Source organism: Paraburkholderia edwinii (assembly GCF_019428685.1).
GTDB lineage: Bacteria > Pseudomonadota > Gammaproteobacteria > Burkholderiales > Burkholderiaceae > Paraburkholderia > Paraburkholderia edwinii.
Genome location: NZ_CP080095.1, coordinates 1,665,510 through 1,780,852 on the forward strand (window position 1 = coordinate 1,665,510; position 115,343 = coordinate 1,780,852).

The following is a 115,343-nucleotide window of genomic DNA, read 5'->3' on the forward strand; positions in this document are numbered from 1 at the left end:
CGCAAGCGGAGGCAGCAAGCATCGGAGGTTCCCTCAAATGATCCACGTCACCAAGCAAGCAGTCTACGGCCCGTGGGGCAGCAAGCTCTCACCGCTTCTGGTCATCGTTCGCGTCGAAGTCCTCGGACTGACGGTGTATCGGGCGAAGGTCGAAGGGGTGCAGCAGTGAACCAGACCCAGCTTTACGAAGACCTCGGCGTCGAGCCGGATACGACTCCGCTCGATTCCATGTTCCAACAAGTCGGCGTTGGCATCGCTGTGGGCTTTGCCATGTTCGATAACGACGAGGACAACTACGAATGAGCAACCAGTTCAAAGCGGGCGACCGTGTGATCGCCAACGAGACGAGCAAGGGCAATCAAATCACGCAAGGCCGTGAGTACACGGTAGAGGCCGTGAGTCGTGACAAGGGTAATGCGGAGTACAACTTGCTTCGCATCATCGGTGACAACGGTGAGACTGTCGAGGTTTATCAGTACCGATTCGCCCCCGTGTCGCCGGTCGTTTACAGCACCGTCGTGCCGAACCTCGGAGAGCAACTGAAGGCGGCAGGTCAAGCGAAGGCACTGAAGCGTGCAGGTAGCGCGTGGCTGTCTGACGCGCTGGCAGCGTTGAAGGTCTTCGTGACCGAGCAGTACAGCGTCGGCGAGACCGACATCACCATCGACCAGTTCCGTCGTCTCGAACGCACGTACGAGCCTGCGAACCCGAACGCATGGGGCGCGTTGCCGCGTGCCGCGATCAAGGCGGGCTACATCAAATCGACCACGCGAACCGAGAAGGCGATCCGCCCGCAGGCGCAGTGCCGCGTCGTGCGTGTGTGGGACATCAACCCGGAGGCGCTGTGAACAACGCAGACGGACCCGAGTTCGAGGATGGCCCGGTTGAGGATAGGTTTCACCAGTGCACACCGTACAACGGCGGGCACAACTGGTCATCGCCTTATCGCGAACGTCTTGGTTGGGTGAAGTATTGCACCAAGTGCGGTGCGAAGGAACCGGACACGCTTGCTTGATCCAAAGTCTTGGCTCGACGCAGCGCAGGCTACCGCCGAGGGCAAGAAGCGGCGCGTAGACCACGACTGCGGAGGCGGTCGCACCTTGATCGTCTCGAATCAGGACCGCAAGTGGACGGCGTTCTGCTTCCGCTGTGACGAGGCAGGAATCGTCGAGAAGCCGCAGGAATCCCTGTCGGCACGCATCGCCCGCCGCCGCACTGAGGACGAGCAGGACGAGCGTATAGCGGCTGTAGCGGGCTTGCCCGAGCCGATTGATACCGACATAGCCAACTGGCCCCGCGAGGCCGTTGTGTGGCTTCTGAAGGCGTCGTGCGGCGCACCGGAAATCGCCCAGCTAGGCGCGTACTGGCATGCGCCATCAGCGCGTGTCGTCCTCCCTGTCGCCGACGACGGCGAGCTTGTGTACTGGCAGGCCCGCGACCCGTCGTGGACCCGCAAGTCCGAGCGTCCGAAGTACGTCAATCCCGAGGTCAACAAGGAACGGCTGGTCGCCCGCTATGGCAGCGGCGACGAGATTGTTCTGACCGAGGACATCCTCTCCGCGTACCGCGTGGGGCAGGAGGGCGAGGGCTGGTCGCTGCTAGGGACGAACCTCACGAACGGCGTGCTGGCCCGTCTGATCGACGAGCGCAAGCCTGTCGCCGTGTGGCTCGATCCCGACGCAGCGGGGCGCAAGGCATCCCGCGACATCACGCAGCGTCTCTCCGCTTGCGGCATACCGAACCGGGTCATCCGGTCATTGCGTGACCCAAAGCTACTGAGTAGGAGGCAAGTCCGCATTGAGCTTGGACTTAACACTCCTGCGCGTGCTGAAGACTCGTGATGCGTTCGAGCGGTTCTATGGATCGCTACCGGAAGCAGGCATCGAGAACAACACGCGCATTCTGCTGAAAGACTTCGCGTCGTACTTCGAGGCCAACCCCGGCGTCGATGCGATTGACCCGGCAGGCTTCAGGACGTACTTCGCACTGAAGCATCCCAAGCTGAAGCCCGACGTGCTGTCGGTGTACACGAAGCAGATCAAGGAGCTAGCGAAGGCACCCGAGCCGGGAGTGGCAGACGGGCTTCGCGAGCGACTTGCCTCGGTACGCACGGCGGCGCGGCTTCAGAAGGCGCTGGAAGAATGGGACGGCGGCGAGGGCGACCTCACGTCGGCGCTGCGCACGATCAATGACGATCACGAGACGTGGCTGATGAAGCGCAAGCAGCATCCGCTCGTCAAGGATCGCATCGAAGACATCCTGCACGAGGACGCCGAGGACATCGGTTTCCACTGGCGACTGACGTGTCTCAACGAGTCGATGCGCCCGCTTCGCAGCGGCGACTTCGGCATCGTGGCGGCGCGTGTCGATACCGGCAAGTCGTCGTGGTTCGCGAGCGAGCTTTCGTACATGGCCCCGCAAGTGGACCAGCTTTTCCCCGACGAAGACCGCTCGATCATCGTGTTCAACAACGAAGGCCCCGGCAAGCGGCTGAAGCATCGGTTGTACAACGCGGCACTCGAAGCGAACACAAAGCAACTCGTCCAGTACAGCAAGGAAGGCACGATCTACGAGCGGTACGTGAAGGCGCAGGGCGGGCGGGACGTGTTCAGGATTCTCAACGTCCACGACTACACGATGGCTGAACTCGAAGACATCGTGAAGGACTTGAACCCGGCCATCGTCGTGATCGACATGCTCGACAACGTGCAGGCTGACCGGCAGGCAACCAACGGTGGCACACGCACCGACCAGATTCTCGAATGGCTGTATCAGCGTGCGCGGATTTGGGCGGTCAAGTACGACTGCGCGGTGATCGCAACCTCACAGCTGAACGGCGATGCCGATGGTCAGATTTACCCGACGCTCGCCATGCTTGCTAACAGCCGCACAGGCAAGGCAGGTGCAGCCGACTTCGTGTTGATGATCGGACGCAGCGCTAGTCCCGACTTGCAGAACAGCAGATTCATTTCGCTACCGAAGAACAAGAAGCGCCGGGACGGTGGACCACAAGACCCTCGTTCCGAGGTGTCGTTCGACACCGCTCGCTCGCTGTTCAAAGACCCGGAGTAGAACGTGGGATACACCAAGGAAATCAACCGGACCTTTACCGTCTACGATAACGGTAAGGACTCCATCACACTTATCCAGAAGAACCCCGAGGAACAGTACAAGGATCGACCCGACGACATCATCTATTTGGACGAGGCGGAACAGATCGAGCTTTACCACTTCCTCCACAACAAGTTCGGAGGTCAGTGATGGGACCGACCGCAGCGTTCCTGCTGATCGTGTGGTGGTCGCAGGGCGTGTCGCTGTTCGAGACCACGGACAAGCTGACCTGCTGGGAAGCAGAGAACGCGATCCAAAGCGTCGGTGCACCGGTTGACAAGATGGTGTGCGTCCCGATGAAGGAGGTGTGATTGAACATCGCGATCCACAAGAAAGACTTCACAACAGAGATTCATAGCGACGTTAAGTCGGTCGAGGTCGCGTGGTCTGGTAACGACTACCGAATCGACTACGACGAGCACGCCGTCGTGGACGACAACGAGCGGGATTACGGGTACTTCGTGCCGATGCATGACGTGTCGTACATCGAGGTGCGAGCTTGAACTACACCGTATGGGACATAGAGACCAGCACGAAGACCGAGTTCAAGCGCAAGGCGAATCCGTTCAGTGCGGAGAACTACGTTGTGTGTCACGGCTTCAGCCGTGGCAGCGTTGGCTCGACGACGCTATACGCCCCGAAGGGCGAGTACTTTGCGGTTGGCAGCGACCGCGAAGAAAGAGTCGCTGCATGCAAGTCATTGCCGAGCGACTGGTTCATCAAGCTGCTCAAGGGGACCAAGGTTCTCGTCGGGCAGAACATCAAGTTCGACCTGCTGTACGCGCTGGCGAACCCGAACTCCCACGCTGCCGATAACCTCGCGGCATGGATGGAGTGGATCGTCAACGGCGGCGTCGTGTGGGACATCCAACTCGCCGAGTACTTGCTCGAAGGGATGGAGCAGTCGAACCACATGCTATCGCTCGACGAGCTTGCGCCGAGATACGGCGGCAACGTGAAATTCGACGAGGTGAAGGCGCTGTGGGAATCGGGTGTCGATACCATCGACATCCCCGAAGACCTGCTCATGCGCTACCTCGTCGGTGGTAACGGCGAGCACGGCGACATCGGCAACACCGAGCTTGTTTTCCTCGGTCAGTTCGAGCGTGCCAAGAAGGCCGGGCAACTGCGCAGCATTCTGCTCAACATGGGCGCGCTGGTGTTCACCATCGAGGCCGAGCGCAACGGCATGTTCGTCGATAAGGCGCTGGGTCTCGAACTCGCCGAGAAGCTGAAGGCGAAGCTGGACCTCGCGGTCGAGCAACTGCGCGAGTACCTGCCCGATGACCTGCCGTTCGAGTTCAACTGGTCGAGCCGGTTCCATAAGTCAGCGCTGATCTTCGGCGGGCCTGTGAAGTACAAGGCGAAGGCCGTGGTTAAGGGCGACGATGGCAAGCCGGTGTACTACCAGAAGGAGGAGGAGCACGTCTACCTGAAGCACGAGAAGGCGGTGGGCGAGGACGGTAAAGCGACGAACAAGACCATACCGCTCGAACAGTGGCGTGCGATGGCGCATCAGCCGGAACCGCTCCGCTTCACTGGTGGCAAGAACGTCGGCGAACTGAAGGTGAAGAAGGTCAAGGTCCCCGACATCGAGCGTGGGCCGAAGACACGGTACGAGGACTTCGAGTACCAATTCGACGGATTCACCAAGCCCGACAAGCGATGGGCGAGCAGCGAGGCGGGCGTGTACTCGACGGCGGCGAACGTCATCGAAGAACTCGGCAACCGCGACATCCCGTTCCTCAAGACGCTCTCCGAAGTGCAGGCCATGACGAAAGACCTTGGCACGTACTTCATCGTCACGGACGAGGACGGCGAGTCGAAGGGCATGCTGACGCTGGTGCAGTTGGACAGCATCATCCATCACATGCTCAACATGACGAGCACGGTCACGGCCCGCTTGTCATCGTCGAACCCGAACCTGCAAAACCTGAGCAAGGGGCAGAAGTCGGACGTGAAGCTGGTGTTCCGCTCGCGCTTCGGCGAGGACGGCGTTGTCTGTCAATCGGACTTCTCGTCGCTGGAAGTCTTCATCCAAGCGATCCTGACAGGCGACGAGCAGTTGGTGGCCGACTTGATGTCGGGCGTTGACATGCACTGCATGCGCCTCGCGGTGAAGGAGAAGATGCCATACGAGGAGGTGCTGCACCTGTGCAAGGGCAAGGGTGTGGACCCCGAGTTGCAGAAGGTGTGGGACTACAAGCGTACGAAGGCTAAGGTCTTCTCGTTCCAACGAGCGTACGGTGCGGGCGTCGCCAAAATTGCCGCATCGACCGGTATGAGCGAGGAGGAAGTGCAGGCACTCGTCGATGCAGAGAACGAGCGCTATCCGAAGATCGAGGAGTTCTATGAACGACTCACGGCAACCATCAAGCGCAACCGCAAGCCGACTAAGAGAACTGTCGAGCATCCCGAAGTGCGCGGACTCATGGTCCAGTTGGGCAAGTCTTATAGCGTCGCGCCAGATGGCAAGCGCTACTGCTATTGGGAATCCCCTTCGCCCAAGTTCCTCGTCGAGAAGGGAATCCTGAGTTCCTTCAGCCCCACGGAAATCAAGAACTACATCGTGCAGGGCGAGGGTGGCGAGTGGGCCAAGGCAGCGATGTGGCTGTCGGTTCGGGCGTTCTACTTCTTCAAGAACTTCGACGGCCTCGCGCTGTTGGTCAATCAGGTGCACGACGCGGAGTACGGCGACTTCCACAAGAAGGTGGCGGCAAAGGCTGCGGCCCTGCTGCACGTCTGCATGGAGGAAGCGAGCACGTTCGTCGAGTGGTGGTTCAAGTGGAACCTGCCGATTGGCGTACCGAGCGACACCGTGTGGGGGCCGTCGATGATGGACGAGAACGATATCGACGATCCGGTGTTCCCGAAGGCCGTCGAGAAGCTGCGCCCTTGGTTGCGCAAGCGATTTATTGGAGGACATGAACCCTCATGGACGCAATCCTAGCCGCTCTTGTACTTCTCACGGCGTTCTTTATTGGCGGAGCGCTTGGTGTGTTGTTAGCGCGTGGATGAACTGAAGCTGGGCCTGATGGCCGTTGAATTAATCATCGCAATCTTCCTTTTTATTAAGGGATACTGAGAACACATGGACGTTAAAGCACTTGCAGCGAAAGCGAAGAAAGTCAGCCGCGACTTCACGAAGACCGTCGCCGGTGGTGGCGAGTACACCCCGCCCGCAGCCGGGCCAGTTAGCCTGCGTTTCGTGGGCTACTACGAAATCGGCATCCACGAGAAGGAAATCAAGGGCGTCACGAAGACGAACGAGAAAGTGCAACTCGTGTTCGAACTGTCGGGCAAGAACTACCCGGTGAAGGACAACGGTGAGCCGCTCCGTATGACGATCACCGAGAACCTGACGCAGAACGTCAAGTCGAACATCATCAAGATTTTCAACAAGATGAACTACGAGGGCACGGCCACGCACTTCACGGAGTTGCTGGGCAATGCGTACCGTGGTCGCATCTACCACACGGAGAAGGAGTACGACGGCAAGAAGGTCGTGTACGCGAACCTCCGCAACGAGGACGGCTACAGCATCACGCCGCCCGTCGTCGAGCAGGTTGACGACGAAGGCAACGTGACGACCAAGAAGGTGAAGGTCGCCGAGCCGGTCAGCGAACTGAAGGCGTTCGTGTGGGACCTCGCCTCGAAGGAAATGTGGGACGCCATCTACATCGAGGGCGAGTACGAGGAGAAGAAAGACGAGAAGACCGGCAAGGTCATCCGCCCGGCCAAGTCGAAGAACGTGATTCAAGAGACGATCATGTCGGCGAAGAACTGGATCGGCTCGCCGATGCAAGTACTGCTCGACGATGGCGAACCGGACCTCGGCGACGAGGACGACGAGGACCCGGAAGTTGTGGTCGAGAAGGCCAAGACCGAGAAGAAGGAAAAGCCGAAGGCTGAACCGAAGGCCGAGACCAAGAAGACGACCGCGAAGAAGGCCCCGGCGAAGAAGCAGCCCGAGCCGGAACCCGAGCCTGAAGTCGAAGAAGACGAGACCGAGGACGACGACGATCCGCTCGCGGAAATCGAGTAATGGAGAAACCCGCGTGGTTAGAAGCCGTCACCAAGGCGGCTGCTGAAACGCGGCCCGTAGCTCGAACGATCATCCCCGACACGGTAGAGCAACGCACCGTCCACGTTGACGGTGACTACCTTGCCTACCGCTGTGCGGGCGGCGACGAGTGCCCTGCGGGTATCGCTCGCAAGAACGTCCGTGACAAGGTGGAAGCGCTTCAGGACATGAGCGGCAGTAAGCGTGCGCTCGTGCACCTGTCGATGCCCGGTGGTACGAAGGGCGAGCGCTTCCTGATCGCGACGGTAAAGCCTTACCAAGGGCAGCGCACGCACGGCAGACGCCCGGTCAATTGGGACATGCTGCGTACGTACCTCGAAACTCACGACCCAAATCTGAACCCGGCATTCGCGGTCGCCCGATGGCGTGACCGTGAGGCAGACGACGGGTTCGCGTACGCCGCGCACAAAGCAGACGACCCGACGCACACGGTTGTACACGCATCGCCTGACAAGGATATGCGGATGCTGGCGGGCCTGCACATCGACTTCCATGACTACACCCTCACGACCGTTCCCAAGGGCACCTACGAGCTTCTAGGGCCTTACAACGGCCTCGTCTACGGGCACAAGTGGTTCTGGTTGCAGATGCTTCAAGGAGACACCGCCGACCACATCCCCGGCCTGCCGCGCTACTTCGGCAAGAAGATCGGCGAGAAGGGCGCGGCTGCGGCGCTGAATGGCACGACGTGCAACGAGGAAGCGTTCGAGGTGGTGAGCAAGGGGTACGCCGAGCACTACGCCGACGAGTGGGCAGACCGCTTCGTCGAGCAGGCGGCGCTCCTGTGGCTGCGTGGCGGTAAGGAAGCATACATCCACGACTTCCTCCGGGTCGTGCCGAAGACCGAAGACATCGAGGCGGCAGCAAAGCGCCTAATCAAACGCGTGAGGACACAGCGTGCGGAGATTGACAGCATCACAGCTAAAGCCAACGCGGCTGAAGCTGGCTAAAGAGCAGGGCGGCGTCTGTCCGCTTTGCAAGCTCGCCATGAGCGAGGACACCGTGGTTGATCACGACCACTCCACGGGTGACGTGCGGGCGGTTCTGTGCCGGTGGTGCAACGCCTGCCTCGGGAAGATCGAGAACTGGTCGAACCGTATCGGGCGCGGCGTTGACGGCAAGGAGTTCCTGCGCAACACGCTCGAATACCTCGTGTTCCACGAAGCGAACCCCAGCGGCCTCAAGTACCCGACGTACAAGACCGAGGCGGAAAAGCGCGACGCCCGCAACCGGAAGGCACGGCTGAATCGTCGCAAGGCAAAACAAGAACAGGAGGCCGTTTGACCCAGCCACGCATTCTCGTACTCGACATCGAAACGGCCCCGGTCCTTGCTTACGTGTGGCGCACGTTCAAGGAGAACGTGTCGTGGGATCAGATCAGCACCGACTGGTACATCCTGTCGTTCGCAGCGAAGTGGCTGGGCGATCCCCGTGTGATCTATTACGACCAGTCGAAGCGCAGGAACATCGAGGACGACCGCGTTCTCATGCGCAAGCTGTGGAAGCTGCTCGACGAGGCAGACGTGGTGATCGCGCACAACGGCAAGAAGTTCGACATACGCAAGATCAAAGCGCGGTTCATCCTCAACGGATTCCCGCCGCCGTCGCCGTTCCGTGTCATCGACACGCTGCTCGAAGCGCGCAAGGAGTTCGCGTTCACGTCGAACCGTCTCGTCGCGCTGACCGACATGCTCGTGCCGGAAGACAAGAAGGACGACCACGCCGAGTTCCCCGGCTTCAGCCTGTGGGCTGAATGCCTGAAGGGCAACCCGCGTGCATGGGCCGTCATGGAGACCTACAACAAGCAGGACGTGGTGAGCCTCGAAAAGCTCTACCTGAAGCTCCGCGCTTGGATGGAAGGCCACCCGAACGTCGGCGCATTCACGGACCCCGACGAGCCTACCTGCCCGAAGTGCGGCAGCACGCACGTCATCAAGAAAGGTCATCGCTTCACGCAGACCGGCAAGTACATCCGCTACCAGTGCCAAGAGTGCGGCGGCTGGTCACGTGGGCGCACGACGATCAATACGAAAGCGGTGCGCGACAACCTGCTCGTCCAGTAAGGAACTCATGACGAAGATCATTGGTATCACCGGCCTCGCTGGGGCCGGTAAGGACTCGTTCGCCTCACAGCTTCAGCGTGCACTGACGATCAACGGGTTCGAGTCGCGTATCGACAGTTTCGCGGACCCGATCCGCAAGATCAGTCAGCGCATGGGCCTCGAACCGTACGACCGCGAGCGTAAGGAAGTGAAGCACGCGATGGGGCCTGACGACTTCAACGACCGGTTGTACGAGGCAATCGAAGCAGTGCTCGCCGAACGGCTCGAAGACAACGATAGGGCGCTGCTCTACGCGTACACCGTCGAAGCGTGCGACAGATTCATCATCGACCGCGACGCCACGTACCCGACCATGCACATCAGCCCGCGTGAGTTCATGCAGGTACTCGGTACTGAAGGCGGGCAGCGCATTCGCAAAGGGCTGTGGGTTGACTCGGCGCTGATGCGATGGCGTTCAATGCCCGGCTACACGCTCGTAGCTGACTGTCGGTTCGAATACGAGATTCGACAGATCGACCACCTGTTCGTCGTGGTGCGACCCGGCGTGGTGCGCGTTAACGAGCACGCGAGCGAAGACCTGCCCGACCGACTGACGAAGGGCCTGCGGCCCGCGTTCGTTCAACTCGACAAGCTGCACTACATCGAGAACGACGGAGGTCTCTCTGACCTCGCGACGTTGGCCTCGGATGCGGCTGTTCTGATCTAAGGAGTCGCATGTCCGAGTACATCATTCACAAGGCGGTCGAGTTCTCCAAGGTAAAGGTAGCAGTACGAAAGGAACTCGAAGCTGAATCGGTCGATGACCTCGCCAACAAGTTCTACGCGCAGCGCAAGTACGACGGCTGCAATGCGGCCGTGATCGTCACGCCGAGCGGCGATGGTGACAAGGTGCTGTCGCGCACCGGCGAAGTGGTTAAGTCGTGCAATCACATCATCAAGGGTGTGCGCGGACGCCTGAAGGCGAAGCTCGAAAAGCTCGGCGCGTACGCGGTGCTCGGTGAAGTGTGGAGACCACGCACGACGCAGAACATCATCAGTGGTGAGTTCCGTCGCCATGACCCTGCGCCTAAGTTGCAGTTCCAAGTCTTCGACATGCTGACGCTCACCGAGTTCGAGGCGGGCCACAGCGACTTCACGTTCGAGGTGCGGTACGAGCAACTGTTCCCGTACTTCCGTGGCGCGCATGCGACCGACACCGTGCAGCTTGCGGATACCTACACGCCGGGCAGCTACGGCAACCCGACAACGCTGTGCGATTCGCTCGTCGAGCAGGGCGGCTATGACGGCCTGATCCTGCGCAACCCGTACGGCCTGTGGACAGCAGGCAGCGGTACGGACGGCGAAATCATCAAGGTCAAGAAGGCCGAGACCTACGACCTACGCGTGGTCGGCGTCGAGGAAGGCAAGGGCAAGTACAAGGGCACGCTAGGCGCGCTCGTATGCCAAGGCCCGAAGGGGCATGTCAAGGTTAGCGGCATGACCGACGAGCAGCGCGACTCGTGGTGGAGCGGAGAGAAAGGGGCGGGCGGCGACGAGCGCGTCGTCGGCGCAATCGTCGAGGTGGCCTGCCTCGGTCTCACTCCGCAAGGCTCCCTGCGCGAGCCACGATTCAAGGGCGTTCGCTTCGACAAAGAGAACGCCGACTTCGAGTAACACCCGCTGATGACGGGCTGGCTATCACAAGCAGCCCGAGGACACCCACGCAAGGAGGGGTCTATTAAGCCATACGAATTTGTTGGCCCGGTCGAACCGCCGCAGCGTAAGCTGGAAAGGGAAATCATCATAGAAGGCCGTCAGCGCGCCGTGCGCATGATGGAGAAGAACGAACAGGAGGGTCGTGCCGACAACAACCCGTATGCACGCCCGTTATACCGACGATACCTTCTTCCACTCGCCGACTTAATTGCTTCAGCGATAAAGGACGTAGGACGGCCCGGCAGGCGGGCCGCTCATGTTGCTCTACTCAAGCCACTTGATCCGGCCAGTGTAGCGTTCATGGCGGTCAGAAGTGTCATCGTGTACGCCGCGCTTAACAGCGGAGTGTCTGCACGAGACGCAGCGAGACTTTTAGGGACTTCCTTATACCGTGAACTGGTTCTATCCTCGTTTGAGAACATGGAACCCGAGTTGTATTGGGAAATATGCCACGACATAGACAGGCGCAAGTCAAAGGACGCTCGATACAAGTATCGGGTAATCCGTGACAGTGCGAACAACCGCGATATAGAGCTTCCTGAGTGGACGCCGGGTGAGCGTGAGCAGGTCGGATTGTGGCTGATTGAGGCGCTACGCACGGTAGGGATGATCGAGGTTAGTCGCGTCAAGAAGAACAAGATAGGAGGACAGGTAAAAGAGTATTTCGAGCTTTACCTGTCGCCAGATGCGCGTAGCACAGTTGATAGCATTAAAACCATCGTAGAAGAAACGATGCCGTGGGCAATGCCGTGTATTGAACCTCCGATACCGTGGACATCGTTCAACCGGGGCGGCTATCACACGAGCGAAATGCGGCGTTGGATTCCGTACTGTGTGAACGTGTCGAGACAGGGTAAGCGGGAATCAATCAATCTGTACAGAAACGCGGACCTGTCGGTCATACGTAGTGCGATAAATAGTCTACAGGCCGTGCGTTGGCAAGTTAATCGAGAAATGCTCGACACGGTACGTACGGTCGCTAAGCACTTCGACATGGACGAGGTGCTTACTCAGGCAGAACTACCTCGTCCAGCAAAACCCGAGTGGTTGTTGTCGAACATGAACAAGGAGGACATGACTGCGGACCAGTTGAACGAGTTCGCGGCATGGAAGCGGCGGGCCGCAGAGTGGTACACGCAGATGAAGCTACGCGGGCAAAAGTGGGGAAGGTTCTACGCAGCGACCCGCGTCGCCGATAAGTTCAAGGACTACGATGCGATTCACTTTGTGTACCAAGCCGACTTTCGCGGGCGTCTCTATGCGGTCACGACTGGTATCTCGCCTCAAGGCAGCGACCTCCAAAAGGCTCTCCTGCGGTTCGCTGATGGAAAGCCTCTCGCCACTGATGACGCAGTGCGCTGGTTCAAAGTCAACGGCGCGAATCGATTTGGGGTTGACAAGGTTCCGTTCGCCGACAGGATCAAGTGGGTTGACGATAACGACCGACACATCATTGCGTTCGCCGATGATCCTGTCAGTAATGCCGGGTGGACTGAAGCTGACTCTCCGTTGCAGTTCCTCGCGTGGGCCAAGGAGTACGCCGAGTGGAGACGGAATCCTTCAGGTTTCGTATCTCGTATCCCGGTCGGTCTTGATGGATCATGCAATGGACTTCAGCACTTTTCTGCAATGCTGCGTGACAGCGTTGGAGGCCGAGCTACAAACCTACTGCCAGCAGCCTCACCGAACGACATCTACCAGCAAGTCGCTGATGTCGTGAAGGCGAAACTCGCCGACCTGAAATTGGATCAGTTATCCGAGCGCGATCAAGAGTTGGCGCGTAAGTGGATTGCCCACGGCATGAACCGGAAACTGGTTAAGCGGTCGGTTATGACCTTACCGTACGGCTCGACGCGGTACTCGTGTGCCGAGTTCATCGTCGCTGATTACCTGCGGCAAGGTGAGGCCCCGGAGTTCGAGCGAAGCCAGTACGTACCGGCTGCGAACTTCCTGTCGCACATCGTGTGGGATGCAATCGGTGAAGTAGTCATCGCAGCATCGCGGGCCATGTCGTGGCTTCAGAAGGCTGCAAGCACCCTTATTAAAAGCGGCCAGTCACAGATACGGTGGGTGACTCCCAGCGGCTTCCCGGTGGTGCAGGTCTACAACGAAGTTGAGATTGTCCGTATTAACTCTCTGCTGCTCGGTGGAGTGCGACTGAAGGTCGGCATGACAGGTGATAAGCCTGATGTGCACAAGCATAAGAACGGGCTGTCTCCAAATTTCGTTCACTCGATGGATGCGTCTCACCTTGCATTGACTGTGCAGGCTTGTGAGAAGGCTGGCATCGATTCACTCGCAATGATCCATGACGACTACGGCACGCACGCAGCGGATGCCCAGCAGTTGTTCGGGATTATCAGAGATACCTTCGTGAGGATGTATGAAACGAATGATCCGCTCAATTGGTTCCGTGCTCATTATGACGGCCTGCCTGCGGTTCCCGAATCTGGCGACCTCGACATCAGCCAAGTTCGGAACTCTCCGTACTTCTTTGCGTGAACTCTGTCGTGAAGGGTCCCGAAATGCGACGGGTAAATCGGGTTCCTTCACGACGCACACCGTGGAGGAACCTATGAAAGAGCAGGTCGTGGTCCGTCTGGACCCGTTCACGTACCGGGAGTTGGAGCAGAAGCTCACGCCTCCGGTCGTCACCACGCAGACCACTGAACTCCTCGCTGGCTATCAGCTGGGAGTGCAGTCGGTTCTGAAGCTGCTGCGCGAGGGCTACACAGTTGGCTGATCTACCCAAGGAAGTTTGGCCGCGTCAGTGGCCTGAAATCTGGCGGGCCGGTTGCGAGCACGTCGCTCGCATCAAAGCCGACCCGTCGAAGCCTTGGGCGAAGCATGTGGATGCCGAGCACATCATGCAGCAGATCAAGAGCGGCGAGGTGCACGCGGTGATCTTTAACGACACCTACCTCGTCGTGTTCAACATCGGCGTCCCGTGGACAAGCCCCGGCGTGACGATGTTCGAGGAACTGCTGCTGTTGCGTCTCTACCCCGAGCGCGAGAGCGTCAGCTATCGCACGGTCGTCAGAGGTATTGAGCAGCTTGCTCGTGCCAACGGCTGCGCGGGTGTGATGCTCGGTGCTGCGGGTGCGTACGACGACCGCCTCGGGCGGGTGATTGAACGGCTCGGCTACGTGAAGGCAGGCGGGTCTTATTACAAGGAGCTTTGATGGGCAAGGCACTCAGTTTTTTGAAGCCTGTGGGCAAGGTGTTCGGTATCGATCCGAGCGGCCAAGCGGATGCGATCCGCGACGCGGCGAACCAGCAGGCAGCAGCCGAGCGAGCAGCAGCGGACGCACAGGCACAGGCTACGCGTGACGCAGCGGCGGCGCAGTCGGCGCAAGTGAACCAGCAAGCGCAGGCCGTAGCGCAGGCACAGCAAGCGACGATCAACCAATCGACGATTGCGAATCAGATCGCTGCGCAGCAGTCGCAGCAACAGCCGCAGACGCAAATCGACCTGACGGCTAACACCGCAGACGACTCGTCCGACCCGCGACGCAAGTATCAGGGTGGAGCATCGAGCGTCGGCGGGACCAACGGAGGCGTCGGCATCCGTTTGACGTAAGGAGGACAAATGACCGTCCAGAAGAAGTGGTCAGCAATGGACGGTCAGCGCAAAGCGCTGCTCCTCCGTTGCCAGAAGTACGCGGGATTCACCCTCCCGACTATCTGCACCCCGGACGGGTACAACGAGAATCTTGAGGAGTTACAGACCGATTACCAGTCGGTCGGCGCGCAAGGCGTCAACAACCTCACGAACAAGCTGATGCTGGCCCTGTTCGCACCGTCTCGCCCGTTCTTTCGCCTCGATGTCCCCAGCGATCTACTGAAGAAGCTGATGGGGCAGGAGGGCTTCGATGCAACGCAATTCCAGTCGATCCTATCCGTAGCAGAGCAGAACTGCATTCGCTCGTTGGACCAGATGAAGGTGCGTCCGAAGCTGTACGAGGCAGTGAAGCATTTGATCATCACCGGCAACGTCCTGATGGTGCTCGGCAAGAACACGGACGATTCGCCCATTCGTGCCATCGGCTTGAAGAAGTACGTCGTGAAGCGTTCGCAGTCAGGCCGAGTCATCGACCTGATCGTTCGTGAGGAAGTGCTGTTCGACGAACTGGCAGAGAAGGCGCAGGAGCAGCTTCGTCAGAAGGCCGACCGATTCCGCGAAATCAAGGTGGACGACGAGAAGGGATGTCCGACCGTCGCGCACTACACGCGGGTCTGCTGGAAGGACGGCAGCTACATCGAGACGCAGCACGTCGATGAGTACGACCTCGACGGTACCGAGTTCAACGGCAAGTACACCGACGAGACCCTACCGTATCGAGTCTTGACGTGGGAACTCCACGACGAGAACAACTACGGCACCGGCCTCGTCGAGCAGAACGCTGGCGACTTCGCTGCGCTGTCTGCGCTGTCCGAAGCAGAACTCGAAGCCGCGATCCTCGCGTCGCAGTTCCGCTGGCTCGTGAACCCGGCAGGGCAGACCAAACCGGAAGACCTCGAAAAGAGCAAGAACGGTGCGGCAGTCCCCGGCGTGCAGAACGACATCATCCCGCTCATGACGGGAACCGGGCAGACGCTCAACCAGATCGACGTTACCAACAGCAAGTACATCAATCGCATCGGGCAAGTGTTCCTGCTCGGCGCATCCGTGATCCGCAACGCGGAGCGGGTGACTGCCGAGGAGGTGCGCCTCGTTGCGAATGAGTTGGAGACCTCGCTGGGTGGCGTGTACTCGCGACTCGCAATCGACTTCCAGTTGCCTATGGCTTACTGGCTCGTTGCGATGAACGGCGTGAAGCTGCAAGGCACTTCGATCACGCCGACGATCATCACCGGCCTCGATGCCCTGTCACGTAACGGCGACCTCGACAACCTGAAGCTGTGCATTCAGGACATGGCCGCTGTCAGCGGACTACCACCGCAGATGCAGTTCGTCCTCAAGCTCGACGCTATCGCGAACGCGATCTTCTCGGGTCGCGGCGTCGATCCAACGATGTACATCAAGTCACCTGACCAGCAAGCAACGGACCTCAAGAATCAGCAGTTGATGGCCTTGCAGCAGCAGGTAGCCCGCCCCGTCGCCTCGGCAGTTGCCGGGAACATGGCGGCTCAATCTCAAGGAGCGCAGTAATCCATGACGACCGAAGCTAACGCAACCGCAGCAGCCCAAGGTAACGCGGCAGCAGCCGCAGCACAGCCCGCACAGGCGGCTGGAACGGTGGCGACAGCCGTTGGTACTCCCGCAGCCGCCGCAGCCGCCCCTGCGGCCTCTACGACCCCGGTAACGCCCGAGGCCAAGACAGAGGCCGGTACGTTCGGCGAGGTGGTGTCGTATCAGCCGACCGGTAACTCGAACCTCGACCTCGCGCTCGGCTTCGCAGGCAAGCACGGCCTGTCGCCCGAGCACCCGGCGATGTTGGAGGCGAGCAAGGGCAACTTCGGCCCGGTGAAGGCGCTGTTCGCAGAGAAGGGCGTGCAGGGCTGGGAAGCGTACATCGCGCTTGCCGAGGAAGGCTACAAGGCCCATACGGAGACCGAGGCGCAGAAGACGCTGGCGATCCAGAACATTTGCGTCAGTGCGGCGGGCGGCGAACAGGAATGGGCCGATGTGCTCGGCTGGGCGTCACAGAACGCGGAGCCTGCCGAGAAGGAAGCCGTGAACTCGGCACTCGCGCAGGGCGGCGTAGTCGCCGAGGCGGTGGCGGCGTATCTAGTGGGCCTGTATCGCGGCGCACCGGGTACGACGTACTCGCCGACGCAGAGCGCTGTAAAGCCTGACGCGGGCCGTGGCGCGGGATCGTCGGTGAATACGCCGCTGTCGCCCCGCCAGTTCGCGCAGGAATCGCAGAAGCTCCGTGCGACGTTGGGTGTGGAATTCGAGAACACGCCCGAGTACAAGCAACTCGTTCAACGGCGCACCGCGTATCGCGGCTAAGCAGTAGCCACAGCTACCACCACAGAGGGCCAGTTCGGAGCAATCCGGCTGGCCCTTTTGCATTTCAGGGCCGGAATTTCAATTCAGGTTCCTTCACGACACACAGAACATCGGTGTCATTCCTAGAGACCTAAGCGTGGCGAGAAATGACACGCGCATTGCGATAAGGAGTCCTCATGGGCTTGGCAGTTTCCGCACTGAACCGACCGGGTGCAAACCTTCAGGTCGGTGACAACAAGCAGATCGGTAGCGCCCCGGCAGCAACGAACCCGATGGCGCTGCACATCGAGCAGTACACCGGCATGGTCGAGGGCACGATTGCCCGCAAGTCGGTGATGAACGGCTATATCCCCGTTCGCCCGGTTCGCGGCACGTCCACGATCACCGGCTTCCGCGTCGGCGAAGCAACGCTGCAAAAGCTGACGCCGGGCGTCTCGCCTGACGGTACGGTTGTGCAGGCGTCGAAGAACAAGCTGACGGTCGATACCGTCGTGATCGCCCGCAACGTGACGCCGATGATCGACGACTTCCAGAACAGCTACGACGCTCGTGCTGAAGTCGGCAACGAACACGGGAAGAAGATTTCCAAGTTCTACGACCAGTCGTTCCTGATCCAAGCGATCAAGGCTGCGCAGATCAGCGACATGACCGGCTATCCGAGCGGCTGGCAACCGGGCACGGTGAAGTCCTTCGATACCGTGGGTCAAGAGAAGGACCCGGCTGCGCTCGAAGACATGTTCGGCAACCTGTTCTCGGACATGGAAGACAAGGACGTGGACCCCATCGGCGATGACCTGATCATCGTCGCGAAGCCGTGGGTGTACTACACGCTTCTGAAGAACGACCGCCTCGTGGATCGTTCGTTCGTCACGTCGGATGGTACGACGATCAAGACGAAGGAAATCGAAGCGTATGGCGTTCGTATCGTCCGCAGCAACAACCTTCCGAGCACCAACGTGGTCGGCCACTACCTGTCGAACGACGGTAACGGCAACGCCTACGACGGCGACTTCACCAAGACGATTGCCGTGGCGTTCTCGCCGCGTGCACTGCTCGCCGGTGAAACGATCCCGCTCACGACCGACGTGTTTTGGGAGCCGCAATCGAAGTCGTGGTTCATCGACGCGTACCTGTCGTTCGGTGTTACGCCTAACAACCCGGCCTTCGCCGGTCTGATTAAGTCCGCTTAATCGCCCAAGCCCCGATGCCCACAAGGTGTCGGGGCTTTTTCGCTTTAAGGAGGCATCAATGCGCCTTACGCAACTCGATGTCGTGAATCAGTGCTTGGCCTCGATGGGCGAAACGCCGTTGAACTCCATCGACTCCGATCACCCCTTCGTCGCAGCGGCACTGCTGAAGATGAAGACGACGAATACTCAGGAGCAAGCGAAGGGTTGGTGGTTCAACACCGACTACATCACGCTCACTCCCGACCCGAACACGAAGTTCATCTACGTCCCTGCGGACGCCATCAACGTGAACCCCGACGACGACGGTAACGCGTTGGTGATCCGAGGCAGACGCCTGTACGACCGCTTCCGGTCCTCGTATGAATTCACCGCACCCGTCTCGGTGTCGCTCGTGCGCGAGCTTCCATTCGATGACCTGCCGATGCTCGCGAATCACATGATCGCAGCGCGCACGGTGCTCGACTTCCAGAACGACTACGACGGCGACGCGGAGAAGTACAACAAGCTCGGCGGTGCATATCAGCAAGTGTTCACGACCCTTCGTGCGGAGCACATCCGGCAGATGAAGTCGAACATGCTGAACAACCCGTCCGTCATGAAGACCCTGCGCCAAATCCGCCCGATGTCGCGGTACACGCGCTACTAAGGAGGCGCGATGGGGAAGGTAACAGGAAGCTACGCCAGTATCACGCGAGGCGTCAGCGAGCAAGTTCCTCAAGACCGGCATCCCGGTCAGCATTACGAACAAATCAACATGGTCTCGGACCCGGTGAACGGGTTGGTGCGTAGGCACGGCTCGATCACGATGGACGAGAAGAATCTCAACCTCGGCCCACTGACGGCAGACCAGCAAGCGTACGCACGGAACTACCGCGAGTACAGCTTCTTCATCAACGGCACCGAGTACAGCCTGATCTACATGAGCGAGGAACGGTCGAGCAGCGATACGCTCCCGTTCTGCTTCGTGCTCAACAAGACGACCGGCAAGTTCCTCGACGTGCAATTGGGCAACCTGTCGGCGGGCTTGTCGGATTGGGTGTTCGGTGGCGTGAGTGCCGTGACCACGGTCGGCAAGTACCTCGTGCTCGCATCGAATCGCATCGGCCCCGGCTACTCGGTCAATGACAAGTACGCAGCCACAGGTACCCGTGCGGTCGCCGAGGTTCGTGGCGGTGCATACTCGCGCACGTTCAAACTGAAGATCACGCGTGCCGACAACGGCGCGGTAGTCACTGCCTCGTACACGACGATGACGCAGAGCTATCCGAACCTGCTCGACACAAGCGATATTCCGCTTACGCTGCCTGATGGCTCGACGAACAGGGATTATCAGAAGCAAGTCAACGACCGCGTGAACGCCTATAACTCTGCGGTCAACAAATGGATCGGCGACGCGGCGAAGTCCGTACAGCCTGAGACCATCGCTGCAAATCTGGCGTCGCAACTTGCAGCAGCCGGATTCACTTCCATGTTCGCGCTTGGCGGCACGGTTGTGTTGGCGGGCGTCAGTGCGGTATCTGCGGACGACAGCGGTGACGGTACGTTATTCCGCGCATGCTTCAACGTCGTCGATGACGTGAGCAAGCTCTCGGCGGTGCACTTCCCCGGCAAGGTGGTGAAGGTGCAGCCGAAGGGTGTGGCTGACCCGTACTACATGACCGCTGTAGGCGATAACGCCGCGCTCGCTGATTACCAGACAGTCACATGGACAGAGGGCGCGGCACAGGTAGTCACGCCCGGTCAGGTGTTTGCCATCGGCGCGGTGTCCACGGACGGCACGAAGTTCTATCTCGCGAACAACGCGGCAGAACTCAACACGATGGCAGGCACTACCGCTCCGGGTTTCTCCGCGAGCGTGTGCGGTGACCTGAAGGCGACCGGCGCAGTGCCTTACTTCTTCGGCAAGCGTGTCACGTTGTTGACTGTATTCATGGACCGCTTGGTGGTCGTGTCGAACGGCGTGATCTTCATGTCACGCGTCGGCGACTACTTCAACTTCTTCCGCAAGTCGATGCTGACGGTGCAGGACGATGACCCGATTGAGGAATACGCCCTCGGTGCTGAGGACGACATCATCAGCAAGTGCGTCACCTATAACAAGGACCTGTTCATGTTCGGCCAACGGAAGCAGTACACCGTTAGCGGACGTGTGGTGCTGACGCCGAAGGGGACCAACGTATCCGTCACCGCGAACGAGCAGGACGCGATGTACGCGCAGCCGGTCGTGGTAGGCAACCTGCTCTACTACGGAAAGTACGAGGATGCACGGAACCAGACTGGACCGTCGCCATACGCGGGCCACATCAACCAGTTCCAACTCGGCCTGTTCCAAGACACGCCCGAGACGTTCAACGTGTCGCAGCAGTTGAGCCGGTACATCAAGGGCCGACCGACTGAATTCGCGGTACTGTCCGCGCCGTCATGCTTGCTCGTGCGGACTGACGGTTACGACAACGGTGTGTACGTCTACAGCTTTATCGATCAGCCCGGCACGCAGTCACGCGCATTCGATTCGTGGTCGCGATGGTTGTGGTCCACGAACGTCGGCCAGATCATCGGCCTCACGACGTACGAAGCCTCGATCTTCGTGTACTTGCTGCGGCACGACGGCACGCACACATGGGTCGCGTGTGAGCAGTTCGTGATGGACTCAGACTTGTCGGTGAACCCGTACCTCGACGCCCAACGCCCGGCGAGTTCTTACTCGGCTGGTGGGGGCTTCATGACTGGCTCGAACACGGCGACGGTGAGCGACGGTGCAGTAGCCATCGCGAACACTGTGGATCGTGCGTGGTTGGGCGATAGGACGACACGCTTCAGCGACTTCATGGCTCGCCTCAACACGGACGAGCAGGCAGCGGCGTGGGTCGGGATCGAGTTCGAATCATCGGTCGAGCCTACGCCGCCATTCGTGCGGGACCAGAACGACAAGGTGATCGTCAATGGTCGTCTCGTGGTCGGTCGCTACACGGTCTCGGTGAATAACACTGGTGGCCTCGATGCGTACTTGAACACTGCGACCGGCAGCACGAACGTCTATCGCTTCAATGGTCGTCGGGTCGGCATCAGCAACAACCGGGTCGGCATGCAGCCGATTACAACAACGGCGCTGCAAGTTCCCGCTGGTCGGGCGAACACCGAGCACACGATGCGATTCGTGTCGAGGACATGGCTTCCCATGTCTCTGACGGCAATCGAGTGGGTCGGGCAGTTGTTCCTTAACTCTCGACGTGTGTAAGGAGGTGCCCTATGGGTTGGGCAGCATTTGCCGGTGCTATCGCCGGTTTCATGAATACGTGGGGCACAGCGTACGTCAATAAGGCCGCAGGCGACGCGCAGAAGATGATCGACGATGCGAACACAGATTCGCAGAACTTGATCAACAACGCGAACGCCGATTCGGCGAACCTGATGCGGAAGGCTAACAACGGATTCGCCGCCGCGCAGGCATCGTTGTCGAATCTGACGCGCAGCTTGCGCAACAACGACAAGCTGGACGCTGCTGCCTCACAAGCTGACGCAATCACGACCAACATCGCCCGTCTGACTGACGCGGCTGCGCAGGGAAGTCTCGATGCGCAGTTGCGCAGCGCAGAGCAGCTTGGCGCGGTTCGCGCCGCTGCGGCTGCGGCGGGTGTCGGTGGTACGACTGCGAGCATGCTCCAAAAGACGATGCAACTGACGGCTGCACGCGCACAGACGCAGGCCGATCAGCGAGTCGCGTATCAGACGTACGACATGCTCGCGCAACGTGCAGGTCTTCTGCGCAGCGCGGTCGCATCGCTCGATGAAGGTCAGACCTTCGCTCCTATCGACTACAACACGAACGTCGCTCCGCTTGTTCAGTCACCGCTGCGTGCATCGCAGTTCGGTATGAGCATCATGGCGCAGGCGTTGCTTGGTGCGGCGAACGGTGCAATGGGCCAGTTGAATCTCTCATCCAACGCGAAGCCGAGTAACGACATCAACAGCAACACGATTGGCAACACTCCGAACTACTCGTCGGGTGGCGTCATGTTCGGGCCGAACACCTTCCAGTATCCCGGTGCGACGGCTAACGATTACGGAGTGGGTAGCAATACGTACGGGTTCTCGTCCAACCTCGGCGGCGACACGAACGGGTTCTTCTCCACAGGGTCGAGCAGCAGCATCGCCGACTTCCAACTGAAGTAAGGAGGCACTATGGCAGGCTACGGGCCTGATTCATTTGCGCTCAACGGTAACGGAAGCGTCGTCGTGCAGCAGCCGACACCGACACCGAGCGGGCCGCAGATCACGATTCAAGGTGGAGGTAGCGGTCAGGTCGCTCCGGGGCAGGCCTCTATTGCACCGGGCGGCGAGTTTGGTGGCGCAGCCGCTAACTCAGTTGCGTCGCTGAACGCACTGAACAAGTTGACGCAGGGCATGCTGCAACCGTACATTGCAGCCGAGCAGAAGCGCCTGTACTTCGACGGTATGTCGCAGGTCGTGCAAGGCCGCACGTTGCAGCAGGTCGAGAGCGAGCAGCCGTGGTACACGAAAATCTTCGGACCGTCCGCGACGGTGCGGGGCGCACAGGCGATGACTGCCATGACTGCGCTGACACAGGCGCAGAACGAGTTCATGGAGAACATGCCGAGTCTGCGGCAGCGAGACCCTGACACGGTGCGCAAGTACCTCGTGGATCAGGCGACGCGCATCGGAAACACCGGCGATCCGCTCGTCGATGGCCTCGTGCAGTCCAAGCTCGCGGAGCAGTGGGGCACGATGCTCGACACGCACATGAAGCAGCATATCGCGTGGCAGCAGGACGACATGGGCCAGAAGTTCGTGAACAACACGGTGGCCTCGGGCAAGCTGTTGCAGTCCTCGCTGCATCAGGCGACTGGCTACGCAGTGTCGTCGGAGCAGGCCGAGCAGACGCGGCAAATGGAAACGGACAAGTTCACGGACTCCCTGCTTCGCCCATACGGGATGACCGACGAGGCGTACGGTAAGTACATGGCCTCGGCGGCTCGCGCCAACCTGAGCAACGGTAATTTCGAAGCGTACAACGCGCTCAAGAGCAAAGGCGACCTGTGGAATGCGATTCCGATGGATGCTCGTGTGCAGCTTGAGAACGAGGAGGAACTGTGGACGCAGAAGGCACTGAAGAAGGCTCCTGCACTCTCCGACATCGGCGGCGACCAGACCAAGCTCTCGATGTCGCTGATTCAAGGTACGTTCCCCGGTGATGAGGCGTCGCTCAACAAGACCATCGACGGTATTAACGCGGACTGGAAGGCGCGCAGCGGCGCGTCCACGGATGTCATCGACAACCACGGGCGCGACCTGATGCTGAAGCAGTTCTACATGGGCCGCAACAAGGTCAACACGACCATTGCAAAGGCGCAGGCGGGGCTGGCGGATGATCAGCTTCAGCGTACGACAGCGTTGGCCGCACTCAATGGTGGCTCGGCGGCGATCATGCCGTCGAACGTGACCGAGCAGAATGCGCAGCTTGCAGTCGAGGAGTTCTGGCAGAACACGCAAGGCGATTCACAGGATAACCCGCAATCGCTCGACAACGGTGTTAGCAAGCTCGCGCTCGTGAGCGACGAGAAGAAGCTGCGCCCGGCATCGCTCGAATCACAACTGCGTCAGGACTCGGAAGCACTGTTCGTCACGGGCGGCACGATCACACCGCGTGCGCAGCAGTCGTTGCAGGTTATGCAGAAGTTGCTGACCGTACCGGGCGGCGGGCCGGGAGCCTTGTCGAACTACATCGGCACAGAGAACGCGAAGCGAGTCGCGGCGTTCATCGGTAGCGGCGTGGACATCAACGACCCGAAGCAGCTTGAGACCACGCGCTCGTGGTTGAAGAACGGCAGCGGTGCAGTGACGACGAAGGCCGACCGTGATGCAGCCGCGTCGTACGTAGGCAGTCAAGACCCCGGCTTCTTCAAGCGCATGCTGCCGATTTTCGGCGGGCCGGGTTCGTTGACCTCATACGACCTGAACGACGCTACGAAGGCAGGCATCGCTACTGACCTCGCGCCGTACATCGCCACGACGAAGAAGGCGTTCCCTTCGATGTCGGACGAGCAGGCTGCGCAGTTCGCGTACCAGCAGGTCTACGGCAACCTGAACAACACCGACTTCATCGACGGCACGATTGTCAAGCACAACCCGTACGTTCCCGGCGCGCAGTCCTTGTTCCAAGGCGTGCAGGCGATCAGCAAGGGCGGCGTGAATCAAGCCAACGACGACTACCAGTGGTCGGTTAAGGAGGTCGCACGGGGCAACCTGAAAGACGCGGTGACGGCGGGCGTGTCGAAGCTCAACGACGCCCACGCGGGCGAGCCGCTGTACGTGAAGGCAGACATCGACAACTTCCGTCCGAACGACTTCCAAGCAGTCGGCGGCGAGCAACTGGCGCACGGCATCGTGACCGTGTACTACCAGAACTCGAAGAACGGTCAGGTGTATCCGGTCTTGATCCGTCCCGAGCAGGTACGTGACAAGTACCAAGAACGGCTTAATGCAACACACAAGCCGACCGGCGACGAGCCGATTTCGGATGGCCCCTTCCCATCGGGAGGCGTAGGCCAGTTCTAACCGAGTGTGCAGTGTGCGGCGGGTTCAACCAGCCCGCCGTGCAATGCGTACTCTCTACTTAGGAGTGTTTATGACAGCACCTATTGGCGTCCGCAATAACAACCCCGGCAACCTCGTCTACGGCGCAGGCTTTGACGGCGAGGAGGAAGGAGAAGGTGGGTTTGGTTCGTACCCGACTCCGGTTGCGGGTGGCTCGGCCTTGATCAAGAACCTAGTGGCCTACAGCACGAAGCACGGCTTGAATACGGTCGAAGGGATCGTCGGTCGCTGGGCACCGCCGAACGAGAACGATACGAACGCTTACGCAGCGAATGTTGCTAACTCGCTAGGCGTTGGCGCGACGGACACGTTGAACATGCAGGACCCCGGAACCCTCGCGAAGCTCGCGACAGCTATCTCGAAGCAAGAGGGCAACGGTGCGGTGTACAACGCGGAGTTCTACTCGGCGCTCACCGGCAACAACCCCGAGCTTGCTGCCTACATCGCGTCGGCGAAGCTGCCCGCGTTCAGTAAGTCGATGGCTCGTGCGAACGCGTACCGCAGCAATCCTAACGCGTCGGGTGAGCCTGCAATGAATGTCGATGACACGTCGGCAATCGATGCGGTGTGGAATCAAGGCCCGGTGATCGAGCAGGCAGCAGCGTTGCAAGCGGGGCAGGAACTCGCAGCACAGACGCGCTGGGCAGGTATGGGTGAGTCGTTCGTCGATGCGCTGGTGAACGGTACGGTCACAGGTGCGCTCGTGGACATCACGCAGCGTGGCGAAGCCGACCCGAACTTCAAGATCACGCCGGAACTGTTCGATCAGATGACGCAGAACGGCGTGTTGCAGAACAAGGAACTGTCCGACTACGTGTCGGGTGCGATCAACACCGACGACTTCAACCGTCGCATGGAACTCGCGCAAGAGCGTGCCGACTTCTTTCAACGCGCAGCCAACACGAGCGGACTGCAAGCGATGGGTAACGGTGCGTCGCAATTGCTCGGAGGCATGGCCGACCCCGTGGCCGTAATCGCGACGATGGGCGCGGGCTGGGCAGCGTCGGCGGCGAGGGCTGGATTCACGACGACAGCACTGTCGCGTGCTGTCAGTGGCGCGGCGGGCGGTGCAGTTGGTAACGTCGCAGTCGGCGCATTCGTCGGCGGCGCGCAGAATCAAACGCTCGGCTGGTCGGACATTCTCTCGCAGGGCATCCAAGGTGCAGCGCTCGGTGCGTTAGGGCATGCGGCATCGGCTTACCACGACCCGGTGATGGCTGGCGTAGGTGAGAACTTACAGGAGACGATGAAGCGCGGTCTCGACAACGACTGGAATAAGGGTCGGCAGAACCTCACGAATCCGCTGAATGAATTCGACAATGGACTGAGCACGTCGATGTCGGACTACAGGACGGCGCGGCATGTGAACGCCACGAACGAGCCTGACTTCGCACCGCGTGCGAATCGTGCGTCCATCGCTGAATCACTTGGCTATGCTCCCGAGCCAACCCTTCCTGATGCACGATACCAAGCCCTGCACGACAGCGGCGTGGTCATGGAGTTGCGCTCCGCTGACGACCTGAAGCGTGTGTCGGCATTCCAAGCCAAGTACGGGACTGATATCCCGGAGGACGCGAAGGCGTTCTACAGCCCGCAGGACGACCGCGTGTACGTCTTCCGTGATCGACTCACACCGGAGGAAGCAGCGGACCCACAGGGCTTGCTGATGCACGAGGTAGGCGTCCACTACGGCCTCGAACGATCGGTTGGCACGGAGCGGTATAACACCCTGCTTGAATCTCTCGATACATCGACGGACCCGAAGGTCCTTGAAGCTAAGGCACGCATCCCGGCTGATACGCCTGCGTACCTGCGCGGCGAGGAGACGCTGGGTTATCTCGTCGAGAAGCACCCGACACTCGGTGTCGTGCAGAGCATCGTCAGCAACGTGAAGAACTGGCTGCGCGAGAACATCCCGGCCTTCCGTCGCATGTCGCTCACCACGAACGATGTGATCCAGTACATCAAGGGTTCGCTGAAGAACGTGCAGCGCGAGGGTCGCCTGTCTTCGGACCTGACGCTCCCGTACGTATGGCACGGTTCCCCTGTGGCTGGTATCGATAAGCTCGACCTCGCGTACGCGGGGACCGGTGAGGGTAACGCCGCGTTCGGTTTCGGTCACTATGTCACGACCGAGAAGGGCACGGCCATCGACTACCGCAACAAGGAATCAGCACGACGCGGACTCGACGGTAACGAGGGTGGGCTGTATCAATTGAAGATGCTCGCGGACCCGGAACAGATGCTTGCGTGGGATCGACCGGTATCGGAGCAGCCGCAGCTACACGAGGCGCTGCAACGCGCTGGTGTGCGCGACCTGTCAGGCACAGGTGGTGACGCGTACGACCGCTTGACGAAGAAGCTCGGAAGTCAGCAGTCCGCGTCGGACGCACTGAACGCGGTAGGCATCCCCGGCGTGAAGTACGCGACGGGCCGCTCGCGTAGCAGCGAAGTCGTGAACCACAACTTCGTCCTGTTCTCGAACGACCACCTCGACATCACGAATCGCTACTCGCGCAACGTGAAGCCGATGTACCCGAGCAACGCAGGCCCGGTACAGCTTCGTCTGTCGAAGGCCGCACAGGACGTTACGGATGCAGCGCGTGCGTGGGATGACACCCCGACGCCCGAGAGCAAGCTGCAACGCGAGCGACTGTCTAACTGGTACAACGAGCAGCGCGTGAAGCTGGGCGCTGACAAGGTATCGACTTGGATCGACTCGCCGGGTCTTATCGTGCAGCGCTCGGCATCGAAGGTCGCACGCTTCATCGGTGCGCACCTGTTCGAGGACGGCACCGGGATCGGTAAGCGAGAATCGACGGTGGCCTTGCAGTACGAAATGATGCAAGCGGGCTACAAGCACGCTGCACTCCCGACGATTCAAGAGAACCTGACCAAGGGCTTTACGGCGGCAGAGAAGTTGCAGTACATGCTCGGCTTCGGCAAGGCCGCAGAGGACCGCGTACATCGCGAGGTGGCAGTCGAGAGGTTGGCGCATCGCGCAGCGAACGAGGCCGGTGTGAAGTTCCAATCGACCGCGCCCGCGCACATTCAAGCGATGGCGAAGGCACTCGACGACTTCTACGACAACGTGACCTCGGACGGCAAGCTCGCAGGCAACCCGTACGCCGAGGCGGTACGTGGCGGCGGCTTCGTAGGCTTCATGCCGTACGCGTGGGATTGGGAGACTATCTCTCGCGCCTACGGCGGCGACCAGCCGCGCTTTGCCGCGTTCCATGAGAACCTGACGCAGCAGTACACGGAGCGCGTCGTCGATCCGGCTGTGACTGACCTGCTGAAGAAGAACCCGCAGGCCACGCCTGCCGAGGTGGACGCACTGCGTAACAAGCTGAAGGCGAAGGTCGCGGACCTCGTGGACAACAAGGTCTCGATGTTGATGGCCGACCCGCAGTCGCGCATCGAGCACTTCGACAATGCGTTCGAGACCATCGCCGGCGACCTGCTGAAGGAGAACTTCGACGGGCAGGTAATCGACCCGACGTTGTTGCAGCAGTTCAAGGAGCAGCTTGCAGACATCCGCAAGGATCGCTCGCGCACTGAGCTTGACCTGACGCGTGAAGTAAACGGCGTGTCGCTGCTCGACTTCATGGACTACAACGGCGAGCGCATGGTCACGCAGGGTGCTCACAGGTTCGCTGGTCTGAACGCGCTGGCTCGCAAGGGCTACATCGACATCGCCGACAAGGACGGCGCAATCGAGGCAGCACGTAAGGACGGCGCGACCCCTGAAGAACTGCAAGCGCTCGACTTCGGCTTCCGTGCGTTCGGCATGGGGCAGCTTCGCAATTCGGAGCGAGCAGGCTTCGCCACGCTGCGCAACTTCACGTACGCGGCGACGATGGGCAAGCTCGGATTGTCCGTGCTGGCTGATGCGTCGAATGTGGTGGCCGCGAGCGGCATGACCGGGTTCTTCCGTGCGATGGGCAATGCGTTCAGCAAGGACAGCGAGTTCCTGAAGCAGATGGCGATTGATGCACCGTCACTGCTGGGACAGGACTACCGGTTGCATAGCTTGACGCCTGACATGCACGCTGAAGGTCGGGTGATGATCGGCGAAGGCTCGAACCTCAACCGGGTCTCGCAGCGCGCCGCGCAACTCACGTCGTACCTCAACGGTTCGAACCTGATTGGCAAGATGCTGCATCGGGGCTTCCTGCCCGTGTTCGCGGAGGACATGCTGCGCACGATCAACGGCGAGGCCGGTGGCATGACTACGCGTCGCTTGGCCGATGTTGGCCTCGACAGCGGAATGCTCGCCCGCATCAAGGGGCAGCTGGACCAGTTCGACGCAGGCCGCGAGCGCGGTGGGCGTATCAATTGGGACAAGTGGGACGACCAAGAGGCGGCAGACATGCTGGTCGAGGCGATGCACCGAGGGACGTTCCAAACGTTCCAACGTGCGATGGTTGGCGAGGCCCCGATGTGGCTGTCGGAGTCGAAGGCCGGTGCGCTGTTCGGTCAGTTCCGTCGCTACGGCATCGTGTCCACAGAGAAGCAGCTTGCCCGCAACGTGTCCATCGGCGACACGAATTCGATGGCTGCATTCGCGTTCGGTACGACGTGGGCCGCGATGCTGTACTACTCTCGGCTGCAACTCAACACGCTGGGCAAGACGGACGCGGAGAAGGCGAAGTACATCAAGGACAACACGGGCGGGTTCAAGCTTGCTGCGGGCGTCTTCACGCTGATGAACATGAGCGGCGTGTTACCTGACGCGATCAACCTCGGTGAACTGGTGTTCGGTGGCAACTCCTACCAGCAGACCAGTGGCTCGCCGGTCGCGTCGATGGGCTACCTCGGTAACGTCGGCAAGGCCGCGCATTCGGTCGGCTCGCTCGTGACCGGACAGAGCACCAACCACGGTACTGACTTCCGCAACATCCTGCGCATCGCCCCGCTGTCGAACTCCATCGTCGGCACGTACATCAGCAACTCCTCTCGCCACTGATTCGTAGGAGGCCCGCCTGTCGGGCTTCCCGCGAAACAGGTTCCTTCACGACACAACCAAGGAGCTTTCAATGGCTGCAAACGAACTCGGCCCGTGGATTAATTCTGCGGGCGAGGGCGGCGTGCGGAACTCCATGCAGGAGTTTCCGGGCGCGGGTACGAACGGTCCCTTCGAGTTCAACTTCGCAGGGGGCTACATCGACCAGTCGCACGTTAAGGCGTATCGGTACGACCCGATCAGCGCTCAACAGTTCGACCAGACCCTCACCTTTGTTGGACCCAATCAAGTAACGACCTCCGATGTGATCCCCGAAGGACAGTTTGTAATCGTCTATCGGGATACACCGAAGGACAAGCCTCTAGTCGATTACAGCGAAGGCGCTGTGATGGACGAGGCCAACCTCGACAAGAGCAACGATCAGGCGATCTTCGCTGCGGCTGAAATGGTGGATCGTTTCGATACGATCAACACGTCTAGCACCGACGCTATCAATCGCTCAGTCGAGGCATTGAACAAAGCGAACACCGCGATTGCGGATTCGGCGACAGCGGTCTCGACGGCCAACAGCGCGAATACGACTGCGGGACAAGCGAACACGAAGGCCGACACCGCAGTAGCAACTGCGAACGACGCACACGGCATCGCTACCGGTATCGACGGCAAGGCGCAGCAAGCACTCGACAATTCGGAAGAAGCAGTAACCACGGCCAACGAGGCGTCGGATACGGCTAACGGTATCGACGGCAAGGCTCAGACCGCGCTCGATAACTCGACGGCGGCAGTGGCTACAGCCAACGCAGCGAGCACTAAGGCCGATACGGCGCTGACCACGGCTAATGGATTCCAGACTCAGATCAACACCGCTAACTCTAACGCGAGTTCTGCGGTAACGACCGCTAACGCAGCAAACGCAACCGCTAATGCGGCAATGCCGAAAGCGGGAGGCACATTTACGGGCGCTGTTGCCGGAACGTCGATGACCGTCACCAGCTTGACGGTAAACGGGCAAGCCGCCATCTCTGGTGGCTTGAGGATTAGCGGCAGAAGCTATCTAGCAAGTGATCCGACGCTAGGTCTTGGGTTCTTGAACTCGGCCAGTACGGCGTGGAATTTCTATGTGAATGACTCAAGTGGCGCGGGAACATTTCGTGGTTCACTGACCTGCGCCAGCGTTGCAGCTAATGGCAGCATCACGGCGCAAGGCAACTTGCTGGCTACGGGTGTCGTGTACTCAGGTAATGGTGCAGCCTATTTGGCAGCGAATGGCGACGTTGTTAGCGGAATCTACGTGGGCGGGTCGGTATGGCAAGCACTAGCTCAGAAGTCCCCAACTAACGTACAGATTCCTCATGCAGTCGGCGTCTCTGAAATCGGACCGTTGTCTAACGGTACGGTGGATGGTGGCAACCCGTGGGTAGTGCAGGGCGGTAGGTCACTCGGTGGGTCGTCTACAGCCAATGCAATCTGGCTTCGCGTCGTATGGTTGCGCACACCCTAACAGGAGCATTAATGGATACGCCAATCATGACGAATGACGAACTGCTCGCGATGCTCCAGATGGAGTACCCCGACGCGGTTCCCGGTAAGGACTATCTGATCGTCGTCACGTATGAAGACGGTGTGAACCAATCGGCGCATGCGCGCCTGTGGCAATGGACGCATCCGACGATTCCGCGACCGACCGACGAGTTCTTGAACCAGAAGTGGGCTGACAACCATCCAAAGGTTCGGGAGTGGAAGGACGGCGACTACAAGCGCGCAGAGCGCAACCGTCGCCTGATCGCCGCCGACGCTCTCGTAGAGAGAGCGATTGACAAGCAGGACGCCGACGCAGAGCGCGCAGCGCGGACATACCGCCAAGCGCTTCGAGACGTACCGCAGCAGGATGGATTCCCAAACTCATTCGAGTGGCCTTCTGCGCCTAAATGAATTAGGAGAACGTATGGAAGCCGGTGACATCACCGAACTCTTTAAGACCGGTGGGAAGTGCGTCGCCGGTTTCACGATTGGTCACTTGACCGGGGAGCAGATCATCACAGCCCTTACGGTCGCGTATCTGGTCGGTCAGTGCATCGTGCTCGCGCCGAAGGTGTGGGCCACGGTCAAGAAGCTATTCAAGAGGACCAGCAATGTCGAAAGCAACACAGGAGGCTCTGAGTGAGTTGCACGGCGTTGTAGCCAAGGAACTCACCCGACGCATTAATGAGAACGAGGCGTCCGCTGCCGACATCGGCGCGGCGATCAAGTTCTTGAAGGATAACCACATCACCGCAGCAATCGAGGACAACTCGCACCTCAAGGACCTCAAGAAGAAGCTCGACGAGAAGATCGCGTCTCGAAGTGGCAAGGTAGTGCCACTGACCAAGCGTAATGCGCTGCCTGCCGAGACTGACCTCGACGAGATTCTTGAAGGCATCGAGAGGAGCGCTATGTAATGTCTCAACGCGAGAGTCCCGAACAGGCACTCTTGCGATGGGAAATGTTGGAGTTAGTGCAGAAGGCGTACCCCACGTTCGAGCCTTTCCTCGAAGACGTGATGACGGAACTCGGCTTCAGCACTACTCGCATCCAAAAGGACATCGCAGAGTTCCTTGAACATGGCCCGCACTACCTGATGATTCAGGCGCAACGCGGGCAGGCAAAGACCACTATCACCGCAGCCTACGCTGTCTGGTGTCTGATCCACGACCCGCGTGAGGTCGTGCTGATTCTCTCGGCAGGCGGAACGCAGGCTAACGAAATCTCAACGCTTATCGTCCGTCTGATCATGACGATGGACGTGCTTGAATGTCTTCGCCCTGATCGCAACGCAGGCGACCGCACCTCGGTCGAGGCATTCGATGTGCACCACTCGCTGAAGGGTATCGCCAAGTCGCCATCGGTGGCTTGCGTTGGTATCACCGGCAACTTGCAAGGTAAGCGTGCGGGTCTGTTGATCGCAGACGACATCGAGTCGCAAAAGAATGCTCTGACCGAACATCAACGTCAGGTGCTCCTTAATCTGACTCGCGACTTCCCGTCTATCTGCCAAACCGGGCGAATCATCTACCTCGGTACACCGCAGTCGATCAACTCGATCTACAACACGCTACCCGGTCGCGGCTACGCAGTCCGTATCTGGACGGGTCGCTATCCGACTACTGAGCAACGCAAGAACTACGGCACGATGCTCGCGCCGATGCTCGTGCGAGACATGGAGTTGGACCCGTCGCTCACGCTTCCGAAGTGGGGGCCGTTGGGTGATCAAGGCGCACCGACTGACACCGAATTGCCTGCGGGTAACGAGGAGTACCTGTGCAAGAAGGAAGTTGACCAAGGCCCGAGCTACTTCCAGTTGCAGCACATGCTCAACACGAAGCTCTCGGACGCGGATCGCTTCCCGCTGAAGCTGCGCAAGATCATGGCGGTTCGTATCGTCGGCGAATTGTATCCGATGACGGTACAGCCGGGCCTGCTCGAACACGAGTGCATCGAGTACAGCATCAACGGCACGACGTACACGATGAACGTACCGTCCACGCTCGGTGACGAACGCGTGCGAATGCAGGGCATCGTCATGCACGTTGACCCTGCGGGCGGCGGCAAGAACGGCGACGAGACCGGCTACGCAGTCGTGGGCTTCCTCAACGGGAACATTTGGGTGCTCGATGTCGGCGGCGTGCCGGGCGGGTACTCAGTCGATGGCTTCAAGAAGCTCGCGAACATCGCACGAGATTGGAAGGTCAACCGCATCCGCATCGAGAAGAACTTCGGCTTCGGTGCGTACTTGCAAACGTGGTTACCGATCCTGCGCGGCGAGTACGTGGCCGTGAACAACGGCGACGGACCGACCGGGTGTGCGCTCGAAGAAGTGTACGAGACCGGGCAGAAAGAGCTTCGCATCATCGACACGCTTGAGCCAGTCATCGCACGCGGCTCGCTGATCTTCAACGATGCCATCGCTCGTAAAGAGGACGCGTCGCTTGCGGCGTACTCGCTTGAGAAGCGACCGACGTACAGCCTGTTCCACCAGATCGAATACATCACCCGCGACAAGAAGGCCCTCGTCCATGACGACCGCCTCGACGCGCTCGCCGGTGCTGTCGCGTATTGGGTGGCTCAACTCGGCATCGACCAGCAGAAGGCAGTCGAGAAGCAACGAGCAGAGGAGTTCGAAGCGTGGCGTAAGAACCCGCTTGGACGACCCATCACCACGCCTCCTCGCGGAGGTTCCCTAATGAATCGCTACAAGAGGTAACTATGGACTTTGTGTCGCTTCCCGACCTGCGCCGTGTTGTGCGCGGCTTCGACCTTCGTATCGACGCGGCTCGCGCAATCTCGCACATCGAGCTTGCCAAGGCCAACGGCTCGACGGACCTGCAACCCGCGACTGATCTTCGCAACTTCTTCAACGCATGCGCTGCTGCGTGCGACGCAGTGATCGGCGACGAGGGTGGAGGCGCGTAATGGCTCGTGTCAGCCCGCGCATCATCGCTGCGGCGCTGGCGGTCGTCATCCCCTTCACCATCGGCTTCGAGGGCACCAAGCAGGTCGCCTATCGTGACCCGGTTGGAATCGCTACCGCATGCACCGGCCACACCGGACCGGACGTGCGGGTAGGGCAGGTCTACACGACCGAGCAATGCACGCAGCTTCTCAACGCCGACGAGCGCGCCGCGATGGATGCGGTGCTCGCTCTCACTACCGGCCCGATCAACGCCAACGAACTAGCCGCACTCACTGACTTCACGTTCAACGTGGGGCGTGGCGCGCTGGCTGGCTCGACACTACGTCAGAAGTTCAACGCGGGCGATCATCGCGGCGCGTGTGAGGAACTGAAGAAGTGGGTGTACGCGAAGGTGAAGGGCAAGGCCGTGAAGATGAATGGCCTCGTCAAGCGACGGCAGGCCGAATACGAGGTATGCACCCGATGACCCCGACGCAGATTCTAGAACGCATCATCGCCGCGCTGTTGGGCCTGCTCGTTGTAGTGGGCCTCGGCTTCGCGGTGTACATCGAGCACGAGCGAGCAGACAAGGCCGAAGAAAAGGTCGTCTCACTGTCGGCTTCGCTCGCGGCATCACAGGCAGCACTCGACGCGTTCAAGACGGCCCAAGCCGCAACGCAAGCTCGTGCGGCCACGAACCAGAAGAAGGTGGACAATGCGCTCGCCGCGAACCCTGATTGGACTCGCACTCCTGTGCCTGACGACGTGTTTAACAGCCTGTTCGGCAACCGTCCCAATGCAGCCGCCGCAAGCGCTGCTTCAGACGTGCAAGGAACCGGGCCAACCAAGTGAGCACACGCTGGGCGGATTGGTGCAGTCGATCCATGACTACCAGACCGCGCTCGACAACTGCAACGATCAGCTAACCGGCCTCCGCGCTTTCTACAGCGAGGGGTCCAAATGAAGCGAACGATCACAGTTCCGCCGTACGGTGTGAAGGTGACGTTCACCGATAAACCTAAGACCTATGGCGTGCTCCGTGATACGGAGGCACCGGTCGGGGCGGCGGGGATGTGTGGTCACGACGGCTACGGCAACTTCGTGGTCGGAGTGTTCGACCGCAAGCCATCGACACTGGTGCACGAGTGCGTGCACGCCAGCATCATGATTCTCGGGATGGTCGGTATCGACGTACGCAATGACAACGGCGAAGCAATGGCCTACCTGACCGATTGGCTATGGTCATCGGGCCAATGCCTCTGCGACGCGAATACAGAGCCTACAGCGGGACAGTAGACGGCAGGGTACACAACCCTATGCCCAATCTACGCAAGCCCGCTGTAGGGCTTAATTAAGCTTCGCAGCCAGTTTCTCGGCGGCGCTGACGTGTACGTACCGTTCGAGAGAGGAAAGAGTCCTGTGCCCGGTGATCGATTTCACCTCGGCGATGGTCAGTCCCTTTTCGAACAGCCGCGACGTGGCCTCATGCCGCAGGTCGTGGAAGTGCAGGTCTTCGATGGCGGCGCGTTCGGTCGTACGGATGAACGCACGCTTCACTGCCTCGGTAGTGAGTTCGGGGAACACCCGGCCCTTGACGTGATTCTCTGCGCCTAGGTCCGCAAGCACCTGACACGCGACGTTGGACAGCGGGATCACCCGGTTCTGTCCGTTCTTGATGTGGTAGTCCTTTGACATGACGAGTTGGATTCGCCGTCTCTTGATGTCAACGTATTCCCATTTCAGATTCACTAGCTCGGCCTGCCGCATCGCGGTCTCAAGGGCGAGGATGATGATTTGCCTCATGTACCCGCCACGCGTTTGCTTGGCCGATTGCATCAGCCGCTCCTCCTCACCGGGCCGCAGTCGCCGCTCGCGGTGAGGTGCGCTCTTGGGTCGCTCAATGGCGTGCACCGGGTTCTCGATCAACTCGATGCCCCACTCGGCGCGGCCCTTCTCGATCACATGGCCGATCAGGTTCAGTTCGCGATTCACCGTCGAGCCTGAGACCTCTTTGAGCCGCTGGTCACGCCAATGCGCGATCACCGACTTCGTGAGGTTGATCGGGCTGTACTTTGCCAGTTCGGATTCGATCAGGACGTTGAGCCGTATGGACTCGATGTCACCGCCTTGCTTATTGGGCGACACCTTGTCGCGGTACGTCTCGAACAGTTCCTTCATCGTGACGGCGGCGGCGAGCTTGGTCGAGCGGAAGTTGCCCTTGCGCATCGCTTCTTCGACGGCGTGCGCCCATTGCTCGGCTTCTTTCTTGGTGGGGAAGGTGCGTGATTGGGCCGGAAATCCGACCTTGCGAATCTTGGCCTGCCACGTAGGTTTGCCCTCGTGGTCGCTACGCTCTGCGATGGTAGCCATGTTGAAGTGTCCCGTAGTTGTCCCGTTGGAGTTTCCACACTAGCACGGGACAGGCTATGTGTCAACTTTCCAACGGGACACCGCCTTGCTGGGCGGGCCTACGAAACTGGTGGGTGGTAAGGAGATCGAATCCCTGACCCCTGCCGTGTGAAGGCAGTGCTCTACCGCTGAGCTAACCACCCGAAGAGCTGTGCATTATGTCAGAGCTTCATGGCTCCGTAAAGGGTTTTTTAAGCGCTCTGCGCGTCCGCATGCGCGGCAACAGCGGCGTCCGCGGGCGGCGCGGGTTCGATGCGCCAGACGCTCACACCCTTCATTGCTTTGTCGAGATCGTTCAGTACCGCTTCGTGCGCGGCCAGTTCGTCGTCGGTGGCCGCGAGCACCGGCAACTCGAGCGCCTCGAGCACGACGCCGGTCGTCAGCGCCGCGCCGGCTGCCGCCGTATCGCCGATCATGTCGATGACGAGGCTTTCCTGGCCGCGCGTCATCGCGAGATACACCTCGGCGAGCAATTCCGAGTCGAGCAGGGCGCCGTGCAGCGTGCGGTGCGCATTGCTGATGCCGAAGCGGTCGCATAACGCGTCGAGCGAGTTGCGCTTGCCGGGGAACATCGTCTTCGCCTGCACGAGCGTATCGATGATGCCGGTGCCGCAGTGATCGCAGAAGCCCGGCAGTCCGAGCAGCGAAAACTCGGCATCGAGAAACGCGATGTCGAACGGCGCGTTGTGAATGATGAGCTCGGCGCCTTTGACGAAGTCGACGATCGCATCGGCCACTTCCGCGAACTTCGGCTTGTCGCTCAAAAACTCGGTCGTGAGGCCGTGCACCGCGAGCGCGCCCGGATCGCTATCGCGCTCAGGGTTGACGTAGAAGTGCAGATTGTTGCCGGTGAGCCGCCGGTTCAGCAGCTCGACGCAGCCGATTTCGATGATGCGGTCGCCGCTCTTCGCATTGAGGCCGGTTGTTTCGGTATCGAGGATGATCTGACGCATGTCGGAATAGGCGGTGTAGGCGGTTGTTCTTTACAGGTCGGCGAGCGCGGCCACGCCGCGATTCGCCAGCGCATCGGCACGCTCGTTTTCCGGATGCCCCGCATGGCCCTTCACCCAGCGCCATTCGAGCTGGTGTTGCACGACGAGCGCATCGAGCCGTTTCCAGAGATCCGCGTTCTTCACAGGCGTCTTCGCGGCCGTCATCCAGTTCTTCTTCTTCCAGCCGTGAATCCATTCGCTGATGCCTTTCTGCACGTACTGCGAGTCGGTGTGCACGATCGCCTTGCATGGGCGCTTCAAGGCTTCGAGCGCGGCGATCACCGCCATCAGTTCCATCCGGTTGTTGGTGGTGTTCGCTTCGCCGCCGAACAGTTCTTTTTCCTGTTCGCCGAAGCGCAGGATGGCGCCCCAGCCGCCGGGGCCCGGATTGCCCTTGCAGGCGCCGTCGGTGAAAATTTCGATCAGATCAGATGTCATTGTTGTTGCGTGTATTGGGCGTGGCAGCCGGTGCGAGGCCGGGGGCGAGCACGGGTTTTTTGACCTTGACTGTGCCGACGAGGCGCATGGCGCGCACGCGCTTGATCGCCGTCACCATGTACGAGGCGCCGAAAATCGGCCACCAGCGGTCGCCCGCGGCTTCCATGAACGCGTAGCGGTTGAGCCACACGTCGCTGACGAGGGGCGGACGATAGCAGCCGAAGCGTCCGCGATCAAGGTCGAAGCCTAACAGCTTGATCCAGTCCTTGAGGCGCGTGAAGGCAATCAGGTCGTGCGCGGCGGGCACGAAAGGGCGCCCCGTCATCTTGCCGACCGATTGCCGTGCGCCCCATAGCGACAACGAATTGAAGCCGAGAATGATGAGCTGGCCCTCGGGCATCAGCACGCGTTCGGCTTCACGCAGCAGCCGGTGCGGGTCGCTCGTGAATTCGAGCGTGTGCGGCATCACGATCAGGTCGACGCTTTGCGCTTCGAACGGCAGATCGAGCAGATCGCACCACACGGTGCTGCGTGCAGGCGGCGAGTGGCGGCCGGGCAAGCCGCCCGCCTGGCCGTCGGGCAGCAGATACGGCGCGCTCGAGCCGCTCGCCGCGTCGAGCACGAGACCGCGCCCCGGCATGCGGTTTTCACGCAGCGCGTCGAGTTGCGGCAGGCCGAGTTGCAGCGCGTGAAAGCCGAACACGTCCGACACGACCCGGTCGAGCTGCGCCTGCTCCCACTGCAGCACGTAGCGGCCGGGCGGCGAGTCCGTCCAGGCGGGCCAGTCTATAATCGATCGGTCAGACATGTTAAAGATGCGTCGCCTATGAATGCGCTTGAATACGTACCCGTCCCGGCCTTCGAAGACAATTACATCTGGCTCGTATCGGACGGCCGCCATGCGGTGGCGGTCGATCCGGGTGAGGCTGCCCCGGTGCAGGCTTATCTCGCGAAGCGGGGCTGGCGGTTGAGCGCTATTTTACTCACGCACCATCATCGCGACCACGTCGGCGGGGTGGCCGATCTGCTGAAAGGCCAGGATATACCCGTGTACGGTCCCGCGGGCGAATCGATCGAGCATCTGACCTACAGACTATCCCACGGCGACCGCGTCAGCATCGCCGAACCGGCACTCGAGTTCAATGTGCTCGATGTACCCGGCCACACCAGCGGTCATATCGCGTATTTCCAGGCCGCGGACCCGCGCGGCACACCTCACGTGTTCTGCGGCGATACGCTGTTTGCCTGCGGCTGCGGACGCCTCTTCGAAGGCACGCCCGCGCAGATGCTCGATTCGCTCGATTCGCTTGCGGCGCTGCCCGGCGCGACCGAAGTGCATTGCGCGCACGAGTACACGCTGTCCAATATCCGTTTCGCACTCGCCTGCGAGCCCGGCAATGCCGAGCTGCAGGCCTGGCGCGACGAAGCGGCCGCGCGGCGCGCGCGCAACGTGCCGACCTTGCCCACGACGATCGCCCACGAACGCGCCGTGAATCCCTTTCTGCGCGCGGGCGAGCCGGCCGTTCAGGCCACCCTGGCCGACGAGCTTCACGAAGCGGTGTCAGACCGTCTTACCGCGTTTACGCTAATGCGGGAATGGAAAAATCGATTCCGATAAAGCACTTCGAAAAGTTCCCCTGACCCGAGCGCCTCTAAGGTAATCTTCATCTGAATCATCAAAAAGCCCGCCAAGTCTTAGATTTGGCGGGCTTTTTCACACATTTCCGATTGACGGAAACCGCGCTCTTTCGTACTATCGGCTGCAAATTCCAACCGCATTTCACTCTGCGGTTTTCAATCCGCCTTCTTAGCTCGCGTTCAGTGGGTCGTTCCGGTTGGCGGTGTTTTTCCAGCCATTCCAGCCAGCCGTTTCAGGTTGCAGTTCCAGCCTTTCCGGGAAGCCGAGACGTTCATGAGATTTATCTTTAGCGCGTTGTTGGTTCTGATGCTCGCCGCGTGCGCGAGCCAGGGGCCAACGACCGTCAGTTCCAACCCCTCCAATCCCGCCACCCAGCAAGCCGTAGCCGATACCCTTCGCAAGACCGCTTCCGCCAAAGAAACCATCAACGTCGATCAGGGGTCGGTCGATCAGCTGACGACCGCCGACAGCGATCTCTGGGGCCGCATTCGTCGCGGCTTCCAGATGCCCGATCTGCAGAGCGATCTGGTCGACATGCAGGTCAACTGGTACGCGCAGCGTCCGGACTACGTCCAGCGCATGACCGAGCGCTCGCAGAAGTACCTCTATCACATCGTCGAAGAGCTCGAGGCGCGGCATATGCCGACCGAGCTTGCGCTGCTGCCGTTCATCGAATCGGCCTATAACCCGCAGGCGCTGTCGGTCGCGAAGGCCGCCGGCATGTGGCAGTTCGTGCCGGGCACGGGCCGCACGTACAACCTCAAGCAGAACATGTGGCAGGACGAGCGCCGCGACGTGCTCGCGTCGACGAGCGCCGCGCTTGACTACCTGTCCAAGCTGCACGATATGTTCGGCGACTGGTATCTCGCGCTCGCCGCGTATAACTGGGGCGAAGGCAATGTGCAGCGCGCGATCGCGCGCAACGAGGCGGCGGGCTTGCCAACCGACTATCAAAGCCTGCGCATGCCGATGGAAACGCGCAACTACGTGCCGAAGCTGCAGGCGGTGAAGAACATCATCGAAAACCCGCAGATGTACGGGCTCACGCTGCCGGAAATTCCGAACCACCCGTACTTCGTCACGGTCACGACGTCGCACGATATCGACGTCGATGTTGCTTCGAAACTCGCGAACATGACGCCGGAAGAGTTCCGTTCGCTGAACCCATCGTTCAAGAAGCCGGTTATTCTCGGCGCCACCCAGCCGCAGATTCTGTTGCCGTTCGACAACGCCAGCGCATTCGAACGCAATCTGAAGTCGTATAGCGGGTCGCTGTCGTCATGGACCACTTATACGGTGACCGAACGCTCGCGTCCGGCTGCGATCGCGCAGAAAATCGGCGTCGACGCGGACACGCTGATGGAGGTCAACAAGATTCCGGCCGGCATGCGTCTGAAGCCGGGCTCGACGATCGTCGTGCCGCGTGGCGACGACGTTGATGAAGACATCAGCGCCGACGTTGCCGAAGGCGCGGTGCTCGCGATGGAGCCGGACGTTCCCGATACGCGCAAGATGCTGATCCGCGTGCGCCGCTCGCAGTCGATGTCGTCGCTGGCGAGCCGCTATGGCGTATCGGTCGGTCAGTTGAAGGGCTGGAACCGCACGCATCGCAACGAAGTGCGAGCCGGCCAGGTGATCGTGCTGCACGTGCCGGTCGGCAAGCGTGTGCCGACCGAGCCCGGTCCGGAGCGGCTTGCGACGGACGTGCGCGGCGGCGGTGTGCAGAAGATCAGTGCGCGCGTCGGCGGCAACGACAGCGCCGATGACGACAAGTCGTCGAAGAACGAGAAAAGCAGCCAGAAGACCCGCGGCAAGTCGGGCGTCGTCAAGGCATCCGGGCATGCGGGCAAGACGGGCGGCGTGAAAAAGGTTTCGACGGCGGCCGATTCGTCCGCCGCGAAGTCGCCGAAAGCCGCGGCGCCTAGCCGCCAGAAGACCGCGGCCAACGCGAAGAAGGCCAAGAAGTAACCACAACAGGCGGTATGCCGAGGATGTCGAAACATGCGCTGCGGGGGCAGCGCATGCAGTGCGCTCCGATACGCCTCGTTTGTTTAGCGCCGCCACTTCTGTGGCGGCGTTTTCGTTTAAGCGCGCTTTTCACAAATCATTTAATGTTCTGGCTCCGGCCGCGGATGCCCCTTTTTAGGGCAAGGCCGCTTTGTCCATTGTTTGCATAGCGCCAATGTTGTCGACTCCACTTCGCGTTTTCCTGCTGTTTTCCGCCGGCTACTTTGTCTCGTACGTGTTTCGCGGGGTCAATCTCGGTTTTGCGCCGCTCATCACGCACGAAATGGGGTTGTCCGCGACCGACCTCGGTCTGCTGACGAGCCTCTATTTCCTCGGCTTCGCCGGCGCGCAGATTCCGGCCGGCGTGTTGCTCGACCACTACGGTTCGCGCCGCACGACCGCGGGCATGCTGCTGTTCGCAGCCGCGGGTATCTGGGTGTTCGGCGCCGCGCATGGCATTGGCGCAATGATGATCGGACGCCTCCTGATCGGCATCGGCGTGTCGGTGTGCCTGGGCGCCGCGTTCAAGGCGCTTGCGCAGCATTTTCCGGCGGCGCGCCTGCCGCTCGTCAATGGACTCACGATGGCCGTCGGCGGACTCGGCGGTGTCGTGGTTGGCTCGCCGCTCACGTGGGTGCTCACGCTGACGACCTGGCGCACGGTTTGTGTCGGCCTCGGTGTGATGACCGTCGTCGTGGCCGTGATTTTGTGGGCCTGCGCGCCCGACACGAAGGACGCGCCGCGCCACATAACGCTGATGGGCCAGTTCAAGGGCACGGTCGATATTTTGCGCAGCGCGGCTTTCTGGAAAATCGCGTCGTTCCCCGTGATTACGCAAGGCGTGTTCTATGCGATGCAGTCGCTCTGGGTCGGCGCGTGGCTGCGCGACGTCAGCGATTTCCAGCCGGGGCCGGCCGCGGCGCTCGTCTCGGTGCTCGGCTTCGCGATGATGGCCGGCTGCGTGGGCTTCGGTGCGGCCGCGCGCAGTCTCGAGCGGCGCGGCGTGTCGCTGTACGCGTTTTGCGGCATCGGCGGGGCGCTCTTCGTCGTCACGCAAGTGCTGATCATGGTCGACGCGCCGCTGCCGGCCGGACTGCTGTGGGCGGCGTACGGCTTCTTCGGCGGCACAGGCATTCTGAGTTATGCGCTGTTGCCGCGCTATTTCGAGGCGCACATGATCGGCCGCGCGAACACGACGATGAACCTCGTGATCTTCATGCTGATTTTCGGCTTCCAGGTTGGTGTGGGCGCGGTGCTGTCGCACTGGCCGGCGGTTGCGGGGCACTATCCGGCGACCGCACACCTGACCACGTGGGCGATCCTGCTCGGCCTGCAGATCGCCGGGGCGATCTGGTACGTATTGCCGAGCCGGGTGCTACCGGATGCCGCGCAAATGCTCGCGAAGCAGCAGTCGTAGGCCTCAGTCGCAAGCTCCGTGGAGCGGTTCGCGCGCCGGCGCAGCTATCTCGGATTTGAAGGGAAGGGCGCTTTCGGGCTATAATTCCAAGGTTTGAGCTTATCAACCCGCACCCTAGCGCCTACCTCTTTTAAACCGTTCATCCGCCGCCGCGCCCGCTGTTTCGCTTCCGGCTTTGCTCTCGTCGCGCCGCTGTTTCCGCCTCCGTCGCGGACTGGCCGCGCAAGATGCGAACCCTGCGAACTCAAAGCGATCCGGCCGCGCCACGCGAGCGGGCTCACGCCTGCATCGGCCGGCACGCTGTCGCACAACGCGCACGCATCGGCACGAGCGGATGAACAGGTCGGCAACAGGGTGTTCCGCCAAGGAGTCCCCCGTGTTGCCGTCATTTTCTCCCGCTCTGCTCGCGCTTGCCGACGGCACGGTCTTTCGTGGTTACTCGATCGGCGCCGCCGGTCATACGATCGGTGAAGTCGTGTTCAACACGGCGATCACCGGCTATCAGGAAATCCTGACCGACCCGAGCTACGCGCAGCAGATCGTCACGCTGACGTATCCGCATATCGGCAATGTCGGCGTCAATGCAGAAGACGTAGAAGCCACGAAAGTCCATGCCGCCGGCCTGATCATCCGCGATCTGCCGGTTCTCGCGTCGAACTTCCGCATGGAGCGTACGCTGTCCGACTATCTGCGCGACGAAGGCGTCGTTGCGATCGCCGGTCTCGATACGCGCAAGCTCACGCGCATTCTGCGCGACGAGGGCGCGCAGAACGGCGCCATTCTCGCCGGCTCCGATGACGAAACGAAGGCAATCGAGCTCGCGCGTTCGTTCCCCGGCCTCGCGGGCATGGACCTCGCGAAGGTCGTATCGACGAAAAGCCAGTACGAGTGGAAGCAGACCGAGTGGCGCCTCGGCAGCGGCTTCGGCCTGCAGAACACGCCGAAGTATCGTGTGGTCGCCTTCGACTACGGCGTCAAGCACAACATCCTGCGCATGCTCGCGGAGCGCGGCTGCCAGGTGACCGTGCTGCCCGCTGAAGCCACCGCGGCCGACGCGTTCGCGCTCAACCCGGACGGCGTGTTCCTGTCGAACGGTCCCGGCGACCCGGAGCCGTGCGACTACGCGATCGAAGCGACGCGCGAATTTATCGCGCGCGGCATTCCGACCTTCGGCATCTGCCTCGGCCATCAGATCATGGGCCTCGCGGTCGGCGCGAAGACCATGAAGATGAAAACCGGCCACCACGGCGCGAACCATCCGGTCAAGGATCTCGCAGACGGCCGTGTCGTGATCACGTCGCAGAATCACGGCTTCGCGGTCGATGCGGCCACGCTGCCCGCGAACGCGAAGGTCACGCACGTGTCGCTGTTCGACGGCACGCTGCAGGGCTTCGCGCTGACCGACAAGCCCGCGTTCTGCTTCCAGGGTCACCCGGAAGCGTCGCCGGGTCCGCATGACATCGGCTATCTGTTCGACCGCTTCACCGCGCTGATGGATGCCCGCAAGCACAGCAGCGCCAATAGCCATACCGCGGCGGCATAAGCATCTCGCTCGCGTACGCGAAATAGAACTGGGCGCGCGTAGCGGGGCGGTCATACCGGCCCCGCGACTTCAGTGCGCCACCGGAAAGAACCGCAGTAACCCTGCATGGGACCGGAGTAAGCGCTCAAGCGCCCACTCCAGTCGACACTGCATCAAAGATTAGCGAGAGCGTTATGCCCAAGCGGACAGACATCAAAAGCATCCTCATCATCGGCGCGGGTCCGATCATCATCGGCCAGGCGTGCGAGTTCGATTACTCGGGCGCGCAGGCCTGCAAGGCGCTGCGTGAAGAGGGCTACAAGGTCATTCTCGTCAACAGCAATCCGGCGACGATCATGACCGACCCGAACACGGCCGACGTCACCTATATCGAGCCGATCACGTGGGAAGTGGTCGAGCGCATCATCGCGAAGGAGCGCCCCGACGCGGTGCTGCCGACGATGGGCGGCCAGACCGCGCTCAATTGCGCGCTCGATCTGCATCACCACGGCGTGCTCACGAAGTACAACGTCGAGCTGATCGGCGCGTCGCCGGAAGCGATCGACAAGGCCGAAGACCGCCAGAAGTTCAAGGACGCGATGACGAAGATCGGCCTTGGCTCGGCGAAGTCGGGCACCGCGCATTCGATGGAAGAAGCGCTGAAGGTGCAGGGCGAAATCGCGGTGCAAACCGGCGGCATCGGCTATCCGGTCGTGATCCGTCCGTCCTTCACGCTTGGCGGCTCGGGCGGCGGCATCGCGTACAACCGCGAGGAGTTCGAAGAAATCTGCAAGCGCGGCCTCGACCTGTCGCCGACGCGCGAACTGCTGATCGAAGAGTCGCTGCTCGGCTGGAAAGAGTACGAGATGGAAGTGGTCCGCGACCGCGCGGATAACTGCATCATCGTCTGCTCGATCGAAAACCTCGACCCGATGGGCATTCACACCGGCGATTCGATTACGGTCGCGCCGGCGCAAACGCTCACCGACAAGGAATATCAGATCCTGCGTAACGCGTCGCTCGCGGTGCTGCGCGAGATCGGCGTCGATACGGGCGGCTCGAACGTGCAGTTCGCGATCAACCCGAAGGACGGCCGCATGATCGTGATCGAGATGAACCCGCGTGTGTCGCGTTCGTCCGCGCTCGCATCGAAGGCGACTGGCTTCCCGATCGCGAAGGTCGCCGCGAAGCTCGCGGTCGGCTATACGCTCGACGAACTGAAGAACGAGATCACCGGCGGTCAGACGCCGGCGTCGTTCGAACCGACCATCGATTACGTCGTCACGAAGATTCCGCGCTTTGCGTTCGAGAAGTTCCGCGAAGCCGACCCGCGTTTGACCACGCAGATGAAGTCGGTCGGCGAAGTGATGGCGATCGGCCGCACGTTCCAGGAATCGTTCCAGAAGGCGCTGCGCGGCCTCGAAGTCGGCGTCGACGGGCTCGACGAAAAGACCGCGAGCCGCGACGAAGTGATTCGCGAGATCGGCGAAGCCGGACCGGACCGCATCTGGTATGTCGGCGATGCGTTCCGTCTCGGCCTCACGCCGCAGGAAATTTTCGAGGAAACCGCAATTGACCCGTGGTTCCTCGCGCAGATCGAACAGATCGTGCTGAAGGAGAAGGCGCTTGAGGGCCGCACGCTCGCGAGCCTGTCCGCTGAGGAGTTGCGCTACCTGAAGCAGAGCGGTTTCTCGGACCGGCGCCTCGCGAAGCTGCTGAAGGCGAAGCCCGCCGAAGTGCGCGCGCGTCGTATCGAACTGAACGTGCGTCCGGTGTACAAGCGGGTCGACACGTGCGCGGCCGAGTTCGCGACGAAGACCGCGTATATGTACTCGACGTACGAAGACGAGTGCGAAGCAAACCCGACGAACAACAAAAAGATCATGGTGCTCGGCGGCGGTCCGAACCGCATCGGCCAGGGCATCGAGTTCGACTACTGCTGCGTGCACGCGGCGCTCGCGATGCGCGAAGACGGCTATGAAACGATCATGGTCAACTGCAATCCCGAGACCGTGTCGACCGACTACGACACATCGGACCGTCTGTACTTCGAACCGCTGACGCTCGAAGACGTGCTCGAAATCGTCGACAAGGAAAAGCCGCTCGGCGTGATCGTGCAGTACGGCGGTCAGACGCCGCTGAAGCTCGCGCTCGATCTCGAGGCGAACGGTGTGCCGATCGTCGGCACGTCGCCGGACATGATCGACGCAGCGGAAGACCGCGAGCGTTTCCAGAAGCTTTTGCAGCAGCTGCAACTGCGCCAGCCGCCGAACCGCACCGCCCGCAACGAAGACGAAGCGTTGAAGCTCGCCGACGAAATCGGTTACCCGCTCGTCGTGCGTCCGTCGTATGTGCTCGGCGGCCGCGCGATGGAGATCGTGCACGAGCCGCGCGACCTCGAGCGTTATATGCGCGAGGCGGTGAAGGTCAGCCACGATTCGCCGGTGCTGCTCGACCGCTTCCTTAACGACGCGATCGAATGTGACGTCGACTGCATCTCCGATGGCGACGCGGTGTTTATCGGCGGCGTGATGGAGCACATCGAGCAGGCGGGCGTGCACTCGGGCGACTCGGCGTGTTCGTTGCCGCCGTATTCGCTGTCGCAGGAAACGGTCGTCGAACTGAAGCGGCAGACTGCCGCGATGGCGAAAGCGTTGAATGTGGTCGGCCTGATGAACGTGCAGTTCGCGATCCAGCAGGTGCCGCAGCAGGACGGCTCGAAGCGCGATGTGATCTACGTGCTCGAAGTGAATCCGCGTGCGTCGCGCACGGTGCCGTATGTGTCGAAGGCAACGAGCCTGCCGCTCGCGAAGATCGCCGCGCGTGCGATGGTCGGTCAGAAGCTCGCGCAGCAAGGCGTGACGAAGGAAGTCGTTCCGCCGTACTTCAGCGTGAAGGAAGCGGTGTTCCCGTTCATCAAGTTCCCGACCGTCGACCCGGTGCTCGGACCGGAAATGCGTTCGACCGGCGAAGTAATGGGCGTGGGCCAAACGTTCGGCGAGGCGCTTTTCAAGTCGCAACTTGCCGCAGGTTCGCGCTTGCCCGAGTCGGGCACGGTGCTGCTCACGGTGATGGACGCCGACAAGCCGAAGGCCGTCGAAGTCGCGCGTATGCTGCATGAGTTGGGCTACCCGCTCGTCGCAACGAAGGGTACGGCCGCGGCGATCGAGGCGGCGGGTGTGCCGGTGCGCGTCGTCAACAAGGTGAAGGACGGTCGCCCGCATATTGTCGATATGATCAAGAACGGCGAGATCGCATTGGTGTTTACCACCGTCGACGAAACGCGCGCGGCGATCGCCGATTCGCGTTCGATCCGCATGAGCGCGCAGGCGAACAAGGTCACGTACTACACGACCATGTCGGGGGCGCGGGCGGCGGTCGAGGGTCTGCGGTATCTGAAGGATCTCGAGGTCTATGATTTACAAGGGCTTCATGCTCGCCTAAACTAAGGCTTCGAATCTGAGTCGAAGCTGTATGTGCCGCGGTTAAGCGGCGTCCCTGAAGGTACCGGATCGGGCTCTTGTACGAGCGCCCCGGGATCGGGTACCTCTTTGGGGATGCACTTAACCGCGGTTGATTTTTTTGAAGGCCGTTTTTTTGCCAAAGAGTTGTTTATGAGCACTATTCCATTGACGAAACGCGGCGCTGACCAATTGCGCGATGAATTGCAGCGCCTGAAATCGGTTGAACGTCCTGCGGTCATCAATTCGATCGCGGAAGCGCGTGCCCAGGGCGATCTGTCGGAAAACGCCGAATACGACGCAGCAAAAGAGAAGCAGGGTTTTATCGAAGGGCGTATCGCCGACATCGAATCGAAGCTGGCTGCCGCGCAGATCATCGACCCCGCCGCACTCGATGCGGAAGGGCGCGTCGTGTTTGCGGCTACGGTCGAGCTCGAAGATCTCAACAGCGGCGACACCGTGACCTATCAGATCGTCGGTGACGACGAAGCGGATCTCGCGCACGGCCTGATCTCGGTGAGCTCGCCGATCGCGCGCGCACTGATCGGCAAGTCCGAAGGCGATGTCGCATCGGTGCAGGCGCCGAGCGGTGTGCGCGAATACGAGATCATCTCGGTTCGTTACGTTTAACTCCGATACGCGCCCGGTGATCTCGATGCCGCATCGAATCTTCCGCCTGTTGACGGTCGTGTGGGTCGGCAGTCTGCTGACGATCGGCTATGCGGTCGTGCCCGTGCTGTTCGCGTCGCTCGATCGCATCACGGCGGGTTCCGTTGCTGCGCAGCTGTTTCGCATCGAAGGCGTGATCGGCGTCGTGTGCGGCGTGTTGCTGCTTGCGCTGTGCAACGTGCTGATTCGCCGCGACGAGATCGCGTATAAACGGCTGCGCTGGCTCGTGGCCGGCATGCTCGTCTGCGTGCTGGTCGGATATTTCGCGCTGCAGCCGTTTATGAACGCACTGCGCATCGCGGCGCAGGAAGCAGGCACGGATGTCGGCCATTCGGTTTATGCGAGCCGCTTCGGTATGCTGCACGGCGTGTCGAGTCTGTTCTATCTGATTGAGAGTCTGCTGGCGCTCGTGCTCGTTTGGAAATTGCCGACTGCCACAGCGGCGGCAATGTCAGGGACGCACACGGGATCGGCTGCCGGTCGCCCTGAAGCGGCCGGCTGACTGTCGGCGTTTGTCGGCGTTCAAGCCGCACGTTGTGCGGCTTCTTCCGCGCGATGTAAAGACGAATCCTGGCTGGGTACGGAAGGGCGGTTAAGCTACCGCCTGCGACCTCATGTCGCACGTCGCAAGCACGGTGCCGTTGCATGTGGCGGCCTTGCCTGCACCGCCTCTTCGCTTGAGTTTCGTTGTGACGTTTCGCCGCATGCGGCGTGCGGCGTCCTAGCGGTTATTTGCTCGATTGATGTTGCCGCTTCGCGCTGGTCTGCCGTTTCTTTGCGCGCTTGATATTGCCGCCCGCGGTCACGCGTTCGTTGCCGCGTACCAGAACCTTCTGCGGCTTCGGCCGGCGCATCGGGTTATCGGTGGAAGTCTTGACGACCTTGACGACGCGCGGTGCCCGGCCCCGCGCGGATTCTTTTTCGGCGGCAGCGGCTTCGCCCGCGCTCGGCAAGGCATTGCGACGCGACGACCGGGTTGCGGGACGCGCGGCTTCGGGCTTCCAGATCACGAGCAGCTTACCGATATGCTGGATCGGCGCGGCGCCGAGGCGATCGCAGATTTCGTCGTAGATCGCGACACGTTCGTCGCGCTCGTCGCCGAATACGCGAATCTTGATCAGTTCGTGGGCGACCAGGTGGACTTCGATTTCTGCCAGCACGGCATCGGTCAAGCCCTCGGCGCCTACGAGCACGACGGGTTTGAGCGCATGAGCCTGCGAGCGCAGCGAGGCGCGTTGTTCGGAGGAGACTTTGAGGGCTGGCATGGAAGGTGAGGGACTCGACTAAAATGGCACCGCTGCGACCGCGGTCTGCACGCGGCGGCATACGTAGAGTGTGCATCTGATACGACCGCGGCGCGAACGCGCAGCGGCAGGCAGGTGCGGGCTATAGGTGCTGGCTGTTTTGCTGGCGGTTGAGTTGGCTATAGGTGCGGGCGAAAAAACGACCGGAAAAAACGGCCAGGAACAAACAACCCGGTACGGATCAGAATGCGGACCCAAAAGCGGCGCGCCCGCAGCCGCACAGATTAAACGCGTATTATCCGCTAAAAGTGCGGCATCACGCAGCAAAAGTTCAACGATTAATGGCAAAAAACCGCTTTAACCAGTCGTGGCTGCACGACCACATCAACGATCCGTACGTGAAAATGGCGCAACGGGAGGGCTATCGCGCCCGTGCCGCCTACAAGCTCAAAGAGATCGATGAGCAGGACAAGCTGATCCGCCCGGGCCAGGTCATCGTCGACCTCGGCGCTGCGCCCGGCAGCTGGAGCCAGTACGCGCGCAACAAGCTCGCCCAGAGTCCGCGGCGCGATGCGGCGCGCGAAGGCGGCATCGACGGCACGATCATCGCGCTCGATCTGCTGCCGATGGAGCCGATCGCGGATGTGCACTTCATCCAGGGCGACTTCCGCGAAGACAGCGTGCTCGAACAGCTGGAAGAAGTGGTCGGCGAACGCCTTGTCGACCTTGTAATTTCTGATATGGCGCCCAACCTGTCCGGAGTGGCGGTGGCGGATGCCGCGCGAATCGAGCATGTTTGCGACCTCGCGCTGGAGTTTTCGCAGAACCACCTGAAGCCGGATGGTGCCCTTTTAGTCAAATGTTTTCACGGCAGCGGTTACAGTCAGATCGTCGAAAAGTTCAAGCAGCAGTTTAAGACGGTGGCAGCCCGCAAACCGAAAGCATCGCGGGACAAATCGTCTGAGACGTTTATTTTGGGCAAACATTTGAAGCGTCCCCGTTGAAAAACGCGATTCAAATGCCAGTTTGTTATTTTCAATGTGCCGGAAAACGGCGCCGGCGTTGTGCGGCTCGCTATATATGCGCTAGCGAATGCTTATGGCAGGGGTCTGCGGTCTGGATTAGAATGCCTGAGTGGTGCCGCAAGGCAAATGTAGGCGCTTGTCTATGAGTGAAGGAGTGGTGCTTTGAACAACAACATGTTTTCGAAGGCGGCAGTGTGGCTGGTTATCGCACTGGTGCTGTTTACGGTGTTCAAGCAGTTCGACAAGCCCCGTGTCCAGGAAGGCGTTTCCTATTCGCAGTTCATGGACGATGCGAAAAGCGGCAAGGTCAAGAGCGTCATCGTCCAGGGCCGCAATCTGACGGTGACCCCGGCGGACGGCCAGAAATACCAGATCGTGTCGCCGGGCGACATCTGGATGGTCGGCGACCTCATGAAGTATGGCGTTCAGGTCAGCGGCAAGGCTGACGACGAACCGAACGCACTCGTTTCCGCGTTGTACTACCTCGGTCCGACGATCCTCATTATCGGCTTCTGGTTCTACATGATGAGGCAGATGCAGGGGGGCGGCAAAGGCGGGGCCTTCTCGTTCGGGAAATCCCGGGCGCGCCTGATCGACGAGAACAACAACGCAATCAATTTCTCCGACGTCGCCGGCTGCGACGAAGCGAAGGAAGAAGTGTCCGAACTGGTCGACTTCCTGCGCGATCCACAAAAGTTCCAGAAGCTGGGCGGGCGCATTCCGCGCGGCGTACTGCTTGTCGGCCCGCCGGGAACCGGTAAGACGCTGCTCGCGCGCGCCATTGCCGGTGAAGCGAAAGTGCCGTTCTTCAGCATCTCGGGTTCGGACTTCGTCGAAATGTTCGTCGGTGTCGGTGCCGCACGTGTGCGCGACATGTTCGAGCAGGCGAAGAAGCACGCGCCCTGTATCGTGTTCATCGACGAAATCGACGCGGTTGGCCGCCATCGTGGCGCCGGCATGGGCGGCGGCAACGACGAACGCGAGCAGACGTTGAACCAGATGCTCGTCGAGATGGACGGCTTTGAGGCGAATTCCGGTGTGATCGTGATCGCCGCGACGAACCGTTCGGACGTGCTCGACAAGGCGCTGCTGCGCCCGGGCCGTTTCGACCGCCAGGTCTATGTCGGCTTGCCTGATATCCGCGGTCGTGAGCACATCATGAAGGTGCATCTGCGCAAGGTGCCGATTGCGAACGACGTCGATGCGGCAGTGATCGCGCGCGGCACGCCGGGCTTTTCGGGCGCCGATCTCGCGAACCTCGTGAACGAAGCGGCGCTGTTCGCCGCACGTCGTGGCAAGCGCATCGTCGAGATGCAGGACTTTGAAGACGCGAAAGACAAGATCTTCATGGGTCCGGAGCGCAAGTCGGCGGTGATCCGCGAGGACGCGAAGCGCGCAACGGCTTATCACGAGTCCGGTCACGCGGTGATTGCGAAGCTGCTGCCGAAGGCGGACCCGGTGCACAAGGTCACGATCATTCCGCGCGGCCGTGCACTCGGTGTGACGTGGCAGCTGCCGGAGCACGACAACGAGACGTACTCGAAGGAATACCTGCTGGATCGCCTCGCGATCCTGTTCGGCGGCCGGGTTGCCGAAGAGCTGTTCCTGAACCTGATCAGCACCGGCGCGTCGGACGACTTCAACAAGGCGACGGCGACCGCCCGCGCAATGGTCGCGCGCTTCGGCATGACGGACGCGTTGGGGCCGATGGTCTATGTCGACGACGAAAACGATGCATCGCCGTTTGGCCGCGGTTTCACACGCACCATTTCGGAAGCGACGCAGCAGAAGGTCGACGCGGAAATCCGCAGCGTGCTGGATCAGCAGTACAACCTCGCGAAGCGTCTGCTGGACGAGAACCGCGACAAGGTTGAAGCCATGACTGCGGCGCTGATGGAATGGGAAACGATCGACGCCGACCAGATCAACGACATCATGGCTGGTCGTCCGCCGCGCTCGCCGAAGAGTTCGCCGTCGCCGGGCGATGCGCCGTCGGGCGGCAGCAGCCCGGGCGCTGAAGTCAAGCCGGGTAGCGCCACGGCGCCGGCCTGATCGAGGCCTTACTCAGTACACGGGCCGGTGTCCATCGCACCGGCCCGTTTTGTATTTTGTGGACTCATGTAGTCGGATTAGCGCCGAACAAGTTCTAACAAGCGGGGGCTTGTCCAAAAAAGGGATTCGCGTCACCGGTTCCATCAAGCCGGTTGCCAAAACCGGATTCACTCAACTTCACGCTCTCTCATCCGTGTCTACTGACGCATCTCCGAGGCAACATGACGAGCCGCTGCAATGTGGCCGCTTCACCCTGTCGTTCGAGCGCCCGCTCGTCATGGGCATCCTCAACGTCACGCCCGATTCGTTTTCGGACGGCGGCAGCTACATCGCGCAAGGCGATGCGCTGCGCCAGGCAGAACGGATGCTGCTCGACGGCGCGGACATCATCGATATCGGCGGCGAGTCGACGCGGCCCGGTGCGCCGCCCGTCGCGCTCGATGACGAGCTGGCGCGCGTCATCCCGCTGATCGAACAGTTGCGCGGTGCGAACCTGCCGTTGTCAATCGACACGTATAAGCCGGAAGTCATGCGCGCCGCGCTTGCAGCCGGAGCCGACATGATTAACGATATCTGGGCTTTCCGGATGCCCGGCGCGATCGACGCGGTGCGCGACAGCGCCTGTGCCTTGTGCGCGATGCATATGCTCGGCGAGCCCCGCACGATGCAGGTCGGCGAGCCCGCGTATCGCGACGTCGTCGCGGATGTTCGGGCGTTCCTTGTCGAGCGAACGGAAGCGCTGCTACAAGCGGGGGTCGCGCGGCAGCGTCTCGTCGTCGATCCGGGATTTGGTTTCGGCAAGACAGTCGAGCACAATTACACTTTGCTTGCGCACCTGCCTGAGACGGCACCGGGCGGCACTGCGCCGCTTCCGGTACTCGCCGGCATATCGCGCAAGTCGATGCTCGGCGCGGTGACCGGCCGCACGGTAGCAAGCGAACGGGTAGCAGCAAGCATTGCAGCCGCGGTGTGTGCGGCTGAGCGCGGCGCGTCGATCATTCGTGTACACGACGTCGCGCAAACGGTCGATGCACTGAAGATATGGTCGGCAACGCGTGCCGCGGCACGCCGCAGCTGACTCCACAAAGAGGAAAACCCAACAATGACACGGCGCTACTTCGGTACAGATGGCATTCGGGGCAAAGTCGGCGACGCGCCGATCACGCCGGACTTCGTATTGCGGCTCGGCTATGCGGCCGGCAAGGTGCTGGCGGGTGCGGATCGCTGGACGAAGAGCGGCACGCGCCCGACGGTTCTGATCGGCAAGGACACGCGAGTGTCGGGCTACATGCTCGAAGCGGCGCTCGAATCGGGCTTTTCGGCCGCGGGCGTCGACGTGATGCTTGCCGGCCCGATGCCGACGCCCGGCGTCGCGTATCTGACGCGCGCGCTGCGTCTCGCGGCCGGCGTCGTGATCAGCGCATCGCACAACCCGTACTACGACAACGGCATCAAGTTCTTTTCCGCGGACGGCAACAAGCTACCCGACGAAGTCGAAGCCCAAATCGAGCAGCGACTCGAACAGCCGCTCGATTGCGCGCCGTCCGAGCAGCTCGGCAAGGCGCGACGTCTTGACGATGCTGCCGGCCGCTACATCGAGTTCTGCAAGAGCACGTTCCCTGCGAACTACGACCTGCACGGCATGAAGCTCGTCGTCGATTGCGCGCATGGCGCTGCCTACGATGTCGCGCCGCACGTATTCCACGAGCTCGGCGCGGACGTGGTGCCGATCGGCGTCGCGCCGAACGGCTTCAACATCAACGACGGCGTTGGTGCGACCGCGCCCGATGCGCTGATGCGCGCGGTGCGGGCCAACAATGCGGACCTCGGCATCGCGCTCGACGGCGATGCGGACCGCCTTCAGATCGTCGATTCTACCGGCCGGCTCTTCAACGGCGACGAACTGCTGTACGTGCTCGTCAAGGATCGCATCTCGACCGACGGCAAGGTCGACGGCGCGGTCGGGACGTTGATGACCAACATGGCAGTCGAAGTCGCGCTGCAGCGCGAGGGCGTGGAATTCGTGCGCGCGGCGGTCGGCGACCGCTATGTGCTCGAGAAATTGCGCGAGCGCGGCTGGCAGCTCGGCGCCGAGGGTTCGGGGCATATCCTGTCGCTGGACCGCCATTCGACCGGCGATGGCATCGTATCGGCGTTGCTGGTGCTCGCGGCGATGCAGCGCAGCGGCAAGTCGCTCGCGCAGTTGCTCGAAGGCGTGACGCTGTTCCCGCAGAAACTGATCAACGTACGCATGCAGCCGGGTGCCGACTGGAAGGGCAGCGATGCGATCCGGAGCGCGATCAGCGCGGCCCAGGGCGCGCTCGACGGCAGCGGACGCGTACTGATTCGCGCCTCGGGCACCGAGCCGGTCTTGCGTGTCATGGTCGAGGCCGCGCGCGAACAGGACGCGCTCGAACACGCGGAAACCATCGCGGAAGTCGTCCGCCGGGCAACAAGCTGAGCAAGCCGTTCGTCCCAGTCGCAAATCCGTAGCGCGCCACGGCATCAACCGCCTGGCGCGCATCGCGACTGTCACCGTCGACTGTCACCTCTTTCGTCAGATAATTTTCGAGCCGCGGCGGCCTGTCACAGGTAGGCTCGTGGCCGCGCCATGGCGTGCCCCATTTTGAGGCCGCCCGGGCTTGTCAGCTTCGGCGCAAGCCGCATGAAACCGAACTTTTGTAGCGGCAGGCGCGCATTCTTCAGTTCAAACGCATAGCGAAACCGCACGCTTACGAGTACGATCGGTTCGCCTGCGCCTTTCGATTGTGTAATGGATTTGTCACGTCAGCTTCACGGACAGTCACATTACTGTCACAGGGAGACCCTATTCTTCGCGGTGTCGTGTCATCCGCTCACACCACTGGAGGTCTCATGAAATTGATGCAAACCGCGTTCGCTGGCATCGCTGGCGCGCTCTTCGCGATCGCAGCGCATGCAGCAACTGATATTACCGGCGCGGGCAGCACCTTTGCGGCACCGATTTACACGAAATGGGCAGACGCCTATCAGAAGAACGGCGGCGGCAAGGTCAACTACCAGGGCATCGGCTCCTCCGGTGGTATCAAGCAGATCATTGCAAAGACGGTCGATTTTGCCGGTTCGGACGCTCCGCTCAAGGATGACGAACTCGCGAAAGACGGTCTTTTCCAGTTTCCGACGGTCGTCGGCGGCGTGGTGCCCGTCGTCAACCTGCCCGGCGTGAAGGCCGGCGAAATTGTGCTGTCGGGCGAAGTGCTCGGCGACATCTACCTCGGCAAGATCAAGAAGTGGAACGACCCGGCGATCGCCGCACTGAACCCGAAGGCAAAGCTGCCGGATACGGATATCGCAGTGGTGCGCCGCGCTGACGGTTCGGGCACCAGCTTCATCTGGACGAATTACCTGTCGAAGGTCAACGGCGAGTGGAAGTCGAAGGTCGGCGAAGGCACGACCGTCAACTGGCCGACCGGCACGGGCGGTAAGGGTAACGACGGCGTCGCGGCCTTCGTGCAGCGTCTGCCGGGCGCGATCGGCTATGTCGAGTGGGCGTACGCGAAGCAGAACCACATGACGTACACGGCAATGAAGAACACGACGGGCGCAGTGGTTGAGCCGAAGACGGAAACCTTCAAGGCAGCGGCTGCTGGCGCTGACTGGTCGAAGACGTTCTACCAGATCCTGACGGACGAGCCGGGCAAGGACGCATGGCCGGTCGTCGGCGCGACGTTCGTGCTGCTGCACACGACGCAGGACAAGCCGGCTGAAGGCGCGGAAACGCTGAAGTTCTTCGACTGGGCGTTCAAGAACGGCAACCAGGCTGCGACGGATCTGGACTACATCTCGCTGCCGCCTTCGGTGGTCGAGCAGATCAAGTCGCAGTGGAAGACGAAGGTGAAGGACGCTTCGGGCAAGTCGATCGCAGCGGAGTAAGCTGAATCGTTGTAGCAAAGCCGGAATGCAGAAAGCGCGTTCCAGCTGAAAAACACGCCGCGGGGCCACCCCCGCGGTCGACTGCGCGGCTCCCGGCGGAGCCGCGCAGTGTCGTGTAAGTTGGCAAGAAAAGCAGGAAAAAAGCAGCAAAGAAGCAGCAAAGAAAAGCAAGCAAGCAGGCAGGCGAGGCAGGCAACAAAACGGTTGAGGTCGAGGTTGACAGTCAGTCGACCGTTAGTACGTTAGCCCGTCAGCAGCATCGCACCACGCGCGGGCATGCAGTAACCCGCAGAACACCGCAGTACACGCTGTCCGGCATCCTGCCGCGCGGCATCCGGAAACAGTTTCGACAGGCTCCCATGTCCGACATTCCAATTGTGTCGAACCCGCCAGGCAGCGCAGCGCAGCAGAAGGCACCCAGCCGCTCCGGCGACGTTATCTTCGGCGGCCTTGCGCGGCTTGCCGCTATCGTTACCTTATTGTTGCTCGGTGGCATTATTGTGTCGCTGATCATCGCGTCACTGCCGACCATCGAGAAGTTCGGTTTTAGCTTCCTCTGGACGGCCGACTGGGATCCACCCTCGGAGCAGTTCGGCGCGCTGGTGCCGATTTACGGCACGATCGCGACGTCGATCATTGCGCTCATCATCGCTGTGCCGGTTAGCTTCGGCATTGCGCTGTTTCTCACTGAATTGTCGCCCGCGTGGTTGCGCCGGCCGCTCGGCATCGCGATCGAACTGCTCGCCGCGATTCCGTCGATCGTCTACGGCATGTGGGGTCTGCTGGTTTTCGCGCCGATTTTCGCGGAGTGGTTCGAAAAGCCGCTCGGCACGCTGCTCTCGGGTGTGCCGATTGTCGGCGCGCTGTTCAAGGGCGCGCCGATCGGCATCGGTATCCTGTGCGCCGGTGTGATTCTCGCGATCATGATCATCCCGTACATCGCCTCGGTGATGCGCGACGTGTTCGAAGTCACGCCTGTGCTGCTGAAGGAATCGGCATACGGCATCGGCTGCACGACGTGGGAAGTGATGTGGAAGATCGTGCTGCCGTTCACGAAGAACGGCGTGATCGGTGGCGTCATGCTCGGTCTTGGTCGCGCGCTCGGCGAGACGATGGCGGTGACGTTCGTGATCGGTAACACGAACCTGCTCGACAACGTGTCGCTGTTCTCGCCTGGCAACAGCATCACGTCGGCGCTCGCCAACGAGTTCGCCGAAGCCGGGCCGGGCCTGCATACGGCGGCGCTGATGGAACTCGGTCTGATCCTGTTCGTGATCACGTTCATCGTGCTCGCGATTTCCAAACTGATGCTGCTGCGTCTCGAGAAAGGGGAGGGCACCAAGCGATGAGCCAGCCTCTGAACATGCCGGGCATGGCCGACGCGGCCACGCTCGAAAAAACCCGCAACAGGCTGCAGAAGCGCCGCCGGGTCACCAACGCGGTCGCGCTCACGCTGTCGCTCGCGGCGATGGCGTTCGGCCTGCTGTGGCTGGTCTGGATTCTCTACACGACGCTGCGTCTCGGCGTCGGTGGCCTCTCGATCGAACTCTTCACGCAGTCCACGCCACCGCCGAACACCGATGGCGGCGGTCTCGCGAACGCGATCGTCGGCAGCCTGCTGCTGTGCGTGCTGGCCACCGTGATCGGCACGCCGATCGGCATCATGGCCGGCGTCTATCTCGCCGAATACGGCCAGAAGGGTCCGCTTGCAAGCATCACGCGATTTATCAACGACATCCTGCTGTCGGCGCCGTCGATCGTGGTCGGTCTGTTCGTCTATGCGCTCGTCGTCGCGAAGATGGGCCACTTCAGCGGCTGGGCCGGCGTCGTCTCGCTCGGCCTGCTGCAGATTCCGATCGTGATCCGCACGACCGAGAACATGCTGAAGCTCGTGCCGAACGCATTGCGTGAAGCGGCTTTCGCGCTCGGTACGCCGAAGTGGAAGATGGTGCTGTCGATCACGCTGAAAGCGTCGCTCGCGGGCATCGTGACCGGCGTGCTGCTCGCGGTTGCGAGGATTGCCGGCGAAACCGCGCCGCTGCTCTTCACGGCGCTGTCGAATCAGTTCTTCACGTGGGACATGAACCAGCCGATGGCGAACCTGCCCGTCACGATCTTCAAGTTCGCGATGAGCCCGTTCGCGCAGTGGCAGTCGCTCGCATGGGCGGGTGTGTTCCTCATTACGCTCGGTGTGCTTGGATTGAATATCCTCGCGCGTACGATCTTCTCGAATAAGTAAGGGCGGAGCGATCCGATGAACATGGCAGAAAGTCACCTGAATCCCGTCGAACGTCCGGCCGCGCCGGCAGGTTTCGATCCCGCCCAGAACGGCCAGGCACATGCGCCTTCGCGGCCCAAGATCGAAGTCAACAATCTGAACTTCTTCTACGGCAAGTATCACGCGCTGAAGAACATCAACCTGCATATTCCCGAAGGCAAGGTGACCGCGTTCATCGGCCCGTCGGGTTGCGGCAAGTCGACGCTGTTGCGCACGTTCAACAAGATGTATGCGCTCTATCCCGAGCAGCGCGCCGAAGGCGAAATCCTGATGGACGGCGAGAATCTGCTCACGACGAAGCGCGATATTTCGCTGCTGCGCGCGCGTATCGGCATGGTGTTCCAGAAGCCGACGCCGTTCCCGATGTCGATCTACGACAACATCGCGTTCGGTGTGAAGATGTTCGAGACGCTCACGCGCTCGGAAATGGACGACCGTGTTGAATGGGCGCTCACGAAAGCGGCGCTGTGGAACGAAGTGAAAGATAAACTCGGCCAGAGCGGTTACGGCCTGTCCGGTGGTCAGCAGCAGCGTCTGTGCATCGCGCGCGGCATTGCGATCCGTCCGGAAGTGCTGCTGCTCGACGAGCCGTGCTCGGCGCTCGACCCGATTTCGACGGGCCGTATCGAAGAACTGATCGCCGAGCTGAAGAGCGATTACACGGTGGTCATCGTGACGCACAACATGCAGCAGGCCGCGCGTTGTTCGGACTACACTGCTTATATGTACCTGGGTGAATTGATCGAGTTCGGCGACACCGAAAAGATCTTTATCAAGCCGGTGCGTAAGGAAACCGAAGACTACATCACCGGCCGTTTCGGTTGATTGATGGCAACGAGGCTAGCGAAGGGAGTACGTCATGTCCGATAAACACCTGTCCAGTCAGTTCGACGCCGACCTGAACCTGCTTTCGTCGAAGGTGCTCGAAATGGGCGGCCTCGTCGAAGCGCAGATCGTCGACGCGATGAACGCGCTCAACAACTTCGACCTCGAGGTCGCCGAAAAGGTGATCGCGGCCGAAGACCGTCTGAACGTGATGGAAGTCGAAATCGACGAAGAGTGCAGCAACATCATCGCGCGCCGCCAGCCGGCCGCACGCGACCTGCGCCTGCTGCTCGCGATTTCGAAGACCATCACGAATCTCGAGCGCGCCGGCGACGAAGCTGAGAAGATCGCGAAGCGCACCAAGCGCCTGATGGAAGACGGCGCATCGCGCACGATCAATATCGCCGAGATCAAGCTGTCGGGCGAAATGGCCGTCTCGATCCTGCGCCGCGCACTCGATGCGTTCGCGCGTCTCGATACGGTGGCGGCCGCGCAGATCGTGCGCGACGACAAGGCGATCGACGAGGAATTCCGCGCCTTTGTGCGCAAGCTGATCTCGTACATGACCGAAGATCCGCGTTCGATTTCGGTGGGCCTCGACTTCCTGTTCATCGCGAAGGCGATCGAACGGATCGGCGACCACGCGAAGAACATCGCGGAATTCATCATTTACATCGTGAAGGGCACGGATGTGCGGCACAAGTCGCGCGACGCGCTCGAGCGAGAGGCGCTCAGCTGAACACCCTAGCCACCGTGCTAGCGTGGTCGGTCACCGCCCCTGATCGAATTTCTGTTAAGAGCTCACGAGGCACAGATGCCCAGCAGTATTCTTATCATCGAAGACGAACCCGCGATTTCCGAACTGATTTCGGTGAATCTTCAACACGCAGGACACTGCCCGATCCGCGCCTATAACGCGGAACAGGCGCAAAACCTGATTAGCGACGTACTGCCCGACCTCGTCCTGCTCGACTGGATGCTGCCGGGCAAATCGGGCATTGCATTCGCCCGCGACCTGCGCAACAACGAACGCACGAAGCATATTCCGATCATCATGCTGACCGCGCGCGGCGATGAGCAGGACAAGGTGCTCGGCCTCGAAATCGGCGCCGACGACTATGTAACGAAGCCGTTTTCGCCGAAGGAACTGATGGCGCGCATCAAGGCGGTGTTGCGCCGCCGCGCGCCGCAGCTGACCGAGGATGTCGTCGCGATCAATGGTTTGAAGCTCGATCCGTCCACGCATCGCGTCGCCGCGCATGCGCAGGGCAGCGAGATCAAGCTCGATCTCGGACCGACCGAATTCCGTCTGCTGCATTTCTTCATGACGCATCCGGAGCGCGTGCACAGCCGCACGCAACTGCTCGACCAGGTGTGGGGCGACCACGTGTTCGTCGAAGAGCGGACCGTCGACGTGCATATCAAGCGTCTGCGCGCCGCCCTTAAACCGGCCGGTTGCGATGCTATGATTGAAACCGTTCGCGGCAGCGGTTATCGGCTCGCGAAAAGCGCTTAAGCGTTTCCAATATCCAACGGCACAAGCTGCAACAAGCGGCTAAAGCGGCGAAAGACGCACAGAACGCGCAGGCTGCGCGCGCCTTAAGCGCAGCTCCCGGTTACTTCTTCGATCGCTGAACATGAACACCATCTGGGCGCGCTCCCTTGTTTCGCTCGTGCTGCTCGCTGTTCTATGTGCGGCGGTCGGGGCGATTGCAGGCGTCAAGGCCGCGCTGATTCTCGCGATCGTCGTGCTGCTCGCGCAGGGCATCTTCAGCACATTTCACAAGCAGCAGCTCTGGCGTCTGCTCGACGCGCCCGTGTACGGTGAAGTGCCGAGCGCGCCCGGCATCTGGGGCGAAATCTACTACCGGCTGCATAAGCTCGCGAAGCGCTGGCACGCGCAGGTGCGCCAGGTCGAGCAGCAGCACTCGCGTTTTATTCAGGCCATCCAGGCATCGCCAAACGGCGTCGCCATGCTTGACGATCACGACCAGATCGAATGGTGTAACGCGATCTCCGAGCAGCATTTCGGACTCGATGCGAAACGCGATCTGCGTCAGCACATCACGCATCTCGTGCGTCAGCCCGACTTCGTCCGCTACCTGAACTCGCACCACTACGAAGAGATGCTGATCATGCGCGGCATGGGCGAGCGGCGGCAGAACGTGCTGTCGGTGCAGGTGTTCCCCTACGGCGAAAATCGCAAGCTCGTGCTGTCGCAGGACATCACCGAGCTCGAGCGCACAGACTCGATGCGCCGCGATTTCGTCGCGAACGTATCGCACGAGCTGAAGACGCCGCTCACGGTGCTGTCCGGCTTTCTCGAAACGATGCGCGAGCTGCCGCTTAACGACGCCGAACGTGCGCGCTATCTCGAACTGATGGAGCAGCAGGCGTCGCGCATGCAGCACATCGTGCGCGACCTGCTCGTGCTTGCCACACTGGAAGGCGACGGCAAGCCGCCGAGCGAGCAGATGGTCGATATGCGCGCGGTGTTGCGGCATCTGAAGGATGACGCCGAAACGCTGTCGGCCGGCCGGCATCGTGTTTCGTTCGATATCGATGAAGGTTTGACGGTGACCGGCGTCGAGACCGAAATACTGAGCGCGCTCGGCAATCTGGTGACGAACGCGATCCGCTATACGCCCGACGGCGGATCGATACACGTGAACTGGAACATTCACGGCGCGCAGGCAACGTTCTCGGTGATCGATAGCGGCCTGGGCATTCCCGCGGCCGATATTCCGCGCCTGACCGAGCGCTTCTATCGCGTCGACCGCAGCCGTTCGCGCGACACGGGCGGCACGGGCCTTGGGCTCGCCATCGTGAAGCACGTGCTGCAGCGTCACGATGCGCAACTCGAAGTGAAGAGCGAAGAAGGGCGCGGCAGCACGTTTACCGCGCGCTTCCCCGCGTTCCGCACGGCGCGGCGGCAGCCGGCGCCGGTCTAAGCGAATTGCGCGAGATCGTCGCTTGCACAGAAAAGCCCGCTTGCATCGATGCACAGCGGGCTTTTTTCCATCTGATCGCATGCAACCGCTCACCTGAGCCGTTGCCGCGCCGTCTTACGAACAGAACTTCGTCAACAGGCTCATCTGCGCATTGCGCGACGACTTGCCCGGCCGGCGCCGGCGATAGTGGCCGTCGCTTTGCATGAGCCATGCAGCCTGGTTATCGCCGAGGAAAGCCGACAGGCCTTCCGCGATTACGCGCCGCTTCAGCCGCCGGTTATTGATCGGGAACGCGACTTCGACACGGCGGAAGAAATTGCGGTCCATCCAGTCGGCGCTCGACAGATAGACCTGTTCCTTGCCGCCATCGTAGAAATAGAAGATGCGGTGATGCTCGAGAAAGCGTCCGACGATCGAGCGCACCGTAATGTTCTCCGACAGCCCTGGTACGCCGGGCTGCAACGCACACACGCCGCGCACGATCAGATCGATCTTCACGCCCGCCTGCGACGCCTCATACAACTCGGTGATCACGGTCGGCTCGAGTAGCGCATTCATCTTCGCGACGATGCGTGCGCGCTTGCCGGCGCGCGCATGCTCGGCCTCGTTGCGAATCGCTTCGACAAGACGCGGATGCAGCGTGAACGGCGACTGCCACAGTTCGTGCAACGCCAACTCGCCGCCGATGCCGGTCAGTTGCTGGAACACGTGATGCACGTCTTCGCAGATCTTCTGATCGGCCGTCATCAAGCCGAAGTCGGTGTAAAGACGCGCGGTGCGCGGATGGTAATTGCCGGTGCCGAGGTGCACGTAGCGCTTGAGCATCGACTTGCCGGCCTCGGACACGCGCCGCACGATCAGCATCATCTTCGCGTGGCACTTGTGGCCGACCACGCCATACACGACGTGCGCGCCGACCGCTTCGAGCTGCGACGCCCAGTTGATGTTGGTTTCCTCGTCGAAGCGCGCGAGCAGTTCGACGACGACCGTCACTTCCTTGCCGTTACGCGCCGCCTGCATCAGCGCATCCATCAGCGGCGAGTCGGTGCCGGTGCGATAGATGGTCTGCTTGATCGCGACGACGTTCGGGTCCTTCGCGGCCTGCAGCAGCAACTCGAGCACCGGCTGGAAGCTTTCGTACGGATGATGGAGCAGCACGTCGCCCTGGTCGATCACGTCGAACAGGTTCGCGCTCGTCGCGATTTGCGACGGCGTCGCCGGAATATGTGGGACGAACTTGAGGTCCGGACGGTCGACCATCTCGGGCAACTGCATCAGCCGCACAAGATTCACGGGGCCGTCGACGCGGTAGCAGTCCTTCTCCGACAGGCCGCTTTCGTCGAGGAGGCGCTGCACCATATGCGCGGGCGTATCGGCCGATACTTCGAGCCGCACCGCGTTGCCCAGATGCCGTGCCGGCAGTTCGCCCTGCAGCGCGACGCGCAGGTTCGTGATTTCGTCCTCGTCGACGAACAACTCACTGTTGCGCGTGATCCGAAACTGGTTGCAGCTGCGCACCATCAGATTCGGGAACAGCTCGTTGACGAAGCGCTGCATCAGCGAGCTCAGCAGCACGAAGCCGTGCGGATAGCCGGACAGCTCCTGCGGCATGCGCACGAGTCGCGGCAGCGCGCGCGGCGCCTGCACGATGCCCATCACCGCCTGGCGGCCGAACGCATCCTTGCCCTCGAGTTCGACGACGAAGTTCAGGCTCTTGTTCAGCACGCGCGGAAAAGGGTGCGCGGGATCGAGCCCGATCGGCGTGAGTACCGGCAGCAGTTCGTCGACGAAATAGCTGCGCGCCCATTCCGTCTGGGCTTCGCTCCACGCTTCGGTGCCGTGGAAATAGATGCCTTCGTCTTCGAGCGCGGGCAGGACCGTCTCATGCAGCATGGCGTACTGGCGGTGCACGAGTTTTTGCGCGCGTTCGGCCACGAGATCGTAGGCATGCTGTAACGACATGCCGTCCGGCGACAGCGCGCCGGGATTGTCGCGCATCTGCTCCTGCAATCCGGCCATGCGGATTTCAAAGAACTCGTCGAGGTTGCTGCTGGTAATGCAGATAAAGCGTAGACGTTCGAGCAATGGGACGGCCGGATCGGCGGCCTGCGCGAGTACGCGCTCGTTGAAACCCAGAATGCCCAGCTCGCGATTCAGAAGAGGGTAGCGGATGGACATCGGCAGAGGCGATGATGCGCAATAGGATTCGAAAGGACGCTCGGAAATTCTCACAGATTGATGGTATTTTTGTGACGTTTACACATCTCTCAAATTTTATCGCTAACTGACCCACGTGTCGCAAATATGACGCAGGTATTTGCGAACATGTCCCGGACGACCGTCCGTGAGGTGACATGATGGGAACCAGTATGCTTAAAATGGCGCCTTTCAACAGGGCGAGCGCGAGTTTGAGCGTCTCGTCCGCGCGCATGGAGTCCTCACAATCGATGGCTAACAATCCGCCATTGCTCGCATCGGTCGATCTCGGTTCGAACAGCTTCCGCCTGATCGTGGGGCGCGTCGAGGAAACCGACGCGGGCAGCCAGATCTACCAGGTCGACGCGCTGCGTGAACCAGTGCGGCTCGCCGCCGGCCTCTCGCGCGACAAGATGCTCGATCGCGCATCGCAGGTGCGTGGCTGGGATGCGCTGCGGCGCTTCGGCGAACGGTTGCGCGATTTTCATCCCGATCACGTGCGGGCCGTGGCCACAAACACGCTGCGCGTCGCGAAGAACGCGGGCGAATTTCTTGCAGAAGCGGAAGCGGCGCTCGGATTTCCGATCGAAGTGATCGCGGGCCGCGAGGAAGCGCGGCTCATCTATGCGGGTGCTGCACACTCGGTACCGGCGAGCGCGGGCAAACGGCTGGTGGTCGATATCGGCGGCGGCTCGACGGAATTCATCATCGGCTCGCATTACACACCGATCAAGATGGAAAGCCTCTATATCGGCTGCGTGAGCCATAGCCGTGCGTTCTTCCCGGCCGGCAACGTCGACGAATACACGATGCGCCAGGCGGAGCTCGCCGCGTCGCGCGAAATCCAGATCATCTCCTCGGACTATAAAAAGACCGGCTGGGAACAGGCGATCGGTTCGTCCGGCACCGCGCGGGCGCTCGCGGAACTGGTCGAGGCCAATGGCTTCAACGATGCGGGCATCACGCATGGTATTTCGCGCATCGGTCTCGAGCGCCTGAAGCGCGCGCTGATCAAGGCGGAAAACGTCAACCGGCTGAAGCTGATTGCGCTCAAGCCCGATCGCATCCCGGTGCTCGCGGGCGGCCTGTCGATCATGCTGGCCGTGTTCGAAGAGCTCGACGTCGACTATGTGGACACGACCGACGGCGCGCTGCGCCTCGGCGTGCTGTACGACCTGCTCGGGCGCTCGCAGCATCAGGACATGCGCACGGTCACGGTCGAAGGGTTTATGCGGCGCTATGGCGTCGATCGCGCGCAGGCGGGGCGGATCGGCGAACTGGCCATTCGCTTCTACGATCAGCTCGACGAGCCGGACCCGGAACACCGCGAGGAAAACCGGATGTTCCTCGGCTGGGCCGCTGCGCTGCACGAAATCGGGTTGTCGATTTCGCATAGCGCGTATCACAAGCATTCCGCCTATATCGCGAGCAACGCGGATATGCCAGGTTTCTCGCGCACCGATCAGGCGCGCGTCGCGGCGCTCGTGCTCGGCCATGCGGGCAAACTCGGCAAGCTCGCGCAGACACGCGACGTGGAGTGGCCGCTGCTGTTCTGTCTGCGCCTCGCGGCGCTGCTGTGCCGGCGGCGCGCCGATGTCGGACTGCCCGAAATCGTGGTTGCTCAGGCGAATGGCGGTTACGAAGTGCGTCTGCCGAATGCGTGGGTCGCGAATAATCCGTTGACCGACTACAGCCTGAGCCAGGAAGCGGCGGAGTGGGAGAAGATCCGCACGCCGTATCGGGTTGTTTATACGGATGACTAAGGGACCGGCGAACGAGACTAAAACGCGCGACTAAAAAAGCGCGACGACCAGACGAATGATCGAGCGATCGCCATGCGCAGTCACTCGCTCAGATAGCAAAATGGCCCGGCAAAAATTAATTTGCCGGGCCATTTTTTTCGCAGACACCTGGGCGTCTGCAAGGCGCGATGTTAGCGCTTGCTTGCCGCGAATACGCGACAAGCAACGGCGCTTCGGTCAATCAGCATCAGCGTGGCAGTGCGTCGCCGAGGAAGTGGCGTGCATAGCGCGCGTTGATTTCCGACAGACGGAACAGCGTCAGGAAGTCGGCTGCGTTGAAGTCGGGATCCCAGGCCGGTGCGCCGCAAATTTTGGCGCCAAGACGCAGGTAACCCTTGATCAGCGGCGGCGGTGCGACCTTCGCGCCCGTTTGCAGATCGTCGTAGGGCAGCGGCGTATGCGGGAATGCGCGGTATTCGGGCGCGGTCAGTTCCGAGTCGCGCAGCGACTTGTACAGGTTCGCCGCGTAGTGACCGCCATCGCCCATCGGCACGCTCGCGCAGCCGAGCATCGTTTCGTAGCCATTCTGCTGCATGTACGAGGCGAGGCCCGCCCACAACGACATGATCACCGAACCGCTGCGGTAGTCGGCATGCACGCAGGAACGGCCGACTTCGACCATTTTCGAACGCAGATGCGTGAGGCGCGACACGTCGAATTCGCCTTCCGCGTAGAGGCGGCCGATACGCGCTGCCTGGTGCGGCGGCAGCACGCGGTAGGTGCCGACCACTTGCAGCGTGTCGAGATCGCGCACAGTCAGGTGATCGCAATAGGCATCGAATGCGTCAACATCAAGGCCGGCGGGTCCCGTCAGACGCGCACCCATTTCGTCGGCGAACACGCGGTAACGCAGACGCTGCGCTTCGCGAAGTTCCTCATCGGAGCGGACCCACGACACTTGCAGGCGGTGTTGCGGGGTAACGGTTTCCTCGGTGCGTGGGAGACGGCGGCGCGGCTCAAGCGGGATCGAAGCGAAGGGCAGAGTAGGCGTCGGCAGTTCTCGCATTGTGGCGTTCCTGGTCGAAAAGGTGAGGATTGCGCTTTGCTCGCCAATGTAGTAACGAGCAGTGACGTTTGCGTGGCAATGCTGTGACGATTCGATGACTTCGCGTAAGGTTGACACACTCCTGTTCGTATGGTTCCGGGTAAGCGGAAGATCGGAATTCCATTCAGATCAGATGAGATCGGGGCTGATCGCCGCGCGCAGCACGGCTTCGAGGTCGCCGCCGCGCGCGCGGCTCTCGATCCACCAGATGCCGCCTTTCCTGATTGCCCAGCTGTCGCCGCTCTTCGCGACGAGGCGGGCGGCGACATGGCCGAGCGTTGGCTGATGGCCGACCACGATGACGGTCGGCGCGACGCCGTCGGGCCAGCCGGCCGCACCGAGCACGTCGGACGCGCTCGCGTCGGGCGCGATTTCGCGAACCACGCGATATTGGTCGGTCAGCGTCTCGACGGTCTGGATGGTGCGCGTGGCGGGGCTGACGAGAATCACCGCGTCGTGCTCGATGCGGGCGCGCAGCCATTTGGCGCCGGCCTGCGCCTGCTTGCGGCCGCGCGGTGTCAGTTGGCGGGCGAGATCGCTCGATGCGGTGTCTTCCGCTTCGGCGTGACGCCAGAGAATCAGGTTCATTGCATGCCTCCATAAGCTTGAATGCGCTTCAGGGCGAACGTTCGATGCGACTCGGTCGACAGGGCAATGTCGCATGCGGAATGGCGGCCGTGCAAGGGAAGGGAGGCGGTGTTGCGGGAGGACGACGTGCGGCGGGTGGAGGTTCCGCAGATGCCTCTATGTATTTGTCGGGCATATAGATTGGCTATGCCCCGCACGAAACTTGTTCCACTTATCGCAATGGCGTACAACTCGCCATATCGCAGCGCCGTCGCATGAGCGTGTGCGCAACCCCCGGAACGAGGTGGACAGAGTGGAGTGGAACCCATCGCGCTGGAAGCTTCGACCGTCTGCCCAAGGCATGCGGTACAAACCGTTGGGAAACAGTGGCCTCAAGGTTAGCGCGGTCGGATTCGGCACTTGCCAGTTGCGTATGGTGCCGCAACGACAGGCAGTCGAGACCTTGAAGCGAGGCTTCGAACTGGGCGTCAATTTCGTCCACACGGCCCCCGACTACGAAGGCGCGGAGGATCTCGTCGCGCAGGCCATCGAAGAGTCGGGGCGGCGCGTGATGGTCTTTACGCAGGGATACGGCAATCCTGCCCACTTCGAATGGCTGTTCGAGATGGCCTGCTTGCGGGCTAAAAAGAAAACGTTGGACGTGTTCGGGATCGCTTGCGTCGAAGACCGCGAAAGCCTGAACGAAAACGTCTGGGGTCCGGGTGGGATGATCGAGTTCCTGCTGCGGAAAAAACGGGAAGGGCGGCTCCGCTCGATTTTTGCGGAGAGTCACGGCACGCCCGAATACATCAGGAGACTGATCGAGTCACGCGTATTCGACTCGATCCTGCTTGCCTACAACACGCTCGGATTCCACGCGCTGTCTTACTTTCCGGAGCCGCCCGCCACATTCGAAAATGTGCCGCGAAACAAGCTCGAAATTTTCCCCCTCGCCCGCCAGCACAATGTTTCGATCTTGCTGATGAAGTCGCTCGGCGGCGGGCTTGCGTGCCCGGGCAAAGCGTTTCCGTCGCGCGTTCGTTTTAGCGCGGAACAGAACCCGCTTGCCGCCGGCGAGATCCTGCGATATCTGCTGGAGGACCCCGATGTCACGGCAGTCGTTCCTGGGACGGCGTCGGTCGAAGAGGCCGAGGAGAATGCAAAAGCGGGTTTTGCGGAACCGCGGATCAATGCTGAACAGGAGAAGAAAGTCGAGTCGGCAAGTGCCGGGATGGTGCAAAGCCTGTGCACCCGGTGCGGCTACTGCGATGCGTTGTGCAGCCGGAAACTCCCTGTTTCATGGCTGTTTCGCGATGCGTATATCTCGGGTATCGGCGCCGAGACATTCGAAACGCTCGATCGGTTGCAGTATTTTCACTTGCACCCCGACGAGGCTTCGACGTGCGGCACGTGCGACAACGTGACCTGCGAATGCCCGGCGGGACTCGACGTCAAGCGCGAACTGATGCACGTTCACGCCGCGATGGTCGAACTCAAGCAGGCAGGCAAGCTTCCGTTGACGCCGTCCGCCATCGCGGAACAGCAACCGCGTGGCCCGTGGAGTGCGAAGTCCATTCTGGCCGAGATTCCGGCGACGTGGAGCCGCGGCGCGTCGCAGTTGTGCCGCGTGTGGTGGGAAAACGCCGGGGCCGTGAAATGGATTCCCGCGAACCACTGGACGAAATACACGGGACTCAACCTCGTGGCGAAAATAGGTCATGCGCAACAGGCGGTGGCGTTACGCCATGAAGTGGAACCGAATACCCGCACGCATTTTTCTTTTGAAATGACGGCGCCTCGCGAACCGGGTTGTTATAGCCTCCAGCTCTTTTTGAAATCGGTTGGAACCGACATCCAGCACGCTTCTGATGAGGATCTGGAAATATGCTCATTCCCAGTCCAGGTAGAGTAGTTGCCCGCGTACTCAAACGGTCCGTGCGCACCTATGCGGCCGAGTATTTCGATGTCAATCTTCCGGCGGAAATAGCGGCCGGGATGATGTGGAGTTTGCGGGTCAGTGTTCGCAACACGTCGGATTGGATCTGGGTGCGCGAGGAGCCTGAAGGAAAAAACGTGGACCTGACCGTGTGGATCGACGGTCGAATCGCGGTAACCCACGCTTTACCCGCTGCGGAAATCCACCCGGGGCAACATGTGCATGTCCGGTTGCCCTTACAGATTCCGGACTCGGCCGGTACCCATGAAATCGTGATCGACATGATCGAACAGAATGTCGCGCGATTCCAGGACAAAGGATCGGTTCCTCACAGGCAGGCCATCAAGGTTATCGCCGCGCCGGTCACAACAAGCGCCATGCTGCAAGAAAAGGTGAACCGCATCTGCCCGTGGAACTATCAACCGTCGGGCGGACTCCAGGTCGGCGCCGGCGATGCGCGATATCCGCTATTCGTGGCTCGCTCAAAAGGATGCCGTTTCTGGGATGCGGAAGACCGCTCCTATCTCGACTATGTGATGGGTTGGGGCAGTGCATTGCTCGGATACGCGGAGCCGCGCGTGCAGTCCGCCGTGCGTAACGTGCTCGATAGCGGCGCGGTCTTGCCTTTACCGCATGCGTTGGAAGTCGAAGTCGCCGAAATGCTCACCGAAGACATTCCATGCGCCGAACGCGTCGTGTTCGGCAAGAACGGCTCGGACGCCTGTACGGTCGCCGCGCGTCTTTCACGGGCTTATACCGGTCGCAAGATCATTTTGTATTCGGGCTATCACGGTTGGCAGGACTGGTGGGTCGAACAGGTCGGATTCGAAAATTGCGGTGTGCCGGACCGCGAGGCCCCGATTATTCATCGGTTCAAATTCAATGACCGCGCCGACTTCCAGCGACTGTTCGATCTTTATAAGCACGACCTCGCGGCTGTCATGCTGGAGCCATCAGGACCGGCCGAAGGGCCGCAAGGCTCGCCTCAGGACGCGGACCCGAGTTTCCTCCGGTTGCTTGCCGATTCGGCTCATCGCGCTGGCGCACTACTCGTCTTCGACGAAATCATGACGGGTTTCAGATATCCAGGCGGGAGCGTTCAGAAGGCGACCGGCGTGATTCCGGACCTATGCTGCCTCGGCAAGGCGCTCGGCGGCGGCATGCCGCTATCGGCCCTCGTCGGCCGCGCAGGCATTATGGAAAGTGCGATGCACAGGACGCACTACGGGCCAACCTTCAAGGGCGAAATCTACTCGCTCGCCGCAGCGAAGGCGGCGCTGGAAATATACCGCGCCGAGCCTGTGGCTGAGCACGTATGGGCCCATGGTCAGAAGCTGCGTGAAGGGATCAATCGATTAGCCGATGAAGTGGGCGTCAATGCACGATGCGTCGGACCGGCATTTCGTTCCACCATCGTGTTTTCGGATGACGATGTGAGCCTTGTCCGGCTCAAAAGGACGCTCTATTTCCAGGAATTGTTGAAACGCGGAATCATGACTTATAACGGCTTCATGTTGCCCTGCTACGCCCATGATGATCGTGCGCTGGACGAAGCGCTGCAGAGCGCCGGCGAGGCGTTTGAGTGTGTCGCGCAGGCTGTGCGAAGCGGGACGCTCGAGCGCGCTATCGAGATTCCGTTACTTTGAGTGGGATGATCTTCGCGTTGCGTTGGTCCGGCGAGACTAACGCGTCCATCTTGGAGGTGAACTCCGCCACCAGTTGTTCGAAAGCCGGGAAAGTCTCCGCATCGCGTGAATCGCTGCAACGGCATTTGTCGCAGACCGCGCAGATGCCGCGCTGTTTCTGGGCCGCGCGCAGGTGCGTGAAGACCGGGTTATTCCATAGCGCGGAGAATCCGTGTTCCGCGGGAAAGTCGAATGGGTTCGCCTCGGAGAGCTCGGCGCCCGCAAGCGGTCCGATACACGGGTACATATAGTTCGACGTGTGCTGGTTTCTGTTCCCTTTGTGTGTGCTGCCGATGCATCCGATGCGCCAAAGGAAACTGCAGAAGCCGTCTTCCGCCGCTGGTTCGAAGAATGCGTCGACCAGTTTTGCTAACTGCCACTCATTCTTTTCGATCATGGCGAAATCGTAGAAGCTACGGACTTCCAGACCGAAACGTACTTTTTTTCGAGTCAGGGGTGACGGGATTTCCAGCGAAACTTTATGTATAGCGGCTTCATGAACAATCTCGTCGTAAATCGCGTCGTACTCTGCGCGGAAATTTTCGAGCGTCAGCTCCGGCCCGAAGGTGTGCGATACGGTGCGATAGCCCAACGCGGAATAGGGAAACGCGGTTAGCCGATCAATTCCCAGTTCCCGGCATAGTGCGGGCATCTTCGGAAGATCTTCGACATTTTTCCCGTTTAATACCATCGATCCAAACACCAGTGGATAGAGCGCGCCACTATCGCGCTTCGAATCTTTAAGCTTTTTCAGGTTGCCGCAGACGAGATCGAAACGGTCTGCCTGATGCTGCAGTTTCCATGATTCCGCGTTCGAGGCGTTAAGAGAAACATTGATCCATCTCACCTGATTCAACAACGATTCAATCAGGCCAGGGCGATGCAGCGCAATTCCGTTGGTAAAAAAATTGAGGCCGAGTTGCGGATAGGTGCGGGCCAGGAAGTCGATTACTTCAGGCAGACTTTTGTTCAACGTGGGTTCGCCCAAACCGCTTGAGAGACGGAGCGTGCGAACGTGCCGCAAGAAATCGAGTCGCGCGATTTTCTCGAGATCGGAAAATCGGTAGATTGCATTGCTCTTCGTGTAAGCACAGAAGCGGCATTCAAGATTGCACGCGCCAGTAAGAGAAAGATGAATCTCCGGTGGGAAGCTCTGCGGCGTCGCGACACCGAGGCGATATTCGATTTCGTTGATCAGCGCGTTGAATATCCATGGGACTTCGGAGTGCCGGTGATGCTGCAAGAGCGCATCGACCATGTGTTCGGGTCCGTTTGCCTGTTGATCGACAGCGTCGGTTCGATGCTCCAGCAGTTCGAAAAACGCCGTATTGACATGGATTGGCGCGTCGCTCGCGCGTGGGCCATGTTTAGCTTCGATTCCATCGAGAGCCGGTGAGTTGACGGGAACTGAATCCGAGGGTGGGAGCGGATGCCTGCATAGGGCTGCGTTCAAACTACAGTTCTGGGCATTCGAGGTTGTAGCGGTCAAGGCGCGTAGCACGGACCACAATGTATCGCCCGAGACTGCATTTTTGCGCCACGCAAAACCGTAATAGTCGTTGGACGCGAGCACGGCGCAAAGCGCGGTCTCATCACGTTTGGCTCGGTCCGCGAGTGCCTGAAATGGTGGGATATCCTGCAAAAGGAAGCTCGGATTGACGAGTGCGCGTAATCCGGAATCTTTAAGGCTTTCTGGTGCGAGGTATTGGCCGTCGCTCAGGCGCAGGACGCGCTTTGCATCGCTATCGACCAGCCATATGTCGTTGCGATGCGGCGCAAAAACGCTTGCTCGCGTCTGAATATATTGAATGAGGCGACGCGCGTGCGTGGAGATGCTGAGCGGGTATCGTGGATGGCCCGTATGTGCCGTACGTCCCGTATGTTCAATACGTGCCGGTATCACGACATAACATCCAGCCTCATCGCGACCCGGCCGACTGAATAGTCTCATCCTGGCTCTCCCTCGGCGTGGCGTTATACCTGCTCGAACTTTCCTTTTGATGCGTTCCTTTTGATGCAGGCGGTCTTAACTGGCCTTGATTGACGCTCAATATACCGCGTGCGGGAACGAGGGAGGACGTACGTCGCTCGCCGTGCAGGCAGAGGTAGCCGTGCGGGCAAAAATATCAGGCAGAAATATTGGATCGTCGTGTCTGACGACGAAAGCGGAAAGCGGGGAGGCAAGAAAAAAGGCTTGCCGGTGTTCCGGCAAGCCTTTTGTACTTCGCGTGCTACATGGGTATTTAGTGGTCGGAGCGAAAGGATTCGAACCTTCGACCCTCTGATCCCAAATCAGATGCGCTACCAGGCTGCGCTACGCTCCGACGAGCCGAGAATTCTATCCGGCTTTCGTATCGGACGTCAAATCCGGGATCGTATTCGCGCCTGGCGCACGCGCGACGGCAGCGCGCGCGTCACCGGCGCGCATCACAGGCGCGCATCACAGGCGATAACCCGCTATATCGTTCCCATCAGCAACAGCACGATCACGACGACCAGCACGACGCCGATGATGCCGGTCGGCTGGTAGCCCCAGCCGCGGCTGTACGGCCAGCTGGGAAAGGCGCCGATCAGCAGCAGGATCAGCACGATCAGCAGGATGGTTCCGAGCGTCATGTTGTTTTCTCCCATGATTGGACTAGAGCCGGCCCACTCGATTCGGCAGACCGCCGCGCGCTGGCGCTTCGAGCCGCACCCGCGCGCACGCGGTCGGTACGCAGGTTAAACGGCGCGGCGGTGGGCGATGCCGCGCTGTCCAATGACATGGACTGAGCAGCAAGGCGTGTGCCTATCGGATGGTGCAGCGCGGGGTGGTGCAGTGCGGGGAACGCGTGCGGCGTGCCGGGCAGCAATTGCGCGGCGGACTGTGGGATGGGGACGGCGTCGGTTCGCGCCGCACGTAACGGACGCGCGCGGCGCGAACAGAAAAGGGTAAAAACGAACGCGGCGAACGGCGAACCGCTCAATGCTTGCGATGCATCCAGTCGAGCATGTGATGCTCGGCGAGCCAGTGATGCATCATGCCTTCGCCGTTGTGCTCGCGCCGATAGGTTCTCGATTCGAAAATCGACAGGGCGATCAGCACCAGCAAGCCCACGCCAAGACCCACCAGGCCGGCAATTGATTCGGCATCCATGGCAGCCTCCTCGGGCCATCGTGGCCCTGACTAGCTACTTCTACATAGTAGATCAGATGCGGCGAACTACCGAATGAGCGTGCCGTCGCGTGACGGGCTTTGCGGGTAGACTCTAACCCCGTATGAATGTTTCGAGTCGATCCTACGAATACCCATGAAGCGTACTTTTCTGCTTGCCCTGACACTCTCGGCCCTCGCGGGCTGCGCCGATGATGTGACATTGCATCATCACAAGCCGCCGCAAGACCCGGCGGATTATCACGGCGTGCCGACCGACGACCGGCCGCCGCAGATCATCGAAGCACCGGACGCATCGTCCCAATAAATTCAAGCATCGCGGCACGGTGCGGCGCTCCGATACCGCGCGAGAGAGCCGGCCGCGCTCAGGCAGGCTCGGTTCCGATACCGTGCACGATGCGCGGCACGTAGCGCGCGAGCGTGATGCCGCGCGCCGCCATGAAAACAAGCAAGGCCGCCCACAGTCCGTGATTGCCCCACGCGTGATTGCCCCAGGCGCCGGCAAATGCCCACGAAGCCGCGATGAATACCGCAAGCGATACGACCATCGACATCATCAGTTCGCGCGTGCGCGTCGCGCCGATAAAGACGCCGTCGAGCAGAAAACCCCACACCGAAACGATCGGCGACAACGCGGCCCAGCCGAGATACGTCATCGCGGACTCGCGCACGGCCGGCTGGTCGGTCAACTGTGCGATGACCCAGCCGCCTGCTATCCAGTAGACGAACGAAAACGCGAGTGCGCCGAGCGCCGACCATAGCAGCGTGACCTGCACGGCACGGCGAAACGCGTGCCGGTCGCGCGCGCCGAGCGCCGCGCCGACGAGCGCTTCCGCCGCATGCGCAAAGCCGTCGAGCCCGTACGACATGAAGGTCTGAAAGTTGAGCAGCAGTGCGTTCGCGGCGAGCGTCGCATCGCCTTGTCGCGCGCCCAGATGCGTGAACCACGCGTACGACGACAGCAGGCACAGCGTACGCACGAAAATGTCGCGATTGATCGCAATCAGCCGTTTGAGCGCAGCGCCATCGAACAGCTCGCTGCGCGCAATCGCCGGCAAGCCCTGCGGCCGCATGCGCCACAACAGCCATGCGCCGAACGCGAAGCCGAGCGTATCGGCGGTCGCGGTTGCCGCGCCGATGCCCGCCACACCCCAATCGAAGCGATACACGTAGAGCAGCACGGCCGCAATGTTGACAGTATTGATCAACACCTGCGTGATGAGCGCGATGCGCACACGCTGCGTGCCGAGCAGCCAGCCCAGTACGACGTAGTTCGCGAGCGCGAACGGCGCGGCCCAGATGCGTGCGCCGCAATAGGCGCGCGCATTCTGCTGCACGGCCGCGCTGCCGCCGAGCGCGCGAATCGCGTACTCGATCAGCGGCGTTTGCGCGGCGAGCACGATGGCGCCGATCGCGAATGCGAGCAGCAGCGCACGCACCACGTTGCTTCGCGCGCCCGCGCGGTCGCCCGCGCCGAACGCCTGCGCGACGAGCCCGGTCGTGCCCATGCGCAGAAAGCCGAAACCCCAGAACACGAAGTTGAAGAAGAGTCCGCCGAGCGCGACGCCGCCAAGATACGAGGCGTTGGCCAGATGGCCGGCGACGGCGGTGTCGACTGCGCCGAGAATCGGTTGCGTCAGATTCGCGAGGACGATGGGGAACGCGAGCGCGAGTACGCGTCGATGCCAACGCACCGGCAATGCAGGTGCGCCGGATGAAGAGGGCGTGTCATGTGAGGCGGCGTTCAACTGTCCGACCGTCCTACCCGCGCGCCATTAACGGCGAGTATCTGACCGCGCGCGTTGAGCCGCGTATTCAACCGCGTTCCTGCACACAGACCCAGGGCGACACGACGACCGCCCACAGTTCCGGGTCGCGCGCGGCGAAGTCGGCGGCCGTGTTCGCCTGCACGCGTTCGACAAGCCCGGACGCGAGCCATTGGGTGACCTGTTCGGTTTCGTCGTTTGCGATCGCTTCGGCGACGCTCACAAGGTCGAGATCGCGTGCCACGCGCAACAGCATGCCGCGCGCAAAAAAGCGCTCGAGCTCCGACCAGCCGATCTTTGCGGTTTCGCCGAGCAGCTTGGCGTAAAGCGGACTTTGCGACGGGCTTTGCGGTGTATCGGGGGAGGTCATCGGAATGCGCGGGGAGCGTGTGCAGTGTGAGAATCGAGCGAAGACTTTCGGGCGTTACTATAAACCATCGTCGTCGACTCTTTGGCAAACGCGTGGTCAAACGCGTGTCAACACCGGCCTGCATCCCGTCGCTCGATGAAGTGAGCCGACACGCATCGAATGCTCAGTCGAAACAAAAGCAACGGCTGGGTGCGCTCGCGTACCAAATCGAACATGTCGGTTTAATGACGGATGTTGCGTGCAACGCGTGTCGGCGTCGACCGCGTCGAACAGCGATCGCTCGATGCATACGAATCGAGATGTCCATTTCATGCGGGTCTTCAAGCAACAGGCATTCCGATGAACAAATCCGCGGTCATGCAACGTGAGTTAATTCGGTTTCCAAAGCGAGCGCGGTGCCGTCTATCCGGCTTTCGATCCGTGCGCCGACTCACATTTCTCGATCAATTAATCGATTGCACGCACATAGGGGCGTTGCTAGATTTCGTTTCGGCGCATGGTAAACCGGTCCTTTGCCGATATGCGCCGAACCCCCGTTAGCCCGGCCTCGTGCCGGGCCTTTTTTTGGTTGCGCGCGCATGCATCTTTTCAAAAAACGGGCTTTTTGCAGGGCTTGCGCGATGGCGGCGTGGCCGTCAGCAGGGCGCGCGCTTAGGCGCGCGCGGGACGTCACTGCTTGCAGCGAACCACCATCGAACGATTCTTGACGTTTGCGCCCAAGATGCCGCCGAGCGAGCCGCCCGACGTCGCGCCGTTGTCCACGTCCTTCGAGATCACTTCATAGCCGTAAGCGCCGCACACGTCGCCCGCGCGCTGATAGCATTCCCCCCAGTTCGAACTCGCGTCGCTGCCGCTGCAGTTGATCGCGAAGCCGGTATCGCCGTTCGGCAGATAAGTCATCGTCGTCGAACTCGCGCAGCCGGCAAGCGCCGCCACGACGGAGATCGAAAGGCTCGCTGTGATTGCGCGCGCCGCTGCCAATACGGTTTTCATTCCACGTTCCTCGCTGTTATCCAAAAGTCGATACGGCGGCCTTGCGCCGTATCTGCTGTTCCCTTTTCAATGGAGCCTGCCATGCGGCGCCAGGTTCCCCGGAGCGCGCCACCGTGGCGGGTGCTCGACCGCAGGTGCCCGTCGCCGTTTTCCCGCGCAAGCTGGCGCGGCTCATCCGCGTCCGTCTCGCGCGAACGTTTGCGCGATGCCTTGAAGCACGACGCGCAATGCACATTTAGCCGTCAACGTGGCGGCAAGGAACGCGACGGGTCGATCGAGCGGCCGTCGTAACGAAGCTCGAAATGCAGCATCACGCGGTCATTGTCGGTGTCGCCCATTTCCGCGATCTTCTGGCCTTGCTGCACGGCCTGGCCTTCCTTCACGAGCAGCGCGCGATTGTGCGCGTACGCGGTCAGGTAGTCGGCGTTGTGCTTGATGATCAGCAGATTGCCGTAGCCGCGCAGACCGTTGCCCGCATACACGACGGTGCCCGACGCCGCCGCGACGACCGGCGTACCGGCCGTGTCCGCGATATCGATCCCCTTCGAGTTCTTGCCGTCGAAGCGGCGGACCACCGTGCCGGCCGCAGGCCACACGAGCGAGATCGGCGGCGCGTTCGCGACATTCACCGGCGCCTCGGCTGGCGCGCTGTTCGGCGCGGCAGCGGCGCCGCTTCGACTGCGCGCGCTCGCGGTCGACGTAGTGGCCGACGTCGCAGCCGACGCGGTGCCGGCGGGCGGCGCGACGCGCAGCACCTGACCCACTTCGATCGAATCCGGATTCGGCAGATTGTTCCAGCGCACGATGCTCGACACGGCTTGCCGATTATCGCGCGCGATCTTCGTCAATGTGTCGCCCCGTTCGACGCGGTAAAACCCCGGCCCCACCGGAGCGGAGCCACATGCGGCCAGCACTGCGACTACCGCCGCGACCAAAGGTGCGCAGGCGAGTCGTCTCATTTTTGTTGTCAACATTGGACCTCGCAAAACCGCCGCCGCGCGGTGGCCGACGATGCCGGCTTACGTCGATGCCGGAATGGTTGGCGCGCTTATGTCGTACGAACACGCGGCAAAAAGAAAACGCTCGATTCTAACGGTTTTGCACCGCAGCACAGAAAAATCGGCGCCGCGCGGCGGTTTCATCCGTCGCGCGCATGCGCCCGGTTCGCGGCAGTTCGCTTCAGTGCGGTTGGTGCGCTTAGTGCGCTTAGTGCGCTTAGTGCGCTTAGTGCGCTTGGGTGCGCTTAACGCGGTTCAGTTCAGTGAATACTGCGGAGTCGTCACCGCGATTACGGTAACGCGCCAACCGAGATTCGCAGCGCCGCGGTTTCCGCTTCGCCCGGTTCGAGCCAGCGCAAACCTTCTTCGTTGTGAATCGCATCGGGCAGGCCGAGCCACGGCTCGACGCAATAGAAGTCCGACTCCGGCTTTTCGGTCCACGTGGTGACGGCGAACCAGGGCACCGAACCCGGACGCTGCAGATCGATCGTGATGCTGCGATTCAATCCGAGCTGAACCAGACGCACCGGATGCGCGGCCGCGCCCTTCAGACAGTGGAAGCGATCGAGGATACGGTCTTCGTCGAGCCGGTAGCTCGGCTCGCCGGGCTCGGGCGCCGCGAGCGAGCCGTCCGGCAACTGATAGCGCGTTTCGGTGCACGGCAGTTCGAGCACCGTCTCATTGCGCTGCGTATGCGGTAGCGCGAAGTAGAAGTGATGGCCGGCGTAGTACGGCAGGGCGGTGTCGCCGGTGTTCGACGTGGTCAGCTCGACGTCGAGCGTGTGCGTATCGACGAGCCGGTACGTCGCGTCGAAGCGGAAGCCGAACGGGTAGCCGGTGCGCGTTGCTTCGCTATCGGTAAGCGTCATGCGCACGGTTGCGCGCGCTTCGTCGAGCGCCGCGTCGAACGCCATATCGCGCGCGAAGCCGTGCATCGGCAACGCGCGCACCGTGCCTTGCCGGTCGCGCCATTCGCCGATGCGCCCGTCGACGAAATGACGGCCGAGGAACGGAAACAGCAACGGGTTGCCGCCGCGGATTTTCGCGGGATGGCTCCAGTCCGCATGGTCGGGCCAGAAAATGACGGGGCTGCCGTCGATCTCCCAAGACAGCAGCCGGCCGCCGGCTTGTGGCGCAAAGCGCAGCCGCGACGGGCCTTGTGCGATCTCGAGGATGTCCTGTTGCTGGAATTGAGGCATGGTCGGTGCGATGTCAAAGCGGTTGATCAAACGTCAAGCGTAGCTCAGCAAGCGACACTCCGTGCGGCTCACGCGCTGTGCGCGATGCCGCCGCGTTGCCGGCTGTCCGCCGCTCGGGGTGTCCGGGGGTGCGGCTGGTTGCCGCTGATTGTGCGCCGCTTTGCGCTACGGGGAAACCCTTTGTCGGGAAATTGCGAGTGTCGTCGAACAGTCGCACGCATCGATAATCTGTACGAAGGCCCGGTTAACCTGATCCGGAGATCGGGCTCATCGTTTTCGGAGGCGCTATGGATCTCGCAATGGCAATGGGCGTGGCACTGCTCGGGATGTTCGCGGGCAGTACGATTTATTTTTTCCACAAAGTGACACGCTAAAACGGGGCGTCGAGATCCGCGAAGCCGGACGCGTTGCGTATCCGGTCTAGCGTCCTCTCTGTGCAGGCCCGCCTTGAACGGCGGGCCTTTTTGCTTTCATGGTTGAAAGTTTGCGCGCGGCGCGAGCGGCCGGGCCGTTGGTCGCAATTAAAAAACTGCGTGAATCTGCGCCGCAGTGCGGAAAAAAATTGGTGAAAAAATCGCCGGGCGCTTGGCGGGTACGCATCGTCCAGGCATAATCGACGCGCCTCCAGATCGCCGGAAATCTACGCCCGGCGCGCTGTCTCCCAATCTCTTTCTTCCGTGAGGGCCGTCGCGTGAGCCTGTCGTTTCTGATTTTTCTGAGCGTGCTGCAGGGCGTCACCGAACTCTTTCCAGTTAGCAGCCTTGGTCATACGCTGCTCGTGCCCGCGTTGTTCGGTATGCACATCGACAAGCACGCGCCGCAATTGCTGCCGTTCCTCGTCGCGCTGCATCTGGGCACCGCGTTTGCATTGCTCTGGTATTTCCGCGCGCGCTGGATCGCGCTGATCGGCGGCTTCTTCGCGTCGCTAGGCGGACGGCGCAACGAAGACGGCCACATGATGTGGGCGCTGATTATCGGCACGATTCCGGCCGGCATCGTCGGCCTGTTGCTCGAGAAGCGTCTCGAACGTGTGTTCCACGACTTGCGTATCGTGGCGATCGCGTTGATCGTCAATGGCATCCTGCTGTGGCTCGGTGATCGTCTGCAGCGCTCGCGCGCGCATCGTCCCCCGGAGAAACTCACGTTCAAGCAGGCGTTTTTCGTCGGCCTCGCACAGGTCGGCGCGCTGATCCCGGGCTTCTCGCGCAGCGGCCTCACGATGATCGCGGGCAATGCGGCGGGGCTCACATCGGAGAAGGCCGCCGAATTCGCGTTTCTGCTCGGCACGCCGATTATCTTCGCCGCGGGTCTGCTCGAAGTGCCGAAGCTCTTCCATGCGCCGGAGCAGCTTGGCGACGCGGTGCTCGGCGGCGTGCTGACCGCAATTGCGGCTTATCTGAGCGTGCGCTTTCTGATGCGTTATTTCGAAGGGCGTGGGCGGCTGGCGTCGTTTGGCGTGTACTGCGTGATCGCGGGTCTCGTTTGTCTCGGCTGGTTCATCACGCATCCGCAGCCGGTGGTTTGACGCGGTGGTGCGACTGGCTGGCGGCGCTCTGTAGCGCGCCGCGCACACCGCCAGCGCCTCGCGCTCGGGTAGAATGCCGGCTCGCCCGCAATGGGCGAGCCCGAGGCGGCGATGATTGGTTCGTGGGGTGAATTCGCGGAGAATTCCTCCCGCCGCGTTCGGTCACAGGTGAAATGAGCGGTGCATTGGTGTAGCATCACCGCTCTTTCGTGGCGGCAGTAGCTCAGCTGGATAGAGCATCGGCCTTCTAAGCCGAGGGGCGGGGGTTCGAGTCCCTCCTGCCGCGCCAATCGCTTTTCATCCGCCTTATTCATCCTCGCTTTTCATCCACCCGAGCCCCGCTTCCGTCGCACCCGCCGGGAAGTACTCGGCGCCGATCCATCCTGTCCAGCCAGCTTTCTGCAGCGCTTCGAACACCTTCGCAAAGTTGATCTCGCCGGTGCCGGGTTCATGCCGCCCCGGCACATCCGCGATCTGCACGTGCGCCGCATACGGCAGGCTCGTCAACATCCGTTCGATCAGATTTCCCTCACCACGCTGCACATGAAACAGATCGAGCATGATTTTCAGGTTCGGACGTTTCAGCGTATCGATCAGCGCAATCGCCTGCTGCTGTCTCGTCAGAAGGTACGCGGGGCGGTCGACGGCATTGAGCGGCTCGATCATTACCGTCAGCGCATATTGCGCGGCGATCCGACAGGCTTCGTCGATATTCGCCTGATAGGTGTCCCATGCCACTGCGTGCGACGCCGATGCGTCGATCATGCCCGCCATCACATGAACATTCGGACACCCGATCACCTGCGCGTACTCGAACGCTTCGTGCAGCGATTCGATAAACGCACCGCGCCGGCCCGGATCGGCGGCAAGCCCCCAGTCGCCTGCATTCACATTGCCTGCCTCGGTGTTGATGCCGATCATGGGCACGCCGTGCTCGCGCAGCGTGTCGCGCAATTGGGCGGGCGGAACGTTATACGGGAACCACATTTCGACGGCGCTAAAGCCGGCCGTGCGCGCGGCGGCGATCCGGTCGGCAAGTGGGCGATCCTGGAACAGCGTCGACAGATTGGCGGAGAACTTGAACATATTCGGAAGAGGCGTATTGCGGTGACGGAGTTCAGACATCCAGAAACTTGAGGATTTCGGACGCGACGGCTTGCGGCGCCTCACGCTGGGGAAAATGGCCGACGCCGTCGAGCACGACGCGTTCGTAGCGGCCGGTGAAGAACCGCTCGCGGCCGGCCGACGACGCGGGATCATTGCACAGATCGGCGCCGCCGTGCAGCACCAGCGTCGGCACGGCGAGCACCGGCGCGGGCTTGAGCTGCGCTTCGTCCGCGGCATACGCGGGGTCGCCTTCAACGAAGGCCCAGCGATGGCGGTACGAATGCACGACCACTTGCGCCCAGTCCGGGCCGTCGAATGCGCGACACGCTTCATCGAAGACGTCTTCGGTGTACCAGCCGGCCGGCGACCACGTGTCCCACATCAGCCGCGTGAACGCGCGCCGGTCACGCTCGACCGCATCCTGTCCGCGTGGCGTCGCCATAAACCAGTGGTACCAGTAGTTGCGCACCTGCTGCAGCGGAATGATTTGCGCCGGATCGTTGGTGCCGTAACCGACCGACAGCATCACGAGATGCGACGCCGCGCTCCGGTCGAGTCCGCACGCATTGCCCACCGCGCGAGCACCCCAGTCGTGTCCAATCAGCACAGGTTGCGAAAGCTGCAACGCGCCGCAGAAATCGAGCAGATCGCGGCCAAGTGCGGCGAGCTGGCCGCTGCGCGGCGTCGACGCATCGCGAAAGCGTGTGGGCGCAAAGCCGCGCAGCGCGGGCGCGAGCACGCGATAACCCGCTGCGGCAAGCGCCGGCGCAACGCCGGACCAGCATTGCGGGCTATCGGGCCAGCCGTGCATCAGCACCGCCGTGCGTTCGCCTTGCGGATTCCATTCGAGGTAAGCGATGTCGAGCGACGGTGTGCTCGCAAACTGGTAGTCGGTTCGGTGATCAGTCATTGCGCGCTCCCAGGGGCAGTTGTTCCTCTCATCGTAGATCAGAGATAAAATTCAATTCGTGATGAATATGTAGATATTATTCGCAAATTATGCAGAAAGCCCCAGCTATCGAGTCTGTCGAATCCACCGAAACCGGCCCGGCCGCTGCGTCGGCATCGCTCGACATCGTGCTGTTGCGCACGTTCCTGCAAGTCGTCGACGCCGGTGGGTTCGCGCTTGCCGGCGAGCAGCTCGCGCTCACGCCGTCGGCGGTGAGCGGTCATATCAGGCGGCTCGAGGAAAGCGCCGGCGCCAGGCTGCTGGCGCGCACCACGCGGCGTCTCGAGCTCACCCCGGCGGGCGAGACGCTGTACATCTACGCACGCAATATCGTCGATCTCGAGCGCGAAGCACGGGCCAGGCTGCATGGCCACGCGATGCACGGCCGGCTGCGCGTCGGCGCGTCCGAAGATTTCGCCGGCACCTGGCTGCCTCGCGTGCTGCAGACATTTCGCCGCTGGCATCCGGACGCGGCAATCGAACTGAAGGTCGGCATCACGGCTGATCTATTGCGTCAGCAGGGGCGCGGCAAACTCGATGTCGTGTTCGGCAAGCAATGCGCGCGCATCAGCGATGACATCGGCGACGAAGGCGAGTTGTTGTGGGAAGAGCCGTTGGTCTGGGCCTACTCGGCCGTATCGGCGCTCGAGGCCGATGCACCGGTGCCGCTGGCGGTGTTTCCGGACCCGTGCGTGTATCGCGAGTCGGCGCTTGCCGCGCTCGCCGCGAGTGGACGACCGTGGCGTATCGCCTTCGAGAGCGGCAGCATGGCCGGCTGCGTCGCCGCGGCGCTGGCCGGCTTCGCGGTCGCGCCGATTGCGCGCAGCCAGTTGCGCGACGGTCTGCGGGAACTGGGTGTGGCGGACGGGTTGCCCGAGTTGCCGGATGCGCAGTTCTACGCGTTTGCGCGCAAGGTCGCGCCCGCGGTCACCGCACTCGTCGAGGCCGTGCGCGAGCTTGGCGCGCGAAACCGCTTTGCGAGCGTCGCGTTGCGATGACGCGTCGGTCGCGCCGGTGGCGTTGCAGGCTTCGTTGGGCACAAAAAGCAAAAAAGGGCAGCCGAAGCTGCCCAAAAAACGCGCTTGCTGGTGGAACCCCCCTCCCGCAATGCGCTACTGCGTACCCTGACCTTGAAGGCGTGACAGGACTCGCGGCTAGTTACTTTTGCGTGTAATCGAGCGCGTTCGTCAGGTCGCCCATTGCCTGGCCGCCTGCGGCGACGAGCGCGTTATCGCGGTTCGTCAGGCCCGGCAGTTTCGGCAGCGAGAAGCGGCGCGTGATAAAGCGCAGGATCGACGTGGTGTCGTACTGCGTATGGTCGACGAAGCCCTTCTTCGCGAACGGCGACACGATCAGCGCCGGAATGCGCGAACCCGGACCCCAGCGGTCGCCCTTCGGCGGCGCGACGTGATCCCAGAAGCCGCCGTTCTCGTCGTATGTGACGACCACGACCATGTTCTTCCACTGCGGGCTCGCCTGCAGGTGCGCGATCACGTCGGCGATATGCTGGTCGCCCTGCTTGACATCGGTATAGCCCGGGTGCTCGTTCAGGTTGCCCTGCGGCTTGTAGAACGCGACTTGCGGCAGCGTGCCCGCGTCGATCGCCTTGATGAACTCGCTGCCGTTCAGGCCGCCGTCGAGCAAGTGCTGCGCGCGGTTCGGCGTGCCCGGTGCGAGGTCGGCGAAGTAGTTGAGCGGCTGGTGGTGCGTCTGGAAGTTCGGCGAACTGAGGTTCGGGCCGGCGATCACGCCGCTCGTGCCGGTCTGCCGCGCCGTGAGCGCTGCGCCCCACGCACCGCTGTACCACGCCCACGTCACGTTGGCTGTGTTCAGCAGGTCGCCGATATGCTGCTGCGTCTGCGGCGGCAGCGTCGAGTTCACGCTCGGATCGGACAGGTTCTGGTCGCCGCCCGCCGGAGGCGCGTTGGTGCTCGGCTGATACGCCGGCTGCATCGTATTGACCGCGAAGAAGTCCGGCGTCAGCGCGAGATCCTTCGCGAACTTCGGCGGGCCGATCAATGCCGACGTGGGCGAATCGCTGGCGAGCGTCAGCGTGACGCCGTCTGCGTTGACCTGCGAGATGTTGTTGGCCGCCGGGCTCGTATTCGCGTTCGGATAGATCGGCGTGCATGCGCAAACGAGCCGGACGCGCAGCATTGAAAAAACGGCGTGCGCGGCCTGCGCGCATCGATGATGCCGCGCGCGGCCCGCTCGCGAATCGCGATTTCGCGAGCTTTGTGAGATCGGCGGCATCGCGTGCGTGCTATTCTTTTCAGGTCCAGATCGAAGACACGCCGCTTATCGGCCGGCTCCCACGGATGAGCCTCGACAGGCCCATCCGCCAAGGCTGGCCACGCCCCTGACCTTGCACGGAGATCCAGCAAAATGCCGATACGAAACCGGACTTCGCTTCAACTGCGTCACTTCCGCCACCTGAGCCACCTGAGTCACCTGACGATCGGCGCTGTGCTCGTCGCGGGCTCGCTTGCCGCGCACGCGGCGAACCTCGGCTTTCTGAACGACACGCCGATCAGCTATATGAAGCAGCGCGACATCGATTCGCTGCGCTCCGCCGCCTTCAGTGTGCTCGACAAGAAGCCGGACGGCGAATCGGCTACGTGGAACAACGAAGGCACCGGCAATGGCGTGAAGATCGACGCGCAACTCACGCCCGTCGATACCGCGAAAGACGGCGCCAACACGTGCCGCACGGTGCGCGTGGTGCTCAACGCGAAAGGGCAGTCGGTGAATCTGGGGCCGCGCTTCTGCCGTCAGGGCAACAGCGGACGCTGGATTCTGCAGAAGAAGAATTGAACGAGCGCATCGTTTCATGCGGCGTCGTGCTGCTCACGCCCGACGGTCGCGTGTTGCTCGCGCACGCGACCGGCACCAGTCATTGGGACATCCCGAAGGGGCACGGTGAGGCCGGTGAAGCGCCCGCCGTCACAGCATTGCGCGAACTCGTCGAGGAGACCAACATCACGCTCGGCGTCGAGCGGCTCAAGGATCTCGGCCGCTTCGTCTACCGGCGCGATAAAGATTTGCATCTGTTCGCCGCGCGGGCGCGCCCGAACGAACTCGATCTGACATCGTGCACATGCACGTCGCTGTTTCCGCGCCGCTCGGACGGCGTGATGATTCCGGAGATGGATGCGTACCGCTGGTGCCGCCCCGACGAAGTGGAGCGGTATGCAAGCCGCAGTCTGACGCGGCTGTTCCAAACGACCTTATCGCTGGCGGAACTGCATCAGACGCTTTGAGCAAGTGCGCGGCAACCCTCTCCCTTCAGGGAGGAAGGATAGCGGGGACGCCAGCGGCGTCCTTCCAGGGCCTTAGTGCGGCGTCTGCTGCTGCTCGATGTAGCGGCGTATCACGTCGATTGGAGCGCCGCCGCACGAGCCCGCAAAATAGGACGGCGACCATAGCGCACCGCCCCACAGCTTGCGCCGGATGCCCGGATAGTTCTTCTGGCGAATCATCCGGCTCGAAACACCCTTCAGGCTATTCACGAGCGCCGAAACGGCGACCTTCGGCGGATAGTTTACGAGCAGATGCACGTGGTCGTGCTCGCCGTCGAACTCAACGAGTTCCGCTTCGAAGTCGCGGCAGACGTTCGCGAAGATCACGCGCAGTTCATCGATCACTTCGCCAGTGAAGACCCCGCGACGGTATTTCGTAACGAAGACCAAATGCACGTGCATCATAAAGACGCAATGCCTTCCATGCCTCAAGTCGGGGTCCGTGCTGCGTGGACGGCCCATGATTTCCCCTTGCGGTAGTTTCAAAGGCCAAAATATACTACGGCCACCATGCAACGACTCCAGGCCTTCCGATTCGAACTCATGCCGACCGGCGAGCAGGCGCGCAAGATGCGCCAGTTCTCGGGCGCGTGCCGGTTCGTCTATAACAAGGCGCTGGCGTTGCAGCAGGAAAATCACAAGGCTGGCGGGAAGTTCATCGGCGGCTTTGCGATGAAGAAGCGCTTCACCGAATGGCGCAGCAGTGCGCAGACGCCGTGGCTTTCGGATGCGCCCCGCCATCCCTGCGACGAGGCAATACTCGCGCTCGACCGCGCCTTCAAAAACTTCTTCGAAGGCCGCATGTCGTACCCGCGTTTCAAGCGCAAGGGTCAGCGCGACGGCTTCACGTACCCCGACAGGAAACAGATCAGGCTCGACCGCGAGAACGGCCGCGTATTCATGCCGAAGCTCGGATACGTGCGATACCGCAGCAGCCGCGACGTGCCCGGCGAAGTCCGCAGCGCGACCGTATCGCTGCGCGCGGGCAAGTGGTACGTGTCCATCCTCACGGCGCGCGAGGTAGATGCGCCGGTTCCGCAAGGCCCGGCAGTCGGTATCGACGTGGGCGTGGCGCGCTTCGCCACCATGAGCGACGGCACGTATATCGCGCCGCTCGCCAGCTTCAGGAAACACGAGCAGAGGCTCGCGAAGCATCAGCGCCGCATGGCCCGAAAGGTCAAAGGCAGCAGCAACTGGAAGAAAGCGAAGTCCCGCATTCAGCGCATCCATGCGCGCATCGTGGACGCTCGCGCAGACTTTCTGCACAAGGCTTCGAACAGCATCAGCAAAAACCACGCAATGATCGCCGTCGAAGACCTGAAAGTCCGCAACATGACGAAGTCGGCCAGTGGCACGGTCGCAGCGCCGGGGCGCAATGTCCGCGCGAAGTCGGGGCTCAACAGGTCCATCCTGGATCAGGGATGGGGCGAGTTCCGTCGCCAGCTGGAATATAAGACGGCGTGGCGCGGCGGCTATTTCGTCGCCGTAGACCCGAAGAACACGAGCAGGACGTGCCCATGCTGCGGCCATATCTCGGCCGGGAATCGCAAGACACAGGCGCTTTTCGCCTGTATCAGGTGCGGGCACGAAGCGAATGCCGACCACGTCGGCGCACTCAACGTTTTAGCGGCAGGACATGCCGTCATTGCCTGTGGAGGGATGGCGCAGTCGGGCCGCCCGTCGAAGCAGGAGCCCACCGAAGCGCAAGCCCTCGCGGCCTAAGCGCAGTAGGAATGCTCGGCCTTCAGGCCGGGGAGGATGTCAACGAGCGACCTAGTCGAGCGCCTTATCGTTCGGATGCGCGAACAGCGCGCGCATTTCCTGCGACAGCGGGTAATTGAGGTTGATCCCATGCGGCGGAATCGGCTGCGTGAACCACACGTTGTAAAGCCGCTCCGCTTCGCCCGACGTCTGCATCCGCGAGATCACACCGTTGACGAGGTCGCGAAACGGCGCGTCGCCTTTGCGGAACATGCAGGCATAGCTCTCATAGCCAAGCGGCGTGCCGGTCACGATAAAGTCGTCGGGGCGCGGGTCGGTTGCGCGAAAGCCGTACAGAATCGGCTCGTCCATCACGAATGCCACCGCACGGTCGGACTTGATTGCGGCGAATGCGTCCGAATGGTCCTTCACGCTCGCGATGCGCATGTTCAACTGTTTCTCGATGTTCAACTGCCGCACGAGCCGCTCGTCCGACGTGCCCGCGGTCGTCACAACAGGCTTGCCCGCGAGGTCGGGGAAATCGGTGATGCCCGCGTTCTTGCGGGCGAGCATTCGCACCGCGTACTGAAAGAAGCTGTTCGAAAACGCGGCGACGTTCTCGCGATCGCGCGTGTGCGTGGTCGAGCCGCACTCCAGGTCGATCTGATTGTTGACAAGCATCAGGAAGCGGTTGGCCGACGTGATGGACACTTCGCGCACGCGCAGATTCGGCAGGCCGAGCGTCTTGCGTATTTCGTCGACAATCGCGAGCGCGATCGTTTGCGAATAGCCGACTGTGCGGCTGCCATCGGAGTACGAAAACGGAATCGACGCTTCGCGCACGCCGAGCACGACCACGCCTTCGTCGCGAATCTTCTTGAGCGTGCCGGAGAGTTCTTCCGCGCGCGCCGACGATGCGCCCGATGCAGCGGCGGCCGGGGTGGATGCGTAGGCGGCCGCGCCTGTCGCGAGCAATGCGGTAAATGTTGCGAGTGTCGCGAATGTTGCGAATGTCACAGCAGGCCGCGCGATCGCGGCAAGTGCGATACGCCAGTCTCGAAGTGCAGCGTTCATCAATCGTTTCCCCCGGGCTGGCGTTACCGCCGGCCGCACTGTCACCCTCGAAGGACCGCTGTTATCGGTGACCTCAGTGATCACCGGGTGGTCAACCCGAATGATCACCCCGCGATGAACCGCGTTTCTGCGTTACGTCGGCTTGCCCCAACTGTCGCGCAGACTGACGATGCGATTGAATACGGGTTTGCCCGGCTTCGTGTCGTAACGGTCGGCGACGAAGTAGCCATGGCGTTCGAACTGATAGCGTTGCTCAGGCGCCGCGTTGCGCGCGTCAGGTTCGACGTAGGCCTGCGCGATCCGCTTCGAATCCGGATTCAGCGCTTCGAGGAAATCGCGGCCGCCTGCGTCGGGCTGCGCTTCCTTGAAGAGGCGGTCGTAAAGACGTACTTCCGCGGGACACGCGCCGGCCGCGCTGAGCCAGTGAATCGTGCCCTTCACCTTGTAGCTGTTTGCGCCTTCGGTGCCCGAGCGGCTATCGGGGAAGTAGTTGCAATGCACCGCGACGATATTGCCGTTTTCGTCTTTGTCGGCACCCGTGCATTCGACAACATAACCGTATTTCAGACGCACCTTGTTGCCCGGAAACAACCGGAAGTAGCCCTTCGGCGGCGTCTCGTTGAAGTCCTCACGCTCGATCCACAGTTCGCGCGAGAACGGGAACGTGCGCGTGCCGCGCTCCGGATGATGCGGGTGAACGGGCGCGCTGCATTCCTCGGTCGTGCCTTCGGGGTAGTTGTCGATGATGAGCTTCAACGGGTCGAGCACCGCGGTCGCGCGCGGCGCTTTCTCGTCGAGATCGTCGCGCAGCGCGCCTTCGAACACGCTCATATCGATCCACGAGTCGACCTTTGTCACGCCGATGCGATCGCACAGCAGCTGGATCGATTCAGCCGTGAAGCCGCGCCGCCGCAAACCGACCACGGTCGGCATGCGCGGATCGTCCCAGCCGTCGACATGGCCTTCGGTCACGAGCTGCAGCAGCTTGCGCTTGCTCGTGATCGCGTACGTGAGATTCAGGCGCGAGAATTCGATTTGCTGCGGCAGCGGCCGCGTGAACACGCCGGCGGCGGCGAGTTCGTCGAGAATCCAGTCGTACAGCGGCCGGTGGTCTTCGAATTCGAGCGTGCACAGCGAATGCGTGATGTTCTCGAGCGCATCCGAAATGCAGTGCGTGTAGTCGTACATCGGATACACGCACCAGGTGTCGCCGGTGCGGTAGTGATGCGCGAAGCGGATGCGGTACAGCACCGGGTCGCGCATATTGAAGTTCGGCGACGCCATGTCGATCTTCGCGCGCAGCACGTGCTCGCCTTCCTTGAACTCGCCGGCCTTCATGCGGCGGAACAGGTCAAGGTTCTCTTCGACAGAGCGCTCGCGATACGGAGACGGCGTGCCCGGCTCGGTGGCCGAGCCGCGATTCGCGCGCATTGCTTCGGCGGACTGGCTATCCACATAGGCCTTGCCGCGCTCGATCAGCAGTTCGGCGAACGCGTAGAGCTTGTCGTAGTAGTCGCTCGCGAAGTACAGGTGCTCGTTGTCGTCCTTCTTCCATTCGAAGCCGAGCCATTGCACCGCGTCGATAATCGATTCGACGTACTCGAAGCTTTCTTTTTCGGGGTTCGTATCGTCGAAGCGCAAGTGGCAGACGCCGCCGTAGCTGCGCGCGATGCCGAAATTCAGACAGATGCTCTTCGCGTGGCCGATGTGCAGATAGCCGTTCGGCTCGGGCGGGAAGCGCGTTTCCACGCGTTGCACCCACTTACCGGAGCGGTTGTCCTCGTCGATGATGTTGCGGATGAAGTTGGCGGCGGGCGCGGCGGCGGATGCGTCGCCGGGCTCGCTGTGCTTGCGTTCTGTACTCATGCGAATGGGAGAGAGTGACGAGGGCGCGTGCTGCTCCCTCTAATCCGACAATTCTACCTGACGGCATTGTGAGGTACAGCGCTTTGACGCGGTCACGCGCCGGCGGGAGCGGCGCGCGGCGCGGCAATCCGCGAGGGCGGCGTCCGAGGCGGGGCCGGCGGCCGGGCATGAGGGGAGCCGAAAGGCGCTGTAACAGGACGTAAATCGGTTTGGACCGCGGCCGCGGGCGCCGGTAGCATGCCGCGAGCGGCGAAGTGGGTCCGGTGTCCGAAGTGATCCGCCGGAACTCGGTGTGGACGCAAGGTGTCCGCGCTTCGCCAGGTTCGCCGATGCTTCGCCGCGGCGCCGCGGGCGGTTCGCGCGGCACGCTATCTTCGCGGGTCGCAAAGCGGACGTATTGCGCGAATTTAGCGCGGACGCAATGCGCGGAGAGACGTGCGGATGCGGCGCTATAGGCGCGGGCAGACTCACGGACGGCATGCGCGAGCGGATTCACCGAGGAATCTGCCCGTCAACGCGCGAACGGTTGCGCGGAAGGACTCGCCGGCATACCGACGAACGTTCATGCGGTCAGCTTCGCTGATCAGGCGTTCGGCCGTGTTCTGCATCGAGGCCTCGCGGCTCATGCGCCGATGGGGCGATGGGCCGATGGGCCGATGGGGCGGATAGGCCGATGAGTCGATGGGCCGATAGGCCGATGGGTCGACGCCCCGCGCGGTGTGCAACACTTTCCGTGTTCGCTTTGCCGGCATCCAGCCGGCGCTCATTTTTTCCGGAGTACCCTGAATGCCTCCTACGACGCTCGATGCGCGCGTTGCGCGTCACGCCCTTTCAGGCAATAGGGCTGACAACACGGGAACCAGCGCGAGAGCGAGCGGCCAACGCGCTCGCAAGACCTTGCATGCGGCGGCGCTCGCGGCGCTGCTCGGTGTGCTGGCCACCTGCGTGGTACCGGTCGACGCGAAGACCGCGCCGGCAAAAAACGTGTTCGACGCATCGGCGGTCGCGACCCCCGATCGCTACAGCGCGGACACTGCGCAGCAGATCTTCGCGCAGGGCGGCAATGCGGTCGATGCCGCGGTCGCCATCGCGTTCACGCTTGCCGTCACGCGTCCCGATGCGGGAAACCTCGGCGGCGGCGGATTCATGACGCTGCAGATCGACGGCAAGCCGTACTTTCTCGACTACAGCGCGCAGGCGCCGCAGCGCGCGACGCGCGACATGTACGTCGACGATAAGGGCAACGTCGTCAAGAACATGAGCTCGATCGGCTTTCGGGCAGCGGGCGTGCCGGGGACGGTCGAAGGTTTGTGGGAAGCACAGAAGCGCTTCGGCAAGCTGAAGTGGAAGCAGGTGCTCGCGCCGGCGATCCGCTACGCGACCGACGGTTTCGTCGTTGACGCGTCGCTGCAGAAGCGCCGCGACGATGCGGCGGCGAAGTTCGCGGGCAAGACCAACTTCAATGCGTACTTCGCGGGCCTGAAGAGCGGCGCGACGTTTCGTCAGCCGGAGCTCGCGCAGACACTCGGGCGCATCGCCGACGACGGCGGCCGCGAGTTCTACGAAGGACAGACCGCCGAGCTGATCGCGAAGCAGATGTATGGTCACGGGATGATTTCGAAGACCGATCTCACCCAGTACAAGGCGCTGTGGCGCGACCCGCTCGCGGCGGACTGGAACGGTTACCGGATCGTCACCGCACCGCCGCCGAGCTCGGGCGGCATTGCGTTGATCCAGCTGCTGAAGATGAAAGCGGACCTGAAGCCGCAGTTCGCCGGGGTCGAGCTGAATTCGGCTCCGTATATCCAGCTGGTCTCGCAGATGGAAGACCGCGTGTTCGCGGACCGCACGAAGTACGCGGCGGATCCGGATGCGACGCCGGTGCCGGTCGGCAAGCTCACCGACGATGCGTATCTCGCGCAGCGCGCGGGCGAGGTGAAGGAGTTGTGGGCACAGCAGAAGGCCGCGGAGGAAAAGGCGGCGCGCGAGAAGGAAGAGCAGGAGAAGGCGGCGCGCGAGAAAGCGGAACAGGAAAAGGCGGCGCAGGAAAAAGCCGCTCAGGAAAAAGCGGAGCAGGAGAAGGCGCAGCAGGCAGCGGCACAGGCTAGCGGTGCGGCGGCGAGTGGCGCGAGTGGCGTGCAGGGGAGTGCGGCGGCGCCGGCGGGTGCAAGTCAGCCGGGTGTCGATCAAGCGGGCGCGGGGCAGTCGAACACGGCGGTGCAACCCAGCGCAGGGCAATCGAACCCGGGGCAGCCGAACGCAACGCAGTCAGGCACGGGGCAGGCGAACGCAGGGCAGTCGAATTCGAATCAAGCGGGCGTGGCTTCATCGAGCAGCGGCCAGCCGAACGCGAATCAGCCGGGTGCTGCTTCGTCTACCTCAGGCCACGCAAATGCCGTGGCGGCGAGCGCATCGGGCGCACCTCAAGCAAACGCACCTCAGCCGCAACCGGCTCAGGCGAAGCCTGCACAGCCGGCGCAAGCGCAGCCTGACGGCGCCGCGGCGTCGACCAACTCCGCCTCCGGCGACACGTCGCCAGCGGAGAAGCCTCAGACGACGCATTTTTCAGTCGTCGACAAATGGGGCAACGCGGTATCGAACACGTACACGCTGAGCGGCTCGTTCGGGTCGGGTGTCGTGGTCGACGGCGGCGGGTTCCTGCTCAATGATGCGATGGACGATTTCGTCGCGAAGCCCGGTGCCGGCATGGACGAAGCGAACACGATCGCGCCGGGCCGCCGGCCCGTGTCGTCGATGACGCCGACGATCGTGCTGAAGGACGGCAAGGTCGCGCTCGTGATCGGCACGCCGGGCGGCTCGCGCATCTTTACGACGATCTTCCAGGTCATGGCCGATCTGTACGACTTCGGCATGCCGCCGGCGAACGCACTGGCCGCGATGCGGTTTCATCATCAGGCATTGCCGCCAAAGGCGATCTATTGGGAGCCGTACCATCCGATCACCGGCGATCTCGCGCAGCAACTGCAAAAGCTCGGTTACACGCCGGAAGGGCAGGACTTCAACGGCGATGTGCAGATGATCAGGATCGACGGTACGACGCCGCAGCCGGCGGCGGACCCACGCGGCGTGGGTGTCGCGCGCGTGTTTCCGTAGCCGGTGATCTGTCGTAGATGAGTGTCGATCGAACAGCTTGAACACGAAAAACGGGGATGACGTGATGGCGTTGCAAAAGGAACCCAACGTACTGGTGCTGCCGGGGTATCTGGACTCGGGCCCCGGACATTGGCAAACGCGTTGGGAGGCGGCGCACACGTCGTTCTCGAGGGTGCGCATGCCGGACTGGGGGCAACCGGTGCGCGACGACTGGTGTCGCACGCTCGATGCGGCCGTGACCGCGGCTGCCTCGGATGGTGCACCGGTGGTGTTTGCGGCGCACAGCCTCGGCTGCCTGACGGTTGCCTGGTGGGCGAGCCGCTATGCGGCGCCCGCGCAGCGCGACAAGGTGGCCGGCGCGTTGCTCGTGGCCGTGCCGGACCCGGCGGGCCGGGCGTTTCCGGCGTCGGCAAGCGGTTTTGCGCCGGTGCCCGACGAACGCCTGCCGTTTCCGACTATCGTTGTCGCCAGCACCGATGATCCCTATGGTGGCGTGCCGTTCTCGCATGCGTGCGCCGCGGCGTGGGGCAGCCGCTGGATTAGCATCGGCGCGCGCGGCCACATCAACGCGGACAGCGGCCTTGGCGACTGGCAGGACGGGGTGAGTTGGCTCAAATCGTTTGTTTCAGTGGCCTCCTGAGGGGCCACCTAAGCACGTCACCTGAGCACGTCACCTGAGCGCGCCAACCGAGCGGCCCCCTGAGGGGCCAGCTGAGCGGCCTCCTGAGCGCCTTCCTGAGCGCCCGGTCACACGACCTGTTGCGCGCGCAACGCGGCGATTCGCGCGTCGTCGTAGCCGAGTACGCTGCGCAGCACGTCCTCGGTGTGCTCGCCTAACGTCGGCGGATGCGCGACCGCTTGCGGCGGCGTTTCCGTCATGTTGATCGGATTGCGCACGAGCTTCACGGTGCTGCCTGACGGATGCGGCAGATCGATCTGCATGCCGCGCGCGATGACCTGCTCGTTATCGAACACCTCTCGCAGATCGTTGATCGGCCCGCACGGCACCTGCGCGGCTTCGAGCGCTTCGATCCACTCGCGCTTGCCGCGCTCGCGCACCATCGCGGCAAGCAGCGGCACCAGCGTTTCGCGGTTGCGCACGCGCGCCGGGTTCGTCGCAAAACGCTCGTCATCGGCAAGTTGCGCACGGCCGCCGGCTTCGACGAACTTGCGGAACTGCCCGTCGTTGCCGACCGCGACGATGATCCATCCGTCGCTCGTCTGGAACGTCTGATACGGGACGATGTTCGGGTGAGCATTGCCCCAGCGCGCGGGCGGCGTGCCGCTTGCGAGGAAATTCGAGTTCATGTTGGCGAGCATCGCGACCTGCACGTCGAGCAGCGCCATGTCGATGTACTGCCCGGCGCCGGTGCGATCGCGATGCGCGAGCGCCGTGAGCACCGCGACCGTCGCATACATGCCCGTCATCAGATCGGCGATCGCGACGCCGGCCTTTTGCGGGCCGCCGCCCGGTTCGCCATCGCGCTCGCCGGTGATGCTCATGAAACCGCCGAGGCCCTGAACGATAAAGTCGTAGCCCGCGCGCTGCGCGTACGGGCCGGTCTGCCCGAAGCCGGTAACCGAGCAGTAGATCAGATCCGGCTTCACCGCGCGCAGCGATTCGTAATCGAGCCCGTAGCGCTTGAGTTGCCCGACCTTGTAGTTTTCCAGCACGACATCGCTCTGCGCGGCCAGCTCGCGCACGATGCGCTGACCTTCGGCAGTGGCGATATCGACCGTGACCGAACGCTTGTTGCGGTTTGCCGCGAGGTAGTACGCGGCTTCACGCGTATCGGCGCCGTCCGGCGTTTTCAGGTACGGCGGGCCCCACTGCCGCGTGTCGTCGCCGGCGCCCGGACGTTCGATCTTGATCACGTCGGCGCCGAAATCGGCGAGGGTTTGCGCGCACCACGGACCGGCGAGCACGCGGCTGAGATCCAGCACGCGGATATGACTGAGAGCGCCCATGTTCGGTTGATGTCTCCTCGTGATGCGGATGGCGCGGCGGCGCGCCTCACCGCGATGGCAAGCGGATTGCAGCGACGTCACGCATCTTAAGCGATCGTGACACGCGGGCCTATTCGGCCAAACGGCATAGGCAAAACGCACATGCGATGGGAAGCGGCGCGGAACGTGCGAAGAAACGCGTGAGAGAACGCGCGAAGAAACGCGCTGAGTACCGGACGCTGACTACCGGATAAGGCCAACGCGAGCCGCGCCGGGCGGCGCTTCCGGTCGATTCGCCTGGCCATTCGGCCAGCGCCGTGCGCGGCGGGCGAGGCGCCGTCGCGCCCGCGCGCCGATCCCGTATAATCGGCGGTTCAGGAAACCCCCGATTCACGACGCCGACAAACCTTTAACAAGGCGTCGGATCCATGCCCGGAACCCGTCCCCAGCACGTTATGAAAGCCGCCGAAATCCGCGAGAAATTCCTCAAGTTCTTCGAATCGAAGGGCCACACGATCGTCCGTTCGTCGAGCCTCGTGCCGGGCAACGACCCGACGCTGCTCTTCACGAACTCGGGCATGGTTCAGTTCAAGGACGTGTTCCTCGGCACCGAAAAGCGTCCGTATTCGCGCGCCACAACCGCGCAGCGCAGCGTGCGCGCGGGCGGCAAGCACAACGACCTCGAAAACGTCGGCTACACCGCGCGTCACCATACGTTCTTCGAGATGCTCGGCAACTTCTCGTTCGGCGACTATTTCAAGCGCGACGCGATCCACTACGCGTGGGAGCTGCTCACCACCGTCTACCAGCTGCCGAAGGACAAGCTGTGGGTCACCGTCTACCAGGAAGACGACGAGGCGTACGGCATCTGGGCAAACGACGTCGGCGTGCCGACCGAGCGCATCATTCGCATCGGCGACAACAAGGGCGCGCGTTACGCGTCGGACAACTTCTGGCAAATGGCCGACACCGGTCCGTGCGGTCCTTGCTCGGAAATTTTCTACGACCACGGTCCGGACGTGTGGGGCGGCCCGCCGGGATCGCCTGAAGAAGACGGCGACCGCTATATCGAGATCTGGAACCTCGTGTTCATGCAGTTCAACCGCGACGCGCAGGGCAATATGACGCCGCTGCCGAAGCCCTGCGTGGACACCGGCATGGGTCTCGAGCGGATCGCGGCCGTGCTGCAGCACGTGCACAGCAACTACGAAATCGATCTGTTCCAGGCACTGATCTCGGCGGCGGGGCGCGAAACCGGCGTTGCCGATCTGACCAACAACTCGCTGAAGGTCATTGCCGACCATATCCGCGCGTGCTCGTTTTTGATTGTCGACGGCGTGATTCCGGGCAACGAAGGCCGCGGCTATGTGCTGCGCCGGATCGTGCGCCGCGCGATTCGCCACGGCTACAAGCTCGGCCGCAAGGGCGCGTTCTTCCACAAGCTGGTGGCGGACCTCGTCGCGCAGATGGGCGGCGCGTATCCGGAGCTCAAGGAAGCCGAAGCGCGCGTGACCGACGTGCTGCGTCAGGAAGAAGAGCGCTTCTTCGAAACGATCGAGCACGGCATGTCGATTCTCGAAAGCGCGCTGGCCGACCTCGATTCGAAAGGTGGAAAAACGCTCGACGGCGAACTCGCGTTCAAGCTGCACGACACGTACGGCTTCCCGCTCGATCTGACCGCGGACGTGTGCCGCGAACGCGGCGTCACCGTCGACGAACCGGCGTTCGATGAAGCGATGGCGCGCCAGCGCGAGCAGGCGCGCGCGGCCGGCAAGTTCAAGATGGCGCAGGGCCTCGAATACTCGGGCGCGAAGACCACGTTCCACGGCTACGAAGAGATCGTCTTCGACGACGCGAAGGTGATCGCGCTGTATGTCGACGGCGCGGCGGTCAACGAAGTCAAGAAGGGCCAGCAAGCCGTGGTCGTGCTCGATCACACGCCGTTCTACGCGGAATCGGGCGGCCAGATCGGCGACCAGGGCCTGCTTGCGAACGCAAGCGTGCGCTTCGCGGTCGCCGATACGCAGAAGGTGCAGGCAGACGTGATCGGCCATCACGGCGAGCTCGAACAGGGCACGCTCAAGGTCGGCGACGTCGTGAAGGCGGAGATCGACGCGATCCGGCGCGCACGCACGGCCCGCAACCACTCGGCCACGCACCTGATGCACAAGGCGCTGCGCGAAGTGCTCGGCGCTCACGTGCAGCAGAAAGGCTCGCTCGTCGATGCCGACAAGACCCGCTTCGACTTCGCGCACAACGCGCCGATGACGGACGATCAGATTCGCCGCGTCGAAGCGATCGTCAATGCGGAAGTGCTCGCGAACGCGCCGGGCGTGATCCGCGTGATGCCTTTCGACGAAGCCGTGAAGGGCGGCGCCATGGCGCTTTTCGGCGAAAAATACGGCGACGAAGTGCGTGTGCTCGATCTCGGCTTCTCGCGCGAATTGTGCGGCGGCACGCACGTGCAGCGCACCGGCGATATCGGCTTCTTCAAGATCGTGATGGAAGGCGGCGTCGCGGCGGGCATCCGCCGGGTTGAGGCGATCACCGGCGACAACGCGGTGCGCTACGTGCAGGAACTCGACGCGCGCATCAACGCGGCCGCAGGCGCGCTGAAGGCGCAGCCGTCGGAGCTTACGCAACGCATCGCGCAGGTGCAGGACCAGGTGAAGTCGCTCGAAAAGGAACTGGGCGCGCTGAAGTCGAAGCTCGCATCGAGCCAGGGCGACGAACTGGCGGGCCAGGCGATCGAAGTGGCCGGCGTGCACGTGCTGGCCGCGACGCTCGACGGCGCGGACGTGAAGACGCTGCGCGAAACGGTCGACAAGCTCAAGGACAAGCTGAAGAGCGCCGCGATCGTGCTCGCGTCGGTCGAGGGCGGCAAGGTCAGCCTGATTGCGGGTGTGACGTCGGATGCCAGCAAGAAAGTGAAGGCGGGCGAACTCGTCAACTTCGTCGCGCAGCAGGTCGGTGGCAAGGGCGGCGGGCGCCCGGACATGGCGCAGGCCGGCGGAACCGAGCCGGCTAACTTGCCGGCGGCGCTTGCGGGTGTGAAGGGCTGGGTCGAAGCGCAGCTTTAAGGCCTGCGGCAAAGAGCGACTTTGCGCGCGTAAAGTCGCTCCGGAAGTAAAACAGAACCCCAAAAGTTGAGCGTCAACTTTTTGGGTTTTTGCTTTTGGCCTTAATACTCGCGAAGACGTCGCCTTCAGTATGGGCGCCCCGCATCGATCCATTCCTGCGTCTTCCTGATCGGCAACCGGTAGCGCGCGCAGTTATGGACGGCAAGAATTTTCAGCTCGTTTTCAAGCATCGCGTTAAACGGTTTAAGGTCCTCCGGCTCAAGACCCAGGCTTGCAACCGTCGCGGCGAGCGTGTTGCCGTGATAGACAATTTGCTGAATGGCGTCGTTGAGCTTCTCACGCAGACGGACGCGCAGCGGATCCTGTACCCCCATCGCCTGCTCGATCACGCGGTATTTCATGATTGACCGTCTGTAGGTCCACGCGAACAGATCCACGGCCATCGCGACGCTTGTCTGCTCGTAGACGCCCAGCATCGCCTCTGCGTAGTCGGCCTGGGTCACATCGAGAAACGACAGTGGCGCGCAGTTCGCGAGCAGAAGCGGCATATTGGCGGCGAGACGGCTGGTGCGCTTGTTGCCATCCACAAACGGTTGCAGATACGCGAGGTTGACCCACAGGAAGAACGCCGCTTCAACGGGATTCTGTGTCTGGCGTGCCTTGTCGACGATGAGCCCCAGCATCTCTTCGAGCAGGGACGGCATTTGGGCGGGCAGATAGACGGAATCCTGGATGTGGACGATTTTTTGCCGTATGGCGCCCAGGTCCGTGTCATCGTGCATCAGGCCCTGCATCAGCACGCTTTGCAGGTTGCGCACGACGGGGACAATCATCCCGTCCGTGGGCACCGCATCAGCCAGAAATTCTATCGCTTCCTTGTGATTCAGCAGCATTGTCGCGTCGAGGTCATCGCTCGCCGATCGGCCTCGCTCGAATAGCTCACGGGTGTCGAGCAGGCTCTTGCGGTTGCCTTCGAGACGCGAAGAGTGCCAGGACAGATCGATGAGAAGCTGCTCGAGGACCTTGCGCAGGTAAGTGCCCGCGGGTTGCTGTCCTTGCAGACGACCGGCTGCATGCAGTTCGGCGGCAAGTGCCGGCGGCAGAAGACTTGATACATTGGGTTCGTAGTCGTCCACGAACGCGCGCTGGTAAGTGACCGGAGTTCGTTCTCCGATTGGCGCCGAGAGGGCGTCGACAAGCGCGCGGCTCGCAGGGCTCCATTGAAGCGTTTCCGCGACCGTGGACGTGGACGCCGGTCGCCGCGCCGGGACATGGGTCTGCGTTGGAAGCCGATAACGCGTCGAGGGGCCGGCGCCAGACGAGACGAGGCGGCCGTCAGTGACAAGCTTCGCCAGCGCCCGGTTGACGGTCGGTCGGGACTTTCCGACGCGGTCCGTGATTTCTGCTGGAGACAGCTCCGTTTGCGCCTGTTCAGCGTAGGCGAGGATGTCGATGAGAAGATGGCTCGGCACAGGCGCCTCAGTGATAAGATTTTGATAATCTTATCACGATCTTATCAAAAATCTTATCAAAATGATAAGATAGGCCCCGATTTGATAAGATAGGCCGTTTTTTGATAAGAATAGCGCTACGCCACCTCCAATGTCGCGCCACCTCTATCTTCCGCCACCGCCTTCTCCGCCTTCACATTGCTCCGCTCGAGCAGCATTTCCCGCAGCGCATTGAGCGCTGACGAAAAATGCCCGCGCCGCCAGATTAGCAGCGTGTCGATCGTTCCGAGATCACCGAGCGAATGGATCGCGATGTTGTTCACGTCGGGCTGCAGTTCCAGCACCGAGCGCGGCGCGACGGCCACGCCCGCGCCCGCCGCGACGCACGCGACGATTGCGTGATACGAGCCCAGTTCGAGCACGCGCGTCGGCTGCATGCCATGCTCGTGGTACCACTTCTCGACGTAGCTGCGATACGCGCAGCCGCGTTCGAAAGCAATCAGCGTCGACAGCGCGATATCGCGCGCATGACCGATCGGCGGATGCTCGCGTGGCGTCAGCATCACGAGCTCCTCGCGAAACACCGGTACGGTGTCGAACTGCTCCCCAAGCGACACGGTCACGTCGAGTGGCGTCGCGACCACCGCGGCGTCCACTTCGAATTCGCGCACGCGTTCGATCAACCGTCCGGTGGTGCCGGTCTCGAGTTCGAGCGACACATCGGGCCAGGTCTGGTGATACTTCGCGAGCAGTTCCGGCATCCGTGTGGCCGCGACGCTTTCCATCGTGCCTAAACGCAGCCGTCCGCTCGGACGGTTCTCGCGCACCGCGTGGCGCGCTTCGTCGGCGAGCGCAAGCAGGCGCTCCGCGTAGGGCAGCAACGTTTCGCCGGCCGGCGTCAGCACGAGACGCCGCCCATCGCGGATAAAAAGATCGGTGCCGAGCTGTTCTTCGAGCTGCTTGATGCGCGTCGTGACGTTCGATTGCACGCGGTTCAGCTTCGCGGCCGCCCGTGTCACACCGTTTTCGCGTACCACGGCGCGAAAAATCGTCAATGCGGCAAGGTCCATGGGGTCTCCGAGCATCTCTTCGGGTGATGATTCGAATCAATATAATTCATTTTTTAGAATAAAAAAGGCCGATTAACATGTAACGTGTACATCGTCGCGCGGACACCCCGCGCGACATCGTTCGACTGCGCCACCCAAACGCTCGCCGAGCCGCTACGCCCTCTATTCGCCTTATGAATGATCTGACCCGCGCTGCGCTGCACCTGCGCGCTGAGCCCGCCGCGGCGCGGCGCGCGGCGTTCGCGTGCATGGTCACGCTCGCGGTTGCGCTCGGCGTCGGCCGCTTTGCGTTCACGCCGTTGTTGCCGCTGATGCTCAAAAGCGGCGTGCTCGACATCCGCCAGGGCGGCTGGCTCGCGTCGGCGAACTACGCGGGCTATTTCGTTGGCGCGCTCAGCTGCGCGGCGCTGCGCGTCGATGCGGCGCGCGTCGTGCGCGGCGGGCTTTGCGCGACTGCGTTGCTGGTACTGGCGATGGGTGTCGTCGACGACATCGGGGAGTGGTGCGCCGTGCGGTTTGTCGCCGGCATCGCGAGCGCGTGGACCTTCGTGTTCGCGTCGCAATGGGGGCTGCGCCGGCTCGCCGAGCTGGGCGAGAGTGCGTGGGGCGGGCTCGTCTATACCGGCCCCGGTTTCGGCATCGTTGGGACTGGCCTGTTCGTCAGCATCGCGGGCGGGTATGGCGCGACGGCGGGGTGGATCGGCTTCGGCATCGTGTCGGCCGTGCTGACCGCGCTCGTGTGGCGCGTGTTCGCCCCCGCGACTCGCGGCATAACCGGGGCAGCAACCCGCGGGACAGCAACCGGTGGGGCAGCAACCCGCCAGGCAACCCGCACCCCAACCATCAACACCGACCGCACGCGTACCGCCACCGCGCCGCCGATCCTAAGGCCAACTGCGCCCACCGCGGATTCCCGTGGTTCGTCGCAGCAGGCCGCCGCCCGCACGACTCAATCCGCGCCCGAGCGCGCAAACCTTGCCGTCGCCGTCGATCGTCACGCCCATCGCGCCGACGCGTGGTGGCTCATCATCCTCTACGGCATCCCGGGCTTCGGCTACATCATTACCGCGACCTTCCTGCCCGTCATCGCGCGCGCCGCATTGCCGGGCTCGGTGTGGCCCGATCTCTTCTGGCCGATGTTCGGCGTCGCGCTGATGGTGGGCGTGCTCGCCGGCGCGCGGCTGCCCGCGCACTGGGATAACCGGACGCTGCTCGCCGCCTGCTATGTGCTGCAGGCGCTCGGCATCGCGTCGGGCATCGTCTGGCCGAGCGCCGGCGGATTCGCGCTCGGCAGCGTGCTGATCGGCTTGCCGTTCACCGCGATCACGCTGTTTGCGATGCGCGAGGCGCGCCGACTGCACGGCAACGACGCGGCCGGGCTGATGGGTTTTGCGACTGCCGCCTACGGCCTCGGGCAGATCGTCGGGCCGCTGATCGCCGCGCCGATTGCAGCGCGTACGGGCTCGTTTTCGATTGCGTTGTGGCTTGCGGCCGGCGCGCTGCTCGCCGGCGCGGCCGGATTGATCGCCGTCGCCGTCGCACGACCAAGGTGATGTCGCGACGGCGAGCGATCGTCCCCAAACAGATCCCGGTCCGCGCACTAAAATGTCGGCTTCCCTACTTTTCGGCGCGCGGCAGACACCGCGCGTCACGCGGCCATGCAACATTTCGCGTCGGACAACTACGCCGGCATCTGTCCCGAGGCGCTCGAAGCGCTGATCGCCGCTAACGGCAGCGGCCACGAGCCGGCCTACGGCGACGACTCCTGGACGCAGCGCGTCTGCGACCGTCTGCGCGACCTGTTCCAGACCGACTGTGAGGTGTTCTTCGTGTTCAACGGCACGGCGGCGAATTCACTCGCGCTTGCCTCGCTATGCCAGTCGTATCACTCGGTGATTTGCCACGAACTCGCGCATATCGAAACCGACGAATGCGGCGGCCCCGAATTCTTCTCGAACGGCTCGAAACTGCTGACCGCGCCCGGCGTGGACGGCAAGCTCACGCCCGATGCGATCGAAGCGGTCGTGACGCGCCGCGCGGACATCCACTATCCGAAGCCGAAGGTCGTCACGCTCACGCAGTCGACCGAAGTCGGCACCGTCTATAGCGTCCAAGAGGTGCGCGCGATTGCGGCGATCGCCAAGCGCCGGCATCTGAAAGTGCATATGGACGGCGCACGCTTTGCCAACGCGGTTGCCGCGCTCGACGTGCACCCATCCGAAATCACGTGGCGCGCGGGCGTCGATGTGCTGTGCTTCGGCGGCACGAAAAACGGCCTGCCGGTCGGCGAAGCGGTCGTGTTTTTCGATCGCGCGCTCGCTGACGATTTCGCGTACCGGTTGAAGCAGGCGGGTCAGCTCGCGTCGAAAATGCGCTTTATCTCGGCGCCGTGGCTCGGTCTGCTCGATCACGATGTGTGGCTGCGCAATGCGCGCCACGCGAATGCGATGGCGCGCCTGATGGAGTCGCGTCTTGCCGACATTCCGGGCGTCTCCATCATGTTCCCGTCGCAATCGAATGCGGTGTTTGCGCAGCTGCCCGCGCACGCCGCAAAAGCGATGCGCGAGCGCGGCTGGAAGTTCTACGAATTTATCGGCGCGGGAGGCTGCCGGCTGATGTGTGCATGGGACACGCAGCCGGAGACGGTCGAGCGCTTCGCCGCCGATGTGCGCCAGCTGTGTATGGCCGCGTGACGTATTCAACATGCAAGCGCAACACATTAGCGCAACTGCATAGCGCAACCCCGCGAACCTGAACCTCAACATCGCCTCGACATGACCGACTACCGTTTTTGCCCCCGCTGTGCGACGCCGCTCACCGAGCGCACCGATCCTGAACACGAAGGCGGCCGCATCCGCCAGAGTTGTCCGGCCGACGGTTGCGGTTATGTGCACTGGAACAATCCGCTGCCGGTCGTGGCGGCGATCGTCGAATACGAAGGCCGCATTCTGCTGGCGCGCAACGCTGCCTGGCAGGAGGGGATGTTCGCGCTGATCACCGGGTTCCTCGAGAACGGCGAGACGCCGGAGCAGGGCATCGCGCGCGAAGTGAAAGAAGAGACATCGCTTGTCGCCGAGACGGTCGAGCTTATCGGCGTCTACGAATTTATTCGCAAGAACGAACTGATCATTGCGTACCATGTGCGGGCGCACGGAACGATCGCGCTGTCGCCGGAACTGCTCGAATATCGCCTCGTCGAGCCGGCGAAGCTGCGGCCGTGGCGCGCGGGCACCGGCCAGGCGCTCGGCGAATGGATGCGCCGGCGCGGACTGCCGTTCGAATTCGTTGAACGCCCGGGACAGTAGAACGCCATAGAGCGCGATAGACTGGATACCGGTCGCCGCGCTGCGCCACGCTCATCTGATGGAACAGGCGTCACGGCGACGCATCGGTTCGTGCAGGTTGCATCAACGTCTATCGACGTGCATCAGGCATCCGTCCCGCTTGCGGCTCTGGCCGAGGCGGGACGGACATTAGAACGAGCACCGGAGGAGCGCACCGACATGGCCTACATCTACTACCTGACCCACATTCATCTTGGATACGACGCGCTCGCGCAATTGCCGGCCGAGTGCGAGCGCGCGGGCATACGGCGGCCACTGGTCGTGTCCGACAAGGGCGTCGTCGCGGCGGGGCTCGTCGAGCGCGTGCTCGATGCGGCGAAGCGCGGCGCTGCGCCCGTATTCGACGACACGCCGTCGAATCCGACCGAGGCGATGGTGCTGGCCGCGGCCGAACGGTATCGCGAAGCGGGCTGCGACGGTCTGATCGCGGTCGGCGGCGGTTCGTCGATCGATCTCGCGAAGGGCGCCGCGATCGCCGTCGCGCATCCGGGCGCGCTTACGCAGTACGCGACGATCGAAGGCGGCAGCGAGAAGATCACGTCGGCATGCGCGCCGCTGATCGCCGTGCCGACCACCGCGGGCACCGGCAGCGAAGTCGCGCGCGGCGCGATCGTGATTCTCAACGACGGCCGCAAACTCGGCTTCCACTCGTGGCATCTGCTGCCGAAGGCGGCGATCTGCGATCCCGGCCTCACGCTCGGCTTGCCGCCCGCACTGACTGCCGCGACCGGTATGGACGCGATTGCGCATTGCATCGAAACGTTTCTGTCGGCGGCGTTCAATCCGCCGGCCGACGGCATCGCGCTCGACGGGCTCGAGCGCGGCTGGGCGCATATCGGGCGCGCCACGGCGGACGGCAACGACCGCGATGCGCGGCTCCATATGATGAGCGCGTCGATGCAAGGCGCGATGGCGTTCCAGAAAGGGCTCGGCTGCGTGCATTCGCTGTCGCATCCGCTGGGCGGCGTGCCGGTCGGCGGGCGCACGTCGCTGCATCACGGCACGCTGAACGCGGTCGTGTTGCCGGCCGTGCTGCGCTTTAACGAAAGTGCGGACAGCGTGATCGCGAATCATCGCTATGCGCGCATGCGCCGCGCCATGGGTCTGCCGGAAAACGCGGATGTCGCACAAGCCGTGCACGATATGACCGCGCGTCTCGGCCTGCCGACCGGCCTCGCGCAAATGGGCGTCGACGCGAGCGTGTTCGACAAGGTCATTGCGGGCGCGCTCGCCGACCATTGCCACAAGACGAACCCGCGCCTCGCAACTGCCGACGACTACCGGCGGATGCTGACCGAATCGATGTGATTTGCCGTCATACGCCCGGTACACACCCACCCGCGCGCCGCTCGCCGGCGCGCTTGTCCGAAACGAGGAAGGCATGACTGACGTGCAGTTGAATCATCGCTATCTGGCCGCATGCGCGATCGCGCGCGAAGCGGGCCGTCTGATCCGCTTGCGCTTCGAGCAGCGCGGCGAAGCATTGACGCACAAATTCAAGGGGCCGCAGGACTACCTGACCGAAACGGACGCGGAAGTCGAACGTCTGATCGCGGCGCGCATCGCCGAGTCGTTCCCCGACGACGATTTCTTCGGCGAAGAGGGCGGTGGGTCGTTCGGCCGCGACGTGTGGATCGTCGATCCGATCGACGGCACGGCGGATTTCGCCCGCGGCGTGCCGCACTTCTGTGTGTCGATCGCATTCGTGCGCGACGGTCGCACGGAAATCGGCGTGCTCTACGACCCGATGCTCGACGAGCTTTTTGCCGCGCGGCGCGGTGCGGGCGCGACGTTGAACGGCGTGCCGATCAAGGTCAGCACGATCGCGGACATCGGGCAGTCCGTTGTCGAACTGGGCTGGTCGTCGCGCATCCCGTTCGAAGGCTTTGCGACCGTGCAGGGGCGGCTACAGGCGCTCGGCGCGGGCGTGAAGCGGCGCGGCTCCGGCGCGCTCGGCATCGCGTACGTCGCGATGGGGAGGCAGGACGCGTATTGCGAGCTGCACATCAATTCATGGGATGCCGCGGCCGCGGTGTTGCTCGTCGAAGAGGCGGGCGGCTGGGCGAACGACTTCCTCACGCCCGAATGTCTGCGCAGCGGCAATCGCGTGATCGTGTGCACGCCGGCCTTGCGTGAGCAGATCGAGCGCGCGATGGATATTTGAACCCGGACACTTAAACCCGGACATTTGAACCGCGCGCCGTCCGCGGTTCTTCGTCTCGTCGTGTCGGTGTGCGGCGCGGGAGCCGGAGGCAGCGCAAGCTCATTAGGCCGACTGGTGCGTCTTGATGTAGTTCTTGCGGATGGGCGATGACGGCGGTTCCTGCGCCGCGCTAATGCGTTTCTCGGCGGCCACAATACTATTGATCACATCGACGTAACGAAGCCGCAAGTCTTCGCCATAGTTGGGGCCCGGCGCCGGAACGTAGAGCCGGACGTCCGACGGGAATTTCAGCCGGTCGAGCGTCACTTCCGGCAGCTTGCGCGCGGCTTCCTCATCCTGCGCGAGGAGCGCGTTTTCCCAATCCAGCAGTTGTCGTTGAAGCCGTTCTGGCTTGAACGCCATCAGTTGCGCCAAGCGGCCGGGATCGCTTTTTTGCAACTGCTCCACTCGTTCAGCCGTGAGGTCGCGCAGTTCAGTGAACGCGCGCGCGTGGGCCTCGTCCCGCGATATCAGCCTCGTAAAATACTCGAGACGGTTGCCCGGTGTCGCGCCCGCCCCGCTTAACCCCTGCGCCTCGTCGAGTGCCTGCATGACCTCTTTTCTGCTGGCCTCCGCGGCACGCTTATGCACTTCGATCTGACTCTTTAACGTGCTGGTTATCTGGTCCTGCAACGAATGTTTGATCTGGCTCGCAGCGGAAAGGATCGACTCGCGGTCTACTTTTGTATTCGCGTGACGAAACTGCCTTTTGAGAGCGCCCAGCTCGGTGAGATCTTCCTGTGCGCTATCGCCGAGCAGGTCGCTGCCGAACGGCACATTGAAGATGGCCTGCGCGCGCTCGCTCGGGTCGGTCCGGGCTTCCTGATAGTCGCGGCGGATCTGGTCGCGAATCGTCCCGGCCTCGTGGGCGTACTGGTCGCGCTGCCATATATTCGGTGTCGATTCGAACGCGTCCCACGTCGCTTTCATCTTTTCGCGATACTCAGTGGCGACATCGGCCGGCAATTGCGCGAGCATGCCCAGATCGCGCTGCACATCCTGCTCGAAATTGCGTGCGTCGTCGGGGTAGCCGGCCATCGCGGCTTGTTCGAGCTGCGCGCTCCATTCGGCGTTATCCGTATCGCCGGTAGCATTGGCGTCTTTTTTGTCGTAACGCGCGAGCAACGAGGTTAGTTCGGCCTCGGTTGGGTGTGTGGAATCGGGCGGCGCATGCAGCGGGTCCACCGCGGTTTGCGGCGTAGTGAGCGCAGGGGCAGAAGACTCGCCTCGCGCGATCAGCTGGGCGGCCGACCGCAACGAAGGCGGCGGCCCCTGTCTGTTGTGCGGGTTATGCGGGGGGCGTTTGCGGCGGAGCGAACGTGTCGCGTCCGGTTCGCGGCGCGGCGCCGCGTCGAAAGCCTGATGTGAATCGGGGTCCGCGCTGGAGACCGGGCGGACGGCGACAGTGGAACCTGTTGCGGATGTCGTCATGGGCTGCCTTATGTGGAAGAGGGGTGGTTCGCATCGGCGAAACCGCCCCTCTATCAAAGCAGAGCCCACGTGCGCGAGGTGTTATTCCGATAACGTCACGGCACCGCGCATGCTCGGGCCGGACCGCGGCCGCGGCCGTGCATCAGGCGCGCGCATCGCGCTCGACGATCCACTCGTGCGCCGGATCGTTCTTGAAGTGCCAGACGCGCTGCGTGCCGGCCATCACGTTCAGATAGTACGAGTCGTAGCCATACGGCACGATCACCGGATGGTAGCCGCGCGGCACCATCACGACGTCGTGATCCTCGACGGCCATCGATTCGTCGATATCGCGCTCGTCGGTATAGACGCGCTGAAACGCAAAGCCTTGCCGCGGATTGAGCCGATGGTAGTACGTCTCTTCGAGCGAGCTTTCGTGCGGAATGTTGTCGGTGTCGTGCTTGTGCGGCGGGTAGCTCGACGAATGGCCGCCGGGCGTGCGCACTTCGACGACAAGCAGCGACTCGGCCGGCTCCGTTTGCGGAAGGATGTCGCACACGTAGCGCGTATTGGCGCCTTTACCGCGCGTCGAGCGCTTCATCGTCGCGGGCTCGATCAACCGTGCCGCGAGCTTGCCCGTTGCCGGCGCGCTTGCCACGCCGAGTTCCGCGCGGCGGTTCGCGCGAACCGTTGCACGCACGCCGGGCGGCAGATACACGGCATACGGCGCGCTGTCTTCGAACACGCTGTCGCGCGAGCCGAGACTGGTCCAGCGTTCGTTGCCGGCTTCGATATCGACGGCGCCGGCCAGCACGACGATGCACACTTCGCGTGCCGCTTCGAGCACGTGCACGACTTCATTCGCTTCGAGCCGGTAGGCCGCGAAGCCGACGTATCGCCAGCCCGCCGAATCGGGCGTGACGCGCGCGATGGTCTGGCCTTCGCGCTCGGCCTTGACGAGCAGACTCATGCTGCCTCCTGTGCTGCCTTGTTTGCCACATCGAGCGGGGCATCGACGAGCGAGCGCAATGTGCGGTAGCCCTTTTGCGCAAATGCATACGATGGCGCGATGGCCGGATCCTGCTCCGCTTCGACGACGAGCCAGCCGCGATAGCCGTGGCGCTTCAGGCGCGTGATGATGCCCGCGAAATCGACCGCGCCGTCGCCGGGCACCGTGAATGCGCCATTGAGCACCGCGTCGAGAAAGCTCCAGTTGCGATTGCGCGCGAGCTTCATGACCGCGGGCCGCACGTCCTTGCAGTGCACGTGACAGACGCGCGCGATGTGTTTGTCGAGCACCTCGAGCGGATCGCCGCCCGCGAATGTGATATGCCCGGCGTCGAACAGCAGGCCGACCGCATCGCCGGTTAGCGCCATCAGCCGGTCGACGTCGGCGGGCGTCTCGACATACGCGCCCATATGATGGTGATACGCGAGCCGCACGCCGCGGCTTAGCGTGTATTGCGCGAATTCGTCGACGCGTTTCGCGTACGCGTTCCATTGCGCGTCCGTGAAAAAGCGTGGGCGCTGATAGAGCGGCGCCGCTGCGCCCTGAATCGAATCGGCCACTTCGCCGTAGACCATTACGTTCGCGCCGTTCTTCGCGAGCAGGTCGAGATGCGGCCCGACCGATTCGATTTCTTCGGCCACGCTGCGTTGGGCGAGCCTTCCCGAATACCAGCCGGACACGAGCGCGAGATCGTACTGCGCTAGCAGCGCCTTTAACGCCTGCGGTTCGCGCGGAAACTTGTTGCCGAGCTCGAAGCCCTGGTAGCCGATTTCGCGGCCTTCGGTCAGCGCGACTTCGAGCGGCGTTTCGCCGCCGAGCGACGGCAGATCGTCGTTCATCCACGACAGCGGATTGATGCCGATGCGTACTTCGAAGGTTGACATGTGATGTTCCTCGTTCGTTGGCCCGGGGCGCGTATTGCGCTGTGCGTCGGGCCGTGCGTTGGGCCGTGCGTTGGGCTGTGCGTCGGGCCGTGTGTCGGGCCGCGTGTTCAATCAGTCGTGAGCCTTGCCATCGGAGCCGCCGTCACGCGCCGTAAGCTGCGCCTCATACTGCGCGCGCGCCTCGCGCACGCCCGGCCGCGGCGACACTTCGGGCACCGCGACTTCCCACCACCAGCCGCCGTCGTCGGTGGTGCGGGCAGGATCGGTGTCGATGCTGATCACGTAGGTGCGATCCGCCGCGCGCGCGCGTTGCATCGCGGCTTCGAATTCGCCGATATGCGCGACATGTTCGGCCTGTGCGCCGAGCGAGCGCGCATGCGCGGCGAAATCGATGGCCGGCGCGCCGCTCGCGCCCTGCACGCAGTCCTCGAACAGGTTGTTGAACGGCGCGCCGCCGCAGGCCTGCTGCAAACGGTTGATACAGCCGTAGCCGCGGTTGTCGAGCACGACGACGATCAGTTTCGCGCCGAGCATGACCGAGGTGGCGATCTCGCTGTTCAGCATCAGGTAGCTGCCGTCGCCGACCATCACGATCACTTCGCGCTCGGGCCGCGCGAGCTTCACGCCGAGGCCGCCCGCGATCTCATAGCCCATACACGAATAGCCGTATTCGACGTGATACGCGCCCGGGCGGCCCGCGCGCCACAGCTTGTGCAATTCCGCGGGCAGCGTGCCGGCCGCGCAGACGACGATGTCGTTGGCCGCCGACTGCGCGCTCGAGCGCTGCACCGCGCCGATCACGTCCGCGTCGTACGGCAGCACGTTTTCGCGTTGCGGCGCGTGCGTGAGTGTGTCGACCGTGGCGCGCCATTCGTCGGCGAGCTGATGCGCGCGTTGCGTCCACGCAGGCTCGGCGCGCCAGCCTTTCAGTTGCGCGGATAGCGCCGCGAGTGCGCGCCCGGCATCGGCTTCGACGACCAGCCCGCGGTGCTTGAGGCCGTCGAAAGCATTCGCGTTGATGCCGATCACGTCCGCTTGCGTGAAGAGCGTGTTCGAACCGGTCGTGAAATCCTGCAGACGCGTGCCGACGGCGAGTACGCAATCGGCTTCATGCGCGAGCGCATTCGCGCCGGGCGAACCGGTCACGCCAAGCGCGCCCATATTGAGCGGGTCGCCCCACGCAAGCGAGCCCTTGCCGGCCTGCGTTTCCGCAACCGGAATGCCGTGCTCGGCGGCAAAGGCGCGCAGTGTTTCGGTCGCGCGTCCGTAGAGCACGCCGCCGCCTGCGGCAATCAGCGGGCGCTTCGCATTGCGCAAGCGGGCGAGCGCCGCGGCGATCTCATGATCGACCGGCGCGGGCGCATGAAACTGCACGACGCGCGGCTCGAAGAAGCTGGCCGGATAGTCGTAGGCCGCGGCTTGCACGTCCTGCGGCAGCGCGAGCGTAACCGGACCGCACAGCGCGGCATCGGTCAGCACGCGCAGCGCGCGCGGCAACGCGCTCAGCAATTGCGCGGGATGCATGATGCGGTCGAAATAGCGCGACACGGGCTTGAACACGTCGTTCGCGGAGATGCCGCCGTCGTGGAAGTCTTCGACCTGCTGCAGCACCGGATCGGGCGCGCGCGAGACGAAGATATCGCCGGGCAGCAGCAGCACCGGCAGCCGGTTCACGTGCGCGAGCGCGGCCGCGGTGACGAGATTCGTCGCGCCGGGTCCGATCGATGTCGTGACGGCCATCATGCGGCGGCGGAAATGCGCTTTCGCGTAGGCAATCGCGCTATGCGCCATCGCCTGCTCGTTATGCGCGCGCAGCGTCGGCAGCTCGTTGCGGTGCTGGTAGAGCGCCTCGCCGATGCCGGCCACGTTGCCGTGCCCAAAGATCGCGAATACGCCGCCGAAGAGCGGCTCGGTGCCTTTGCCGTCTTCCGTCACCACGCGCTGCGCGGCGAGGTAGCGCACCAGCGCCTGCGCCGCGGTCAGACGGATCGTGCCGTCCGGTGAAACCTGCGTGGCGTTTTGCTGGGCCGCCGCTGCCGCTTCCTTGTCCAACACGCGCTGGTTCATGCTGCCTGCTCCTGATGGACCGTGCGCGACGTGTTAGCGCCCGCGGCGTGGCCGCCGCGCGCCGCACGCCACGACGCGATCAAGGTTTCGAAAGTGCGCCGCACGCGCGCGATCAGCTCGTCGTCGCCGATGTCGCCCGCGAGCCACGCGTGGCTCGGTTCGTGGAAGATCGTGCGGCCGACCGTAAAGCCGCGGCAGGTCGCCGAGGCGGCCGCCGCGCCGAAGCCGTCGATCAGCTGCTCGAGTGGCGCCGACAGGCCGAGCAGCACAACGCCGCGGCAATACGGATCGCGCTCGGCGATCAGCGCATCGACGGCCTGCCATTGCGCGGCATCGAGCGGCGCGAGCTTCCACCATTCCGGATAGATGCCGATGTTGTAGAGGCGCTTCAACGCGCGATGCACGACGTCCGGATCGCACGGCAGGTCGGCACGTTTCGGCGGAATCACTTCGAGCAGCAGTTCATGGCCGCTCGCCTGCACTGCGTCGTAGAGCGCGCGCAGTTGCGCTTCCTGTTCGATACGCTGTTCGAACGGTTCGTCCGGGTGATAGTGAACGAGGCATTTCACGACATGCTCGCGCGGCCAGCTCGTGAGCGTCGTGCCGACCGAGCGGCCGTGATCGAACACGAGCGGCGACGAGCCGGGCAGTTCGACCGGGCGGCCGATCCACCAGCCGCGCCCGGTCGCGGCGTTCAACGCATCCTGGCCGTAGCGGTCGTCGATCAGCACGCCGATGCGTCCTTGCAGACCGAGCGCCGCTTCCGTTTGCGCGACGGCGTCGACGAACAGGCCCTTCAACTGCGCGATGCGCGTTTCGCTCGCCCCGGTTTGCTGCGCGAGTTCGAAGAACTGGTTGCGATGGTCGAAGGCGAAGCCAAGCACTTCGTCCCAAGGCTTGCGTGCGGGCGTCACGCGATGCAGGCGCGCGAGCTTTGCGTCGAGATCCGGACGGCGCATCCGCTGCGGATCGGCTTTCGCTTCGGCGAGGAAGTAGTCGAGTTCGGCCGGTGTCGGCATGGCCGGCGCGCAGCCGTGGCGCGACACGACAAGCGCGCCGCTCGCGTTCGCGGCGCGTGCGCACGCGTCGAGCGGCTGATCGCGCAGCCACCCCGACAGGAAGCCCGACGCGAATGCATCGCCCGCGCCGAGCACGTTCAGCACTTCGACCTGCACGCCGCCGTGAATCGGCGCGTCGTCGAGTCTGTTCGGCACGATGCTGTCGATAATCTGGCAGCCGAGCGGCCCACGCTTGACGACGAGCGTCGCCGGCGTGACCGAGCGCACCGTGCGCAGCGCTTCGAGCAGATCGGTGTGGCCGCCCGCAATGCAGAACTCCTCTTCGGTGCCGATCACGAGATCGAACAACGGCAGCATGCCTTGCAGATGCGCGCTCACGCCTTCGTTCGCGATAAAGCGCGTCTCGCCGTCGGCTTTGCCCGTCAAACCCCACAGCACCGGACGGTAGTCGATGTCGAGCACGGTGCGCACGTTGTTGCGGCGTGCGTACTCGAGCGCGCGGCGGCTCGTGCGGTTCACCTGTTGCGTCGACAGATGCGTGCCGGTGATCAGAAACGCCTTCG

102 protein-coding genes, 3 tRNA genes and 1 pseudogene (2 of these 106 cut by a window edge) are annotated in these 115,343 nt (G+C 62.3%); 74 read left to right on the forward strand and 32 right to left on the reverse strand.

The annotated features are described in order from the left end of the window. The 38 genes from KZJ38_RS07425 to KZJ38_RS07600 all read left to right on the forward strand — a co-directional run. Nucleotides 1-41: the end of a hypothetical protein gene (locus KZJ38_RS07425; protein ID WP_219799457.1), read on the forward strand. The gene continues 226 nt to the left of window position 1, outside the view; only the last 41 of its 267 coding nucleotides appear in the window; its start codon lies beyond the left edge, outside the window; its stop codon occupies nucleotides 39-41. Next, nucleotides 38-169: a hypothetical protein gene (locus KZJ38_RS36875; RefSeq protein ID WP_281425816.1), complete on the forward strand. Its 132-nt coding sequence runs from the start codon at nucleotides 38-40 to the stop codon at nucleotides 167-169. Before KZJ38_RS07425 ends, KZJ38_RS36875 begins: the two co-directional genes overlap by 4 nt. After that, on the forward strand, nucleotides 166-303 hold the full coding sequence (locus KZJ38_RS07430; protein WP_219799458.1) for a hypothetical protein: 138 nt from the start codon (nucleotides 166-168) through the stop codon (nucleotides 301-303). Before KZJ38_RS36875 ends, KZJ38_RS07430 begins: the two co-directional genes overlap by 4 nt. Continuing rightward, the gene (locus KZJ38_RS07435; protein ID WP_219799459.1) at nucleotides 300-848 is read left to right on the forward strand and encodes a hypothetical protein; all 549 of its coding nucleotides are present in this window, start codon (nucleotides 300-302) and stop codon (nucleotides 846-848) included. Before KZJ38_RS07430 ends, KZJ38_RS07435 begins: the two co-directional genes overlap by 4 nt. A gap of 159 nt (nucleotides 849-1,007) precedes the next feature. After that, nucleotides 1,008-1,841, forward strand: coding sequence for a toprim domain-containing protein (locus KZJ38_RS36435; RefSeq protein WP_246641676.1), 834 nt, complete (start codon nucleotides 1,008-1,010; stop codon nucleotides 1,839-1,841). After that, nucleotides 1,804-3,072, forward strand: coding sequence for an AAA family ATPase (locus tag KZJ38_RS07445; protein WP_246641677.1), 1,269 nt, complete (start codon nucleotides 1,804-1,806; stop codon nucleotides 3,070-3,072). Before KZJ38_RS36435 ends, KZJ38_RS07445 begins: the two co-directional genes overlap by 38 nt. Before the next feature lie 3 nt (nucleotides 3,073-3,075). Further along, nucleotides 3,076-3,261, forward strand: coding sequence for a hypothetical protein (locus KZJ38_RS07450; protein ID WP_219799460.1), 186 nt, complete (start codon nucleotides 3,076-3,078; stop codon nucleotides 3,259-3,261). Continuing rightward, nucleotides 3,261-3,422, forward strand: a complete 162-nt coding sequence (locus KZJ38_RS07455; RefSeq protein ID WP_219799461.1) for a hypothetical protein — start codon at nucleotides 3,261-3,263, stop codon at nucleotides 3,420-3,422. Before KZJ38_RS07450 ends, KZJ38_RS07455 begins: the two co-directional genes overlap by 1 nt. Next, nucleotides 3,423-3,614, forward strand: a complete 192-nt coding sequence (locus KZJ38_RS07460; RefSeq protein WP_219799462.1) for a hypothetical protein — start codon at nucleotides 3,423-3,425, stop codon at nucleotides 3,612-3,614. It abuts the gene before it with no gap. After that, nucleotides 3,611-6,061, forward strand: coding sequence for a DNA polymerase (locus KZJ38_RS07465; protein ID WP_246641678.1), 2,451 nt, complete (start codon nucleotides 3,611-3,613; stop codon nucleotides 6,059-6,061). Before KZJ38_RS07460 ends, KZJ38_RS07465 begins: the two co-directional genes overlap by 4 nt. Before the next feature lie 141 nt (nucleotides 6,062-6,202). After that, nucleotides 6,203-7,156, forward strand: a complete 954-nt coding sequence (locus tag KZJ38_RS07470; RefSeq protein WP_219799463.1) for a hypothetical protein — start codon at nucleotides 6,203-6,205, stop codon at nucleotides 7,154-7,156. Continuing rightward, complete coding sequence (locus KZJ38_RS07475) at nucleotides 7,156-8,145, forward strand: phosphodiesterase (protein WP_219799464.1); 990 nt, start codon at nucleotides 7,156-7,158, stop codon at nucleotides 8,143-8,145. The genes KZJ38_RS07470 and KZJ38_RS07475 overlap by 1 nt, the downstream gene beginning before the upstream one ends. Before the next feature lie 37 nt (nucleotides 8,146-8,182). Next, entirely contained in the window at nucleotides 8,183-8,479 is a 297-nt protein-coding gene (locus KZJ38_RS07480) for an endonuclease domain-containing protein (protein WP_343223846.1), read from the forward strand. Then, a complete protein-coding gene (locus KZJ38_RS07485) occupies nucleotides 8,476-9,258 on the forward strand; it encodes a ribonuclease H-like domain-containing protein (RefSeq protein ID WP_219799466.1) in 783 nt (260 codons plus the stop codon). The genes KZJ38_RS07480 and KZJ38_RS07485 overlap by 4 nt, the downstream gene beginning before the upstream one ends. Nucleotides 9,259-9,265: 7 nt before the next feature. Continuing rightward, nucleotides 9,266-9,964 (forward strand): nucleoside/nucleotide kinase family protein, encoded by a 699-nt coding sequence (locus KZJ38_RS07490; protein ID WP_219799467.1) that lies wholly within the window; start codon nucleotides 9,266-9,268, stop codon nucleotides 9,962-9,964. A gap of 8 nt (nucleotides 9,965-9,972) precedes the next feature. Next, the gene (locus KZJ38_RS07495; protein WP_219799468.1) at nucleotides 9,973-10,911 is read left to right on the forward strand and encodes a hypothetical protein; all 939 of its coding nucleotides are present in this window, start codon (nucleotides 9,973-9,975) and stop codon (nucleotides 10,909-10,911) included. A 9-nt stretch (nucleotides 10,912-10,920) separates the two neighbouring features. Then, nucleotides 10,921-13,455: a DNA-directed RNA polymerase gene (locus KZJ38_RS07500; protein ID WP_219799469.1), complete on the forward strand. Its 2,535-nt coding sequence runs from the start codon at nucleotides 10,921-10,923 to the stop codon at nucleotides 13,453-13,455. 73 nt (nucleotides 13,456-13,528) lie between these two features. Continuing rightward, entirely contained in the window at nucleotides 13,529-13,696 is a 168-nt protein-coding gene (locus KZJ38_RS07505) for a hypothetical protein (RefSeq protein ID WP_219799470.1), read from the forward strand. A gap of 124 nt (nucleotides 13,697-13,820) precedes the next feature. Continuing rightward, the gene (locus tag KZJ38_RS07510) at nucleotides 13,821-14,135 is read left to right on the forward strand and encodes a hypothetical protein (RefSeq protein ID WP_219799471.1); all 315 of its coding nucleotides are present in this window, start codon (nucleotides 13,821-13,823) and stop codon (nucleotides 14,133-14,135) included. Next, nucleotides 14,135-14,533, forward strand: a complete 399-nt coding sequence (locus KZJ38_RS07515) for a hypothetical protein (protein WP_219799472.1) — start codon at nucleotides 14,135-14,137, stop codon at nucleotides 14,531-14,533. Before KZJ38_RS07510 ends, KZJ38_RS07515 begins: the two co-directional genes overlap by 1 nt. Before the next feature lie 9 nt (nucleotides 14,534-14,542). Continuing rightward, a complete protein-coding gene (locus tag KZJ38_RS07520; protein WP_246641680.1) occupies nucleotides 14,543-16,105 on the forward strand; it encodes a portal protein in 1,563 nt (520 codons plus the stop codon). 3 nt (nucleotides 16,106-16,108) lie between these two features. Continuing rightward, nucleotides 16,109-16,909 (forward strand): hypothetical protein, encoded by an 801-nt coding sequence (locus KZJ38_RS07525; protein ID WP_219799473.1) that lies wholly within the window; start codon nucleotides 16,109-16,111, stop codon nucleotides 16,907-16,909. A 176-nt stretch (nucleotides 16,910-17,085) separates the two neighbouring features. Further along, a complete protein-coding gene (locus KZJ38_RS07530) occupies nucleotides 17,086-18,099 on the forward strand; it encodes a major capsid protein (RefSeq protein ID WP_219799474.1) in 1,014 nt (337 codons plus the stop codon). Nucleotides 18,100-18,157: 58 nt separating this feature from the next. Then, on the forward strand, nucleotides 18,158-18,745 hold the full coding sequence (locus KZJ38_RS07535) for a phage tail protein (protein ID WP_219799475.1): 588 nt from the start codon (nucleotides 18,158-18,160) through the stop codon (nucleotides 18,743-18,745). 9 nt (nucleotides 18,746-18,754) lie between these two features. After that, on the forward strand, nucleotides 18,755-21,337 hold the full coding sequence (locus KZJ38_RS07540) for a phage nozzle protein (RefSeq protein ID WP_219799476.1): 2,583 nt from the start codon (nucleotides 18,755-18,757) through the stop codon (nucleotides 21,335-21,337). An 11-nt stretch (nucleotides 21,338-21,348) separates the two neighbouring features. Next, nucleotides 21,349-22,272 (forward strand): virion core protein, T7 gp14 family, encoded by a 924-nt coding sequence (locus KZJ38_RS07545; protein ID WP_219799477.1) that lies wholly within the window; start codon nucleotides 21,349-21,351, stop codon nucleotides 22,270-22,272. A 9-nt stretch (nucleotides 22,273-22,281) separates the two neighbouring features. Next, entirely contained in the window at nucleotides 22,282-24,675 is a 2,394-nt protein-coding gene (locus KZJ38_RS07550; protein WP_219799478.1) for a hypothetical protein, read from the forward strand. 43 nt (nucleotides 24,676-24,718) lie between these two features. After that, nucleotides 24,719-29,683 carry a hypothetical protein gene (locus KZJ38_RS07555; protein WP_219799479.1) on the forward strand — a complete coding sequence of 1,655 codons (4,965 nt, stop codon included), beginning with the start codon at nucleotides 24,719-24,721 and terminating at the stop codon, nucleotides 29,681-29,683. Nucleotides 29,684-29,753: 70 nt separating this feature from the next. Beyond that, nucleotides 29,754-31,181 carry a phage tail fiber domain-containing protein gene (locus KZJ38_RS07560; protein ID WP_219799480.1) on the forward strand — a complete coding sequence of 476 codons (1,428 nt, stop codon included), beginning with the start codon at nucleotides 29,754-29,756 and terminating at the stop codon, nucleotides 31,179-31,181. A gap of 11 nt (nucleotides 31,182-31,192) precedes the next feature. Then, nucleotides 31,193-31,612 carry an XkdW family protein gene (locus tag KZJ38_RS07565; protein WP_246641682.1) on the forward strand — a complete coding sequence of 140 codons (420 nt, stop codon included), beginning with the start codon at nucleotides 31,193-31,195 and terminating at the stop codon, nucleotides 31,610-31,612. A gap of 13 nt (nucleotides 31,613-31,625) precedes the next feature. After that, complete coding sequence (locus tag KZJ38_RS07570; RefSeq protein ID WP_219799481.1) at nucleotides 31,626-31,844, forward strand: hypothetical protein; 219 nt, start codon at nucleotides 31,626-31,628, stop codon at nucleotides 31,842-31,844. After that, complete coding sequence (locus tag KZJ38_RS07575; RefSeq protein WP_219799482.1) at nucleotides 31,813-32,118, forward strand: hypothetical protein; 306 nt, start codon at nucleotides 31,813-31,815, stop codon at nucleotides 32,116-32,118. Before KZJ38_RS07570 ends, KZJ38_RS07575 begins: the two co-directional genes overlap by 32 nt. Beyond that, entirely contained in the window at nucleotides 32,118-33,920 is a 1,803-nt protein-coding gene (gene terL / locus KZJ38_RS07580) for a phage terminase large subunit (protein ID WP_219799483.1), read from the forward strand. The genes KZJ38_RS07575 and terL overlap by 1 nt, the downstream gene beginning before the upstream one ends. A gap of 2 nt (nucleotides 33,921-33,922) precedes the next feature. After that, nucleotides 33,923-34,129 carry a hypothetical protein gene (locus tag KZJ38_RS07585; RefSeq protein WP_219799484.1) on the forward strand — a complete coding sequence of 69 codons (207 nt, stop codon included), beginning with the start codon at nucleotides 33,923-33,925 and terminating at the stop codon, nucleotides 34,127-34,129. After that, entirely contained in the window at nucleotides 34,129-34,596 is a 468-nt protein-coding gene (locus KZJ38_RS07590; protein ID WP_219799485.1) for a lysozyme, read from the forward strand. The genes KZJ38_RS07585 and KZJ38_RS07590 overlap by 1 nt, the downstream gene beginning before the upstream one ends. Then, on the forward strand, nucleotides 34,593-34,961 hold the full coding sequence (locus KZJ38_RS07595) for a hypothetical protein (RefSeq protein WP_219799486.1): 369 nt from the start codon (nucleotides 34,593-34,595) through the stop codon (nucleotides 34,959-34,961). Before KZJ38_RS07590 ends, KZJ38_RS07595 begins: the two co-directional genes overlap by 4 nt. Next, the gene (gene lysC / locus KZJ38_RS37090; protein ID WP_425518334.1) at nucleotides 34,906-35,073 is read left to right on the forward strand and encodes an Rz1-like lysis system protein LysC; all 168 of its coding nucleotides are present in this window, start codon (nucleotides 34,906-34,908) and stop codon (nucleotides 35,071-35,073) included. The genes KZJ38_RS07595 and lysC overlap by 56 nt, the downstream gene beginning before the upstream one ends. After that, complete coding sequence (locus KZJ38_RS07600) at nucleotides 35,070-35,405, forward strand: hypothetical protein (RefSeq protein ID WP_219799487.1); 336 nt, start codon at nucleotides 35,070-35,072, stop codon at nucleotides 35,403-35,405. The genes lysC and KZJ38_RS07600 overlap by 4 nt, the downstream gene beginning before the upstream one ends. Before the next feature lie 51 nt (nucleotides 35,406-35,456). Here KZJ38_RS07600 and KZJ38_RS07605 read toward each other — a convergent pair whose 3' ends face one another. The 5 genes from KZJ38_RS07605 to KZJ38_RS07625 form a co-directional block, all read right to left on the reverse strand. Then, nucleotides 35,457-36,479, reverse strand: coding sequence for a site-specific integrase (locus tag KZJ38_RS07605; protein ID WP_219799488.1), 1,023 nt, complete (start codon nucleotides 36,477-36,479; stop codon nucleotides 35,457-35,459). A gap of 107 nt (nucleotides 36,480-36,586) precedes the next feature. Next, a tRNA-Val gene (locus tag KZJ38_RS07610) sits at nucleotides 36,587-36,661 on the reverse strand. Nucleotides 36,662-36,709: 48 nt separating this feature from the next. After that, nucleotides 36,710-37,471, reverse strand: coding sequence for a DNA polymerase III subunit epsilon (gene dnaQ, locus KZJ38_RS07615; protein WP_219799489.1), 762 nt, complete (start codon nucleotides 37,469-37,471; stop codon nucleotides 36,710-36,712). Between the two features lie 30 nt (nucleotides 37,472-37,501). After that, nucleotides 37,502-37,948 carry a ribonuclease HI gene (gene rnhA / locus KZJ38_RS07620; RefSeq protein WP_219799490.1) on the reverse strand — a complete coding sequence of 149 codons (447 nt, stop codon included), beginning with the start codon at nucleotides 37,946-37,948 and terminating at the stop codon, nucleotides 37,502-37,504. Continuing rightward, entirely contained in the window at nucleotides 37,938-38,756 is an 819-nt protein-coding gene (locus KZJ38_RS07625) for a class I SAM-dependent methyltransferase (protein WP_219799491.1), read from the reverse strand. Before KZJ38_RS07625 ends, rnhA begins: the two co-directional genes overlap by 11 nt. 18 nt (nucleotides 38,757-38,774) lie before the next feature. On the opposite strand from KZJ38_RS07625, the gene gloB reads away from it, so the two are divergent. The 7 genes from gloB to KZJ38_RS07660 all read left to right on the forward strand — a co-directional run bounded on the left by gloB (nucleotide 38,775) and on the right by KZJ38_RS07660 (nucleotide 49,165). After that, nucleotides 38,775-39,566: a hydroxyacylglutathione hydrolase gene (gene gloB / locus KZJ38_RS07630; RefSeq protein ID WP_219799492.1), complete on the forward strand. Its 792-nt coding sequence runs from the start codon at nucleotides 38,775-38,777 to the stop codon at nucleotides 39,564-39,566. 294 nt (nucleotides 39,567-39,860) lie between these two features. Beyond that, the gene (locus tag KZJ38_RS07635; protein WP_219799493.1) at nucleotides 39,861-41,555 is read left to right on the forward strand and encodes a transglycosylase SLT domain-containing protein; all 1,695 of its coding nucleotides are present in this window, start codon (nucleotides 39,861-39,863) and stop codon (nucleotides 41,553-41,555) included. Between the two features lie 214 nt (nucleotides 41,556-41,769). Next, entirely contained in the window at nucleotides 41,770-43,011 is a 1,242-nt protein-coding gene (locus KZJ38_RS07640; RefSeq protein ID WP_219799494.1) for an MFS transporter, read from the forward strand. A 376-nt stretch (nucleotides 43,012-43,387) separates the two neighbouring features. After that, a complete protein-coding gene (gene carA, locus KZJ38_RS07645) occupies nucleotides 43,388-44,554 on the forward strand; it encodes a glutamine-hydrolyzing carbamoyl-phosphate synthase small subunit (protein WP_219799495.1) in 1,167 nt (388 codons plus the stop codon). A 173-nt stretch (nucleotides 44,555-44,727) separates the two neighbouring features. Next, nucleotides 44,728-47,982, forward strand: coding sequence for a carbamoyl-phosphate synthase large subunit (gene carB / locus KZJ38_RS07650; RefSeq protein ID WP_219799496.1), 3,255 nt, complete (start codon nucleotides 44,728-44,730; stop codon nucleotides 47,980-47,982). A 165-nt stretch (nucleotides 47,983-48,147) separates the two neighbouring features. Continuing rightward, entirely contained in the window at nucleotides 48,148-48,624 is a 477-nt protein-coding gene (greA, locus tag KZJ38_RS07655; RefSeq protein ID WP_219799497.1) for a transcription elongation factor GreA, read from the forward strand. 25 nt (nucleotides 48,625-48,649) lie between these two features. Further along, nucleotides 48,650-49,165 carry a DUF4149 domain-containing protein gene (locus KZJ38_RS07660; RefSeq protein ID WP_219799498.1) on the forward strand — a complete coding sequence of 172 codons (516 nt, stop codon included), beginning with the start codon at nucleotides 48,650-48,652 and terminating at the stop codon, nucleotides 49,163-49,165. 226 nt (nucleotides 49,166-49,391) lie between these two features. Here the strand turns inward: KZJ38_RS07660 and KZJ38_RS07665 are convergent, their stop codons facing one another. Beyond that, on the reverse strand, nucleotides 49,392-49,928 hold the full coding sequence (locus KZJ38_RS07665; RefSeq protein WP_219799499.1) for a YhbY family RNA-binding protein: 537 nt from the start codon (nucleotides 49,926-49,928) through the stop codon (nucleotides 49,392-49,394). Between the two features lie 320 nt (nucleotides 49,929-50,248). On the opposite strand from KZJ38_RS07665, the gene KZJ38_RS07670 reads away from it, so the two are divergent. The 11 genes from KZJ38_RS07670 (at nucleotide 50,249) to phoR (ending at nucleotide 62,950) form a co-directional block, all read left to right on the forward strand. After that, nucleotides 50,249-50,911 carry an RlmE family RNA methyltransferase gene (locus KZJ38_RS07670; RefSeq protein WP_219800168.1) on the forward strand — a complete coding sequence of 221 codons (663 nt, stop codon included), beginning with the start codon at nucleotides 50,249-50,251 and terminating at the stop codon, nucleotides 50,909-50,911. Nucleotides 50,912-51,094: 183 nt separating this feature from the next. Then, nucleotides 51,095-52,984 carry an ATP-dependent zinc metalloprotease FtsH gene (gene ftsH, locus KZJ38_RS07675; RefSeq protein WP_219799500.1) on the forward strand — a complete coding sequence of 630 codons (1,890 nt, stop codon included), beginning with the start codon at nucleotides 51,095-51,097 and terminating at the stop codon, nucleotides 52,982-52,984. 277 nt (nucleotides 52,985-53,261) lie between these two features. Then, nucleotides 53,262-54,062 carry a dihydropteroate synthase gene (gene folP, locus KZJ38_RS07680; protein ID WP_219800169.1) on the forward strand — a complete coding sequence of 267 codons (801 nt, stop codon included), beginning with the start codon at nucleotides 53,262-53,264 and terminating at the stop codon, nucleotides 54,060-54,062. A 24-nt stretch (nucleotides 54,063-54,086) separates the two neighbouring features. After that, nucleotides 54,087-55,445 (forward strand): phosphoglucosamine mutase, encoded by a 1,359-nt coding sequence (gene glmM / locus KZJ38_RS07685; RefSeq protein ID WP_219799501.1) that lies wholly within the window; start codon nucleotides 54,087-54,089, stop codon nucleotides 55,443-55,445. Nucleotides 55,446-55,858: 413 nt separating this feature from the next. Continuing rightward, complete coding sequence (gene pstS / locus KZJ38_RS07690) at nucleotides 55,859-56,896, forward strand: phosphate ABC transporter substrate-binding protein PstS (RefSeq protein WP_219799502.1); 1,038 nt, start codon at nucleotides 55,859-55,861, stop codon at nucleotides 56,894-56,896. Nucleotides 56,897-57,255: 359 nt separating this feature from the next. Beyond that, a complete protein-coding gene (pstC, locus tag KZJ38_RS07695; protein WP_219799503.1) occupies nucleotides 57,256-58,245 on the forward strand; it encodes a phosphate ABC transporter permease PstC in 990 nt (329 codons plus the stop codon). Beyond that, complete coding sequence (pstA, locus tag KZJ38_RS07700; RefSeq protein ID WP_219799504.1) at nucleotides 58,242-59,135, forward strand: phosphate ABC transporter permease PstA; 894 nt, start codon at nucleotides 58,242-58,244, stop codon at nucleotides 59,133-59,135. The genes pstC and pstA overlap by 4 nt, the downstream gene beginning before the upstream one ends. Before the next feature lie 15 nt (nucleotides 59,136-59,150). Continuing rightward, nucleotides 59,151-59,999, forward strand: coding sequence for a phosphate ABC transporter ATP-binding protein PstB (gene pstB / locus KZJ38_RS07705; RefSeq protein WP_219799505.1), 849 nt, complete (start codon nucleotides 59,151-59,153; stop codon nucleotides 59,997-59,999). 34 nt (nucleotides 60,000-60,033) lie between these two features. Next, nucleotides 60,034-60,738: a phosphate signaling complex protein PhoU gene (phoU, locus tag KZJ38_RS07710; RefSeq protein ID WP_219799506.1), complete on the forward strand. Its 705-nt coding sequence runs from the start codon at nucleotides 60,034-60,036 to the stop codon at nucleotides 60,736-60,738. Between the two features lie 75 nt (nucleotides 60,739-60,813). After that, nucleotides 60,814-61,515, forward strand: a complete 702-nt coding sequence (gene phoB / locus KZJ38_RS07715) for a phosphate regulon transcriptional regulator PhoB (RefSeq protein ID WP_075157696.1) — start codon at nucleotides 60,814-60,816, stop codon at nucleotides 61,513-61,515. Between the two features lie 121 nt (nucleotides 61,516-61,636). Beyond that, nucleotides 61,637-62,950, forward strand: a complete 1,314-nt coding sequence (gene phoR, locus KZJ38_RS07720) for a phosphate regulon sensor histidine kinase PhoR (protein ID WP_219799507.1) — start codon at nucleotides 61,637-61,639, stop codon at nucleotides 62,948-62,950. Between the two features lie 114 nt (nucleotides 62,951-63,064). Here phoR and ppk1 read toward each other — a convergent pair whose 3' ends face one another. After that, nucleotides 63,065-65,128 (reverse strand): polyphosphate kinase 1, encoded by a 2,064-nt coding sequence (ppk1, locus tag KZJ38_RS07725; RefSeq protein WP_219799508.1) that lies wholly within the window; start codon nucleotides 65,126-65,128, stop codon nucleotides 63,065-63,067. Nucleotides 65,129-65,328: 200 nt separating this feature from the next. Here ppk1 and ppx point away from each other — a divergent pair, with 200 nt between their 5' ends. Continuing rightward, nucleotides 65,329-66,909 carry an exopolyphosphatase gene (ppx, locus tag KZJ38_RS07730; protein WP_425518335.1) on the forward strand — a complete coding sequence of 527 codons (1,581 nt, stop codon included), beginning with the start codon at nucleotides 65,329-65,331 and terminating at the stop codon, nucleotides 66,907-66,909. Nucleotides 66,910-67,135: 226 nt separating this feature from the next. On the opposite strand, the gene KZJ38_RS07735 is transcribed toward ppx, so the two are convergent. After that, nucleotides 67,136-67,954, reverse strand: a complete 819-nt coding sequence (locus KZJ38_RS07735) for a GNAT family N-acetyltransferase (RefSeq protein WP_219799509.1) — start codon at nucleotides 67,952-67,954, stop codon at nucleotides 67,136-67,138. A gap of 168 nt (nucleotides 67,955-68,122) precedes the next feature. Beyond that, the gene (locus KZJ38_RS07740) at nucleotides 68,123-68,581 is read right to left on the reverse strand and encodes a SixA phosphatase family protein (RefSeq protein ID WP_219799510.1); all 459 of its coding nucleotides are present in this window, start codon (nucleotides 68,579-68,581) and stop codon (nucleotides 68,123-68,125) included. A 412-nt stretch (nucleotides 68,582-68,993) separates the two neighbouring features. Here KZJ38_RS07740 and KZJ38_RS07745 point away from each other — a divergent pair, with 412 nt between their 5' ends. Both KZJ38_RS07745 and KZJ38_RS07750 read left to right on the forward strand, forming a co-directional pair. Next, the gene (locus tag KZJ38_RS07745) at nucleotides 68,994-70,472 is read left to right on the forward strand and encodes an aldo/keto reductase (RefSeq protein ID WP_246641740.1); all 1,479 of its coding nucleotides are present in this window, start codon (nucleotides 68,994-68,996) and stop codon (nucleotides 70,470-70,472) included. 23 nt (nucleotides 70,473-70,495) lie between these two features. After that, nucleotides 70,496-72,142: an aminotransferase class III-fold pyridoxal phosphate-dependent enzyme gene (locus KZJ38_RS07750; protein WP_219799512.1), complete on the forward strand. Its 1,647-nt coding sequence runs from the start codon at nucleotides 70,496-70,498 to the stop codon at nucleotides 72,140-72,142. On the opposite strand, the gene KZJ38_RS07755 is transcribed toward KZJ38_RS07750, so the two are convergent. The 4 genes from KZJ38_RS07755 to KZJ38_RS07770 form a co-directional block, all read right to left on the reverse strand. After that, nucleotides 72,120-74,132, reverse strand: coding sequence for a radical SAM protein (locus KZJ38_RS07755; protein WP_219799513.1), 2,013 nt, complete (start codon nucleotides 74,130-74,132; stop codon nucleotides 72,120-72,122). The two genes, KZJ38_RS07750 and KZJ38_RS07755, sit on opposite strands and share 23 nt — an antisense overlap. Before the next feature lie 296 nt (nucleotides 74,133-74,428). Further along, a tRNA-Pro gene (locus KZJ38_RS07760) sits at nucleotides 74,429-74,505 on the reverse strand. 133 nt (nucleotides 74,506-74,638) lie between these two features. After that, nucleotides 74,639-74,797 carry a DUF3309 family protein gene (locus KZJ38_RS07765; protein WP_075157690.1) on the reverse strand — a complete coding sequence of 53 codons (159 nt, stop codon included), beginning with the start codon at nucleotides 74,795-74,797 and terminating at the stop codon, nucleotides 74,639-74,641. 346 nt (nucleotides 74,798-75,143) lie between these two features. Then, nucleotides 75,144-75,317, reverse strand: a complete 174-nt coding sequence (locus KZJ38_RS07770) for a hypothetical protein (RefSeq protein ID WP_219799514.1) — start codon at nucleotides 75,315-75,317, stop codon at nucleotides 75,144-75,146. Between the two features lie 154 nt (nucleotides 75,318-75,471). Here KZJ38_RS07770 and KZJ38_RS07775 point away from each other — a divergent pair, with 154 nt between their 5' ends. Then, nucleotides 75,472-75,642, forward strand: a complete 171-nt coding sequence (locus tag KZJ38_RS07775; RefSeq protein WP_219799515.1) for a hypothetical protein — start codon at nucleotides 75,472-75,474, stop codon at nucleotides 75,640-75,642. A 58-nt stretch (nucleotides 75,643-75,700) separates the two neighbouring features. On the opposite strand, the gene KZJ38_RS07780 is transcribed toward KZJ38_RS07775, so the two are convergent. The 5 genes from KZJ38_RS07780 to KZJ38_RS07800 all read right to left on the reverse strand — a co-directional run bounded on the left by KZJ38_RS07780 (nucleotide 75,701) and on the right by KZJ38_RS07800 (nucleotide 80,661). Further along, nucleotides 75,701-77,083, reverse strand: coding sequence for an MATE family efflux transporter (locus KZJ38_RS07780; protein WP_219799516.1), 1,383 nt, complete (start codon nucleotides 77,081-77,083; stop codon nucleotides 75,701-75,703). Between the two features lie 67 nt (nucleotides 77,084-77,150). Beyond that, entirely contained in the window at nucleotides 77,151-77,471 is a 321-nt protein-coding gene (locus KZJ38_RS07785; protein ID WP_219799517.1) for a DUF2288 domain-containing protein, read from the reverse strand. A 669-nt stretch (nucleotides 77,472-78,140) separates the two neighbouring features. Further along, the gene (locus KZJ38_RS07790) at nucleotides 78,141-78,464 is read right to left on the reverse strand and encodes a hypothetical protein (RefSeq protein WP_219799518.1); all 324 of its coding nucleotides are present in this window, start codon (nucleotides 78,462-78,464) and stop codon (nucleotides 78,141-78,143) included. 242 nt (nucleotides 78,465-78,706) lie between these two features. Next, on the reverse strand, nucleotides 78,707-79,438 hold the full coding sequence (locus KZJ38_RS07795; RefSeq protein ID WP_219799519.1) for a peptidoglycan DD-metalloendopeptidase family protein: 732 nt from the start codon (nucleotides 79,436-79,438) through the stop codon (nucleotides 78,707-78,709). Between the two features lie 314 nt (nucleotides 79,439-79,752). Further along, nucleotides 79,753-80,661 (reverse strand): aldose epimerase family protein, encoded by a 909-nt coding sequence (locus tag KZJ38_RS07800; protein ID WP_219799520.1) that lies wholly within the window; start codon nucleotides 80,659-80,661, stop codon nucleotides 79,753-79,755. 691 nt (nucleotides 80,662-81,352) lie between these two features. Between KZJ38_RS07800 and KZJ38_RS07805 the strand changes: the two genes are divergently transcribed. Then, nucleotides 81,353-82,186, forward strand: a complete 834-nt coding sequence (locus KZJ38_RS07805; protein WP_219799521.1) for an undecaprenyl-diphosphate phosphatase — start codon at nucleotides 81,353-81,355, stop codon at nucleotides 82,184-82,186. Nucleotides 82,187-82,398: 212 nt separating this feature from the next. Further along, nucleotides 82,399-82,475: transfer RNA gene (locus KZJ38_RS07810), tRNA-Arg, on the forward strand. Nucleotides 82,476-82,492: 17 nt separating this feature from the next. Here the strand turns inward: KZJ38_RS07810 and KZJ38_RS07815 are convergent. Beyond that, nucleotides 82,493-83,311, reverse strand: coding sequence for a hydroxypyruvate isomerase family protein (locus KZJ38_RS07815; protein ID WP_219799522.1), 819 nt, complete (start codon nucleotides 83,309-83,311; stop codon nucleotides 82,493-82,495). Then, nucleotides 83,304-84,203: an alpha/beta fold hydrolase gene (locus KZJ38_RS07820; protein WP_219799523.1), complete on the reverse strand. Its 900-nt coding sequence runs from the start codon at nucleotides 84,201-84,203 to the stop codon at nucleotides 83,304-83,306. Before KZJ38_RS07820 ends, KZJ38_RS07815 begins: the two co-directional genes overlap by 8 nt. Before the next feature lie 89 nt (nucleotides 84,204-84,292). On the opposite strand from KZJ38_RS07820, the gene KZJ38_RS07825 reads away from it, so the two are divergent. Beyond that, nucleotides 84,293-85,240 (forward strand): LysR family transcriptional regulator, encoded by a 948-nt coding sequence (locus KZJ38_RS07825; protein ID WP_219799524.1) that lies wholly within the window; start codon nucleotides 84,293-84,295, stop codon nucleotides 85,238-85,240. A gap of 160 nt (nucleotides 85,241-85,400) precedes the next feature. On the opposite strand, the pseudogene acpA reads toward KZJ38_RS07825, so the two are convergent. Beyond that, nucleotides 85,401-86,384, reverse strand: a pseudogene (acpA, locus tag KZJ38_RS07830) (acid phosphatase); the annotation flags it as partial. 243 nt (nucleotides 86,385-86,627) lie between these two features. Here acpA and KZJ38_RS07835 point away from each other — a divergent pair. After that, entirely contained in the window at nucleotides 86,628-87,056 is a 429-nt protein-coding gene (locus tag KZJ38_RS07835) for a hypothetical protein (protein WP_246641683.1), read from the forward strand. Beyond that, nucleotides 87,053-87,502, forward strand: a complete 450-nt coding sequence (locus tag KZJ38_RS07840; protein ID WP_219799526.1) for an NUDIX hydrolase — start codon at nucleotides 87,053-87,055, stop codon at nucleotides 87,500-87,502. The genes KZJ38_RS07835 and KZJ38_RS07840 overlap by 4 nt, the downstream gene beginning before the upstream one ends. Before the next feature lie 72 nt (nucleotides 87,503-87,574). On the opposite strand, the gene tnpA is transcribed toward KZJ38_RS07840, so the two are convergent. Further along, entirely contained in the window at nucleotides 87,575-88,003 is a 429-nt protein-coding gene (tnpA, locus tag KZJ38_RS07845; protein ID WP_219797528.1) for an IS200/IS605 family transposase, read from the reverse strand. A gap of 48 nt (nucleotides 88,004-88,051) precedes the next feature. Between tnpA and KZJ38_RS07850 the strand changes: the two genes are divergently transcribed. After that, on the forward strand, nucleotides 88,052-89,263 hold the full coding sequence (locus KZJ38_RS07850; RefSeq protein ID WP_219797529.1) for an RNA-guided endonuclease InsQ/TnpB family protein: 1,212 nt from the start codon (nucleotides 88,052-88,054) through the stop codon (nucleotides 89,261-89,263). A 51-nt stretch (nucleotides 89,264-89,314) separates the two neighbouring features. Here the strand turns inward: KZJ38_RS07850 and KZJ38_RS07855 are convergent, their stop codons facing one another. Both KZJ38_RS07855 and KZJ38_RS07860 read right to left on the reverse strand, forming a co-directional pair. Continuing rightward, nucleotides 89,315-90,316, reverse strand: a complete 1,002-nt coding sequence (locus KZJ38_RS07855) for a transporter substrate-binding domain-containing protein (protein WP_219799527.1) — start codon at nucleotides 90,314-90,316, stop codon at nucleotides 89,315-89,317. Between the two features lie 132 nt (nucleotides 90,317-90,448). Further along, nucleotides 90,449-92,182, reverse strand: coding sequence for a glutamine--tRNA ligase/YqeY domain fusion protein (locus KZJ38_RS07860; RefSeq protein WP_219799528.1), 1,734 nt, complete (start codon nucleotides 92,180-92,182; stop codon nucleotides 90,449-90,451). 786 nt (nucleotides 92,183-92,968) lie between these two features. Between KZJ38_RS07860 and KZJ38_RS36440 the strand changes: the two genes are divergently transcribed. Both KZJ38_RS36440 and KZJ38_RS07875 read left to right on the forward strand, forming a co-directional pair. Continuing rightward, the gene (locus KZJ38_RS36440; RefSeq protein WP_246641684.1) at nucleotides 92,969-95,296 is read left to right on the forward strand and encodes a gamma-glutamyltransferase; all 2,328 of its coding nucleotides are present in this window, start codon (nucleotides 92,969-92,971) and stop codon (nucleotides 95,294-95,296) included. Nucleotides 95,297-95,360: 64 nt separating this feature from the next. Then, nucleotides 95,361-95,936: an RBBP9/YdeN family alpha/beta hydrolase gene (locus KZJ38_RS07875; protein WP_219800172.1), complete on the forward strand. Its 576-nt coding sequence runs from the start codon at nucleotides 95,361-95,363 to the stop codon at nucleotides 95,934-95,936. A gap of 107 nt (nucleotides 95,937-96,043) precedes the next feature. Here KZJ38_RS07875 and KZJ38_RS07880 read toward each other — a convergent pair whose 3' ends face one another. Next, nucleotides 96,044-97,264 (reverse strand): CaiB/BaiF CoA transferase family protein, encoded by a 1,221-nt coding sequence (locus tag KZJ38_RS07880; RefSeq protein ID WP_219799529.1) that lies wholly within the window; start codon nucleotides 97,262-97,264, stop codon nucleotides 96,044-96,046. A gap of 434 nt (nucleotides 97,265-97,698) precedes the next feature. On the opposite strand from KZJ38_RS07880, the gene alaS reads away from it, so the two are divergent. Beyond that, nucleotides 97,699-100,323 carry an alanine--tRNA ligase gene (alaS, locus tag KZJ38_RS07885; protein ID WP_219799530.1) on the forward strand — a complete coding sequence of 875 codons (2,625 nt, stop codon included), beginning with the start codon at nucleotides 97,699-97,701 and terminating at the stop codon, nucleotides 100,321-100,323. Between the two features lie 125 nt (nucleotides 100,324-100,448). Here the strand turns inward: alaS and KZJ38_RS07890 are convergent, their stop codons facing one another. Both KZJ38_RS07890 and KZJ38_RS07895 read right to left on the reverse strand, forming a co-directional pair. Then, nucleotides 100,449-101,795 carry a Fic family protein gene (locus tag KZJ38_RS07890; RefSeq protein WP_246641685.1) on the reverse strand — a complete coding sequence of 449 codons (1,347 nt, stop codon included), beginning with the start codon at nucleotides 101,793-101,795 and terminating at the stop codon, nucleotides 100,449-100,451. Between the two features lie 116 nt (nucleotides 101,796-101,911). Next, a complete protein-coding gene (locus KZJ38_RS07895) occupies nucleotides 101,912-102,844 on the reverse strand; it encodes a LysR family transcriptional regulator (RefSeq protein ID WP_219799531.1) in 933 nt (310 codons plus the stop codon). A gap of 173 nt (nucleotides 102,845-103,017) precedes the next feature. On the opposite strand from KZJ38_RS07895, the gene KZJ38_RS07900 reads away from it, so the two are divergent. From KZJ38_RS07900 to KZJ38_RS07920, 5 genes are all read left to right on the forward strand, one after another. Further along, a complete protein-coding gene (locus KZJ38_RS07900; protein WP_219799532.1) occupies nucleotides 103,018-104,397 on the forward strand; it encodes a YbfB/YjiJ family MFS transporter in 1,380 nt (459 codons plus the stop codon). Nucleotides 104,398-104,502: 105 nt separating this feature from the next. Then, on the forward strand, nucleotides 104,503-105,537 hold the full coding sequence (locus KZJ38_RS07905; protein WP_219799533.1) for a threonine aldolase family protein: 1,035 nt from the start codon (nucleotides 104,503-104,505) through the stop codon (nucleotides 105,535-105,537). An 81-nt stretch (nucleotides 105,538-105,618) separates the two neighbouring features. After that, on the forward strand, nucleotides 105,619-106,149 hold the full coding sequence (locus tag KZJ38_RS07910) for an NUDIX domain-containing protein (protein ID WP_219799534.1): 531 nt from the start codon (nucleotides 105,619-105,621) through the stop codon (nucleotides 106,147-106,149). A 198-nt stretch (nucleotides 106,150-106,347) separates the two neighbouring features. Further along, complete coding sequence (locus KZJ38_RS07915; RefSeq protein WP_219799535.1) at nucleotides 106,348-107,496, forward strand: iron-containing alcohol dehydrogenase; 1,149 nt, start codon at nucleotides 106,348-106,350, stop codon at nucleotides 107,494-107,496. A 73-nt stretch (nucleotides 107,497-107,569) separates the two neighbouring features. Next, nucleotides 107,570-108,352, forward strand: a complete 783-nt coding sequence (locus KZJ38_RS07920; protein ID WP_219799536.1) for an inositol monophosphatase family protein — start codon at nucleotides 107,570-107,572, stop codon at nucleotides 108,350-108,352. 102 nt (nucleotides 108,353-108,454) lie between these two features. Here KZJ38_RS07920 and KZJ38_RS07925 read toward each other — a convergent pair whose 3' ends face one another. The 5 genes from KZJ38_RS07925 to KZJ38_RS07945 form a co-directional block, all read right to left on the reverse strand. Next, entirely contained in the window at nucleotides 108,455-109,822 is a 1,368-nt protein-coding gene (locus KZJ38_RS07925; RefSeq protein ID WP_219799537.1) for a hypothetical protein, read from the reverse strand. 142 nt (nucleotides 109,823-109,964) lie between these two features. After that, nucleotides 109,965-110,771: a 5-deoxy-glucuronate isomerase gene (gene iolB, locus KZJ38_RS07930; RefSeq protein WP_219799538.1), complete on the reverse strand. Its 807-nt coding sequence runs from the start codon at nucleotides 110,769-110,771 to the stop codon at nucleotides 109,965-109,967. Further along, nucleotides 110,768-111,694: a myo-inosose-2 dehydratase gene (gene iolE, locus KZJ38_RS07935; RefSeq protein WP_219799539.1), complete on the reverse strand. Its 927-nt coding sequence runs from the start codon at nucleotides 111,692-111,694 to the stop codon at nucleotides 110,768-110,770. Before iolE ends, iolB begins: the two co-directional genes overlap by 4 nt. Before the next feature lie 111 nt (nucleotides 111,695-111,805). Beyond that, on the reverse strand, nucleotides 111,806-113,761 hold the full coding sequence (iolD, locus tag KZJ38_RS07940) for a 3D-(3,5/4)-trihydroxycyclohexane-1,2-dione acylhydrolase (decyclizing) (protein ID WP_219799540.1): 1,956 nt from the start codon (nucleotides 113,759-113,761) through the stop codon (nucleotides 111,806-111,808). Next, nucleotides 113,758-115,343: the 3' portion of a bifunctional 5-dehydro-2-deoxygluconokinase/5-dehydro-2-deoxyphosphogluconate aldolase gene (locus KZJ38_RS07945; RefSeq protein WP_219799541.1), read on the reverse strand. The gene runs 466 nt beyond the window's last position; only the last 1,586 of its 2,052 coding nucleotides appear in the window; its start codon lies off the right edge, out of view — the gene reads right to left on this strand; the stop codon is at nucleotides 113,758-113,760. Before KZJ38_RS07945 ends, iolD begins: the two co-directional genes overlap by 4 nt.

Coding starts and splice junctions, on each gene's coding strand:
- KZJ38_RS36875 (WP_281425816.1), top strand. CDS start 38: ATGATCCACGTCACCAAGCAAGCAGTCTACGGCCCGTGGGGCAGCAAG.
- KZJ38_RS07435 (WP_219799459.1), top strand. CDS start 300: ATGAGCAACCAGTTCAAAGCGGGCGACCGTGTGATCGCCAACGAGACG.
- KZJ38_RS07455 (WP_219799461.1), top strand. CDS start 3,261: ATGGGACCGACCGCAGCGTTCCTGCTGATCGTGTGGTGGTCGCAGGGC.
- KZJ38_RS07470 (WP_219799463.1), top strand. CDS start 6,203: ATGGACGTTAAAGCACTTGCAGCGAAAGCGAAGAAAGTCAGCCGCGAC.
- KZJ38_RS07475 (WP_219799464.1), top strand. CDS start 7,156: ATGGAGAAACCCGCGTGGTTAGAAGCCGTCACCAAGGCGGCTGCTGAA.
- KZJ38_RS07480 (WP_343223846.1), top strand. CDS start 8,183: ATGAGCGAGGACACCGTGGTTGATCACGACCACTCCACGGGTGACGTG.
- KZJ38_RS07490 (WP_219799467.1), top strand. CDS start 9,266: ATGACGAAGATCATTGGTATCACCGGCCTCGCTGGGGCCGGTAAGGAC.
- KZJ38_RS07495 (WP_219799468.1), top strand. CDS start 9,973: ATGTCCGAGTACATCATTCACAAGGCGGTCGAGTTCTCCAAGGTAAAG.
- KZJ38_RS07500 (WP_219799469.1), top strand. CDS start 10,921: ATGACGGGCTGGCTATCACAAGCAGCCCGAGGACACCCACGCAAGGAG.
- KZJ38_RS07505 (WP_219799470.1), top strand. CDS start 13,529: ATGAAAGAGCAGGTCGTGGTCCGTCTGGACCCGTTCACGTACCGGGAG.
- KZJ38_RS07510 (WP_219799471.1), top strand. CDS start 13,821: ATGCAGCAGATCAAGAGCGGCGAGGTGCACGCGGTGATCTTTAACGAC.
- KZJ38_RS07515 (WP_219799472.1), top strand. CDS start 14,135: ATGGGCAAGGCACTCAGTTTTTTGAAGCCTGTGGGCAAGGTGTTCGGT.
- KZJ38_RS07520 (WP_246641680.1), top strand. CDS start 14,543: ATGACCGTCCAGAAGAAGTGGTCAGCAATGGACGGTCAGCGCAAAGCG.
- KZJ38_RS07525 (WP_219799473.1), top strand. CDS start 16,109: ATGACGACCGAAGCTAACGCAACCGCAGCAGCCCAAGGTAACGCGGCA.
- KZJ38_RS07530 (WP_219799474.1), top strand. CDS start 17,086: ATGGGCTTGGCAGTTTCCGCACTGAACCGACCGGGTGCAAACCTTCAG.
- KZJ38_RS07535 (WP_219799475.1), top strand. CDS start 18,158: ATGCGCCTTACGCAACTCGATGTCGTGAATCAGTGCTTGGCCTCGATG.
- KZJ38_RS07540 (WP_219799476.1), top strand. CDS start 18,755: ATGGGGAAGGTAACAGGAAGCTACGCCAGTATCACGCGAGGCGTCAGC.
- KZJ38_RS07545 (WP_219799477.1), top strand. CDS start 21,349: ATGGGTTGGGCAGCATTTGCCGGTGCTATCGCCGGTTTCATGAATACG.
- KZJ38_RS07550 (WP_219799478.1), top strand. CDS start 22,282: ATGGCAGGCTACGGGCCTGATTCATTTGCGCTCAACGGTAACGGAAGC.
- KZJ38_RS07555 (WP_219799479.1), top strand. CDS start 24,719: ATGCGTACTCTCTACTTAGGAGTGTTTATGACAGCACCTATTGGCGTC.
- KZJ38_RS07560 (WP_219799480.1), top strand. CDS start 29,754: ATGGCTGCAAACGAACTCGGCCCGTGGATTAATTCTGCGGGCGAGGGC.
- KZJ38_RS07565 (WP_246641682.1), top strand. CDS start 31,193: ATGGATACGCCAATCATGACGAATGACGAACTGCTCGCGATGCTCCAG.
- KZJ38_RS07570 (WP_219799481.1), top strand. CDS start 31,626: ATGGAAGCCGGTGACATCACCGAACTCTTTAAGACCGGTGGGAAGTGC.
- KZJ38_RS07575 (WP_219799482.1), top strand. CDS start 31,813: ATGTCGAAAGCAACACAGGAGGCTCTGAGTGAGTTGCACGGCGTTGTA.
- terL (WP_219799483.1), top strand. CDS start 32,118: ATGTCTCAACGCGAGAGTCCCGAACAGGCACTCTTGCGATGGGAAATG.
- KZJ38_RS07585 (WP_219799484.1), top strand. CDS start 33,923: ATGGACTTTGTGTCGCTTCCCGACCTGCGCCGTGTTGTGCGCGGCTTC.
- KZJ38_RS07590 (WP_219799485.1), top strand. CDS start 34,129: ATGGCTCGTGTCAGCCCGCGCATCATCGCTGCGGCGCTGGCGGTCGTC.
- KZJ38_RS07595 (WP_219799486.1), top strand. CDS start 34,593: ATGACCCCGACGCAGATTCTAGAACGCATCATCGCCGCGCTGTTGGGC.
- lysC (WP_425518334.1), top strand. CDS start 34,906: ATGCAGCCGCCGCAAGCGCTGCTTCAGACGTGCAAGGAACCGGGCCAA.
- KZJ38_RS07600 (WP_219799487.1), top strand. CDS start 35,070: ATGAAGCGAACGATCACAGTTCCGCCGTACGGTGTGAAGGTGACGTTC.
- KZJ38_RS07605 (WP_219799488.1), bottom strand. CDS start 36,479: ATGGCTACCATCGCAGAGCGTAGCGACCACGAGGGCAAACCTACGTGG.
- dnaQ (WP_219799489.1), bottom strand. CDS start 37,471: ATGCGTCAGATCATCCTCGATACCGAAACAACCGGCCTCAATGCGAAG.
- rnhA (WP_219799490.1), bottom strand. CDS start 37,948: ATGACATCTGATCTGATCGAAATTTTCACCGACGGCGCCTGCAAGGGC.
- KZJ38_RS07625 (WP_219799491.1), bottom strand. CDS start 38,756: ATGTCTGACCGATCGATTATAGACTGGCCCGCCTGGACGGACTCGCCG.
- gloB (WP_219799492.1), top strand. CDS start 38,775: ATGAATGCGCTTGAATACGTACCCGTCCCGGCCTTCGAAGACAATTAC.
- KZJ38_RS07635 (WP_219799493.1), top strand. CDS start 39,861: ATGAGATTTATCTTTAGCGCGTTGTTGGTTCTGATGCTCGCCGCGTGC.
- KZJ38_RS07640 (WP_219799494.1), top strand. CDS start 41,770: ATGTTGTCGACTCCACTTCGCGTTTTCCTGCTGTTTTCCGCCGGCTAC.
- carB (WP_219799496.1), top strand. CDS start 44,728: ATGCCCAAGCGGACAGACATCAAAAGCATCCTCATCATCGGCGCGGGT.
- greA (WP_219799497.1), top strand. CDS start 48,148: ATGAGCACTATTCCATTGACGAAACGCGGCGCTGACCAATTGCGCGAT.
- KZJ38_RS07660 (WP_219799498.1), top strand. CDS start 48,650: ATGCCGCATCGAATCTTCCGCCTGTTGACGGTCGTGTGGGTCGGCAGT.
- KZJ38_RS07665 (WP_219799499.1), bottom strand. CDS start 49,928: ATGCCAGCCCTCAAAGTCTCCTCCGAACAACGCGCCTCGCTGCGCTCG.
- KZJ38_RS07670 (WP_219800168.1), top strand. CDS start 50,249: ATGGCAAAAAACCGCTTTAACCAGTCGTGGCTGCACGACCACATCAAC.
- folP (WP_219800169.1), top strand. CDS start 53,262: ATGGGCATCCTCAACGTCACGCCCGATTCGTTTTCGGACGGCGGCAGC.
- glmM (WP_219799501.1), top strand. CDS start 54,087: ATGACACGGCGCTACTTCGGTACAGATGGCATTCGGGGCAAAGTCGGC.
- pstS (WP_219799502.1), top strand. CDS start 55,859: ATGAAATTGATGCAAACCGCGTTCGCTGGCATCGCTGGCGCGCTCTTC.
- pstC (WP_219799503.1), top strand. CDS start 57,256: ATGTCCGACATTCCAATTGTGTCGAACCCGCCAGGCAGCGCAGCGCAG.
- pstA (WP_219799504.1), top strand. CDS start 58,242: ATGAGCCAGCCTCTGAACATGCCGGGCATGGCCGACGCGGCCACGCTC.
- pstB (WP_219799505.1), top strand. CDS start 59,151: ATGAACATGGCAGAAAGTCACCTGAATCCCGTCGAACGTCCGGCCGCG.
- phoU (WP_219799506.1), top strand. CDS start 60,034: ATGTCCGATAAACACCTGTCCAGTCAGTTCGACGCCGACCTGAACCTG.
- phoB (WP_075157696.1), top strand. CDS start 60,814: ATGCCCAGCAGTATTCTTATCATCGAAGACGAACCCGCGATTTCCGAA.
- phoR (WP_219799507.1), top strand. CDS start 61,637: ATGAACACCATCTGGGCGCGCTCCCTTGTTTCGCTCGTGCTGCTCGCT.
- ppk1 (WP_219799508.1), bottom strand. CDS start 65,128: ATGTCCATCCGCTACCCTCTTCTGAATCGCGAGCTGGGCATTCTGGGT.
- ppx (WP_425518335.1), top strand. CDS start 65,329: ATGGCGCCTTTCAACAGGGCGAGCGCGAGTTTGAGCGTCTCGTCCGCG.
- KZJ38_RS07735 (WP_219799509.1), bottom strand. CDS start 67,954: ATGCGAGAACTGCCGACGCCTACTCTGCCCTTCGCTTCGATCCCGCTT.
- KZJ38_RS07740 (WP_219799510.1), bottom strand. CDS start 68,581: ATGAACCTGATTCTCTGGCGTCACGCCGAAGCGGAAGACACCGCATCG.
- KZJ38_RS07745 (WP_246641740.1), top strand. CDS start 68,994: ATGGTGCCGCAACGACAGGCAGTCGAGACCTTGAAGCGAGGCTTCGAA.
- KZJ38_RS07755 (WP_219799513.1), bottom strand. CDS start 74,132: ATGAGACTATTCAGTCGGCCGGGTCGCGATGAGGCTGGATGTTATGTC.
- KZJ38_RS07765 (WP_075157690.1), bottom strand. CDS start 74,797: ATGACGCTCGGAACCATCCTGCTGATCGTGCTGATCCTGCTGCTGATC.
- KZJ38_RS07770 (WP_219799514.1), bottom strand. CDS start 75,317: ATGGATGCCGAATCAATTGCCGGCCTGGTGGGTCTTGGCGTGGGCTTG.
- KZJ38_RS07775 (WP_219799515.1), top strand. CDS start 75,472: ATGAAGCGTACTTTTCTGCTTGCCCTGACACTCTCGGCCCTCGCGGGC.
- KZJ38_RS07785 (WP_219799517.1), bottom strand. CDS start 77,471: ATGACCTCCCCCGATACACCGCAAAGCCCGTCGCAAAGTCCGCTTTAC.
- KZJ38_RS07790 (WP_219799518.1), bottom strand. CDS start 78,464: ATGAAAACCGTATTGGCAGCGGCGCGCGCAATCACAGCGAGCCTTTCG.
- KZJ38_RS07795 (WP_219799519.1), bottom strand. CDS start 79,438: ATGTTGACAACAAAAATGAGACGACTCGCCTGCGCACCTTTGGTCGCG.
- KZJ38_RS07800 (WP_219799520.1), bottom strand. CDS start 80,661: ATGCCTCAATTCCAGCAACAGGACATCCTCGAGATCGCACAAGGCCCG.
- KZJ38_RS07815 (WP_219799522.1), bottom strand. CDS start 83,311: ATGTCTGAACTCCGTCACCGCAATACGCCTCTTCCGAATATGTTCAAG.
- KZJ38_RS07820 (WP_219799523.1), bottom strand. CDS start 84,203: ATGACTGATCACCGAACCGACTACCAGTTTGCGAGCACACCGTCGCTC.
- KZJ38_RS07825 (WP_219799524.1), top strand. CDS start 84,293: ATGCAGAAAGCCCCAGCTATCGAGTCTGTCGAATCCACCGAAACCGGC.
- KZJ38_RS07835 (WP_246641683.1), top strand. CDS start 86,628: ATGCCGATACGAAACCGGACTTCGCTTCAACTGCGTCACTTCCGCCAC.
- tnpA (WP_219797528.1), bottom strand. CDS start 88,003: ATGGGCCGTCCACGCAGCACGGACCCCGACTTGAGGCATGGAAGGCAT.
- KZJ38_RS07850 (WP_219797529.1), top strand. CDS start 88,052: ATGCAACGACTCCAGGCCTTCCGATTCGAACTCATGCCGACCGGCGAG.
- KZJ38_RS07855 (WP_219799527.1), bottom strand. CDS start 90,316: ATGAACGCTGCACTTCGAGACTGGCGTATCGCACTTGCCGCGATCGCG.
- KZJ38_RS07860 (WP_219799528.1), bottom strand. CDS start 92,182: ATGAGTACAGAACGCAAGCACAGCGAGCCCGGCGACGCATCCGCCGCC.
- KZJ38_RS36440 (WP_246641684.1), top strand. CDS start 92,969: ATGCCTCCTACGACGCTCGATGCGCGCGTTGCGCGTCACGCCCTTTCA.
- KZJ38_RS07875 (WP_219800172.1), top strand. CDS start 95,361: ATGGCGTTGCAAAAGGAACCCAACGTACTGGTGCTGCCGGGGTATCTG.
- KZJ38_RS07880 (WP_219799529.1), bottom strand. CDS start 97,264: ATGGGCGCTCTCAGTCATATCCGCGTGCTGGATCTCAGCCGCGTGCTC.
- alaS (WP_219799530.1), top strand. CDS start 97,699: ATGAAAGCCGCCGAAATCCGCGAGAAATTCCTCAAGTTCTTCGAATCG.
- KZJ38_RS07895 (WP_219799531.1), bottom strand. CDS start 102,844: ATGGACCTTGCCGCATTGACGATTTTTCGCGCCGTGGTACGCGAAAAC.
- KZJ38_RS07900 (WP_219799532.1), top strand. CDS start 103,018: ATGAATGATCTGACCCGCGCTGCGCTGCACCTGCGCGCTGAGCCCGCC.
- KZJ38_RS07905 (WP_219799533.1), top strand. CDS start 104,503: ATGCAACATTTCGCGTCGGACAACTACGCCGGCATCTGTCCCGAGGCG.
- KZJ38_RS07910 (WP_219799534.1), top strand. CDS start 105,619: ATGACCGACTACCGTTTTTGCCCCCGCTGTGCGACGCCGCTCACCGAG.
- KZJ38_RS07915 (WP_219799535.1), top strand. CDS start 106,348: ATGGCCTACATCTACTACCTGACCCACATTCATCTTGGATACGACGCG.
- KZJ38_RS07920 (WP_219799536.1), top strand. CDS start 107,570: ATGACTGACGTGCAGTTGAATCATCGCTATCTGGCCGCATGCGCGATC.
- KZJ38_RS07925 (WP_219799537.1), bottom strand. CDS start 109,822: ATGACGACATCCGCAACAGGTTCCACTGTCGCCGTCCGCCCGGTCTCC.
- iolB (WP_219799538.1), bottom strand. CDS start 110,771: ATGAGTCTGCTCGTCAAGGCCGAGCGCGAAGGCCAGACCATCGCGCGC.
- iolE (WP_219799539.1), bottom strand. CDS start 111,694: ATGTCAACCTTCGAAGTACGCATCGGCATCAATCCGCTGTCGTGGATG.
- iolD (WP_219799540.1), bottom strand. CDS start 113,761: ATGAACCAGCGCGTGTTGGACAAGGAAGCGGCAGCGGCGGCCCAGCAA.